Origin of the sequence: Nonomuraea sp. NPDC049400, from assembly GCF_044466425.1 — a bacterium.
In the GTDB taxonomy this organism is placed as follows: domain Bacteria; phylum Actinomycetota; class Actinomycetes; order Streptosporangiales; family Streptosporangiaceae; genus Nonomuraea.
In genome coordinates, this window is the sequence record NZ_JBITMP010000022.1 from 57,158 (window position 1) to 166,676 (window position 109,519).

Here is a 109,519-nt window from a genome sequence, read left to right on the forward strand (position 1 = left end):
CCGGTCGGTGGCATAGCCCGCGTAGTAGGTGCCGAGGTGGGTCAGCAGCTCGCGCACCCGCCATTTGCCGTGGTCGCGCCACGACTGCAGCACGACGCCCAGCCGGGCCCGCCATCGCTCGTCGCCGTGCGCGGGATCGGCGCCGAGCACCTCGACCCGGCCCCGCGACCGCATCCTGAAGCCCTCCAGGATCTCGATCGTGGTGGTCTTGCCGGCCCCGTTCGGCCCTAACAGGGCCAGCACCTCGCCGTGGCGAGCTTGGAACGTTACATCGTGCAGGACGTCGGCCGAGCCGTAGCGCATGCGCAGCCCGTCGACGTCGAGCACGATGGTCTCGCTCGTCGTCATTGCGTTCTCCTCCTCGTCGTGAGGGCATGGCGCATCGCGGCCCGAGACGTGCCGTCAAGGGCCGGAAGCGTGAAAGGGAAAGTGAGAGAGCGGGCTACCAGCGCTCGGTCGCCAGCGTCCGCTGGGCGCGCGCCATCAGGTCGCCCCGGTCGACACCCGCCAGGGCGAGCGCGCGCGGCACGGTGCCGATGCCGGTGTTCAGGACCCCGATCAGCAGGTGCGCGGGGCGCAGGTCCTTCTTGCCCGTTGCGGCGGTGAAGCCGCGCTCGAGCGCGAGCCGGGCCGAGGCTCCGACACCGGGACGGCGCTCGGGGTCACGGCTGGGCTTCGGGAGGTCGTAGGCGGCCAGGGACACCCCGGCCACGCTCAGGCTGTGCTCGAACTCCCGGTCCAGTGCGCTCCTGATGGCCTGGCGGTCAAGGCCCGCGGAGCTCAGCACCGTATGAGCGGCCGTCCCCTCATGGGAGGCCAATGCCAGCAGCAGGTGATGTGCCTCGGTGTCCGCGGAGCCGTCCTCCCACGCCTCGGCAGCCCCCTGCTTCATGATCGCGTTGATGTAGTGGTCGATTGCGCTCATTGTCGTCTCCTCAGCGTGACGCCGGCCGCGATCAGCCGCTTGGAGTGCTTCTTGTGGACCGCCTGGCGCGTGACGCCGAGCGCCTCGGCGACCGCGGGCCAGCTCCAGCCCGCGCGCATGGCCTGCTCGACGGCGGCGTCCTCGATCTGGTCGGCCAGGCGCCGCAACGCCGCCGCGGCCGCCAGGGCGTCGGCGGGATCCTTGGCGACGGGAATCTCATCAGCCGGCATGTAAGCAACCGTAGTTGACTAAATGAGAGTTAGTCAACCCGAGTTGCTTAACGCGCGGACAAGTGAGCCCGAGGTTCCGCCGGGCGAGAGGCGGTGGCGGGTGTTACTGGCCGGAGGCGCGAGTGAGCGCGCCGTCGTGGGCGATGACGGCGGCGGGGGCAGGGGCCTTCAGCGAAGGGACGACGGTGGCGTACTGGTGCGTCTCGATCAGCTTGAGCGTGCGGCGCAGCACCGGCGTGGTGATCGCCCACTGCGCTGACTCCGGCACCGGGATGTAGTCGTCCTCGGCCGTCTTCGTCGTCGTCGACGTCGTGCGGGACAGCGAGTATTGGATCAACGCCCCGCCGTCCTCGGTGCGCAGCGCGTAGACCGGATAGTTGTCGGCGCTGAAGATCGAGTCATAACTGAACCCGTCGTTCTTCGCCTTCTCGCGGAGGCTGGCGATCTGCTCGGCCACGTCCGTCGTGTACGGCCCCGCCGCCACGAGCCCCGCCGTGACCCCCGCGGACCCCGTCTCGGCCACGCTGGCGTGCACGGGCCCCATGAACTGCGGGCTGATCGTGACCGACTTGTCGTCGGGCGCCAGCGCGGTCGCGTAGCCGTCGGCGTCCCGCTGGATCTCCGGCATCTCCTGCCCCGGCAGGAGCTCGGCCGCGGAGCTGAGCCGCCACCGGTCGGTCTTGGCGAACGTCAGCAGCGTCGGGCTGCCGTCGCGCGTCGCCAGCGCGCTGAACCAGAGCGGCGCGGTCTCGCCCGGCGGCAACCTCGGCACGAACAGCGTCGGCGTCCCCCACTTGTAGTGGGGCGGCGCGTAGGCGGAGGACAGGTATGCGGCCACGGTGAGCGGCGTCTGGCCGCCCGTCGTGAGGTCCACGGCCATCGCCAGCCGCCCCTGGAGGTCGCTCTTCACCCGCAGCGCGTCGTCGGTGACCGTGATCTCGGAGAACACCCGGGCGGCCTCGGCCTGCGTGACCGCCGGTGCGGTGGCGGAGGCCGAAGGGGACGCGGAGGGGGTGGCGGCCGCCTTGGACGGCTGTGGCGAGGCATTGCTGGTGCAGGCGGTCGCCGCGGCCAGGACGCCGACGGCGAGCGCCAGCGCCTTCCGCCGCCCGTATGCACGCACCTCGCCATGTTATTCGGGCGCGCGGGAAGCCGGAGCCTTCCACACCCCCTTTCGTGGCGTGAAAAGGTATGGGATGTCCTCGGTGGGGATGGGGGGCGTTGCTCTCCGGGGGAAGTAGGCTAGGGAGACGTGGCAGGCATCGATCCGGCAGAAGAGATCAACGAGCTCGCGGGCACGCTCCGCAGCATCCAGGACGTGCTCGACCTCGACGCGATGCGCAAGCAGATCGAGGAGCTGGAGCAGCAGGTTGCCGCCCCCGACCTGTGGGACGACCCCGACCAGGCGCAGAAGGTCACGAGCAAGCTCTCCCACCTCCAGGGCGAGCTCAATCGTGTCGAGGGCGTCTCGCGCCGCCTCGACGACCTGACGGTCCTGTACGAGCTGGCGGCCGAGGAGGGCGACGACGACACGCGCAGCGAGGCCGACAAGGAGCTCGAGGCGCTCAAGTCCGACATCGGGGCCATGGAGGTGCGCACCCTGCTCTCGGGCGAATACGACTCCCGCGAGGCGCTCGTCACGATCAACTCGCAGGCGGGCGGGGTCGACGCCGCCGACTGGGCCGAGATGCTGCTGCGCATGTATCTGCGGTGGGCCGAGCGCAAGGGCTACGCCACCGAGGTCTACGACACCTCCTACGCGGAGGAGGCCGGCATCAAGTCGGCCACGTTCACCATCAAGGCGCCCTACGCGTACGGCACGCTCCGCGGCGAGCACGGCACCCACCGGCTGGTCCGCATCAGCCCGTTCGACAACCAGGGCCGCAGGCAGACCTCGTTCGCCGGGGTCGACGTCGTGCCGGTCGTCGAGCAGACCGACCACATCGACATCAACGAGGACGAGATCCGCGTCGACGTCTACCGTTCGAGCGGTCCCGGCGGCCAGGGAGTCAACACGACCGACTCGGCGGTGCGCATCACGCACATCCCGAGCGGCATCGTCGTCTCCTGCCAGAACGAGCGCTCCCAGCTGCAAAACCGCGCCACCGCCATGAACGTCCTGCAGGCCAAGCTGCTGGAGCGCAAGCGGCAGGAGGAGGCGGAGAAGATGTCGGAGCTGCGCGGCGCGACCACGACCTCCTGGGGCACGCAGATCCGCAACTACGTGCTGCACCCATACCAGATCGTGAAGGACCTGCGTACGGGCACGGAGGCGGGCAACCCCTCGGCGGTGCTCGACGGCGACCTCGACGGGTTCATCGAGTCGGAGATCCGCTGGATGCGCCGCCAGGAGTCGGAGAGCGCCCAGGCGTCCTAGAGCCCGCTCAGGTGCTTGACCGCCAGGGTCACGAAGAGCAGGACGACCAGGAGTAGAGCGATGAGGGCGGGTGACAGCCCGGCGAAGCCGTGCTGGTGCATCCGCTCTCTGCTGGCGCGGCACATGGGGCAGCGTCCCTCGATCACAGGGTGGGCGCACTGCGCGCATACGAGATGTTCACAACTCATGACAGCCCCAAGTCTAGCCGCACAATCGTTTTGTTTCCGTTATGGACTTTCCAGCCCAGTCTTCCCCCTAGACTGTCGTCTGGCCAATCGAAACGTCGATCATCAGTAAAGACGACGTAACCCCGAGTGGCCGGTGGCGGGAAGTGGGCATGTGCCACCCTCGCTTCCGTCCTGACCCCTAGACTGGCATGCCGTGATGCTCTCGTGATCCATTTCGATAATGTCACCAAGGTCTACGCGAACCAGAACCGGCCCGCCCTCGACCACGTATCCGTAGACGTGGACAAGGGTGAGTTCGTGTTCCTCGTCGGTCCTTCGGGATCAGGCAAGTCCACGTTCCTGCGTCTGATCCTGAAGGAGGAGCGACCCAACTCCGGCGCCATCCATGTCGCCGGCAAGGACCTGGGCCGTCTCTCCAACTTCAAGGTGCCGCACCTGCGCCGCCGCATCGGCTGCGTGTTCCAGGACTTCAGGCTGCTCCCGAACAAGAACGTCTACGAGAACGTGGCGTTCGCGCTCGAGGTCATCGGAAAGCCCCGGCGGTTCATCCGCAAGGTGGTGCCCGAGGTCATCGAGCTGGTCGGCCTTGAAGGCAAGGCCCACCGCATGCCCGACGAGCTGTCCGGCGGCGAGCAGCAGCGCGTCGCCATGGCCCGCGCCTTCGTCAACCGGCCCATGATCCTGCTGGCCGACGAGCCCACGGGCAACATCGACCCCGCGACGAGCATCGGCATCATGAAGGTGCTCGACCGCATCAACAGGACTGGCACCACGGTCGTCATGGCCACGCACGACGCGGCCATCGTCGACTCCATGCGCAAACGCGTGGTGGAGCTGGAGGACGGCAAGATCGTCCGTGACCAGTCGCGTGGCGTTTACGGCCAGGCGTACTGACAGGGAGCTGCAGACAGAATCATGCGGGCGAATTTCATCTTCTCCGAGGTCTGGATCGGCCTCCGTCGCAACCTGACCATGACGGTCGCGGTGGTCCTCACCGTGGCGGTCGGCATGGCGATGCTGGGCGTCGGCTTGATGATCAACGCCCAGGTCGGCTTGATGAAGGGCTACTGGGACGACAAGGTCGAGGTCTCGGTCTTCCTGTGCAGCAAGGGCTCGGCCATCCCGGCCTGTAACGGCAAAGAGATCACCAAGGCCCAGACGACGGCCCTTGAGCAGACCATCAAGAGCACCCCCGGTGTCAAGGAGGTGATCTACGAAGACCAGTCGATGGCGTACCAGAACTTCCAGAAGATGTACGAGACCAACAAGGCCCTCCAGACTGCCGCGAGGATGGAGGACATGCCGACGTCCTTCCGCGTCAAGGTGACAAACCCGGACAACTACCAATCCGTTGTCCAGGCGCTGCAGGGCAAGCCGGGCGTGTCGCAGGTGATGGACCACGCGCAGCTGATCGGGCCCTTCTTCGAGCTGCTCGACAAGCTCTCCTTCTACGCGCTCGCCGTGGCGATCATCCTGGTGCTGGCGGCGGCGCTGCTGATCGGCAACACGGTACGGCTCTCCGCGTTCAACCGGCGTAGAGAGACGGGCATCATGCGGCTGGTCGGCGCGTCCAACCTCTACATCCAGCTCCCGTTCGTCATGGAAGGCGTCATCGCCGGTCTCATCGGTGGCGTGTTCGCGGCGATCATCCTGATCGTGACCAAGGTCTTCCTCTTCGAGGAGCTGGGGCGCTACCTCGGCAACGCGACCGCGCAGCTCGGCTGGAACGACGTGGCCGAGACCATCACCATCACCATGATCATCGGTGTGGTCATCTGTGTGCTGGCCTCGTTCGTGACGCTCCGCCGCTACCTCAGGGTGTAGGTGGAAACACCGGTAAAGTCGAAGCATGCCACGTGAGACCGGGCGTAAGGTCATCGCCCAAAACAAGCGTGCCAGGCACGACTACCACCTCGAGGACACGGTCGAGGCGGGTCTCGTGCTCCAGGGCACCGAGGTGAAGTCGCTGCGCGAGGGCCGCGCCTCGCTCGTCGACGGCTACGCCAGCATCGACGGCGGCGAAGCGTGGCTGCTCAACGTCCACATCCCCGAATACTCCCAGGGGACGTGGACCAACCACGCCGCCCGGCGCAAGCGCAAGCTGCTGCTCCACCGCAAAGAGATCGACAAGCTCGCCGCCAAGACGAAGGAGGGCGGCCTCACGATCGTGCCGCTGACGCTCTACTTCAAGGACGGCAGGGCCAAGGTCGAGATCGCCCTCGCCCGAGGCAAGAAAGACTGGGACAAGCGGCAGTCGCTGGCGGAGCAGCAGGCGAAGCGGGAAATGGCCCGCGCGCTGCGGCACCGCAACCGATGAGAGCGGCGGCACCTCACCCGATGAGACGCGCTCGCCGCATCCTTGCCGCGGCCGCCACCCTGGCGGTCGCGAGCACCACCCTGACCGGCTGCTTCGAGGAGCCCTCGCCACACGACGCGGTGCGCGACTTCCTCGTGGGCTGGCAGTCGGGCGACTACGACCTGGCCGCAGGCCGCGCCGACGGCGACCGCGCCACGGTGCGCAAGGCGCTGTCCGACGCCAAGCTGGAGCTCGACGCGGCCTCGTTCCGCTTCAAGATCAAGAGCCTCAGCATGACGGACGACGAGGCCAAGGCCGACTTCCACGCCGAGGTCGACCTGGGGGAGAACAACCCGCTCTGGGAGTACGACGGGATGCTCCCGCTCCACCTCGTGGACGGCATGTGGAAGGTGCGCTGGTCACCCTCGGTGCTGCATCCGCAGCTCAAGGAGGGGCAGCGGTTCGCGGTCGACACCAACCCCAAGTCGCGCCAGGCGATAGTCGACCGCACGGGCCAGCCGCTTCAGGGCAACACCGTGTTCTACAGCGCGGGCGTCCACCCGGCCAGACTCGCCGGCAAGGCGGAAGAGGTCGCCGCGAAGCTGTCCGAATACACCGGCTACGCGCAGGACCGGCTGCTGAGCCGCATCAGATCGGCTCCGCCCGACAAGTTCGTGCCGCTGGTCACGTTCGGGCGCAACCGCTACCAGACCATGAAGTCCAAGCTCGACACCATCGAGGGCATCGAGGTTCAGGAGCAGGACCAGCCCGTCAACCCCGAGCCGCCCCGGCAGATCGTCGGCAGCGTCAGCGCCCTCACCCCCGAGACCGAGCTGCAGCTCGGCGGCCCCGAGCGGGCCGGTGACTCGATCGGCAGGACCGGCCTGCAGCAGGCCTACCAGGACTACCTGACCGGCTCCACCCAGACCAGGGTGATCATCCTCGATCTCAAGACCGGCAAGGAGGTCGCCCTGCTCAAGGAGTGGCCGGGCCAGCAGAACGTCCAGGTGAAGACGACGATCGACCGGCAGGTCCAGGCGGCCGCCGAGCGGGCGGTGGCCGACACCGAGACGAGCGCGATCGTGGCGGTGCAGCGTGACACCGGCCAGATCCTCGCGGTCGGGGCCAAGGGCGACATGAACCAGGAGAAGCACGCGCTGGCCGGCAAGTTCCCGGCGGGCACGGCGTTCTCGATCGTGGCCGCGGACGCGCTGATCAAGCACAACGTCAGCCCCAAGCAGCGGCTGGCGTGCCCGGAGGAGCGCACGGTCGGCGGCGCCAAGTTCGTGCAGGCGGGGCAGCCCGCCGGGGTGACGACGTCGGCCACCTTCCAGGACAACTTCGCCAAGGGCTGCGTCACCGCGCTGGCCTCGCTGGCCCGCCGCGTCACGGGCGCGGACCTGGCGGCGAGCGCCAAGGCGTTCGGCGTGGGGCAGCCGTGGCGGCTGCCGCTCAAGTCGTTCAGCGGCTCGCTGCCCGCACTGCCCGGCGACGCCGACAAGGCCAGGGCCATCGCGGGCGAGAACGTCGAGGTCAGCCCGCTCGGCATGGCGCTGGTTGCCGCGGCGGTCGCCTCCGGCACCTGGCACCCGCCGGTCCTGGTCACCGATCCCAAGTCACCCGATCCCGCGGCGGAGGCCGTACAACCCAAGCAGCCCGCTCCCGTGCCCCTGGACCCCGAGGTCCGCACGGCGCTGACGGCGATGATGCGGGCCGGCGCGGCCGGCATGAGCACCCGGGGAGGCAAGGACAGGGTGTACGGCGTCAAGGCCACGGTGGGCAGCCAGTACACGTGGTTCGTGGGCTGGCGGGGCGACGTGGCCGTCGCGGTGCTGGCGAAGAACTACGACGCCGCGGCCGAGGCAGGCAGCTTCTTCTCCGCGCTTCGGAACTCACCGTGAAATTGTCGTCACCCTGAGCAACCATTCGCGGCCTCGGCTGCGTCTTACCTAATGACTGGGCCCGCTCGGGGGGTTGCGGATCCAGTCGCCGTGATGAGACAGGACTTCATCTCGGGGGAAGTCCTGCCGTCCGGACCGGCTCGACCCTGCCGGTCGGCCCCCGGGAGCGCGAGCTGCTGTGCCACGCTCCCGGGGGTTTCGCCATGGGGAATTAAGTTGGCGTTGAGGGTGTTGTCTCTTGTAGATTCATGTTGCTCACCCGGCGACGGGTGTGTTGACAACTGCACAGGGGGTGACTGGCTTCGACTTCGACTTTGCAAGCCAGGTGAAGCGGGCCGAGGACTGCGGACATAACCTCGTTAATCCTGTGACCGCAAACAACAAGTGCCAATTCCAAGCGCACTGTGGTAGCCCAGGACTCCCTGGGCCTCGCTGCCTAAGTAGCGAAACCACTGTCAGCCCGGGAGTGCCTTCGGCCCGGTGTCTGGCATCGCTAGAAGGCTCAACCGTTCGACCCGGCCACGGGGGAGATCGGGAAATCAAACAGTGGCTGAGCCCGTCGGCGACTCGCCTGCGTGATCGCCGGGGCCGAGAAAAGCACAGCAGGCTGCGCCCGGAGAAGCCCTGACTTGGGGTTGAAGGACGCGGGTTCGATTCCCGCCACCTCCACACGATCGAAAACGCCTCTGACCTGCCGATACGTGGCAGGTCAGAGGCGTTTTCCGTGTCTGCGGGGGCACCCTCGGTACACATTCGACACCTCTCTGCCACCAATGAGTGCTTTGTATGTGCTTAGGTGGTCCCCTGACAATTGTGGGTCGGAATGAGGTTGAAGGGTGTCAAGGTACGGCTGGCGTCACTCGGCGTTCGCGCCCGTGGTGGGCCTGGTGGTCTCCGCGCTGCTCATGGCGGCCGGATTGGTGGAATCCCTCCTGCAGGCCGTGGGCGCGAGCACGGCCCCGACGGCCGCGGAGCTCGTGGTCGCGCTTATCATCGCGGTGTTCTTAACGGCCGTTCTCCGCATCGCGAGGGCCGTGCCGGACATCCGGCGGGAGAGTGTGGCGACGGCGCGCGCCGTGGCGAATGTCCAGGCGGTGAACCCGGCCGAGGACACGCTGGTGGCGCGGCGGCTCAAGCTGTTCAAGGAGGCGGCCGAGGCCGGCAATGACTGCGAGGCGGTGCTGAGTGCCCGCTCCGCGCTCGACGACAGCGAAATGGCCAACAAGCATCACCTGGACCACGCGCTCATCTGGGCGCTCCCGGTCTTCGGGTTCATCGGCACCGCGCTGACCATGGGTGCGATGGTCAGCTCGTTCTCCGACGCCCTGGACAGCAAGGGCGACCCCGGCGTGCTGATCGCCGCGCTCAAGCAGCACGTGCTGCCCGAGCTGGCGTCCGCGTTCGGCGTCACCCTGATCGCGCTGTTCCTGAGCGTGCTCGCGTTCGGCGCGATGGCCTTCGTGGAGCGGGCGGAGCGGGCCGGCGTGGTGGCCGCCGACGAGGTGTTCCTGACTTATATCGCGCGCCTGCCCGCGAAGCAGGCGGCCCCGGCCATGAACGGGCTCACCCAGGAGCTTGCCCTGTCCAGAGGCAGGACGGAGGAACTCGTCAAGGGCATCGACGCGCTGCGCACCGCGGTGGAGCGGCTGAGCGCGGTCGAGAGCAGGCCGCAGAAGTACACCCTGGTGAGGGAGCCGTGAGGAAGCAGGCCGCCAGGTCGTTCGCGCCGCCGCTTGACTTGCGCTTCATCGACCTGTTCATGGCCATCGTCCTGGCGCTGTCCTTCGTCGCGATCATGTTGACCGTCGTGGCGCGGATGTTGCCGACGGAGGCGTCCACACCGCCCCCGCGCCAGGAGACGCGCCAGAGCGTGGCCCAGCTGAAGAGGCAGCTCGACGCGGCCGTGGAGGCGCAGCAGGCCGCCGAGGAGGCGCGGAAGAAGGTCGAGGCCGAGCTGCGCACCGCCCAGGCGAAGATCGCCGAGCAGACCGCCTTCGCCCTGCCCTGGTGGCTGATCGGGTTCTGTGCCCTGCTCGGCGTGCTCGCCGTGTTCATGGGCTGGCGCATCCGGCTGTGGAACAAGGGCAACCTGCCACGATTGCGCAGCTGGCTGCTGGTCACCGCGGTGGTGATGGTGGTCACCGTGGTGATCAGGTGGCTGAGTGACAGCGAGGGCTATCTGCTACTCGCCGCGATCCCCTGGTGGGCCGCCGACGCCCTCTGTCTCGGGCTCCTGCTGGTCGCGTACGTGCTGATCTCCGTGATCCGGGAGAGCCACGCCACGCTCGGCGTGATCAAGGCGCGGTCGGCGCACGGGTCGATCCCGGAGCGGCAGGTGGTGGGATAAATCCCGTCGCATCCGCGCGAAAGGCCCGGTAGGGTCCGGACCAGACTGGCCGCGGGACTCCGGTACGACTTCCGGAACCCGCTTGTACCGCGATGCTTCGCAGCTCGTGCCCCCATTCCCCGGCCAGTCCGCCGACCCCTGGAGAGCCCATGGAGACGTACGCGGACCTGATCGAGTGCGAGGACGTCCTGCTCTTCGCGAACGCGGCCGTCACCTCCACCGGCCAGCGCGAGTTCCACAGCACGGCCGGCGACCAGCGGCTCTCCCTCGACTTCCTGCACCGTTACATCCAGGGCAACTATCCCGACCTGTACGCCGCCACGCTGGCGCTCGACATCAACGACCACAACGCGGCCCTGATCATCGCCAACCTGCTGAGCGGGTCCGAGGGCGACGGCAGGCTCATCGCCCGGCGGCTCGGGAAGATGAGCCCGCCCAGGGCCTACCGGCTCTTCCAGCGGCTGCGCCACGACGGCGTCAACAACCGGCGCACCAGGGCCCTCATCCGCGACTGGCTCGACGGCCGCCCCGACCTGGCCTTCGACGCGGTGAAGTACCGCGCGCAGCTGAAGTCGGCGGTCCGGCACGCGCACCTGAAGCTCCCTGGCGAGCTGGGCGACTTCCTGTTCGCGCCGTTCAGCCGTGCCCGGTACGCCACGCCCCTCCTGGAGGCGTGGCGCCGCGCTCACTTCGACAAGAGCGCCCTGTACGACCTCCCGTACACCGTCGCCGAGGGGTTCGCGGCCCGCCACGGCATCAGCAGGGCGCTCTTCCTGGAACGCATCGCGCCCCGGCTGACCAGGCTGGAACGTCTCCGGCTGACGGAGTCCGCGCAGGCGAGCGGGCTGGACACCGAGGCGGATCTGGCCGCGATGCCGCTGGTCAGGCTGGCCTCGTACGTGCTCTCGCTCCGTGCCGACGTGCGGACGCGGCGCCGTGCCGAGCTGGTGGGCGCGCTGCGGGCGGCCGCGGCTCGCGCGGCCGGGGCGCGGGCGGGCACGTGGGGGAGTGTCGCGGCGGTGCTGGACGACAGCTTCTCGGCGTTCGGCTCGCCGGTGAAGCGGCGTCGCCCCCTGGCGGTCGCGCTGGCCTGCCACTACCTGCTTGAGGCCCTGGCCGGCGACTACCGCGGCCTGTGGTTGTCGCTCAGGACGGACGCGCTGCAGGCGCGGCCGTCCGGGCCCACGCCGCTGGGACAGCGCGTCATCGACGCGCTCGAACACCGGCCCGGCCTGCTCGTCATCGTCTCCGACGGCTGGGACAACGCGCCGCCCGGGCTGGCGGGCGAGGTGCTGCGGGTCTGGCGGCGCAAGCTCGACCCCGGCGGCGAGGTCGGCATCGTGCACGTGAACCCGGTTTACGACGCCGACCAGTTCGACGTGCGGCGGCTGTCGCCCATGGTGCCGACGGTCGGCATCCGCGACGCCGAGGACCTGCCCGCGCTGGTGGAGCTGGCCAGGTTCGCGGAAGGGCGGGCGGGGCTCGGGGAGCTGCGGGCGTACCTCGAGGACAGGGCGGCAGGGCGATGATCGATCTCACGGGGCTGGAGACGCGGCCCGCGCAGACCTGGGGCGCGCTGCGGCTGGTGCCGCTCGTGCGCCGCGAGCCCATCGAGGACCTGCGGCTGCACGCCAAGGTGTACGGCGACGAATTGTCCATGGTGTACCTGCCGGACAAGACCGTCTACACCGCGTACGTCCCGCACGCGTTCGTCGCGTCGTGGAGCGACGATGGGACCCCGGCGGCCGCGTACGGCACCCAGCTCGGACAGCCGCTGGAGCACATGTGCGTCAGGACCAGGCGCAGGATGGCCAGGCGCGTGGACAAGGGCAGGCTCAGGTTCCTGCCGCTGCACCTTGCCGTGGAGGGCTTCCTCGCGCTGCACTTCGGCGGCCCCGTGATCGCGTGGGAGGAGTGGTCGCGCCAGGCCCTCGCCCACGGTCTTTCGGCCCGCGCCGAGGACGCCTACACCGGGGCGGAGGTGCGCGGGCTGGAGGACGCGCTCAAGGTGTTCGAGATCTACCCGGGGCAGTGCGGGCTGCTGCTGTACGCCGGGGACGCGCTGGCCAGTGCCTTCGTGGTGCCCCATCCGGAGGACTACCGGGCGCTGCACCCGACGCTCGTCCGCGACATGTACGGGGAGCTGATCTACGACTACGCCCTGTTCTATCCCGTCAGGGACTTCCCCGCGGTGATCGACGAGAGCGCGGTCTCCTCGCTGGGCGACCTGCGGGCCGAGGCCGTGCGGGCCGAACGCGACTGGGCCGGCTTCCATGACTCGGTGATGGCCGCGGACCTCCTCCGCGCCCCCGCGCAGGTGGAGCAGGTCTACCGGCTGGGCCGCTTCACGTTGAGCCGGTTCCTGCCGGCGTTCGAGCGCAAGAGCGAGAACCACATCGGTGAGACGATCACCGACGCGGACGGGCGGCTGGCGTACCTGAAGACGTTCAGGCTGTCGGAGGCGCAGGTCAGGCGCGGTCATCTGCTGAGCACGCTGGCCGGGCACGGCTGGAGTCTGTCCGCCGCCGCGGCGACCCTGCGGATCAGCGCCGCGGCCCTGGGGCTCCGGCTCGAGCGGGCGGGGTTCGGGCACCTGCTGCGGCAGGACGTGCTCGACGGCTACCGCAAGGCGCTCAGTGAGCGCAGCCGGCGTACTCGTCGAGGCGGCGCAGCATCGCCACCAGCATGAGCGGGAACATCACCACATGCGCCACCACCATCAGCACCCCGCCGTCGATGACGCCCAGCCACAGCAGGGGGAAGAGCGGCACGACCGGGACGAACATCACGGCGCACATCTCCAGCGTCGAGGCCCAGCCGTGCCGGCGGATCCGCATCCACACGGCCATGCCGACCGACATGTTGACCGCCATGACGAGGTACGCCAGGTCGGGGTGCTGGTCATGGGAGACGCCGAGCCCGAGTACGGACTGGAGCATGCCGAGCGCGAACATGCCGGCGAACATGGCGATGATCATCTCGACGTAGTGGAGGGCGAACCGGCCCCAGCGGCGAGTGGTGTGCGTGCCTGTCGTTGTCATGCCTCGACTGTCTCCGGTGCCGCCATCAGTGCCAAGGAAGGCGGCAGGGGAGGTCCGGAAACTTGGGTTCTTCGTCCCTCGGACCTACAGTCGGTGTCATGGACGCGCGGCGGGTCGTGGTGGTGGGGTATGAAGCGGCGGAGCTGCTCGACATCGCCTGCATCACCACGACGCTGGTGGTCGCCAACTGGCACGGTGCGAAGCCCTATTACGAGACGCTCATGGTCACGCCCGGCGGCCACACCATCACCTGCGGCACCGGGCTCAACCTCCAGGCCCACCAGCCTCTGGAGCGGATCACCGGGCCGCTCGACACTCTCCTCGTCTCCGGCGGCATCGGCTACGCGGACGCCGCGGCGAACCCGCTGATCGTCGGTCACGTCCGCCGGCTGGCCCGCGAGAGCCGCCGGGTCGCCTCCGTCTGCACGGGGTCGTACATCCTCGCCGCCGCGGGCCTGCTGGACGGCCGGCGTGCCGCCACCCACTGGGAGCGCGCGCCCGAGATGGCCGCCCGCTACCCCGAGGTCGTCGTGGACGCCGATCCGATCTTCATCCGCGACGGGAACGTGGCCACGTCCGCCGGCGTCACCTCCGCGTTAGACCTCACCCTGGCCTTCGTCGAGGAGGACAACGGCACCGAGCTGGCCCGCACGGTGGCCCGCCACCTGGTCACCTACCTGCAGCGGCCCGGCGACCAGGCGCAGATGAGCATGTTCGTCAGCGCGCCCGCCCCCGCGAACAGCCTGGTCAAGCGGATCGTCGAACACATCGCCGCCCACCTGCGCGACGACCTCACCACGCCCGCGCTGGCGGCCGAGGCGGGCGTGAGCGAGCGGCATCTCACCCGGCTGTTCCTCAAGCATCTGGGGCTCACCCCGGGGCGGTATGTCCGGCAGGCCCGCACCGAGGCCGCCGCCCACCTGCTGGCCACCACGTCGTTGCCGATGGCGTCCGTGGCCGTGCGGTGCGGGTTCGGGACGGCGGAGACGCTGCGGCAGGCGTTCATCGACCGGTACGGGGTCTCGCCGTCCCGATACCGGCTGACACAGGCGGCCGGGTAGACCAGTCCGTCCGGAAACGCCAGGGTCTGACTAATCTGTCTGCGATGAACGAGGTCATAGGCGGGTACACGCTGCGGCGTCTGCTCGGCAGCGGCGGCATGGGCGAGGTGCATCTCGCGAGCACGCCCACCGGCGGCCTGGCCGCGGTCAAGGTCATCCATCCCGCGCTGGCCCGTGATCCGGCCTTCAGGCGGCGGTTCGAGCGCGAGGTGGCGGCGGCCCGGCGGGTGGCCAGGTTCTGCACCGCGCCCGTGCTGGACGCCGGGATCGGCGGTGACGTCGCCTACCTCGTCACCGAATACGTCAAAGGGCCCGACCTGGCGCAGGCCGTACACGATCAGGGGCCGCTCTCCGGCGGGAACCTGGAGGCGCTCGCGGTGGGCATCGCCACCGCGCTGAGCGCCATCCACGGGGCCGGGGTGATCCATCGCGACCTCAAGTCGTCCAACGTGCTGCTCTCGCCGCTCGGCCCCCGGGTGATCGACTTCGGCATCGCCCAGCTCGTCGAGCACGACGGCCTGGCCAGCCAGGCGATACTCGGGACGCCCGCGTTCATGGCGCCCGAGCAGGTGCGCGGGGAGCCGCTCACGCCCGCGGCCGACGTGTTCGCGTGGGGCGGGGTGATCGCGTTCGCGGGGACGGGGCGGCTGCCGTTCGGGGGCGGGGCGCCCGGGGAGGTCCTGTATCGGATCATGCAGGAGGGGCCCAGGCTGGACGGACTCGACGAGGGGATCAGGCAGGTCGTGGAGCGGGCGCTGGCCAAGGATCCCCGCCTGCGGCCGACGGCCCAGCAACTGCTGGCCGGCCTGGTCGGCGGCACCCGCCTGGCCGCGGCCACCGAAGTAGTGGAACGCACCTGGACGGGCGCCGCCCCGGCCACCGCACCGCTCCTCCCCGACGTGCCGCCCACCAGCTCGTCTGCTCCGAGTGGGCGGCCCACCGTCGGCGTGCCGCCCGCCCCGGGCCGGCTTGGGGCGCCCGAGCCGCGCAGCGGCCGGAAGCGCAGGCGGTGGCCGTGGGTCGCGGGGGCCGCCGCGCTCGTCCTCGCCGCCGCCGCGGCGGCCGTGCCCGCGCTCTCGCGGGAGAGCTGGCCGTACGAGGCGGGCTTCGGCGACTCGTGGGCCGTCGGCACGTCGGAGGGCGGGACCGCCCGGCAGTCGGGCTCCGGCTACGAGCTCGTCGTCAAGCCGGGCTGGCGGCTGTGGAAGTCGGCCCCCAGGCAGGAGCCGGCGGGCGGCGTGATCGTCAGTGCGAAGGCCGCCCTCGAGGAGGGGGCCGGGGAGTACGGTGTGTGGTGCCATGGCTCGGCGAGCTCCGCGGACCGTTACGAGTTCGGGGTGAGCAGTTCGGGCAAGGTCACGATCGTCAAGCGCCGCGCGGGCACCAGGGGCACCACCCTGTACGGCCCGGCGAGCGCACAGAGCGCGGCCGTCAACCGCATCGTGGCGGAATGCGGCGAGAGCGGGGGCAAGGTGACGCTACGCATGTGGCTGAACGAACGCCTGGTCGCGGAGGCGTCCGACGCGGACGCGCCCTACGGCCCGAACGAGTCAGGCGTCCACGCCGCATCCGGCGCCACCGCCGACCTGCGGGTGCGCTTCGACTCCTTCGCGCTCAGACCGGCGGGCCAGTGATGCCGAGGGAGGCGTGAACGTGCGCTTCGGCGTGCTCGGGCCGCTGCGGATCGAGGCCGGCCAGGTGCCGGGACCGGCCAAGCACCGGACGTTGCTGGCCGCGCTGCTGCTGTCGGCCCGCGAGACGGTGCCGATCGAACGGCTGGTGTCCGTGGTCTGGGACGACCGGCCACCGGCGTCGGCGGGTTCGGTGCTCAGGGTGTACGTCAGCGCGTTGCGCAAGCTCGTGGACGGCATCCGCACGGTGCCGGGCGGCTACGTGATCGAGGTCGAGCGGGACGAGGTCGACTGCCACCGGTTCGCGCGGCTGGTCGCCACGGCCAGGCAGGAGCGCGAGTCGGGGCGGATCGCGGAGGCGGGCGACACGTTCAGAGCGGCACTGGGGTTGTGGCGGGGGCAGGCGCTGGCCGATGTCGAGTCGTCCCTGTTGCGCCGGGAGCACGCCGTGCCGCTGGAGGAGCTGCGCCTGACCGCGCTGGAGGAGCGGGTGGAGCTGGACCTGCGGCTCGGCAGGGGCGCGGAGGTGGTCGGGGAGCTGCGTGCGCTGGTCGGGGCGCATCCGCTGCGCGAACGCGCCTGGGTACGCCTCATCGAAGCCCTCCACCAGGCGGGACGCCGGTCGGAGGCGCTCGGGGCCTACCAGGACGCGCGCAGGATGCTGGTGGAGGAGCTGGGCCTGGAGCCGGGCGCCGAGCTGACCGCCACGCACCAGCGGGTCCTGAGCGACGAGGGTCGCCCGTGGACGAGAGCCGGCGAGACCCGGCAGCGCGTGGGACAGGTCGATGAGCTTCCGCCGGACATTTCCGACTTCGTGGGCCGGCAGCACGCGCTCGACTGGATCGTCCGGACGGCCCGCGAGCACGCCTCCGCCCCTGTGCACCTCGTCCTGCACGGCCCGCCCGGCTGCGGGAAGTCGGCCATCGCCGTGCACGCGGCCACCGCGCTCGAGCGGCCGGACGGCCGCCTCTACGCCTCGCTCGGCGCTCGGCCCCCGGGCGCCGTGCTGGAGGACCTGTTGCGCTCGCTGGGCTGCCCGGACGGCGCGGTCCCGCCGGCGCTGGACGAGCGCGTGCGGCTCTACCGGAGCATGACGGCCCGCAGGAGGCTGCTCGTCGTCCTCGACGACGCCGCCGACGAGGCCCAGGTGCGTCCGCTGCTGCCGACCGGGCCCGGCAGCCTCACCCTGGTGACGAGCCGGTCGCCGCTGGCCGGGCTGGAGGCGGCGCGGGCGTACGAGCTGGGGGTTCTCGGCCAGGACGAGGCCGTGGCGATGCTCGGCGAGGTGGCCGGCCACGACAGGGTCCGCGCCGAGCCCGAGGCCGCCCTGCGCATCGTCGGGCTCTGCGGCCGGCTGCCCCTGGCCCTGCGCATCGCAGGGTCCCGGCTGGCCAGGAAGCCGGGGTGGACGCTCGACCACCTGGCGGGCCGCCTCGGGGACGAGCGGCGCAGGCTCGACGAGCTCAGCGCGGGCGACCTGGCCGTGCGGGGCAGCCTGGCGCTCGGCTACCGGGGCCTGCCGGACCCTGAGAGGAGGTTGCTGCGCGGGCTCGGCGCGCTGTCGGCGCCCGACTTCGCGTCCTGGGTGCTCGACGCGGACCTGGAGCCGCTCGCCGAGGCCGGGCTGCTGCAGTCGCGCGGCCTGGACGAGGCGGGCCAGGAGCGATACGGATGGCACGACCTGACCAGGCTCTACGCCGCCGAGCGCCTCGCGGAGGAGGACGGCGGCCCGGCAGGCGTGCTGGCGGCCAGGGCAGGCGCGATCCTCGAGCGAACCAGGCAGGCCAGAGCCACCCTCCTCCCGGCCGAACCCGGGACCGGCCGCACCGAGGTCCATCCGCCCGGAGCCGGGGCAGGCGGGCAGGGGCTGGAGACCGGCTGGCTGCGGCAGGAGGCGCGGTGGCTGAGCGCCGAGCGCCGGTTCCTGGTGGCGGCCGTCGATGACTTCTACCGGTCGGGCCTGTACGAGGCCGCCTGGCGGCTGGCGTTCTACCTGACGCCGCTGTTCGAGCTGGGCGCGCACCACGACGACTGGCACGTGACCACGGCCACCGGGCTCGACGCGGCCAGGGCGGTGGGCCACCGGCACGGCGAGGCGCTCCTGCTCCGTGGCCTGGCCGACCTGCACAGGGCCGAGGGCCGCACGGAAGCGGCGGCTGCTGCCCTTCGGGCGGCCCAGCCGCTGGTGGACGGGCTGGAGCTGGCCAGGATCACGCTCAGGCTCGGCCTCGTCCAGACCCGCCCGGCGGAGGCCGAGCAGGCGTTCGTCCGCGCGCTGCGGGCCTTCGAGGAGGCCGGGGACCGGCGCGGGCGGGCCGACGCCTTGCGGGCGCTGGGCGCGCTGCGCCGGGACGAGGGCGCGCTCGACCAGAGCCTGGCCGCCTATCAGGACCTCGGGGACCCGCGTGGCGAGGCGGAGGCGCTGCTCGACCTGGCCAGGGTGCACCTCGGGGCAGGCAGGCGCGCCGAGGCCCGCGAATGTGCGGAGCGGCGGCTGCGGATCAACCGCCGCCTGGGTGACCGGCTGCCCGAGGCGGCGGCGCTGCTCGTACGGGCCGAGATCGCCAGAGCGGAAGGCGCACCCGGCGCCGCCGCCGGATTCGTCCGCGAGTCGCTGGAGATCTTCGTCGCGTACGGCGACCGCAGGGGCACCGCGCAGGCTCTCATGGCGCTGGCGCATGCCGCGCTGGACCTCGACGACATTGATGAGGCAGTTGAGGCGCTTGTGCGTGCTATGGGAGAGTTTGACGGCCTCGGTGACGAGCCGGGCCGGGCCGGTGCCGAACGGCTCGCGCATGAGGCCCGTAGGCGGCGTGGTCAGCGGATATAGGCGACTATGCGGATCCTGAAGGTCGCTTCCCTACGGTGAGGGCCATATCCCCGACGACGAAGGTGATCACATAATGCGAAAGACGATCGCGCTGGCTGTCGCAGCCGTCGCGCTGACGGGCTGCGGCGTGCTCCCCGGACAGCAGGGCGGCGGCGGTGAGGAGAGGCAGGCGCAGTCCGTCGCCGAGACCCCCACTGAGAAGCAGGAAGCGGCTCCCGCACAAGAGCAGCAGAGCGCGCCCCCGCAGGACTCCAAGGTGATCGCCAGCCGCGAGGCTCAGGTGGGCGCGGGCGACATGCACGGAAAGGCGCGCGCCGACATCATCTCGCTCAAGCGCCAGGGCAGGACCCTCACGCTCAACTGGACGGTCACCGCGACCGACGGCAAGGTCAACGTGCACAACAGCATGGGCGCGTCCCCGCTCGACTTCTCGGTCTCCAACGTCTCCCTGATCGATCCGGTGAACGCCAAGCGCTACCGGGTGGCCCGCAACGGCACCGGTGAGGACGCGAAGTGCGTCTGCTCCGGCACTCAGGGCCAGTTCCTGGAGCCGGGGGAGACGTCCACGCTGTACGCGGTCTTCGCCGCGCCTCCCGCGGACGTCACGAAGATCAACATTGAGATGCCCATGATCGGCGTGTTCACCGATGTTCCGATCTCTTAGCGTCGCCCTGTCCCTGGTCCTGTCCCCCACCCCGGCGCCCAGCCCGCCGGCCGACGCCACCGGTGTCGTCGAGGACCTGGTGCTGCCCGTCGAGGACATCATCGGCGAGGTCGAGTCGCTGGACGGGACCGAGAGCGAGACCAAGCAGGGACGCCAGGTCACCGTCGCGCTCACCAGCGACGTGCTGTTCCAGCTGGACAAGTGGCAACTGACCGCCAAGGCCAGGCAGCGCCTCCGGCAGGTGGCCGAGAAGGTCAAGGCCGACGGCGCGGGCGGGGTGGTCAAGATCGAGGGGCACACGGACGACCAGGGGAGCGAGGCGTACAACGTCACGCTGTCGCAGCGGCGGGCGCAGGCCGTCGAGTCGGCCATGCGCGGGCTGCTCACCGGCGCGGGCGTGACGCTCGAGGCGCGGGGGTTCGGCGAGACCCGGCCCAAGCGGCCCAACTTGGTGGACGGGAAGCCCAACGAGAAGAACCGCGCCCAGAACCGGCGGGTCGAGGTCGTCTTCACGGCCAAGCAGTGAGGTGCCGGCTTCGCCCGCTTCCTCGGCGGGGAAGGGCGTCAGTCGCTCGGGAGCTGGCCCAGCGTCACGGTGATCGTCTCCGTTCGGCCGTCCGAGTGGAGCACGCCCACCTTGGCCTGGTCGCCGGGCTTGAGGTTGGCGATGGTCTCGGCGAGTACCGCCATCGTCGGCGTCTTCTTGTCGTTGATCGAGGTGATCAGGTCGCCGGCCCGGATCCCGGCCTTCGCGGCGGGGCCGCCGGGCTCGGCGCGGACCACGCCCACCCCGCTCGGCGTCCCGTCCGCGCCGATCACCGTGCTGCCCCTGATGCCGAGGGCGGCACGGTGGCTGTTGGTGACCCTGCCCTCTTTGACGATCTGGGCGGCGATGTCCGTGGCGGTGTTGCTCGGGATCGCGAACCCGATGCCGGGCGCGGTGCCCCCGCCCAGGGTGGGGTCGACGGCGGCGAGCGTGGGAATGCCGATCACCTGGCCTGACAGGTCCACGAGCGCCCCGCCGCTGTTGCCCGGGTTGATCGCGGCCGAGGTCTGGATGGCGCTGGCGATCGTGGCGCCGGGCGAGCCCTCCGTCTCCTGCGGCTCGGTGACGGTACGGCCGATGGCCGAGACGATCCCGTTCGTCACGCTGCTCGACAGGCCCAGCGGGTTGCCCATGGCGAGCACGATCTGCCCGACCCGCACCTTGGACGAGTCCCCGAACTTCGCGGGTCGCAATCCGTCGGGGCGGTCCACCTTGATCACCGCAAGGTCGCCCAACCCGAAGGACTTGACCAGCCTGGCCTCGCGCGGGGGGCCGCCCGTGGCGATCGTGACCTCCATCTTGGTGGCCTTTCCGACCACGTGAGCGTTGGTGACGATGTGGCCGGCGGAGTCGTACACGATGCCGGAGCCGAGCCCGGCCTTGGTGTTGATCTGCACGATGGACGGCAGCACGTTGGCGATGACGTCCTCGTACGCCGCCTCCAGGGCGTGCAGCGACGCCAGGGAACCAGTGGTGGGCGAAGGGGACGGCGGGGCGGTCGGCGATGAAGTGGGCGAGCCCGGCTGGGTGGCCCTCGACGTGGGGGCCGGCCCGCAGCCGGAGAGCAGCACGGCAGCGGCGGCCAGTCCCGCGACGATCCTCTTCATGGCAGGAGTGTGCCCACCTCAGCCGGAAAGATACGCCTCCCGGACGTCGCGCCTGCTCAGTTTGCCCGTCGGCGTGCGCGGCAACGACTCGCGGTACTCGATCACGCGCGGATGCTTGAGCCTGGCCAGCCGGGGCGCGCAGTGCCGCAGCAACTCGGCCGTGAGCTCGTCGCCGCCCGCGACCCCGGGCGCCGGCTGCACGAGCGCGACGACCTTGTGCCCCCACTCCGGGTCCGGTACGCCGATCACCGCCACGTCCGCCACGGAGGGGTGCTCGAGCAGCGCGGCCTCGATCTCGGCCGGGTAGATGTTGACCCCGCCGGAGATGATCAGGTCGGTCCGCCGGTCCAGCAGGAACAGGTAGCCGTCCGCGTCGAGGTAGCCGATGTCCCCAGGGGTGTACGCCTGACCGAGCATCGCCGCCGCCGTCTTGTCCGGATCGCCGTGGTACTCGAACCGGTTGATCCCGCCGATGTAGACCAGCCCAGGCGACCCTGGCCCCGCCTCCCGGCCGTCCTCCCCGACGATGGTGAACGTCATCCCGTCCAGCGCCCTGCCGACCGTGCCGGGCCTGGCCAGCCACTCCTCCGAGGACACCATGGTCGCCACGGCCGCCTCGGTGGAGCCGTAGTACTCCCACAGCACGGGCCCGAGCCAGTCGATCATGGCCTTCTTGGTGGCCGGCGGGCACGGAGCCGCCCCGTGGTAGAGGTGGGTGAGGGACGACAGGTCGTACGACTCCCGATCCGGCACCCCCAGCAGCCGGTGGAACATCGTGGGCACCATGAACGCGTTCGTCACCCGATACCGCTCGATCAGCCGCAACGCCTCGGCGGCCTCGAACCGCTCCGGCGCCACGATCGAGTGCCCCAGCTGCAGCGCCATCATGGCCTGCCCGTACGGCGCCGAGTGGTAGAGCTGCGAGCACACCAGGTGCACCCCGCCGAACGGCAGCCCGAAATGCCGCCAGCTCTTCCGCATCAGGATCGGGTACAGCTCCTCCGGCGTCAGGTCCAGCAGCCGCCGCCGCACTCCCTTGGGCCGCCCCGTCGTACCCGAGGTGTAGAGCATCATGGACCCGGCCCGCCGGTGCGCGGGCGCGTCGGCGGGCTGCCCGGAGACGAGCTCGCCGACCGTGAGGGCCTCAGGTGAGATCACTACCTCGGCCCCGCAGTCGGCCACGATGTAGCCGATCTCCTCGGCCGTGAAGTGCCAGTTCACGGGGACGAGGTATGCGCCGTTCTGGTAGGTCGCGAGCATCATGGTGAGCGCGTCGAGCCCGTTCCTCAGCACGGTGACCACGCAGTCGCCGGGCGCGACCCCGCGGGACGCCAGGCCGTTGGAGGCCCGGTTCACGCGAGCGAGCAGCTCGCCGTAGGTGGTGCCCGCGTCACCGAGGAGGGCGGGACGTTCGGGGTCGTTGACTGCGATCTCATAGAAACCCCTCATATCCGCAGACCATACAGAATTAGATTCTGCGGGGCGAACAGAGGAATTATCCCGCTCTCTCGTGACGTAATCTCGAGGTCATGGAGGACGTCGGCGACCAGAGTCCCTCGCACGATTCACCCACCACTCCGTTCCGCAAGGTCGTCCTGCCGTCTGAGGAGACGGTCCAGATCCCCCGCCCGCCCGCGCCGGGGCCGTCGGTCCCGATCCGCCCGCCGGCACAGCAGCCGCCAGCCCGGCAGCCCTGGATGGAGCCGCTTCCGGCGCAGTCGCCTCCGGCCGGCCAGTTATCCTCGCTGCCGCCCGTTCCCGAGCCGCCGAGGCGTGGCATCGGCGACATCCCGATCAAGTTCGTCTACCTCGTCGGCGCCATACTCGGCACCGTCCTGGCCGTGTTCCTGGTCTTCACGCTCTTCTCCGGCGACGTGCCCGCCAACAAGAAGGCTGCCGAGCAGGCCGCCCCCGCCGCCCCGCCACCGGCCTCCGCCGGACCCGTGGCGTCGCCCACGCCGACCGTGACCGAGAGCCCGATCGTGCTGCCGTCCGTGCCGGCGAGCAAGGCGTACCCGACCCTGCCGGGCACGGCGTCCGTGGTCATCGGCATCATCAGCGACCAGAACACCGGCATCAGCTACCCCAGGCTGGCCGCGCCGTGGAAGGCCAAGTCGTTCCCGCCGTTCTCGATCGCGCAGCGCATCGGCAAGGTGGCCGTCCCGCACACGGTGATCGCCTCGGCCATGTTCCCTGGCGACTCGCCGGAGAAGAAGCCCGCCAAGGACGCCGACTACCGCGAACTCGCCGCCCAGGCCGCTCGCTGGGCGATCAGCACCCAGTACCCCGAAGGCGCCACGCTCGCCTGGACCGCCTCCAAGAAGATCCCGGTCGGCAAGGGCTGGACGCTCGGCTACAAGGTCACCTACCCCTTCAACGGCAAGCAGCAGGTCGCCCAGGCCATGGTGACGGTCGTCGAGGTGGGCAAGAACAAGCCCGCGATGCTCCTGGCCTCCATCCCCGAGACGAACAAGAAGCACTGGCGCGACATCAACACCCTCGTGCAACAGCTTCGCCCGCTCTAGGCCCAGAAGCATCCTCTAGAATATGATTCTGGGTGATGGCCCGGACCTGGCATGGAGGATGAGCATGGCGATCGGGTTGAGCGAGGAGCACGAGGCGCTCCGCGAGTCGGTGAGCGGCTGGGCCGAGCGGAACATCCCGTCCGAGCTGCTGCGTGCCGGGGCGGACACGCGCCCCGCGTTCTGGCCGGGCCTCGCCGAGCAGGGGCTGCTCGGCCTGCACGTGCCCGAGGAGTACGGCGGCTCCGGCTACGGGCTGCTGGAGACGGCCGTGGCCGTCGAGGCGCTGGCCGAGCGCATGGCTCCCGGGCCCTACCTGCCGACCGTGCTGGCCAGCGCGGTGATCAACGCCTCGAAGCGGCCCGAGCACCTGGAGTCGTTCGCCGACGGCACCCTCACCGGCGCCGTCGCGCTCACGGCCGACCTGAGCGGCACCCGCACCGAGGACGGCTCCCTGATCGTCTCCGGCACGGCCGACCACGTGCTCGGCGGCTCGCTGGCCGACGCGCTCGTCCTGCCGGTCTCCACGGCCGACGGTGAGGAGTGGGTCCTCATCGACGCGGTCTCCGCCACTGTCACCCCGGTCAAGTCCCTCGACCTGACCAGGCCGGTGGCCAAGGTGGAGCTGTCGGAGGTGGTCGTGCCCGCCGAGGGCATCCTGGGCGGCGTCCAGAGCTCCGACGTGCGTAACATCGCCGCGATCCTGCTCGGCGCCGAGGCGGCTGGTCTGGCGTCCTGGTGCGTCACCGCCGCCGCCGAATACGCCAAGGTACGCATCCAGTTCGGCCGCCCGATCGGCCAGTTCCAGGGCATCAAGCACAAGCTCTCCCGCATGCTCGTCGCCCTGGAGCAGGCTCGCGCCACAGTGTGGGACGCCACCCGCGCCGCGGAGCGGCGAGCCGGGCCGGAGAGAGCGAGGGCGTCCAGCCCGATGCCAACGGAGGCCCGAGGGAGCGCGACCATCGACACAGCGAAGGAGCTGGACTACGCCGCCGCCATCGCCGGCGTGATGGCCCCTGACGCCGCCGTCCAGTGTGCGAAGGACGCCATCCAGACGTTCGGCGGCATCGGCTACACCTACGAGCACGACGTCCACCTCTACTACCGCCGCGCGCTCACGCTGCGCGCCCTGCTCGGCTCGTCGGCCGAATGGGCCGCCAAGGTGACCGAGCTGGCCCTGCAGGGCGTCGCCCGCGAGATGCGGATCGACCTGCCCGAGGACGCCGAGGAGCTGCGCGAGTCGATCCGCGCCGAGATCGCGGAGATCGCCCGGCTGGAGGGCAAGGAGCAGAAGCGGGCCCTGGCCGGGCGCGGCTTCGTCATGCCCCATCTGCCCAGGCCATGGGGCCGCGACGCGAAGCCGCTCGAGCAGGTGCTGATCGCCCAGGAGCTCAAGGCCGCCAAGGTCAAGCTGCCCGCGATGATCATCGGCGCGTGGGTGGTGCCGTCCATCGCCACGTACGGCACGCAGGAGCAGCAGGAGCGCTTCCTGCCGAAGACGCTGAGCGGCGAGATGATCTGGTGCCAGCTTTTCTCCGAGCCCGGCGCCGGCTCCGACCTGGCCTCGTTGCAGATGAAGGCGGAGCAGGTCGAGGGCGGGTGGAAGCTCACCGGCCAGAAGATCTGGACCTCCGTCGCCCACGTGGCCGAGTGGGGCATCTGCATCGCCCGCAACTCGAGCGAGGGCTCCAAACACCAAGGCATCACGTACTTCCTGGTCGACATGAAGTCCCCGGGCGTCACCGTCCGGCCGCTGACCGAGATGACCGGCGAGAACCTGTTCAACGAGGTCTTCCTCGACGGCGTCTTCGTCCCCGACGACCTGGTCGTGGGGGAGGTCGGCGACGGCTGGAAGGTCGCCCGCAACACGCTCTCGAACGAGCGCGTCTCCCTGTCGTCCGGCTCCGGCGGCACCGGCGCCTCCGTGTCCGACCTGCTGGGTCTGATCGGCCGGCTCGACCGCGAGCTGACGCCGGTCGAGGCGCGGCAGGTGGCCGAGGTGGTCTGCGAGGGCCACTCGATCAACGCGCTCTCGCTGCGGGTCACGCTCAAGCAGCTGGCCGGCGCCGAGCCGGGCGCGGACGCCTCCGTGCGCAAGCTGCTGTCCACCTCCCACGCCCAGCACGTCTCGGAGACGGCGGTGGAGCTGCTCGGGCCCGCGGCGGTCATGGCCGCCGACATCAAGCTCGGCGACCCGGGCTACTGGAACCGGGCGGTGCTCGCCACCAGGGCGATGACGATCTACGGCGGCACCACGGAGGTGCAGCTCAACATCATCGGCGAGCGCATGCTGGGCCTGCCGAGGGACTAGCGGACGGGCTGTGGCGGGACGGGCGCGGCGTTCTCGGCCGGAACCGGGGCGCCGATCCTGATCTCGCCGACGCAGGAGCCGGTACCGGCCGCGCTGACGGCCAGCTCGCTCCCGCCGCCGAAGATCGTCGCGTAGGTCGTGCCCAGGTCCCTGCCCGCGGCCACGGTGCTCCGCGCGAGCCCGAGCCGCACGTTCAGGGTGGTCTCGGCGCCGTTCAGGTAGGAGATCTGGACGGTGTGCTCGCCGTCCTGGACCGGGACGGGCAGCTTGAAACGCACCTCTGTCCGGCCGACAGGGGTGCAGGCGGCGCCGCCCGGGATCGTGACGCCGTCGATCGACAGCGGCCGCAGCCGGCCCTCCTGGTCGAAGATCATCGGCGTGGGCACGGGTCCGGTGAGCCGCCTGGTCCAGGCGATCTCGCGCGGTGCGGTCGGGCCGAGTATGCGGGAATGCAGCGCGTAGTCGTAGAAGAACACCGGGAGGGCTATCTTGGCCGGCACGTACGTGTCCAGGACGACCGAGCCCGCGGGCATGCGCGCCAGCGCCTGCCTGGCCGTCTCCACGTAGCTCCTGACGTTCGTGCCGAGCGGCCGGTCGGCGTAGGCGGCGACCGACCACACCGAGCCCGCCGCGAACACCGCCGCCACCGGCGCCCACGCCCACCTGAGCCGGAGCGCCGGGCGGCGCCAGGGCCGCTCCTCGCCCTGGACCGGGATGAACGCCAGCCCGATGACCAGGGCCACGACCGTGGCGGTGGAGGAGATGTACCGCAGCTCGAAGCCGCTCAGATCGGGACCGAGCATCTCCACCCGCCCCAACATGATCGGCACCACGTCGGCCAGCAGGAAGTAGCCCAGTAACGTCAGCCACGCCAGCCAGGCCCGCCGCCGCCAGACCACGGACACCGTCACGGCGACGACCGCCACCGCCAGGCTCGCCCAGATGAGCGCGGGCGGGGTGGCGGCCAGCGCGTAGTCCTCGCCGATCGGCTGCCACCGCCAAGGGCCGCCCAGCGACGTGGGCATGAGGGAGCCGGTCAGCAGCGTCCACGCCGACTTCGCCGCGACCTCGGCGGTGGGCAGCATCGGCCGGAACGTGTCGTTCGTGAGCTGCACGGAGGTGAACAGCTGCCGGAAGAACACCGCCGCGTACGGGACGAGCACGGCCAGGTAGAGCAGCCAGCCCCGCCACAGCCGCCGCCCGCCGAGCCAGCCGAAGGTGAGCACGAACGCCAGCACCGGGATGAACGGCGCCTTCACGAAGAACACCATCCCGAACACCGTCCACCCGGCCGCCGCCACCGCGTGCCTGAAGCGTCCGGTACGGGTGTAGAGCACGTGGGAGGCGAGCGCCATCGGCAGCGCGATCTGGAACGGGAGCGTCTCCGCGACCACCGCCCACCACGACAGCCCGGGGATCGTCATCGGCGTCAGCAGGTAGAACCCGAGCGGGACGAGGATGGCCGGACGCGCCCCGAACAGCAGCCGCAGCAGCCGCAGCAGCGCCAGGCTCGCCGCCGCCTGCAGGCCGATCGTGAGCGTGTGCGCGAGGGCGTCGTTGTAGACGCCGAGCCGCCCCACCGCCCAATGGATCGCGAACGCCCCCGGCATCATGTGGCCGAAGTCGATCCGCATGAGGTAGTCCCAGGACAGCTGGCTCTCCAGCCCCCTGGCGATGAACATGAAGTCGTCCTGGCGGAAGTACGTCCGCCTGACCAGCTCGAACTTCCAGACGAGCTGCACCGCGACCATAGCCAGGCCCGCGGCCAGCACGGCGTCGCCGCCGCGTGACCACTGGCGTGCCCCCGCTGTAGCCACCCTTGACATCACCCCCGCGACGACTCAACCACGCCGGGGTCGGCCGGGGAATGGCCGTAGCGGGGTTGTGATGTCATAGCGGGATGCCGCACACGCCCCGAGCCGGGGCCGCCTCCGCCCTCCTCGGGCTCGTGCTCGGCTGCCTGGCGCTCGGACCGGCGCTGGGCTGGGGGTTCACGCTGCTCCATGACATGGTGTTCGTGCCGGACCCGTCGTTCACCGCGTGGACGTTCGGGCTGGCGGGCGGGGCCGCGCGGGTCGTCCCGAGCGACGCCGTGGTGACCGCGCTGTCGCTGGTGCTGCCTGCCGAGCTGGTGCAGAAGGCGATCCTGCTGGGGATCTTCGTGCTGGGCTGTTCCGGGGCCGCGCTGCTCCTGCCGTCGCAGTCGCTGGGGCCGCGGCTGGTGGCGGGCGCGTTCTACGTGTGGAACCCGTACGTGGCCGAGCGGCTGCTGATCGGGCAGTGGGCGCTGCTGCTCGGGTACGCCGGGCTGCCCTGGGTGGTGCGGGCCGCGTGGTCGGGCCGCAGGGTCGCCGTGGCCATGCTGCCCGCGGCGGTCGGCGGGTTCGCGGCGATGACGGTCACCGCGATCACGGCGCTGCCGGTGGCTCGCCGGATCTTGCCGGTGGTGGGTGTCCTGGCGGCGTTCAGCCTGCCGTGGCTGGTGCCCACCGCGCTACGGCCAGAGGGGCTCGACGGCGACCCGGTCGGCGTGTACGCGTTCGCGGCCAGGGCCGACACGCCGTTCGGCGCGGTCGGGAGCCTGCTGTCACTGGGCGGGATCTGGAACGCCTACGCGGTTCCCCCCGGTTACGGCGCCTTCGTGGGTGCGGCGGCCAGGCTGCTGCTCACGCTGGCCGGGATCGTCTTCTTCCTGCGGGGCGACGTGCCGTACAAGAAGGGCCTGGCCGTGGCCGGCTTCGCCGGTCTTGGGATCGCTTGCGTGGGGGTCGGGGAGGCCGGGCGGGCGGCGTTCGCGTGGCTGGTCGGGGTGTGGGGCGGGTTCGCGGTGTTCAGGGACGCCCAGCAGTTCGTGGCGCCGCTGGCGCTGGTGGCGGCGCTGGGGCTCGGGCTGCTCGTCGAGTCGGTCGCGCGCGAGCGGGTGTGGGTCGCCGCGATGGCGCTGGTGCCGGTGGCCGTGCTGCCGACCATGGCGTGGGGGTCGCTCGGGAGGCTGGGGGCCGTCTCCTACCCGGAGAGCTGGACCGCCGCGCGCGAGGTCATCCGGCGCGATCGGGAGCCGGGGGACGTGCTGGTGCTGCCGTTCGAGTCCTACCGGCAGTTCCCGTGGAACGGGGGGCGGGCCGTGCTGGATCCGGCGCAGCGCTTCTTCGGCGTGCCGGGGCGGCGGGTGGTCTCCAACGACGCCGTACGGGTCGGTGACATGGTCATCAAGAGCGAGGATCCCCGGGCGCAGGCGGTAGAACACGTACTAGGAGGGCCCTCGACCGATCTTCCCGCAGCGGGATTTCGCTACGTGATAGTCAACGCGGGGACAGTTGAAGAGCGGCAGCGGTTCGGCGTATTGCTACGCAGCGCAAGGGCCGTGGTCGATAGCGGTGACCTGCGACTCTACCGGTTCGACGGCCCCGTGCCGCACCGATATGCCCCCTGATCAGGGGATTTATAAAGATTTCATAGAGCTACTTCCGAGTAGCAAGAATTGGTTCTAGGTTGGGGACGGCCCGCACCATTTGTCCGCTCGAGGAGGAACCCCCCGTGATTAAGATCCTCTTAGCAGCGATCATCGGCGTCGCCGTAGCGGCTCTCGTGGCGACGGTCACCACGGTCTCTCTCACCGGTGCCACCGCCACGCCGGTCAACCAGCCTCTCTACTTCTACGGCGACCGGTAACCCGAGCCGACATGCCGCCCTCTCCACATGGGGACGAGGGGACGAGCCGACCACCACTGCTTGAGATCGTCATTCCCGCCTACAACGAGGAACGACGACTTCCCGGGGGCCTCCTGCAGCTGTGCGCGAAGCTTGCCCGAATGCCGTTCCCGACCGCCGTCATCGTCGTCGACAACAACAGCACGGACCGCACGGCCGAGATCGTCAGGAACTGGCCGCGTGGACCTGTGGCGGTCCGGCTGATGCAGTGCCCGGCTCCGGGGAAGGGAGCCGCCGTACGTGCCGGACTGCTCGGCACCAGTGCCCCGTTCGTCGGGTTCGTCGATGCCGACATGGCCACCGACCTCGACGCCATCGACGTCGCCTTCGGGCAGTTGTTGTCCGGGGAGCGGGTGGTGATCGGGTCGAGGGCGCACCCGGACTCCCACGTCGAGAACCGCCACAGCAAGATCCGCGAACTGGGCGCCTTCTGGTTCCGCACGCTGGCCGGCACGCTGGTGCGCGGGGTGAGCGACACCCAATGCGGGTTCAAGTTCTTCGACGGGGTGCTGGCCCGCGAGATCGCCGCCCTGCTCCGAACACCGGGCTTCGCCTTCGACGTCGAGTTCCTCGCGCGCTGCGTCGGGCAGGGCTCGGCGGTGACGGAGATCCCCGTGCGCTGGCACGACATGCCGGGCTCGCGCTTCTCCCCGGCCCGGCACGCGTTCGGCATCGTGCTGGAGCTCGGGAGGATCTGGCTCCGGCTGCGCGCCCACCCGCGTGCGGCCCCCCGCCCGGCCTGGGAGCCGCCGCTCGACCCCGTCGGATATCCGTGAAGATCGCTGTCGTCAACTGGCGTGACCCCTGGCATCCCCAGGCAGGTGGCGCTGAGACGTTCGCCTGGGAGCTGGCCCGCCGCTTCGCGCGCGCGGGCCACCAGGTCTGCTTCGTCACCGCGCGAGCGCCTGGCCAGGGCCGCGGGGAGTCCGTTGCCGGGGTACGCATCGTGCGGATGGGCGGTGTGTTCACCGTCTATCCGCTGGTGCTCTGCTGGCTGCTGCTCAGGCGCGGCCGCTTCGACGTGGTGCTCGACTGCCAGAACGGGATCCCGTTCTTCACCCCGTGGGTCGTGCGCCGGCGGACCAAGGTGCTCTGCGTGGTGCACCACGTGCACGACCGGCAGTTCGGGGTGCACATGCCGGGGTGGCTGGCGGCGTTCGGACGTTTCCTGGAGGGGCCGGTGGCCCGGTGGAGCTACCGGCGGCACGCGAGCGTGGCCGTGTCGCCGTCCACGGTGCGGGCCATGCGGGAGCGGCTCGGGTGGGATGGGCCGGTGCACATCGTGCCGAACGGGGTGAGCGTCGCCCGGCCCGCCGACGTGGTGAAGAGCCCGGCGCCGCGGCTCGTCTGCCTGGGCCGGCTCGTGGCGCACAAACGTGTCCACCTGCTGCTCGACGCCGTGGCCGAGCTCAGGGAGCGCTGGCCCGGCCTGACCGTGGACATCATCGGCCGCGGGCCCGAGGAGGCGCGGCTGCGCGCCCGGCTGCCGGAGGGCGTCACGCTCCACGGCTACCTGCCGGAGGAGGACAAGGCGCGGCTGGTCGCGCGGGCGTGGGTGCACGTGAGCGCCTCGCAGGGTGAGGGGTGGGGGCTGAGCGTGCTCGAGGCGGCCGCGCTGGGGGTGCCGACCGTGGCGTTCGACGTGGACGGGCTGCGTGACGCCGTACGGCACGGGGAGACAGGGTGGTTGCTGCCCGAAGGCACGGAGCTGGCCAAGGGCATTGCCGCCGCACTTGCCGAGCTGGACGAAACTTATGCCGTGAAATGTCGGGCATGGGCGGACCGCTTCTCCTGGGACCGCAGCGCGGAGCGCCTCACCGCACTGATGCTGGGCCACGACGTCGAGCCCGGCTGGGAGGCCTGGTGACGCGCAAACCACCGATCGACCGCATCGTGGCCGGCCGCTCGCCCAGCCAACCGGCGACCGACCGCCTGGTGGCCGGCCGCCCGGGCACCGGCCGCCCGCAGCCGCCCGCCGACGGGACCGCAGCCACGCCGCCTCGTGCCGACGGGACCGCAGCCACGCCGCCCCCTGCCGACGGGCGTGGGACGCCGCCGCCGTCCAGCGCCGATCGTGCTCGCCCCCAGCCGCCCGCCGCCGGGGGCGCGACCCCGCCGCCGGGGCCGAGGGCCGGGCGGGCGGCGGCCGGGGAGCCGGTCAGTGAGCGGGTGCGGCGGCGGTGGTGGCTGGTCGTGTGCTGCCTGGGCTTCGGCGTGCTGGCGTTCACCACCAAGCCGGGCAACCTGATCTCCGACACCAAGATGGACCTGGCGCTCAACCCGGTCGGCTGGCTGGAGCGCGCCGCCCACCTGTGGGACCTCCAGCACTTCGGCCAGCTCCAGAACCAGGTCGCGGGCTACATCTTCCCGATGGGCCCGTTCTTCGCCCTCGGCGACCTGGTCGGCATGGCGCCGTGGGTGACGCAGCGGCTCTGGCTGACGCTGCTGATGTGCGTGGCGTTCCTGGGCGTGGAGCGGCTGGCCAGGCAGCTCGGCATCGGCACCGGGGGCACCCGGATCGTGGGCGCGCTGGCGTACGCGCTGGCCCCGAGAGCGTTGTCGATCCTCGGCGAGATCTCGATCGAGTGGCTGCCCGCCGCGATGTTGCCGTGGATCCTGATCCCGCTGCTCACCGCCTCGGAGACGGGCCAGCGGGCCCACGGGGCCGTCAGGTCGGCGCTGGCCGTGGCGCTGTGCGGCGGCGTGAACGCGGTCGCCGTGCTGGCCGTGCTCGTCGCGCCCGTCCTCTACATCCTCACCAGACCGCGGCCGGTGCCGCGCTGGCGGCTGCTCGCCTGGTGGACAGCCGCCGTCTCGGTCGCCACCCTGTTCTGGACGCTGCCGCTGCTGCTCGTCGGCCGGTACGCCTTCTCGTTCCTGCCGTACACCGAGACCGCAGAGACCACCACCCAGGTCACCTCGCTCACGAACGTCCTGCGCGGCGCCTCCGACTGGGTGCGCTACCTGCCGCTCAGCGGCGTCTTCGACCAGCCGCCGGGCTTCTCGATCGCCACCTCCGCCACCATGGTCGTGGTCACCGGCCTGCTGGCGGCGCTCGGACTGGCCGGGCTGTCCCGCCGCGACCTGCCCGCCAGGGGGTTCGTGGTGGTGCTGTTCCTGGTGGGTGTGACGGCGCTGGTCGCCGGGCACATGAGCGCCCTGGAGCCGGTCGTGGCGGAGCCGGTGCGCTGGCTGCTCGACGGCCCGCTCGCGCCGCTGCGCAACCTGCGGAAGTTCGACCCGCTGGTACGCCTGGCGCTCGCCTTCGGGCTCGCCCACCTGCTCGTGCGGGCCAGGCTGCCGCTGCGCACCGTGTCGGCGGTGGCGTTCGCGGCCCTCGTCCTGCCCGTGTTCAACCAGGGCCTGGCCGCGCCCGGCGACTTCAAGGAGGTGCCGGCGCACTGGCGGGAGGCGGCGGCCTGGCTCGACCAGAACGCCGGCGACGACGGCGTGCTGGTCGTGCCGGGCGCCAAGTTCGGCGAGTACGTCTGGGGCCGCCCGATGGACGAGCCCATGCAGGCGCTGTCCACCGCCCGCTGGACCACCAGGCAGATCACGCCCCCGGGCTCGGTGGGCCTGTCCAGGCTGCTCGACTCCATCGACCAGCGGCTCACCGCGGGCCACGGCTCGGCCGGGGTGACCGCCGTGCTGCGCAGGATGGGCGTGCGCTACCTGCTCGTCAGGAACGACCTGAACAGGGCGAGCCTCCAGGGCGCCTGGCCCGCGCGGATCTTCGAGGCGCTGCGCGAGTCGCCGGGCATCAAGCGGGTGCGCTCGTTCGGCGAGCTCGTCGGCGACAAGGAGAGCGACGACGCCGTGGAGTCGCTGGACGCGCCGTTCCCCGCGCTCGACCTGTACGAGGTTTCGGGCAGCTCGGACCTGGTGTCCGTGCAGCCGGTTGCCGACGCGCTGGCCGTGCGGGGCGGGCCGGACTCGCTGCTCGCGATGGGCGATCTCGGCCTGCTCGGTGACGGCCCGGTGCTGGTGAACGGCGACGCGGGCAAACGGGAGGTCCCGACCGTGGTCAGCGACGCGCTGCGGCTGCGCGAGCGCTCGTTCGGCGAGCTCAGGTCGAACTGGTCGCCCACGCTGACGGCCGACAAGAAGGCGGACTTCTCCGGCGTCAGAGCGCTGGACCTGCTGGAGAAGGGCTGGCTGGACGACACCGCCACCGCCGAGTACGACGGCATCGCGGGCGTCACGGCCTCCTCCTCGGTCGCGGATCCGTACGCGATCGCCGGCATCAGCACGACGGGACGGGGCCCGTGGGCGGCCATGGACGGCAACGTCGGGACCGGCTGGGAGAGCGACGGCTCGAAGCCCGCGCAGGGCGAATGGCTGCGCGTGGACCTGCCCGCGCGGATGCGGATCCCGTACGTGCAGGTCATGTTCGCCCCCGACCTGCTGCTCGGCCAGGCCATAAGGCGCGTGTCCGTGGAGACCGAGTCGGGGAGCCTGGCGCAGGACGTGCAGCGGGTCACGGACCCGCAGCGGCTGCGTGTCCCGGACGGGCCCACGAGCTGGGTGCGGATCAAGGTGCTGCAGACGGTGTCCGGCGAGTGGAGCTACGGGCAGCGCGTCGGCGTCGTCGAGCTGTCCATCCCCGGAGTCGCCCCTGGGCGCACGATCAGGTTGCCGGGGAAGGGCGGCGACGTGTTCGTCATGGACCGGGGGCTCGACGAGCGACCCGCCTGCATGCGTAACCAGTACCGGTGGATCTGTAACGCGGGGGCGCTGGCCAAGCCGGGCGAGGAGAGCGGGTTCGACCGGACCTTCACCGCCGGGTCCGCGGCGACCGTGAACGTGCGGGGATCGGCCGTGCTGAAGGATCCGGCGCTCGTTGACCGGTTCACGCGCATCAGTGCGGACCTGACCAGCGTGACCGGCTCGTCCCAGCTCTCCCTGGACGCGGTGGTCTCGCCCAGGTCGGCGTTCGACGGAGACCCGAGCACCACCTGGATCACCGACGCCGACGACACCCAGCCCACGCTCACCATCGCCTGGAAGGGCAGGCGGACGATCTCCCAGATCCGGATCGGCCGCCCCGGGGGCGACAAGCAGCCGCTCGACGTGGTCGTGACCGGCGACCGCGGCGCCGTCCGCGCGGGACGGGTCGGCCCGGGCGGGCTCCTCACGTTCGGGCCGATGTCCACCTCGCGGCTCAAGCTCCGTTTCACGCCGTTCTCGACGCGGCTGCAGGTGACCGAGATCGTGGTGCCCGGCGTCGCTCCCGTGGGCAGGCCCGTCGACATCCCGCTCAGGCTCGCCTGCGGCTCCGGGCCCAGGATCGAGGTGAACGGGCAGGTCATCCAGACCAAGGTGGCCGGCACCCACACCGACCTGCTGGAGCAGCGGCCTGTGCAGATCTTCGGCTGTTCCAGGGCCAGGCTCGTGGCCGGTGACAACCGGGTGCGGGTCGCGGGCTGGGAGTCGTTCGCCATCGACGACCTCGTGGCCGGCACGCTGCCCGACAAGCCGCGCGGCGTGGAGGGGGCGGCCGTGCAGAGCACCTGGACGCCGTCCGTACGCGAGGTCGAGGTGAGCGCGCCGAAGGACTCCTTCCTCGTCGTCAACGAGAACTTCAACGCCGGCTGGCAGGCGCAGCTCGGCGGCAAGACGCTCAAACCCGTACGGATCGACGGCTGGAAGCAGGGCTGGGAGCTGCCGGCCGGGACCACGGGAACCGCGCGCCTCGAATACGTGCCGGACCGCGCCTACTGGCTCGCGCTCGCCCTCGGGCTGGCCGGGATCGCCCTGCTGACCCTGATCGCCCTGGTCATGCGCGGGCCGCGCCCCGAGCACGTGCGCCAGACCGCCCCCGCCTCGGCGGCGCGGCTGCGGCACCTGCGCGCGCCGTACGCCGTCGTGCTCGCTCTGGCGTTCGGCGGCTGGGTGGCGAACTGGCAGGGCATGCTCGCGGTCCTCGGCGCCCTGCTCGTGACGCTCGCGCTCCGGGCCAGGGGCCTGCCCGCGCACTGGTGGGCCGCGGTCCTCTTCGGCGTGGCCACGTTGTCCCTGGCGGCGGCAATGCTGCTGACCGGTGCGGAGCCGCTCCTGGACGAGGTGCCGCAGCTGGCCGCCTGCGCGGCCATGGGCGTGCTGTTCGGCCAGCTGGTCAAGGAGCCGGCGCGACCGGAGCCGGAGCCGGAGCGGCCGGCGGCCGAGCAGGTGCTGACCGGAGCCGGCCGAGCTTGAGTGCCGGGACCTCGATGAGATGGTAGCTGCCCACGCTGAGCAGCAGCGTCCCCACGAACGACACCACCGCCACGCTGGGGAAGTCGCCGCCGAACGGCGGCGCGCCGGTGAGCTTGAGCTGCAACGTGATCAGCGGCGCGTGCCACAGGAAGAAGCTGTAGGAGATGCGGCCGAGGTAGGCGGTCACCGGGTTGCCGACCAGGCGGTGCCTGAGCGAGTCGCCCCTGGGAGCCAGGGCGAACGGCGCGACCAGGAGTATCGCCACCGCCGCCTCCAGGCTCACCCGCAGCAGCGACTCCCACAGGGTCGGCAGCGTCAGCGTGCGCGGACCGGCCAGCCCCGTGCTCAGCACGGCGTACAGCAGCGCGGCCAGCACCAGGAGCTGCGGTGTCAGCGAGTCGATCACCCTGCTGTGCCCGATCCACACCGACAGGACCGCCATCGCCATGCCGCAGGCGAAGAACACCAGGTGGTACGGCAGCAGCAGGGCGAGTTGCGGCTGCGCGAACTCCCGCGACACGACCACGGTGGCCACCGAGATCACCGGCAGCACCGCGATGCCCCCCAGCAGCCTGACCGGCGGGTTGCCGCCGCGGCGGGCCCATTTGTGCAGGAGCCAGCCGAGCAGCGGCAGCACCACGTAGAAGGCCATCTCGATGGGCAGCGTCCACATCTGGTAGAGCCCCTCGGCCGCCTGCTCGCCCGGGAAGTAGTTCTGCAGCAGCAGCATCCACTTGACCCAGCCCAGCCAGTCCGGCGAGCTCCACGCCCACAGTGCCAGCGCCGTCACGAGCCAGTAGACCGGCATGACCCGCAGCACCCTGCGCCACAGGTAGCGCAGCGGCTTCGGACGTGGCGTATCCTCGATCACCGCGCGCGCCCACGGGCGGTAGAGCAGCAGGCCCGACAGGAGGAAGAAGATGGGTACGGCGATGCCGAGGCGGGCCATCATCCAGGCGTACATGCCCTCGCGGTACATGACGCCGGTGTTGCTGCCGACGTGCAGCAGCCAGACACCCAGAGCGGCGAACGCGCGGATGCCGTCGAGGGCCGCGTCCCTGCTCTTCACCCCTGCTCACACCCTCTCGCTAGGCCGGCGGAAACCACGATAGAACTTGTTTCTATCGATTTGATTGCGGTGATATGGCCGCCAGTGACGCGCATCACCCACTGTCATACTTTGTTGCACGACGATCGCGCTAGATGACAACACGTTCTACAAATCCGGAGGCCTCGATGGGTCGTATCTCCACGCTCGTCCTCATCGGGTTCGGGGCTTTCTTCATTGCGCTGGCGCCGCTGCTGAAATTCTGGGCGGCGGGCCAGATCATCGCCGCTCCCGCGGACCAGTTCGGCATCGCGCGGCTGGAGGCGAAGGGTGCTCGATACTTCTCGCTCCAGGACCTGAAGGTCCTCACCGGCGACCTCCAGATCTACGTCACCACCCGCGGGGACGTGAAGGAGGCCAACTCGCAGCGGGTGGTCTGGGACGAGGCCACGGTCGTCAACGACGTGACGAACAGCCGGCCGCAGATCGACCTCTCCGAGCGCCGCAGCGCCTTCGACCGCTACACCGGGGTGGGCCTCAACTGCTGCGGGACCAGCATCGGCAAGACGCCGGTCACGCTGGAGGGGCAGATCTACAAGTTCCCCTTCGACGTGGAGAAGAAGACGTACAAGGTGTTCAACGCCACGGCGGGCAAGGCGTTCGACGCCGCCTTCGTGCGCGAGGACAACGTCAACGGCCTGCCCGTCTACGTCTTCGAGCAGACCGTCCCGCCGACCAAGACCCAGACCCGCAGCGCGCCCGCCAACGTGCTCGGCATGACCGGCACCACCGGTGACGTGCAGGTCGACCGCTGGTACGACGGCAAGACCACGTTCTGGGTCGAGCCGACCACCGGCTCCCCGGTCAAGCAGGAGGTGCAGCGCCACGAGGTGCTGAAGACCCAGGACGGCGTCGAGCGCTCGCCGGCCTTCATCGGCACCGCGAAGATGACCGAGCAGACCGTGAACGACCTGGTCAAGAAGGCGCAGGAGGGCAAGAGCCAGATGAACCTGCTGCGCAACATCATCCCGCTGGTCCTGCTCATCGTGGGCGCCGCGCTGGTGCTGACCGGCGCCGTCCTCGGCCGCCGCCGCACCCAGGACGAGTAATCGCCATTACCGGGGCCCGCGATATGCGGGCCCCTTTTTCATGCCGTGGGGCACCCAACTAGAACGCGTTATCGTCTAAGGTTACTCACCGGTACCAGACGAAAGGTTCTAGTCTAGAACACGTTGCAGTTCGCCGTCCGCCGGACGTATTGTCGGGGCCATGCGGACACGTGTCACGGACATGTTCGGAATCGAGTTCCCGATCTTCGCGTTCAGCCACTGCAGGGACGTGGTCGCCGCCGTCAGCCGTGCGGGCGGCATGGGAGTGCTCGGAGCGCTCTACTTCACGCCTGAGGAGCTCGAGACCGAGCTCAAATGGATCGACGACCACGTGGACGGCAAGCCGTACGGCGTGGACGTGGTCATGCCCGCCTCCTACGAGGGCGCCGACTTCGCGCCCGAGGAGCTGGTGGGGCGCCTCAAGTCGATGATCCCCGACGGCCACCGGGCGTTCGTCGAGAACCTCCTGGGCAAGCACGGGGTCCCGCCGCTGTCCGCGGACGCCGACCCCGGCAAGGTGCTGCTCGGCTGGACGGACGCGACGGCCCGGCCACAGGTGGAGGTGGCCCTCCGCCACCCCATCGCCCTGCTGGCCAACGCGCTGGGCCCGCCGCCCGCCGACGTGGTCGACCTCGCCCACACGCACGGGGTCAAGGTGGCCGCCCTGGCCTCCACCCCCCGGCACGCGCTCAAACAGGTGGAGGTCGGGGTGGACGTGGTGGTCGCCCAGGGCACGGAGGCCGGCGGCCACACGGGCGAGATCTCCACCATGGTGCTGATCCCTCAGGTGGTGGACGCCGTGGACGTGCCCGTCCTGGCCGCCGGCGGCATCGGCAACGGCCGCCAGATGGCGGCAGGGATGGCCCTGGGCGCCGAAGGGGTCTGGACCGGCTCGATCTGGTTGACCGTGGAGGAGGCCGACACCCCGGAGATGGCCAAGCGCCGCATCCTGGAGGCCACGTCCAGGGACACCGTGCGTTCGCGGAGCTGGACGGGCAAGCCCGCGCGGCTGCTCAAGAACGAGTGGACGGACGCGTGGGAGTCGGAGGAGTCGCCCGGGACGCTGCCGATGCCGCTGCAGTTCATGCTGGTGTCGGACGCCCTGCGCCGCATCGGCCGCTCCGAGGTCGCCGAGCTGGCCACCTTCCCCGCCGGGCAGATCATCGGGATCACCAACCAGGTCCGGTCGACGAAGGACGTGGTGTTCGGCCTGGTGGAGGAGTACGGCGAGGCCCTGGAACGGCTGGAGCGCCTCACCGGGGACTGACGCCGACCGGTCCTGCAGGGTCGTTCGCGGCGCCGTACCTCGGCGCCGCATCGTACGGCGCCGCCCCCGGCTCGTCCGGTCGCCGTCCGCGTGCGCCCGCCTGCAGCTCTGTGCGGATCGCCGGGCCGGATCGCCGGGCCGGCGCGCCGGGCGAGGCGGGAATCAGCGCGCCTGGTAGTTCGGCGGGCGCTTCTCGCGGAAGGCCCGGGTGCCCTCCTTGGCGTCCTCCGAGCCGATCACCGGCCAGCCGATCTCGTCCGACACCTTCAGCGCCTCCGGCTCCGGCATGCCCAGCGTGTCCCGGTACGTGCGCAGGATCGCCTGCACCGCGAGCGGGCCCGAGGCGGCGACGTCCGCTGCCAGCTCCAGGGCGGAGGCCAGCGCCTGGCCGTCGGGGACCACCCGGTTGACCAGCCCCATGGACAGCGACTCCGCCGCCGTGATCGCACGGCCGGTGAGGAGGAGGTCCATGGCGTGGCAGTACGGGATCTGCCGGGGAAGCCGTACGGCGCTGCCGCCCATGGGGAAGAGCGCGCGCTTGGCCTCGAACAGCCCCAGCGTGGCCGACTCCGCCACCACCCGCAGGTCCGTCCCGACCAGCAGCTCCGTGCCCCCGGCCACCGCGTAGCCCTCCACCGCGCTGATGATCGGCTTGGTGGGCGGGTCCTCCCTCAGCAGCCCCTTCCAGTGGAAGTTGGACATCTGTGCGGCTCTGGCCTGCACCTCCGGATCCGTCGACGGCTGCCCCATGGCCTTGAGGTCGGCCCCCGAGCAGAATGTGCCCTCCGCGCCCGTCAGGATCGCCACTCGGATCCCGGGCTCCGCCGACGCGTACTGCCACGCCGAGGCCAGGCCGATCAGCATGTCCGAGGAGAGCGCGTTGCGGGCCTCCGGCCGGTTCATGGTGACGATCAGGATGTGGCCGTCGCGTTCGATCCGGCAGTGGGGAGTGCTGATCGGCAGGAGCTCCACGTACGCCTCCGAAGTGTCTAATCAAGCGCTTGCTACGAACTTCCGCCCCAGGATACGCTCCCAGCAGCAAACGAGAACAGGTTCCTGTTTTGCTCGCGCCATAACTCCAAGGAGTTCAGATGGGCACGCTCGGTTTCTGGAGGCTCGCGCAGGCGGATCCCGAGTGGATCGCGGCCGTGGACCCCGACGGCACGGAGCATCGCGCGGGCGACCTGCTCGCCCGCTCCAACCGCCTCGTGCACGGGCTGCGCGCGCTCGGGCTTCAGCCGGGCGACGGCATCTGCGGCCTGGTACCGAACGGCGTGGACGGGCTCGTGCTCTACCTGGCCGCCATGCAGGCAGGCTGGTACTACACCCCGGTCAACTGGCATCTCGCCGGCCCCGAGATCGCGTACGTCGTGTCCGACAGCGAGGCCAAGGCCTTCTTCGTGCACCCGCGCTACCTCGAGGAGGGGGCCAGAGGAGCGCAGGCCATCGAGCCGCACCGCCGGTTCATCCTCGGCGAGAAGGCCGACGGCTTCCGCCAGGCGAGCGAACTCACCGATGGGCAGCCTGACACCGCCCCGGAAGGCCGTACCGCGGGCGTCACCATGCACTACACCTCAGGCACGACCGGCAAGCCGAAAGGCGTCAGACGCCAGTTGAACGGCCTGGATCCGGACGATTCCGCAGAGCTCATGACCTTCCTGCTCGGACTGTTCGGCATCACCCAGGGCCGCCCCAACGCCCACCTGATCACCTCCCCGAACTACCACACCGCGGTGACCCAGTTCGGCGGCACCGCCCTCCACATGGGGCACACGCTCGTCTACATGGACAAGTGGGACGCCGAGGAGATGCTCCGGGTCTGCGAGCGCTACCGCGTCACGAACTCCCATCTGGTCCCGACCCACTTCAAGCGGCTGCTCGCGCTCCCGGAGCAGACCCGCGCCAAGTACGACCTGTCCTCGCTCAAGTGGATGATCCACGCCGCCGCCCCCTGCCCCGTCCCGGTCAAATGGGCGATGTTCGAGTGGTGGGGCGACTGCGTGTACGAGTACTACGCGGCCACCGAGGGCGGCGGCACCCTGGCCACGCCCGAGGACTGGAAGTCACATCCGGGCACGGTCGGCAAGGCGTGGCCCATCAGCGAGCTGCTCATCGTGGACGAGCAGGGTGAGCCTGTACCGACCGGCACCGCCGGGACGATTTACATGAAGATGATGGGTGCCTCGTTCGAGTACAAGGGCGACCCCGACAAGACCGCCGCGAACCGCCTCAAGGACTACTTCACCGTAGGAGACATCGGATACCTGGACGAGGACGGCTTCCTCTACCTCTGCGACCGCAAGTCCGACCTGATCATCTCAGGAGGGGCGAACATCTACCCGGCCGAGATCGAGAACGAGCTCATGGTCCACCCGAAGGTGGCGGACGTGGCCGTGTTCGGCATCCCGGACGAGGAGTGGGGCGAGCAGATCAAGGCCGTGGTCGAGCCCGCGCCGGGGGTCGAGCCCGGTCCCGAGCTGGCCCGCGAGCTGCTCGCGTCGCTGGAGGGCCGCCTGGCCAGGATGAAGTGGCCCAGGAGCTTCGACTTCATCGCCGAGATGCCCCGAGAGCCCAACGGAAAGCTGCTCAAACGTAAGCTCCGCGCCCCGTACTGGGAGGGACACGACCGTGCCATCTGATCCGCTCGTCGCCCAGCACGTCCTGGAATTTCCCGGCGGCTACACGCGTACGACAGGTCCCGTGATCGGCCGGTTCCTGAGTGAATTACGCGGCCGGCGCATCGTGGGGGTGCGGACGAAAGAGGGCAAGGTGCTCGTGCCGCCCCTGGAGTACGACCCCGCGACGGGCGAGCCGGTGACCGGCGAGTACGTCGAGGTCGGCCCGGCGGGCACGGTCACCACCTGGGCGTGGGTGGCGGAGCCGCTCGAGAGCCACCCGCTCGACCGCCCCTTCGCCTGGGCCTTGATCAAGCTGGACGGGGCGGACACGGCGCTGGTGCACGCCGTGGACGCGGGCAACCCCAAGGCGCTGGCCGCCGGCACGCGGGTCTGGCCGGCGTGGAGCGAGCGCCCCACCGGCCACATCACCGACATTTCCCATTTCGTCCCCGAGGTCACGAAGATCGTGTCCAACGTGCGCTCCGAATACCGCCTCCAGGTCGGCGGCGCGCTACGCGTCTTCCTGGAGGGCGTCGAGCGCGGCGTCTTCCTCGGCGGACGGTGCGAGAGCTGCGACAAGGTGTACGTGCCTTACCGCCTGTCCTGTCCCGAATGCGGAAACGGCATCCCGGAAACGCTCGAACTCCCCGACACCGGCACGATCACCACGTTCGCCATCAACAACCTGCCGGATCCGCGGGCTCCGCAGGTGCCGTTCGTGTCGGCGTACATACTGCTCGACAACGCCGACATCCCCATGATCGCGCTCGTCGGGGACGTACCCGCTCACGAGGTGCGCCAGGGCATGCGGGTCAGGGCGGTCTGGGTCCCGGAGAGCGAGCGCACGGCGTCCATGGCGAACATCCGCTGGTTCGCCCCCACCGGCGAGCCCGATGTGGAGCTGTCATGAGAGATGTCGCGATCGTCGCGTTCGCCCAGACCCGGCACACCGGCCACGACACCGGGCTCACCGAGCCGGAGCTGATCCAGCCTGTGATCGACGAGGTCAAGGAGCGTACGGGGCTGAAGAGGTTCGGCTTCACCTGCTCGGGCAGCTGCGACTACCTCGCGGGCGCGCCCTTCTCGTTCGTGTCGGCCCTCGACGCGCTGGCCGCCTGGCCGCCCATCTCCGAGAGCCACGTGGAGATGGACGGCGCCTGGGCCCTGTACGAGGCGTGGGTGCGTCTCCAGCACGGCGACATCGACTCGGCCCTCGTCTACGGCTTCGGCAAGTCGTCGCTCGGCGACCTGACCACGATCATGACGATCCAGCTCGACCCGTACTACCTGGCGCCGCTCGGCCTCGACCTGCTCTCCTACGCCGCGCTCCAAGCCGGCGCGGTCGGCGCGGACAGGAAGGAGCTCGACGAGATCGTCCGCAGGAGCCGGGCGGACGGGAGGAGCAACCCGTACGCGCTCGATCTGCCCGACCCGGACGACTCGGACGGCTTCGCGGTGGAGCCGCTGAAGAAGACCGACGTGCCGCCCATCACGGACGGGGCCGCCGCGATCGTGCTCGCGGCAGGTGACCTGGCCAGGCAGCTGTGCCCGAATCCCGCCTACATCAGGGGCATCGCGCATCGCATAGAGCCCCACTACCTGGGTGTGCGCGATCTTGCCTTGTCGGCCTCCGCGGCCGATGCCGCACGAGCCGCGGGCGTCGGCAAGGCCCCCGTCGAGGTGGCCGAGCTGCACGCCCAGTTCCCGCACGAGGAGATCATCCTGCGTCGCGCGCTGGAGCTGTCCGGCGACACGGTGATCAACCCGTCCGGCGGCCCGCTGGCCGCCAACCCCGTCATGGCCACGGGCCTCATCCGCATCGGCGAGGCCGCCCGGCGCATCCTCGACGGCGACGCGAGCCGCACCGTCGGGCACGCCGCCGGCGGCCCCTGCCTGCAGCACAACCTCGTCACCGTCCTGGAGGCCTGACATGGGAAATCGCTGTGCGGTCATCGGGGTCGGGCAGACGCACTACACGACCAAGCGCAGGGACGTGTCGATCGCCGGGCTGGTCCGCGAGGCGGCGCTGCGGGCGCTGGAGGACGCCGGGCTGTCCTTCAAGGACATCGACGCCGTGGTCATCGGCAAGGCGCCCGACCTGTTCGAGGGCGTGATGATGCCGGAGGCGTACCTGGCGGACGCCCTCGGCGCGGCGGGCAAGCCGATGATGCGCGTGCACACGGCGGGCAGTGTCGGCGGCTCGACGGCGCTGGTCGGAGCCAGCCTCATCCAGGGCGGCGTGCACGACCGGGTGCTGGTGGTGGCGTTCGAGAAGCAGTCGGAGTCCAACGCGACCTGGGCGCTCTCCACGCACCTGCCGTTCAGCGCGTCACTGGTGGTGGGCGCGGGCGGCTACTTCGCGCCGCACATCCGCGAATACATGCGCAGGTCGGGCGCGCCCGGACACATCGGGACACTGGTGGCGGTCAAGGATCGGCTGAACGCCCTCAAGAACCCGTACGCGCACCTCAAGATCCCCGGCATCGACCAGAAGATGGTCGAGTCCACGCCCATGTTGTGGGAGCCGATCCGCTACCTGGAGACCTGCCCGTCCAGCGACGGCGCGTGCGCGATGATCCTGTCGTCCGAGTCCAAGGTCACCGGCACCCCAGCTTGGGTGCACGGGACGGCCATGCGCTCCGAGCCGATCTTCCGCGCCGGGCGCGACACGGTCAGCCCGCAGGGGGGCAAGGACTGCGCGGCCGACGTCTACCGCCAGGCGGGCATCGCCGACCCGCGGCGGCAGATCGACGTCGCCGAGACGTACGTGCCGTTCTCCTGGTACGAGCCGATGTGGCTGGAGAACCTGGGGTTCGCGGCGGAAGGGGAGGGATGGAAGCTCACCGAGTCGGGCGCGACGGCGCTCGACGGTGACATCCCGTGGAACGCCTCGGGCGGGGTGCTGTCGAGCAACCCGATCGGGGCATCGGGACTGATCAGGTTCGCCGAGGCCGCGCTGCAGGTGCGCGGCATGGCGGGCGAGCACCAGGTGGACGGCGCCCGCACGGCGCTCGGCCACGCGTACGGCGGGGGAGCCCAGTTCTTCGCGATGTGGATCGTCGGACGGGAGAGACCCTGATGGAGTTCAACCACGCTGACCTGTTCGAAGGGCTCGCCGACGTGATCGGGGACCGGACGGCCGCCGTCTGCGGCTCGGACCGGCGCACCTACGCCGAGCTGGAAGCCGAGGCCAACCGGCTCGCCCACTACCTCATGGACCTGGGCATCCAGCCGGGCCAGCACGTCGGGCTGCACCTCTACAACGGCATCGAGTACGTCGCGGGCCTGCTGGCCGCCCTGAAGATCAGGGCCGTGCCGATCAACGTCAACTACCGCTACGTCGAGGCCGAGCTGCTCTACCTCTACCGGGACTCCGACATCCGGGCGCTGCTCTACGACGTGGAGTTCGACGCGCGGGTGGCCGCCGTGGCCGGCCAGGCGCCGCTGCTGGAGCACCTCGTCTCGGTGGGCGGGCCGTCGTCGATCGGCACGGCGGTGCCGTACGAGACGGCGCTGGAACGCGGCAAGCCGGAACGTGGCTTCCCGCTCCGCTCGGGGCAGGACGTCTACATCATCTACACCGGCGGCACCACGGGCCTGCCCAAGGGCGCGATGTGGCACGTCGAGGACCTGTTCATGGGCTTCGGCGGCGGCAACCCGTACGGCGAGCCGCGCGCCACGCCGCAGGAGGTGATCGACGCGGCCCTCGCGTCAGGTCCCACGGTCATGATGCCCGTCGCGCCGCTGATGCACGGCGCCGCCCAGATGACCACGTTCATCGGCTGGTGGATGGGCGCGACTCTCGTGTACCTCCGCAAGTTCGACGCCGCCGAGGTGTGGCGGACGGTCGAGCGCGAGCGCGTGAACACCATGAACGTCACCGGCGACGCCATGGCCAGGCCGATGGCCGAGGCGCTGGCGGAGGGCTCCTACGACGTCTCGTCGCTGTTCGTGATCAGCTCGACCGGCGCCATCCTGTCCGGCGCCGTACGCGACCGGCTCCAGGAGTTACTTCCGAACGTCATGATCCTGGACAACTTCGGCTCCACCGAGTCCGGCTACACCGCGTCGGGCGTGGCCGGCTCCTCGCCGGAGAAGGGCCTGCGCTACCAGCCGAACTCCGTGGTCAAGTTGGCTGTGCTCGACGAGAAGGGCCGGCCCGTCGAGCCTGGCTCCGGGCAGATGGGGACCGTGGCCAGGGCGGGGCGGGTGGCGTTCGGCTACTACAACGACCCCGCGAAGACGGCCCGCACGTTCGTCACCGACGAGGAGGGGACCAGGTGGCTGCTGACCGGTGACCTGGCGACCGTGGACACCGACGGGACCGTGAACGTGTTCGGCCGGGGCTCGCAGTGCATCAACACCGGCGGGGAGAAGGTGTTCCCCGAGGAGGTCGAGGCGGTGCTCAAGGGGCATCAGTCCGTCTTCGACGCAGTGGTGACCGGGGTGCCCGACGAGCGGTGGGGGAGCAGGGTGGCCGCCGTGGTGGAGCCGCGGCCGGGCGTCGAGGTCACGGCCGAGGAGCTGGACGCACACTGCAGGACGCTGCTGTCGGGGTACAAGGTGCCTCGTTCGTACGCGTTCGTGGAGCAGATGGTGCGCTCGCCGGCGGGCAAGGCGGACTACCGGTGGGCTCGCGAGACGGTGCAGGCGCAGACGCCTGACTGACGCCCGGAGACGGGCTCGTCAGGCGGTGGGGCGCCTGACTGATGCCTGGCGGCGGCTCGTCAGGCATCAGTCAGGCGGCGTAGTTCGTCCTCGATCGCCGCCAGCTCATCGCTCTTGCCAGCCCTCTCCAGCAGCTTCAGCCTGCCCCGCAGCACGTCTCGCAGCAGGTCGGCGACGCCGTTCTGCAGGATCAGGCCGCGCAGCAGCCCGGCCGAGACCCGCAGCGCGGCGTCGGCGGCGTCGTCCCTGCCCAGCTCCTGCTGACAGAAGCCGAGCCGGGCGTGTGCCACGGCCCTGGGCAGCTCGTCCCGCGTCACCTGCGTGGCCCGGTGGAAGACAAGCCCGGCCTCCAGCGCCCGGCCCGCCTCCATGAGCGCGTCGCCCAGCATGAGCATCGCCCTGGACAGCAGCTCGCGCTGGATCGGGCTTCCCGGAGCCGTCTCCTGCTCCGCCCGGCTCCCCGAGCCGAACCGCCGCTCCACCGGCCCGAACCTCTCCAGCGCCGCAACCGCCTCCCGCAGCGGCTGGACCGCGTCGGCGGCCAGGTTCCGCATCCTGAGCGCGGAGGCCAGCGTGAGGCAGGCGCCCGCACGGCTGGTGTGCAGGGCCTGCGCGTCCATGCCCGTGGTCAGCAGCTCGTCGTAGATCGCGATGGCCTCCCTGGCCCTGGACTCGGCCTCCATGCCGCCGTCCAGGCCGAGCAGGGGCAGCAGCTCGGAGCTCTGCGCGAGGGAGTCGGCGAGGACGGCCCGGTACGTGAGGTCGTCCGGCGACCGCCTGGCCAGCGGGATCAGATCCTCGACGAGCGCGTTTGCCTCGGTGAGCTCGCCGAGCATCATGAGGCACCTGACGAGCCGCTGGGTGGCCAGCGCGTACTTGACCGTGCCCGGCTCGTGCCCGGTGACGGCGATCCTGGCGTACTCGGCGGCCTCCTCCGGCTTGGCCGCCGCGAGGAGGTCGTCGGCGATCATCGCGGCGGTCTCCCGCTTCCTGGCCGGGTCGGCGTGGAGCCGCAGGGCCTCCATGAGCTGCGCCAGCGCCTCCTGCTCCCTGCCGAACGCCCGCAGCACCTGCCCCCGCACCTGGATCGCCTGCGCCCGCACGCCGGGCGGCTCCCGGCCGGCCTCCGCGGCCCGGTCCAGCTCGGCGAGCGACCAGGTGACCGCCTCCAGCGCGGCCTGAGGGCGGTCGAGCATGGCCAGGCCGGCGCCGAGCTGCGCGTACGTGACGGCGGCGACGGCCGGGGCGTCCAGCTCGTCGCAGAGGTCGGCGGCCCGCTCGGAGTGCGCCAGGGCCTCGACCGGGCGGCCCTGTTCGAGCAGCTTGACGGCATAGAGGTTGAGGGTCTCGGCCAGCTCCCTGCCCGGCCGGCCGGAGAGGAGATGGATGGCCTGCTCCATGACGGCGAGATCGGCGTCCTCTTGCCGGGCGAGCGCGGCCAGCGCCAGTCCGAGCCGTCCTCGATGCTCGCCGGAGAAGGCGGCCAGCCCCCGGTACACCCGGACGGCCGGCTCGGCGCCCGGCACCCGCATCAGAGACCGCCCGTACAGGTCGTGCACCTCGGCGCCGCCACCGCTCAGCGGCACCTCCCGCTCCAGAGCTTCGGCGAACGCCGCCAGCGCGGGCAGCAGCTCGGCCAGATCGCCCGGGTAGGCGGCGATCTCCTCGACGAGGGTTCTGAGCGCATCCGTCCCCGGCAGTGGCCGGATGTCGAGCATCTGCCGGTACAGGGTGACTCCGGCGGCGGCTCCTTCCTCCTCCACCCGCAGCCTGGCCAGCCGGGCGAGGGCGAGGAGGTGCACGTCGACGAGGTCGGCAGGCGGCGGGTCCGGCATCGACTCGATGCCCTCGGCCAGCTTCGACCTGGCCGCGGCGGGGTCCGGCAACTCGGCCAGGCACAGCCCGTCGAGCTCCAGGCAGGTGGCGGTGAGGAGCGGGCTTGCCGCCTCGGACTCCTCCAGGGCTCGGGTGACCGATTGGCGTGCGCCCTCGATGTTCCCCCTGGTGAAGCGGATGCCGCCCTGGAGCCGCAGTGCCCCGGCGAGGGCCTGCCGGGATGCGAGCCCTTCCGACACCAGCCCGGTGTAGAGCTCGACCAGCCGGTCGGCCGCCTCCTCCGCGTCGGCAGGGCGGGCGGCGTCGGAGAGCGCGGCGATCTCCAGGATCAGCAGCTCGGCCAGCTCCGTACGGAACACGACGCTCGTCCCGGCCTGCGGCTCGTAGGACTCGATGGCGGCGCGCAGGTGGGGCATGGCCTCCTTGTGACGTCCAAGGCCCACCAGTGCCCGGCCGAGCGCCGCCGCCACCATCCCCACGGCGATCGCGTGCGGCCGCTCAGGTCCCGCGGACGGCTGCCGTGGCGTGTCCGGCACGGGATGGCGTCGCAGCAGCTCGGCCGCCTGCCTCGCGAGCACGAGCCCGTCCCCGGGCCGCCCCGCGTCCGTCCAGGCCCTGGCGAGCATGGCCTGCGCGGAGATGTAGGCGTGGATCTCCGGCGTGCCGCCGCTCTCGGCCGCGTGCCGGCACTCCGCCAGCCGCCGTTCCGCCCCGGCCACGGCCTCCTCCGGCCGCTCGGCGACCAGCGCCAGCAGCCACGGCCGCCCACCGGCGTGCCCGGCCCTCCTCTCCAGCCTGCCCGCCCGCGCCCGCGCCTCGGACGCGTGCCGCAGGTGGAAGCCGCCCTCGGCGCCCAGCACGTCGTACCGCCCGGCGGCCAGCTCCAGCTGCGCCAGGCTGTCGGCCCGTCGGCCCAGCTCATCCAGGCAGAAGCCGAGCAGCCGCCTGCCCTCGGCCTGCGCTGCCGTGTGACGCTCAGCCTGTGCCGGCGCGTACGGCTCGGGCGCCAAGCTCATGGCCTCCCGCAACGGCCCCAGCGCCTCCTCGGGCCGGTCGTCGATCAGCAGCAGCTCGCCCAGCCGGAGCAGCTGACCGGTCAGGGCGTGGCGGTACTCGTCGGGCTCCAGGGCGGCCAGGGCGCGCAGGTTCCGTACGGCCTCGGCGGCGGACCGCACGGCGGCGTCCAGGTCTTCCAGCCGGGCATGGAGCCCGGCCAGCAGCCCGGCGGCTTCCGCCAGCATCAACCGCAGGCCGGGCTCCTGGACGGCGAGGCCGCGCAGCCGTACGACGGCTTCTGAGACGGGGACCACGGCGTCGGCGGGCCTGCCGTGCTCCTCCAGCCAGGCGGCCAGGAGGCGGAGCCGGTGGGCCAGGTCCGTGTTCGTCGGAGCCACGTTATTGACGGCGGCGGTGACGGCGATGGCGAGGCAGCCGGCCAGCTCGGGCAGCGCGGCGGCATCCGCCTCCTCGAACGGCATCAACGGCCCCGGACCCGGGACGGCTGCGACCGGCGGCTGCTCCACCATGCCGGACCGGGCCATCCACGCCCGACCAGCCGTCTCGAATCCGGCCGCCGACGGTTGGCCGGTCGTCTCGGACCGAGCCGCCGACGGCCGACCAGCCATCCCGGAGCCCGCCGTTGACGGCCGACCAGCCATCCCGGAGCCCGCCGTTGACGGTTGGCCGGTCGTCCCGGAGCTCGCTGTCGACGGTTGCCCGGTCGTTCCGAAGTGGGTGGATGGTGGGTGGCCGGTCGTCCTGGACCGGGTCGTCGGCGACCGCCCGGCCGCTCCGAGTGGCGGCGCGGTGGCCGGGCCGGGGTGTGCTCGGCGTTGCGCGGCGGCGGCGAGCGCTGCGAGGTTCGCCGCGAAGCCGGCGTCGCCGCCCGCCGCCTCGAACGCCTCCACAGCCTCGTCCAGCCGCCCCACCTCCAGCAGCGCGCACGCGACGTTGTGGTGCGCCCGCGCGGCCTCCCTCGCATACCACGGGTCGTCCTCGGCAAGGATGCGGAACCTGGCCGCCGCCTCCTGCGCCGGCTTGAGCGCGGAACCGGGCTCGCCCGCCAGCAGCAGGCACGCGCCCAGGTTGAACAGCGCGTCCGCCCGCCCCGCAGCCGCCTCGTACGGGGCAGCGGCCCCGTAGATGTCCACGGCCTCCGCCGCAGCCACGACCGCCTCGCCCGCCCTCCCCACGGCCGTCAGCCGGCCGGACAGCCAGGACAGCGCCCCCGCCAGCGCCATCCGCTCACCGGTCGCCCGGCGATGTTGCACGGCCAGCTCGCCAAGAGTGACGTCCAAGGCCCGCAACCCCAGTCCCGCACCACGCCGCACCGGCGACGCACCCCACCGCATCGGGGCCGCACCCGGCCGCGCCGGCGGCTCGGCGGCCGAGCCGGTACGGGCCAGCAGGGCGGACGCGGACGCGGCGAGCGCCCGGTCGGCGGGGAACAGCGCCAGCGCGGCGTTGAGCATGTCGCCGAGCCGGGTGGCGGGGTTCGCCGCGGCCTCGGCGACGAGCTCGCCGATCCTGGACCCGATCAGCCCGCGCAGCGCCGACCTGGCCCGCTCCCCGTGGGCGGACCGCCGCAGGACGTCCAGCAGGCGCACGAGGTGCCCGGCCGTGCGAGCCTCGTGGTCGTGGATGGCGAGAACGAGCGCGTCCAGGCCGTCGGTCTCGGCCAGGAGCTGCTCGACCACCAGATCCGGTCCGAGCGGCCCACTCTGGAAAACCGTGCCCAGCCAGCGGGCCACGTTCATGGTGATCGCATGGAGCCCGCGATCACGCAGCCCCGGAACGGCCGTCAGCAGGCCGGGCAGCTCGGCAGGCGTGGGGGCGGTGAGCGTGAGCACCGCCACGGCCTGCCGCGCCGTCACGTCGTCCACGCGCTCTTCCCCCGCCGGCCACACCCGCGCCCACTGCTCGCTCTCCCGCGCCAGGAACCGGCCGAACAGCCCGCCACCTTGCAGCCGCATCGGCTCCGTGTCCGCTTCCGTGCCGCGTGAAGGGGCCTCGCGTGGAGGGGCCCCGTGTGAAGGGGCCCCGTGTGAAGGGGCCCCGTGTGAAGGGGCCGCCCGTCCGCCCTCGTCGCACAGCCGGAGCAGGGCAGCCAGGTGGACGTGGAGCGGGAGGCCGTACTCGGGGTCGTCGAGCCGGGGCGGGGCGGGAAGTGCGGCCCGGCTGGGGGCGAACGCCTTCATGGCCGCGAGCGCGTGCTCCGTACGTTCCTGCAGGGTGAGCGGCCGGGTGTTGAGCTGGACGGCCGTGGTGTTGAGCCGCCTCAGCCAGCCGCCGGCCGCCGTGTCGAGCCGCCGCCACCACTCCGCCTCGCCGGGCTCGCGGGCCAGCAGCAGGAGCCGTACGCGGGGGTTGCGCCCGTGCTTGGCCAGGTGCCGTACCAGCTCGCCCACCAGGGGCGGGGACGACTCAGGACCGTCCACCACGACCAGGGTCGGGCGTAACGCGTTCAGGGTCCGGCCGGCCAGCGGGCCTGCGGCGGAGTCCAGGCGGAGCAAGCCCGTGTCCCAGCCCGCCGCGGCCAGCTCCACGCAGAGTTCGCTCGCCAGCCGCGTCTTGCCCGTGCCGCTCCTGCCGGTCAGGATCGCGATCGACAGGGCGGCCGGCTCGGCGGCCCAGGTTCGCAGGTGCGCCAGCTCCTCGTCCCTTCCCAGGAACGGCACCACCGCGTGACGGGCCATCAGCAGCGCCCAGTCCGGGCAGTCCTGGGGCGGTTCGTCGCGGGCGGGGGTCAGGAGGTCGGCGAGCATCGCCGAGGGCTCGTCCTCCGCCACGGTCTCCAGCCGGCCGGGCGCCACGCCCGCCAGCTCGCGGAACCGTTCGTCGCCCAGCAGCGCGGTCACGGGCACGACGTCCAGGTGGTTCCTGGCGTACCCGGCCGCGATCACGCCGATGAGCTGCCCGGCCGGCTCGGCGAGCAGGGCGGCGCCCGACAGGCCCGGCCAGAGCGCGTCGGATCCCGGGCTCAGGACGCTGACCGGCAGAACCTTCGACACCGCGCTCGTGGGGGCGTCGACCAGGCCGGACACCGTCTCCGCGCCCCGGGCCCCGGTCCGCCGCTCGGCTCGCGGAAACCCGCGGGCCACGCAGCGGACCCTGAAGCGCGCACCGCGCAGTTCCTGCTGAGGGGTTGAGGGGTCCGCCACTCTGGCCCAGCGGACGTGTTCGATGCCGGGAACGCCGGCCCACGGCGAACCGGCCACGCGCAGCAGCACCGCGCCCGCCCCGCCGCGCCCTCGCCACACCGGCTCGGCCTCGGCCCACCGCCCCGACCCGGGCGTACGCACTTGACATGGAGTGCCGGGCGCCGCCACCAGCCCGGAGGTCAGCACCAGATCGGCGCCGATCGCATATCCGGAGCCGGTCGCGCCGACGAGGTCGTCGTGACCGGAGTAGACCTCGACGACCCGTTCGAGCCCGAGGCGGTGCTGTGGCGTGTCCATGGGGTCCGCCTCTTAGCTACGTCCCGACGTGCCGTCCCCTCGATCTGATCTCACTATCGCACTATGGCCGGGAAATTTCCCGCCTTGTCATGCCTTCTCAGTCGTGAGCCACGCCGCCAGCCCGAGGTAGACGAGCCCGCTCCCCACGTCGAGGCGCCGGCGCGCGCGGGCCGACCTGCGTACCCGGCCGGCCAGCGCCGACGAGAGCATCGCGTACGCGCCGTCGGAGGCGATTCCGAGCACCAGCCACAGCACCCCGAGCAGCAGGATCTGCGGCCCGACCGGCCCCAAGTCCGGGTCGGTGAACTGCGGCAGGAACGCCAGGAAGAAGATGGCGGTCTTGGGATTGAGCACGTTCACCACGAACCCTTCCCAGAACAGCCGCCGCTTCGACTGCACCGGCAACTCGACCGGTTCCTCGCTTTCGTCCCGTCGCATCAGCTTGCGTACGCCGAGCCAGAGCAGGTACGCCACGCCCACGTACTTCACGATGGTGAACGCCGTGGCCGAGGCCGCGAGCAGCGCGCTGATGCCCAGCGCCGCGGCGGCGATGTGGATCAGCGAGCCCGTGTGCACCCCGAGCACGGAGATCAGGCCCGCGCCGCGGCCCTGGGAGACGCTCCGGGTGACGATGTAGAGGACCGCCGGTCCGGGGACCACGAGCAGGCCGAGGGTGGCCGCGCAGAAGAGGGCGAGTGTCGAGATGTCCGGCATGAGGCCATCGTAGGAGCGGCGTCAAAGGCTTTCTTGTAGGGCGGTCAGCAACGCCTCCGTGGCCGGCGGGTGGGGCGGCTCGCCGTAGACCGCGGCGTACACGTGCCTGGTCGAGCCGGGCACCTCCGCCACCTGCACGTCGGGGTGGCGGTGGGCCTGCAGCGCGAGCCCGGGCAGCATGGTCAGCCCCAGACCGGCCGCCACGAGAGCCTGGACGGCCACGATGTCGTCGCTGGTGAACGAGATCCGCGGCACGAACCCCGCCTTCTCGCATATGTCCAGCAAATGGCTCCTGCACCGGTCGCAGCCCGCGATCCAGGCCGACTCCGCGTGGTCGGCCAGCTCGCCCGCCGGGCCGCTGGACACCAGGTAACTGGGGTCGTCGAAGAGGTGGATCATGCGGATGCCGTTGTCCTCGGGCGCGGTGTCGTCGTACCGGAAGATGACGGCCACGTCCACCCGCCCGGAGCGCAGCAGCCTGAGCGCCTCCGGCGGCTCGATCTCGGTGAGCTGCAGGCGCAGCCCCGGGTGCGCGGCGGACAGCAGCCCCGCCGCCCTCGGGATGAACGTGCCCAGCGCCGAGGGGAAGGCGGCCAGCCGGACACGACCCTCACGCAGCCCCACGTGCGCGGCGAGCTCCTCGGCGGTGGCGTCGAGCCGGCCGATGATCTCCACGGCCCGCTCGGCGAGCAGCCGGCCCGCATCCGTGAGCCTGATGCCGCGCCCGACCCGCTGGACGAGCCGGGCCCCGGTCTCCGCCTCCAGGCGGGCCAGGTGGTGGCTGACCGAGGGCTGCGAGTAGTGGAGCTCCTTGGCGGCGGCGGTCAGCGAACCCGTGCGGGCGACCGCGACGAGAACGCGAAGGCGCACGACATCAAGCATTCATCAATCGTATCTATGGGTTGGGCAGAGAAGTTCTGTTGGACCTATCGGTTCCGGTGTAGCACCGTGGAAGGGGAAGGAAGATTGGCGACTTTCCCTAAGGGGACCCCATGGATACGGCCTTCACCGCCGTCAGGCCCGGGCTGGATGCGCTCGTGTCCGGCATCTCGGACATCGTGGCCCGCCGGCTCGGCCTCGGCGAGACCGCGTTCGCCGTCGCCGACCTGCTCCGGGCCCGGCTCCCCGGGCTCGACATCCTCACGCCGCGCGAACGCGAGGGCTCGCCCGACGGGTACGTCTCCCGCCCCCTCTACAGCCAGGACGACTTCTCCATCGTGAGCGTCGTGTGGCGCCCCGGCCAGGAGACGCCGATCCATGACCACGTGTCATGGTGCACGTTCGGCATCATCAGCGGCATCGAGTACGAGACCCTCTACCGCGACATGGGCGACCATCTGGTGGAGATCGGGCGGACCGCCAACGGGCCAGGCGAGGTCAGCGGGTTCGCGCCGCCCGGCGACATCCACAAGGTCCGCAACACCAGCGGCGAGGTGGGGGTGTCGATTCACGTGTACGGGGCGGATGTGGCCAAGCTGGGCAGCAGCGTACGCCGCGTCTACGACCTGCCGGTGCGGTAGCCAGCCGTTCCACTGGTCCGGCGATGAGTTTCCCCCTCCTGGGCGGTCCGTACAGGCGAGAGCCGTACGGAAGGAGCGACCATGGAACCCACCGCTGAGCTGGACGCCCGCTTCAGCGCCGAGAACGCCACGCCCACGCCCTGGCGCGAGGCCCGCGACCAGCTCGAACGCGCGGAGACGTACTGGCTGAGCACCGTGCGCGCCGACGGCCGCCCGCACGTCACGACGCTGATAGCCGTATGGCAGGACGGCGCGCTCCACTTCACGACGGGAGCGGAGGAGCAGAAGGCCAGGAACCTCGAATCCAACCGCAACTGCGCCCTCACCACCGGCGTCAGCTCGATGAGCGGCGGGCTGGATCTGGTGGTGGAGGGCGTCGCCGAGCGGGTCACTGACCCCGGCAGGCTCAAGCGGCTGGCCGACGCCTGGGAGGCCAAGTACGGGCCGGAGTGGCACTTCGAGGTCGGCGACGGCGTGTTCGTGAACGTCGCGCAGGGGGAGGCCCTGGTGTTCGAGGTGGCGCCGCCGAAGGTGCTGGGCTTCCGCAAGGGCGAGTTCAGCCAGACGCGCTGGCGCTTCCGCTGATCCACAAGGCCGTTGGTGCACCGGCACTACTGATCCAGTCCGAGCTGGTGGCGCATGGCCACCGCGTCCCTCATGGCCCAGTGCTCGACGATCCTGCCGTCCCGTACGCGGATCATGTCCATGCTGCGCACCTCGTACCGGCGGCCTGAGGCCGTGTGGGTGCCGCGGCTGAGGTAGACGTTGGCCGACAGGTCATCGGTGGAGACGTTCTGCTCCACCGTCACGGACACGTCGTGGAAGCCCGTCGCGCCGGCAAAGGCCCGCTCCCACTTGTCCTTCCACGCGGCCAGGCCGTGGTGGTCGCCGTCCGTGCCGCCCCGGTGGTCGATCACGTCGGGGTCGATGAGCGCCAGCCCCTCGTCCATCCGCCCGGCCTCGTACAGCTCGATGATGCGCCGATGCACCTCGCCCGCCGTCATCATGCCGCCCCTCCCGTCGCTAAGTGGGGAGTTCCCCGATTACTGCGTGCGGCTAGACTAATCGGGGAACTCCCCACTTAGCAAGGAGACCGATGAGACCGAGGCCCCGCCGGGCGGACGCGCAGCGCAACTACGACCAGCTGCTGGCCGCGGCCGCGCAGGTCTTCGCCGAACGCGGTACCGACGCGCCGCTCGACGACGTGGCCCGCCGCGCCGGGGTCGGGAACGCCACCATGTACCGGCATTTCCCCACCCGTACGGACCTGCTGGTCGCGGTCTACGCCGACGAGGTCGCCCAGCTGTGCACGAGCGGCCAGACCCTGCTCACTGCCGAGCCGCCCGGCGAGGCGCTGCACGAATGGCTGCGGCTCTTCATGGACCACATCACCACGAAGCGCGACCTGGCCCTGTCGGTCACCGACGACCAGGGCGGCTCCACGCTCGTGGCGGAATGGCACGCTTCCATGCTCGCCACCGCCTCGGCCCTGCTGGACGCGGCCAAGCAGGCGGGCGCCGTCCGCGCCGGCCTCGACGTGCGCGACCTGCTGACCCTGGTCAAGGGCATCGCCCTGGCCGCCTCGGACCGCGCGCAGGCCGACCGCCTGCTGAGCCTGATCGACTACGGCACCTGACCCGGCTCGTCCACGATCCCGGAGCCGAGCACGGACATGGACACGGTCTGATCGCTGTTCACGATCTTCATCCCGAGATAGTGGTAATCGCCGGGATCGAGGATGTAGTACGCCTTGCCTGATTCCCCGGTATCGAGCACGACACCGATCCCGCTGCGCCCGTCCCCGTCCGTGACGTTCTCCTCGACCGCCACGTTCGGGATCATCGCCAGCGCCCGGTACATCGCCGCGGCCGTGTCCGGCGGGATCATGGGCCCGAACTTCATGTACCACCCGATCGCACCGAACACCTTGACGCTGTCCGCGATCTCCGGTGGGCAGTGCGGCTGGCAGATCGACAGCGGGGCCCGCTCCTGCTTGAGATCGCGGAAGTGCCGCAGCAGCGCGCCGGGATCGGCCGGCAGGCTCTCGATCTCCTCCTGGGTACGCCCGGCGTGCGTGGGCCCCTTCTCGGCCTTGCCGACCCGGAGCCTGCCCTTCACCCGTACCGCATCCTTGGTCCCGTCCATCTTGCTCCAGTGCTCGAACGTCGGCAGGTCCCCACCCAGGTGCTGTGTCTCCTTGAGGTAGAACCACTGGTCGGGCCGGATCTCGACGGCCTTGCTCCGGCCGGCGACCAGCGCCGCGCTTTCCAGCACCGTCGCCGCATTACGTGTCTTCACCGCGAGGGTTCGGGCGTGCGGCGCCTCGCCGTCTCTGGCCTGGATCACACCCACCGCCGCGACGGCCAGCGCCCCGGCTCCCGCCAGCGCCAGCCCCATCCGCATCCGGTACGCGCGCCGCGGGCGCCGCACCCGCGACCCCGCCCGGATCTCGGCCAGCCTGCGCTCCACTCCCGACAGGTCGGGTTGCGCGGGCACCTCGTCGCGCATCTTCCTGAGCAGCTCGATCTCGTTCACCATTCGCTACCCCTCATCCGCGGTGGTCGGGTCGATGTCAGCGAGCGCCCTGCGTAATTTGCCCCGAGCCCGGTTGACCCGCGACCGCACGGTCCCGACGGGCACGCCGAGCGCCGTCGCGGCCTCCTCGTACGTCAACTCCGTCCACGCCACCAGCAGCAACGTGTCCCGATGCTTCCGGGACAGCCCGGCCAACGCCTTCGCCAGCCGCCTGCGCGCCCCGTCCGCGCTCACCCGTTGCTCGACCTCGTCCGTGAACGGCTCGATCACCGAGTCGGCTCCTGTGCGGCTCAGTGCCTTGTAAAGGCCGATCTCGCGGCGACGGTGCCGCCCGATGAGGTTGGTCGCTATGCCGTACAGCCACGAGCGCTCGTCGCCCCGGCTCACGTCGTACGACTCCAGCCGCTGCAGCGCCACCGCGAACGTCTCGGCCACGATGTCGTCCGCCGGCTCCACGCCCAGGCGGCGCACGACGTACCGCTTGAGCTCGGGAGCGTGGAGCGTGAACAGGGTGGCGAACCGCTCGGACGCACGCCGGGACGGCGCGACCGCCGCGTCCCCGCCGCCCGCGCCGAGGACGTCGGGCCGCGACAACGCGTCCGCCCGGCTCTCGTGTCGCATCTGTTGCCTCTCGGGTGTCTCCTGTCATGACACGAGTAATTGCCGTGAACGACGCCGGAGGTTCCAAAAAATTCTGACAGCCCCGCACGCGTGCCCTCATCGCCGATTCGCGCGTCGTATTCGGGCGCGAAGGGCGAGAAGGGCGCGAAGGGCGCGAGCCCGCCCCGGTCAGGGCCGGAAGCTGGCCCGGTACTCCGTGGGCGTGCGGGCGGTCAGCTGCCGGAACGCGGCGTTGAACGCCGACAGTGAGGTGTAGCCGACCGTGAACGCAATCTGGGTGATCGGGGTGTCGCCCGCGGCCAGTTCTTCGATCGCACGCAGCACCCGCATCCGCCGCAGGACCGCCCTCCACGTCATGCCGGTCTCGTCCTCGAAGCGCCGGGCCAGCGACCGTGGCGCCAGACCCACCTCGTCCGCCACGTCCTCGAAGCGGATCTCGCCGCCGAGCCGCTGCTCGGTCAGCTGCAGGGCGCGGCGCAGTTCCGGTGACCGCCCCGACGGCACGACGACCGGACTCGGCCGCTCGGCGAGCCGCCAGCTCACTGCGGCGAGCGCGGTGAAAAGTGTCTCCGCGTACGGCGTAAGAGGTTCGTCGCTCTCGCCCCAGGCGCCGCATTCGGTCACCAATGCGCGTGCCAGAGGGCTGAGGTCGAATACGGTCAGCGGTGCCGGCGGGGCCGGGGTGAATCCGGTGTCGAACAGCACCGACGCGGTCGTGGCCGGCTGCGGGATGCTCACCCGGATCGCCTCGCCCGCCTCGATCAGGGCGGCCCGTGCCGGCGGTAGCAGCCACGCCTGGCCCCGCGCCTCGAGCCGGAGGGCGCCGGCCGAGGCGCAGAGCAGGTAGTGGCGGTCCACCTTGAGCTCACGAGCGGGCTCCCGCGGGAACGTGCGGACGAAGCTGTACGCCTTCCGGGTCATCCACGGCCTCGCATGAACCCATCGTAGGGAGCCGCCACGACGCCGGTCAGGCGACGGTCTCCATCAATTCCGCGCGAAAGCGCCGGCTCACCGGCGACCCGGTCATCATCGGCCGAATCACCTCGCCCGAGCGCGCGAAGGACTCCGACTTCTGGTAGCCGGCGAACGACTCCCAGTCGTCCCACTCGTGGATGATGGTCACCCGGGTCTCGTCCTCCCGGGAGGCGTACACCCGGTAGGCAACGTTGCCCGGCATCGCGCGCACCTCGTCGCGTACGCCGTCGAGCTGGGCCAGGGCAGCCGCGCGGTCGGCGGCGGCGGTGTCGAAGTCGACAATGGCAATGATCACAAGTACCTCCTGGATCGGTGCGGCGACTGCCGCGAGGGGATGTCCCGATCCTCACGCAGACCCGGCCCGGCCGGCTTCCGCGCACCGGACGTGTTCACGCTTCCAACGGACACGTCCACTCGCGGCGTCCTCGATCGGCCACTGGCAAGCGTCTGCGGCCGTTCGCCCGGATGCGCCGACCACGGAACGAGGCCGAGTACCCGCGGCCTGGGGCTCCGCTTGGCCGCCCGGACTCAGCGATCGCACATCGCCGCGACGAAGGCGTCGATCAGATGCTGCCGATTCTTGGGCACGCCAGTGACGTAGACGGTGGCGGCGCGCCCGGCCCGGTCCCGGCCGCTGATCACCGCGGCCCCCGGCATGTCGCCGGCCACGAAGTCGGCGTAACCGCAGCTCGACTTCATCCGGGCCACGCCGAAACCGTAGCGGGCGTCCGCGGGCCAGCCTTCCTCCTCGACCTTCACCGGCCGGGCCATCATCTTGCCCAGCGGGGCCTTGCGCCAGAACCGGTTGAGGTCTTCGGGAGTGGAGACCAGGCCGCCGCTGGGACCGAACGCGTAGGTGGGCAGCTGGTCGGTCAGGTCCACCTCGCCGTCCTGCGGACGGGTGGGGTGCACCCCGTAGGTGTGGGCGTGCGGGCCGCGGATGCCGTAGTCGCCCTTGGCCGGCCAGTACGTGTCCCGCATCCCGTACGGCTTGAGGATCAGGTCCTGGCTCGCCTGGCGGAAGTCCTTGCCGGTCACCTTGGTCACGATCATGCCGAGAACCAGGTAGTTGGTGTTGGCGTAGGCGAAGGAGCCGCGGGGCGTGGGCTTGAGCGTCAGCGCCACCTTCAGGAAGTCCGGGAAGGGTTCCTGCCACTTGATCGCGTTGAGGTACTCGGGCAGGCCGCTGGTCTGCTGCAGCAGCATCCGGACGGTGATCTTCCGCCCGTCGATCCCGGCGCCGTCGCCGGTGCCGCGCAGCACCCCGGGCAGGTAACGCTCCACCGGCGCGTCCAGGTCGATCTTCTTCTGGTCGGCCAGCCGCAGCACGGTGGCGGCGATGATGGGCTTGCTCCCGCTGGCGATCCTGAACCGGCCATCAGGGCCGATCATCGGCTTCCCGGTGCCCCGCTCGGCGGTGCCGGAGCGCCGGGTCACGCTCGCGCCGCCCGGGCTTCGTACCAGACTCAACGCGCCCGCCATGCCGTCCTCGGTGGTGAGCAGGTCAAGGCGGGACTGCGGCGAGGGCGGCGCGGCGAAGGCGGGGGCGACAGGGGCGACGACCAGGGAACCGGCGACAGCAGCAGCGAGCAATTTCGTCATGCCTCCAATGTCGCGGCAAGATCACTCGCGATCAGTCACGCCTGCCTGCCTGTTGGGGTGGGGTCCTCCCTACCATCGACGTGATCGCCAAGCGGTGATGGAACGTGCATAGCGGCCAGAGGCGGTCAGCGGGCGGGTGTCTCCTGATCGGCCCAGGTGGCCAGGAGCCGGAGCGCGGTCTCGGAGGGAGAGCCTTCGTCGGCGGTGTGGACGACGAGCGCCAGCCCCGGGTGATCCGGCAGGCGCAAGGTCTCATAGGCCAGCTCGAGCTCGCCGACCAGCGGATGCCGGTACAGGTAGTGCCCGTGGACTTTGTCCTTCACCTGGTGCTCGCTCCACAACCGGCGGAACTCGGCACTGGCGGCTGACAGCTCCGCGACGAGGGCCGCGATGGACGCGTCGGCGAGCTCACGCCCGGCGTCCAGGCGGAGGAACGCGACGATGTCGCGGGCTCGTGCCGTCCAGTCGGCGTACAGGTGGCGGATGCCCTCGTCCAGGAAGGTCAGCCGCGCCATGTTGCGCTGCTCGGGCGGCAGCGCCCCGAAGTCGGTGATCAGCGCGGCGGCGGGCCGGTTCCAGGCCAGGACGGTGGTGTCGCGGTCGACCAGGTAGGCCGGCACGTCGTGGATCGATGCCAGCATCCGGTGGATGCCGGCGCGCGGCGGCGGCCGGTCGGCGGCGGCGGGCACGACGGGCGGAGCGGGGCGGGCCAGGCGATGCAGGTGCGCGCGTTCGGCGGCGTCCAGCCGCAGCGCCCGGGCCACCGCGTCCAGCACCTCGGCGGAGAAGTGCAGGCTGCGTCCCTGCTCCAGCCGGATGTAGTGGTCGACGCTGACCCCGGCCAGCTGCGCCAGCTCTTCCCGCCGCAGCCCGGGGACGCGGCGCCGCTGCCCGTACGCGGTCAGGCCGAGCTCTTCCGGACGCAGCCGGGCCCGCCGTGACCGGAGGAACTCGCCCAGCTCGGCACGTCGATCCAACACCATGCCCTCAAGTATCGCGGACCCGCGCCCGGGCGTGCCTGGTCATGGCGTGCCCAGGCACGCGCTGCCGCTGGCTGGGCCGCGGCCGCCCGCCCACAGTGGGTGGCGCCGGAACGGCTCCGGCGCCGCCTCGGGCACACCGTGGCGGCAAGACCCTGGAGGTTCACGCACGTGACGTCTTCGCAGTTGCCCGTCCACCGGCTCGGGCGTACCGATATGGAGATCACCAGGTTGGGCTTCGGTTCGTGGGCCGTGTCGGGCTCGGGCTGGAGCTTCAGCTGGGGTGCCACGGACGACGCCGAGTCGGTCGCCGCGATCCGCCACGCGCTGGAGGCCGGCGTCAACTGGATCGACACCGCCGCCGTCTACGGCCTGGGCCATTCGGAGGAACTGGTCGGCAAGGCGGTCGCCGACCTGCCCGAGAGCGACCGCCCGTACCTCTTCACCAAGGTCGGCCTGGTCTGGGACCCGGACAACCCGTCGGCCGCGCCCCGGCGCATCATGAAGCCCGCCAGCGTCCGCCGCGAGCTCGAAGACTCGCTGCGGCGGCTGGGCGTCGACCACATCGACCTGTACCAGGTGCACTATCCCGACACCGGCGAGTCGCTGGAGTACGCCGGTGGCGGGTTCGGCGCGGTGTCGCCCAACGCCACGCCGCTGGAGGAGTACTGGCAGGTCATGGCCGATTTGAAGGCCGAAGGCAAGGTCCGGGCGATCGGGCTGTCCAACCACACGCCCGACCTGCTGGAGGCCGCCGAGCGGATCGCGCATGTCGATGTCATCCAGCCGCCGTTCTCGGCGATCAACCGGTCGTCCGCCGCCGAGATCGCCTGGGCCCGCGCCCACGAGACCGGGGTCGTCGTCTACTCGCCGCTGCAGTCCGGTCTGCTCACCGGGGCCTTCTCCGCTGAGCGCGTGGCCGGCCTGCCCGCCGAGGACTGGCGCACCGCTCATCACGACTTCACCACCGGCCTGGCCGCCAACCTCCGGCTCGCCGAGGCGCTGCGGCCGATCGCCGAGCGTCATGGGCGCACCGTGGCCGAGGTCGCCATCGCCTGGGTGCTGGCCTGGCCCGGCATCACCGGCGCGATCGTGGGCGCACGCACGGCCGCTCAGGTGGACGGCTGGATCGGCGCCGGCTCGCTGGAGCTGACTCCCGCCGACCTCGAGGAGATCGCCAACGCGATCACCGTGTCCGGCGCGGGCAGCGGCCCGGCCCGCCACGCGTGAAGGAGGCCACGTCATGTCCCTTTTCGTGATCGCCGAGTTCCTGGCCGCGCCCGGCCAGCATGACCGGCTCCGTACGGCGCTGGAAGCCCTGATCGAGCCGACGCTGGACGAACCCGGTTGCCTCGCCTACCAGGCCTACGCCGACCCCAACGACCCCGCCTCCATGGTGATCGTGGAACGCTGGGAGAACCGGCAGGCCTTCGACGAGCACTTCACCACCCCGCACCTGCGTCACGCCCAGCAGGTCCTTGACCGGATACTCGCCCGGCCGCTGACCCTGCGCACCTTGGTCGAGGCGCCCTAGCGACCAGGCCGGCCGTTCCCCCTGCACGGGAACGGCCGGCCGCGTTCGCCCGTCCCAGCTGCCGAGCCCTTCCCCCGCCGGCCTCTTCCCCGCCGGTGTCTCGCGGCGCGGCTGGTCTGCCTGGCACCCGCGTCGCAACGACGCCGACAGCGGACACCAGCGGCTCCGCGAACGGGTCAGAGAGGCGATCTCCCCGAGCCGGCCGCAAGCCTTGCCACCCTGGGCAAGCTGCTCGCACGGGTGCTACCTGCGGCGTGTGAGGCTGAGGTCGGCGACCGCCGCGACGACCTGGTCCACCTCTTGTTCGGTGTTGTAGTAGTGCGGTGACAGGCGCAGGCACCAGTCGACGTCCTTGTCGCCGAAGTCGAACTGCGCGAAGTGACGGAAGCTGAGCGCCGAGTTGATGCGGCGTGCGTCCAGGGCCGCCTTGAACGGCTCCGGCTGCCAGCCGTCGATGGCGAAGGTGACCAGGGCGCCCAGCTGCCGGCCGTGGTCGAGCACGCGGATTCCGGGCAGGTCGGCGAGCCTGTCGCGCAGGTCGGCGGCCAGGGCTGGGGTACGGCGGGCGATGGCGTCCATGCCGACTTCGCGGGCGTAGCGGGCGGCGGCTGCGCAGCCGAGCACGATGGCGTAGGGGAACTCCCAGTCCTCGAACCTGGCCGCCGTCGCGACGGGCTGGTAGCGGCCCGGCTCCACCCAGCGCGCGCCGTACATGTCGATGAACAGCGGCTCGTAGCCGGCGCGCAGCACGCGGTCGGACACGTACAGGAAGCCAGAACCGCGGGGTCCGCGCAGGAACTTGCGGCAGGTGGCGGTGAGCATGTCGCAGCCGATCTCGGCCACGTCGATCGGGTACTGGCCGACGGACTGGCAGGCGTCGACCAGGTACAGCAGGTCCAGCTCGCGGCAGTGCCGGCCGATGTCGGCGACCGGCTGGACCAGGCCGGAGTTGGTGGGGATGTGGGTGGCGGCCACGAGCCGCGGGCGGTGCCGGCGCATCAGTTCGGCCATCGCCGCCACGTCCACCCCGCCCTCGGGGAGGTCAGGCGCGTGCATGACCCGCACGCCGAACCTCTTGTTCAGCGACAGGAAGGCGATCTGGTTGGAGATGAAGTCGTTGCGGGTGGTCAGGATGACGTCACCGGCTTCGAACGGGATCGCTGACAGGGCGGTGGAGAACGCATGGGTGGCGCTACCGGCGAAGGCGATGTTCTCGGGAGCGCAGTTGATCAGGGCGGCGGTCTCGGCGTAGAACTCGCGGACCTGTTCGGCGCGGGCGGCGGAGGCTTCGTAGCCGCCGATGTGGGCCTCCAGCCGCAGATGGTCGACCATCGCGGCCAGCACAGGCGCGGCCAGCAAGCCGCAACCGGCGTTGTTGAAGTGCACGACGTCGCCGGCGCCGGGGGTGTCCGCGCGCAGGGCCGCGACGTCCAGAAGCGGTTCTGCAGAAATCCTGGAAGCGCTATTATCAATTCTCATGTCCGACAGTAGCAGTTCTGCGGAGCTGGCGACCAGGATGCGGGCGATGATCGACCGGTTGTCGCCGGGCGACCGTTTGCCCAGCAGCCGGGAGCTGATCCGGCGCTACCATGTCGGCCCCGCCACCGTGTCGCAGGCGATCGCCACGCTCGCCGCCGAGGGCGTGGTGATCACCCGTCCGGGCAGCGGCACGTACGTGGCAGCACGCACCCGGCGGCGTGCCGAGGTCGCCGACACCGCCTGGCAGAGCGTGACCCTCGCCGACCGGAGCGTGGACACCCGCGTCCTCACCAACACGTTCGGCGAGCCGCCGGCAGGGACGATCATGCTGGACGGCGGTTACCTGCATCGATCGCTCCAGCCCACCCAGATCCTGACCGCGGCGCTGGCCCGCGCGGCCCGCCGCCCCGACGCGTGGGACCGCGCTCCCGCCAGTGGCCTGGCGACCTTGCGGAGCATGTTCGCCAACCTGGCCGGCGGCGGCGCGAGCGCCGACGACGTCCTGATCACAGCCGGCGGGCAGAGCGCCCTGTCCATGGCGTTCCGGGCCATCGCCGGACCGGGTGACCCCATCCTGATGGAGTCACCCACCTATCCGGGAGCGATAGCCGCCGCCAGGGCCGCCGGCCTGCGCCCCGTACCGGTGCCGATGGACGCCGACGGCCTGCAACCCGACCTCCTGGCCGACGCCTTCGCCATGACCCGCGCCCGCCTGCTGTACTGCCAGCCGACGTATCACAACCCCACCGGCACCGTGCTGGCGCCACAACGCCGCCGCCAGATCATCGACGCGGCCAGAGCGGCAGGCGCATTCGTGATCGAGGACGACTTCGCGCGGCACCTCGGCCACGGCGCGCCGGTGCCGCCGCCCCTGCTGGCCGACGATCACGACGGCACCGTCGTCTACCTGACCTCGCTCACCAAACCGGCGGCGCCGAGCCTGCGCATCGGCGCCCTGGTGGCCCGAGGCCCGGTGATGGAACGCCTGCGCGCCATCCGTCTGGTCGACGACTTCTTCGTCACCCGCCCGCTCCAGGAGGCAGCGGTCGAACTCCTCAGCTCCCCCACGTGGGAACGGCACGTACGCACCCTGGCCGCAGCACTGCGGGAGCGGTGCGGAGCACTGGCGGCCGCCGTCACGCACGAACTTCCCGACTGGACCCTCACCCGTATCCCCACGGGCGGTCTCCACCTGTGGGTCCGCCTGCCGCACGGCACCGATGACGCCGTGGTCGCCGACACGGTCCGCCGGCACGGCGTGGCCGTCAGCGCCGGCAACCGCTACTTCGCCACCGAACTCCCGGCGGCCTACCTGCGCCTCGGTTTCGCCGCCACCGCCGACCACACCGAGCTGATCGAAGCCGCACGCCGGCTCGCATCCGCCCACGAGCCCGCCGCCGGCCCGCGCTGATCGAAGCGCCAAAGCCACGTCCACCGCTCGCGGTGCTCGCGGTGCTCCGGTGAAGGACACCTGCCGCCAGCACCGGCCCTGCACGGGGTTGGTCCCAGCGACTCAGCACGACCATGAGCCACGACGCGTCAAGGCTGGCGTCGAACAGACCACCCTTCAACCACTTTGGGTGGTCGATTCGTTACTCTGGGTTCAGTCGCAGGCAAGGAGTGCAGACACGTGGAAAACGCAGGAACAACCCACGGCGAGTGGAGACCTGGCGCCCCGCTCGGGATCGGCATGCTGCGCCGGCTGATCGCGGCAGTGGTGGCGGGTGGCACGTTGGTGCTGGCCGGGTGCGCGTCGGGTGGCGACACCTCGCCGGATGCCGCGTCGCGGAGCGAGTCTCCGAGCCCGTCCGACCCGACGGCAGCCGCGGACGGCACCGAAGACAGCGCCACACCGGACACCTCGTCGCAGAGCGAGCATTCGACCTCGTCCGACCAGCAGTCGGCCGCTGACGGCACCGATCTCGCCGCCTGCGCCGACGGGCGGTGCGAGGTGCGGGTGAGCCCGGGGGCGGACATCACTGTGCCACGCCGCCTGGGGGTCGCTTCGGTACGGGTGCAATCGGTCGACTTCGATACCGTCACCGTTGTCGGGCGCTACCTCGGAGACTCGCAGCGCGGATTCTGCACCGGCACCAGCTGCAACTCCTCCAGCTCGGGGGGCAGGTTCAAGGTCGTTCTGGGCGCCGACAGCACCGCCACCCAAAATGGGCTGAGCATCACGGCAGTGGCCGTCGACGGTGAATCCGCGGTGTTGCAGCTCGCCCCGGAGTGACCCGATCGGCCAAGGTCGTGCTGGAGATCGGGTACGGCCCTGTTGTTCTCGGTGGCGTCGAGGCTTCCGAACGATGAACATGTCCCTGGTGTGGGCGCACAGGCACCTCTGTGAAGCTCGCCATAGACTTCTTGGTGCAGGTTTTCTGCGCCGAAGCAGCTCTAGCATGGCGTGAGGACGCTTCAAAGGGGCCTGGAGTGCTGATCCGATTCCGGCTGGCCGATCACCGGTCGATTCGCGACGAGCAAGAAGCGTGGGCTGGCCGTGGATGTGCTGGGCCTGGTCATCGCGGTGGTGGTCGCGGCAGCTTCGATCCACGACAACGCCATCGGTAACGCTCTGCTGGACAGGGTCGCCGCCGCCACCTGCTCCCGCAGTGCCCGACCATCCCGCCTACCAGCAGATTCTCGCTGTCATGGCCGACATCGGCCAGCCCTCACGAGCGCGTGACCTCTGCTTGGCCCTGGACTGCCCCTGGCGCGTATGAACATCGAAAACACCCGCGCCAAGCTCAAGCACCTGGTCAGCCTGGGCATTCTCGCGGAGATCGAGCCGGGATTGTTCGCTCGGCCGCGTCCATAACCCGGCAACGATCCCCTGACCAGCCCTCCTCATGCAGCACAAGCGATCAAAGGGACATCAACCCGCGAACCGCCCTCTCGGGACTCATGCGGACAATCACACACGACTTTCGTCCTACAACACCGTCTCAGAGCGCGGCGGCGCGGGCCAGGGTGCCAGCGATCAATGCGGACAGCATGTCCTGCAAGGTAGGGGCGAAGTCCATGCGCAACACCTCCAGGGAGGGATCGGCCTCGTAGGCGTCGAGCATGGCCGCGGACGGGCGCGCATGCGTCCAGGCCGCGGCGGCGACCATGATGGCCTGAGCGGCCAACGTCCGGGCGCGGTCGCCCAGCTCGGGCAGGTGGTGCCGCATCAGACGAGCCATGGCGTCGACGTTTCCGATGGCCGTCCTCTTCCAGTGGCCGGCCAGGTCGGCGGAGACGTTGCGCTCCAGTACGCCGGCTTGGGCACCGAGGAGGTCGCACAGCACCTGGCGTTCCTGCAGTGATCGGGTGAGGACCGTGGCGAGCCGGTCACCGCGCTCGCGTATGGAGGCGCCTTCGCTGACCTCAGCAGCCAATCGGTCGGGCAGGTCGTCGATCCACTGCTTCCATGCGCGGTCCAGCAGTTCCAGCAGGATTGCTTCGCGCGATTCGAAGTAGCGCAGGACGTTGGACTTGGCCAGGCCGACGCGTCGGCTCAGCTCGTTGAGGCTGACCTCGGCGACTGGCATCTCATTCAGCATCGCGGCCGTGGTGTCAAGGATCGCGCGCCTGCGGAGCTCACGCTGCTCCTCGCTGCGAGCACGTTGGAAGGTGGACATGCGCCCATCTTACAGACCTCCGGTCTTTTGACATCAGACCGGCGGTACGTTAACTTCATCGCAAGAGCCCGCCGGTCTGTTAATGGCCGAGGGGGATGCGCACAGAGCGTGCGATCTGCGATTACTCAAGGGAGAACTCCATCATGAGCAGCGACAAGAAGGTTGCAGTCATCACCGGCGGCGCGACCGGCATCGGCAAGGAGACCGCGAAGCTGCTGGTCGCGGACGGCGTGCACGTCGTCCTGAGCGGGCGACGTGAGGACGTCGGCAAGCAGGCAGTCGTGGAGCTGACCAAGGACGGCGGCAGCGCGTCCTTCGTGGCGGCGGACATGGACTCGCCGCAGAGCATCACCGCCCTGTTCGACTCCGTCCTGTCCGAGTACGGCCGCCTGGACTACGCGGTCAACAACGCCGGCCTGGCCCACGAGACGGCGGCGATCGCCGACGCCGACCCGGTCAAGTTCCAGGAGATGCTGTCGACGAACGTGATGGGCCTGTTCCTGTGCCTGCAGCACGAGATCAAGGAGATGCTCGCCGGCGGCCGCGGGGGCGCCATCGTCAACCTCGCCTCCATTGCGGGCCTCAACGGCATCCCGTACAGCGGTCCGTACGCGGCCACCAAGCACGCGGTCGTCGGTCTGACCAAGACCGCGGGCCTCGAATACTCCTCCCAGGGCGTGCGCGTGAACGCAGTGGCCCCCGGCGCGATCAAGACCGACATCATCGCGCGAGCCATCACGCTCGGCCAGTACAACGAGGAGACCATCACCGCGATGCACCCGATGGGGCGCATGGGCCAGTCGCAGGAGATCGCCGAGGGCATCCACTGGCTGCTGTCCGACAAGGCGTCGTTCGTGGCCGGCGCGATCCTGAGCATCGACGGCGGCTTCCAGGCGAAGTGACCCACGCGCACGCGGCCCGCGTGCCGACACACCACGCCATGCGGGCCAGTGCCGGGCCCGCCACGGGTCTGTACGGCCATCGGCCCGACTCCCGATCATGAGACAGCAGCACCTGATGAGCGACCACGGGCTCGATCGGCGCCCGCCGTTCGTGGAGCGTGCGGGAGTTTCGTTGCGGGGCCGTACAGGGCCTTGTGGGCGTTGAGGGGGCGATTTGACCACAGCACGTGAAATCCGGGAAACGATCCCAGCGATCTGATCACGGCGGGAGGTCGCGCCAGCGTTCGGCCGACGCCAGAGCGTCCAGGCTGATCCGCTCCAGGAACGCACCGCCCCTGGCCAGGCGGCGTCCCACGGGCGTGTCGAGCCCGAGCGCCTGCCCCGCCGCCTTCGTGATCTCCGCCGCCCCGAGCGTCTGCCGCGCGCCGATCACCGTCGAGCGGTACCAGGCGTCGTCGTCGACCACGTAGATGTCGCGGCGCCGCTGCGGATCACGCTCGCGCCTGATCAGCCCCTGCTGGGTCAGGTAGCCCACCGCCATGGAGATCGAGGCGGGACTGACGTTCAGCCCGCGCGACAGCTCGGCCGCGGTGAGCCTGCCGTCCTCGCTCAGCCACAGGCCGATGAGCACGCGCGCCACCATTTTCGGCAGACCCATCCCGACCGCCATCTCGACGGCTCCCTCTTCCACCTCGAAGACCTTGCGGTCCTGGGATTCGGCCGAACGTGCCGGAGTGCCGCGCCGCGCCCGCCGCGCTGCCGCCTGGTGCGCCCGCTCGGGGCGGTAGTCACCGGGGCCGCCGTTGCGGCCGACCTCGCGGCTGATCGTCGAGGTCGGCCGGTCCAGCCGCCTGGCGATCTCGGCGTACGAACGTCCTTCGGCGAGGCCGGCCGCGATGCGCTGGCGGTCCTGCCGGGTCAACCTTCCTTCTGGCATGACGCCAGTATTGCGTTCGGCACCACACAATGCAACGTTTCATTGCATTCAGCGCCACCGTCAACGCATCAATATATTCGCTTTGAACTGCACTTATGTGGATTGATTGATTGACGGAATTTCTGAAAGCAACGTAGCTTTCAATCGTGTCGAACACGTACTATCGCGACGAGCCGGTCACTCCGTTCCTCGACCGCGCACCCGCCTTCCCCTTCGATCCCGCCCCTTCGCTCACCGCCCTGCGCGCAGAGCAGCCGATCGCCCGCCTGGCCGCACCCGAGGGCGCGCCCGGCGTCTGGATCATCACCGGATACGACCTGGTCCGCCAGATACTCGCCGACCCACGCTTCAGCTCCCGCCACGAAACCCACTACCACCCCCTGCCGCCCGCCCCCGTCGGCGCCCTGACCGACGAGGAGCCCGGCGGCGTGGCCGCGTTCCTGCTCGGCGCCGGGCTCGACACCACCGCCAACATGCTCGCGCTCGGCACGTTCGCCCTGCTGCGCGACCCGGCCCAGCTCGCCGCTCTGCGCGGCGACCCCGACCTGGCCGTCGGCGCCGTGGAGGAGCTGCTGCGTTACCTGTCCGTCGCCGCCACCGGTATGCGCGGCGTGCTGGAGGACGTGGAGCTCGGCGGCAGGCAGCTCAAGGCGGGCGACACGGTCATCATCGCGATCAACGCCGCCAACAGGGACCCGGCCAGGTTCTCCGACCCCGACGTGCTCGATCTGCGCCGCTCGGCCGCCGGGCATCTGGCCTTCGGCCACGGCGTCCACCAGTGCCTCGGTCAGCAGCTTGCCCGCATCGAGATGCGTGTCGCGTTTCCCGCGCTGCTCCACCGCTTCCCGACGCTGCGGCTCGCCGTACCGGCTGAAGAGCTGTCGCTGCGCACCGACCCCTCGCAGGTGTACGGCGTGCACAGCCTGCCCGTCACCTGGGATCGGGGGTGAACGCGATGCGAACCTCCGTCTCGGTGACGGGGCTGCGTAAGTCCTACGGCGCCCACCGCGTCCTGGACGGCATCGACCTGTCCATCCCGCAGGGCACGATCTTCTCGCTGCTCGGCCCGAACGGCGCGGGCAAGACCACCACGGTCCAGATCCTGTCCACCCTGGTCAAGGCCGACGCCGGCGTGATCCGGGTCGCCGGGTACGACCTGGCCAAGGAACCCGACAAGGTGCGTGCCGCGATCGGCGTCACCGGCCAGTTCTCCGCGGTCGACAGCTTCCTCACCGGCGAGGAGAACCTGCGCCTCATGGCCGACCTGCTCCACCTCGGCCGCTCCCGCGGACGCGAGCGCGCCCGCGAACTGCTGGAACGCTTCGACCTCACCGACGCCGCGCGCAAGCCCGCGGCCACCTACTCGGGCGGCATGCGCCGCCGACTCGACCTCGCCATGACCCTCGTCGGCACGCCCAAGCTCATCTTCCTCGACGAACCGACCACGGGCCTGGACCCGCGCAGCCGCCGCACCATGTGGCAGATCGTCCGGGACCTCGTCCAGCTGGACGGCGCGACCATCTTCCTGACCACCCAATACCTGGACGAGGCCGACGAACTCGCCGACCGCATCGCCCTGCTCAGCCAGGGCCGGCTGGTGGCCGAGGGCACCCCTGCGGAACTCAAGCGAATGGTCCCCGGCGGCCACATCGTCGTGCGCTTCGCCGACCCCGACGGTTACCTCAGGGCGGCCTCCCACCTGAGGGCCACCTCGCGCGACGAGGAGTCCCTCACGGTGCAGATCCCTGACGCCGGCGTCAGCACGCTGCGGAAACTCCTGGAATGGCTCGACGCGCAGGCCATCGACGTCGCTGAACTGTCGGTGCACACACCCGACCTGGACGACGTCTTCCTCGCCCTGACCGAGGAGTCCTCCCGATGAGAGCGATCACCGACTCCGCGACGATGCTGCGGCGCCAGCTCAGGCACATGTGGCGTTACCCCACACTGATCCTCACCTACGCGGGCGTCCCGGTGGTGCTCCTGCTGCTGTTCGTCTACGTCCTCGGCGGCATCATGGGCGCCGGGATCGGCGGCGACCGCGCCGCCTACGCCGCTTACATCACCCCCGGCATCATGATCATGACGATCGCGAGCGCCGCGCAGGGGACAGCGATCTCGGTGGCCGTGGACATGACCGAGGGCATCGTCGCCAGGTTCAAGACCATGGCCATCGCCCGCGTCTCCGTCCTCACCGGGCACGTGCTCGGCGCGCTGGTCCAGAACTTCATCGCGATCACGGCGGTGACGCTGACGGCCCTGCTGATCGGCTTCCGCCCCGCCGCCTCCGCGCTGGACTGGCTCGGGGTAATCGGCGTGCTGGCGATGTTCACCTTCGCCATCACCTGGCTGTCAGCCGCGCTGGGCATGGTCACCAAGAACGTGGCCACGGCCAGCAACCTGCCGATGCCGCTGATGCTGCTGCCATTCCTGGGCAGCGGCGTAGTCCCGCCGGAGTCGATGCCAGGCCCGCTGCGCTGGTTCGCCGAACACCAGCCGTTCACACCGGTCATCGAAACCCTGCGCGCGCTACTGGCCGGACAGCCCGCGGGATCCAGCTTCGCGGCGGCCGCACTCTGGAGCGCGGCCATCGCGCTCGGCGGATACCTGTGGGCACGCAGGCTCTACAACCGGTGAAGGTAGACGTGTTCAAACGCATTCTTCCAGCACTTGGCCTGCTGGTTCTCGCGCCGCTGGTCGGCGAGTATCTGCTAGGCAACATCGCCATCAACGCCCTACCGATGATCATCGGGCTGATTCCGCTCTACGGCGGTGGCGCGCTGCTGATCCGCGAGGTCGCCCGCCGGTGGCGGCTGGGGTGGCCGGGGATCATCCTGCTCGGGCTCGCCTATGCCGTGATCGAAGAGGGCCTGCTCACCCAGTCGCTGTTCAATCCCGACTATGTCGGGCTGCGGTTACTCGACTACGGGTTCATCCCGGCACTGGGCATCGGCGCCTACTGGACCGTGTTCGTCCTGGCCATCCATGGGGTATGGAGCATCGCGGTGCCGATCTCGATAGTAGAGGCGGGCTCACGCCGGCCGGACACCCCCTGGCTCGGCAAGGCCGGCCTCACCGTGTCAGCCATCCTGTTCCTGCTAGGCGGCGCGGTGCCCATCGCCCTGGCAAGTCCGGCCATCTACCCGTTGTCGGCCGCTCAGATCACCTGGACGCTGATCACGGCCGTCGCCCTGATCATCGCCGCGTTCCTGTCCGCTCGATTCCGCCGCCCCCTCCGTTCGGCCACGCCGGCCAGCCCGTGGACCGTCTTCGCGATCACCATCGCGGCCGGGCTGGCGTTCTGGCTCCCCACTTTGCTCGCCATGGTGGGGATCAAACTGGAGTCCATCGTGCCCGCGTGGATCACGGTCGGCTTCTACCTCGCGCTCTACGCCACGATGACGCTGCTCATCCTGCGCTGGTCCCAGCGCATGGGCTGGGGACCCTGGCACAGGTTCGCCCTGAGCGCTGCCGGCCTGGTCACCTACGCCTGGCACGGCTTCCCGCAGCCGCCGAGTTTCCCCGCACCCGCGCATGTGGACCTCATCGGCAACGCGGTCTTCGCGTTGGCCGCCCTCGGGCTGCTCGCCTTTGTGGTGGTACGGCTCCGCCGCACCGCTCCGCCAACTTGATCTTTGACCTTGGCGCTTGCGAGATCGCTCCAGATTTCTTAAGAACAAGCTCAGCTTGGCCTTGCCGTCGTAGGAGGTGACCGGGGGCAGCACCGTGTTCCTCCTACGCCGAGACCGCCTTGTCGGGATTGAGGTGGCGGTAGATCGTGGCGCGGCTGACGCCGAGCCGGTCGGCGATCTGCTGGACGGTGTAGCGGCGCTTGCCGTCATTGCCCTTCATGTCGTACAGCGCGCGGGCCATCTCCACCCCGTGGGCGTCCAGGGCCGCCGGCCGCCCGCCGACGCGGCCGCGTGCTCGGGCCGAGGCCAGTCCTTCGAGGGTCCCCTCGACGATGAGTTCGCGGAGGAACTCGTCGAAGGCGCCGAACATGTGGAACTGCAGGCGTCCACTCGGCGTGGAAGTATCGATGCCCTGCTTGAGCACCAAGAGATCGACCTCGCGCTCGCGGAGCTGCGCCGCCAAGTCCAGCAGGTGGCGCAGCGAACGGGCGGCGCGCGACAGGCGGGTGATGACAAAGGTGTCGCCAGGCCTGAGGTAGGCCAGCGCCTCCGCCTGCAGTCCCTGGCCGACGCCGCGGGGCTGATCGGCTGGCAGGTCGGCGTGGACTCCACCGTCTGCCGGGCCCATCAGCACGCGGCCGGCGCGGCCCGGGACGGTGAGGTGCAGGCCGAGCCGCCCGGTGGGGTGCGGCCCGAGCCTGCCGATCAAGCCCTTGGACGGTCCCGGGGCGGCCTGTCCACCAAGCTGCAGGTGGCGTGCGAGCAGGGCCAGCGGCTGCTGGCGCTGGTAGTGACGGCCGGGCAACGCGGGGACGCGCCGCAGTTCGCCGCGGTCATGGCCGCCATGCGGGTGCCGCGGCTGGGACCGGGCCGTCCCCGGACTCGGCCCGAGCTCGTCCGCGCCGATAAGGCATACACGTTCTAGTCGTGCTTGGGCCAGATTGGACCCTGGTCGGTCCAGGTGACACCCTTGTTGCGGCACAGACAGAAGGGGTGGCCGATCGGGTCGGTGTAGACCCGCCAGCCGTAGCCTTCGGGGCCGATGAAGTCCTGCTGCAGCGTCGCGCCGAGATCGAGGAGGCGGCGCTGCTCGGACTCGATGTCGTCCACTTCGAAGTCGAGGTGGAACTGCTTGGGGTGCTCGCTGTCGGGCCACTGCGGGGCGCGGTAGTCGTCCACCCGGATGAAGGCCAGCTCGATCTCGCCGAATTGGATACCGGCCCAGTTCTCGTGGCTGCCTTCCTTGATCGGGCGGCCCGTCACCTCGGAGTAGAAAGCTGCAAGCTTCATGGTGTCCGGGCAGTCGATGATGAAATCGGTGAGTCGCAGCATTCCGTGAGCTTGCCACAAGATCACGGGAGCCTGAGAGCTGCCCCGAACACGAGGCCAGGCTCGGTAGTCCTCGAGCTTGGCAACGTCGACTCCGACCACGTCCACTGCTCATCAAACAGACTTCGAGCCAGGCCCTAGGCGATCCTGACGGACCTGCCCGCCTAGCGCTCTGTCGTAGAGGCGGTGATCGGAGGGCCTAATTGGATCGATCTTGTGAAGCAGGGCATCAGCTGAAGGCCGCGTGCTGGGGCTCTTTCGATCTTGACTCCATTACTGGCGGCATTTACCGGCCGACGTGATCAGGAAGTCTGATCTGACTGCGTGTCTCTTCCGAAGACACCATAGGCCCGCAAGTCAGGATGCGCAGGCGAAGCCTGCGCCTTGATGAGGGCGTCTGAGCGAAGCGAAGCCCTCTCGGGGCGGGGTCCAGCAGGCCCACCACCCAGTCGGGCAACGGGTGGGTGCGCGTCGGCCCACCTACCCGCCACCCAGTTGGGCAACGGGGTGGGTGGGCCTGCGCAACCTGCTACCTACACCCCCAGCGCCGAGGGGAGGCTGAGTTCGTGGAGGAACAGGGCCTCGGTCGTCGCCACGCGCTGTAGCTCCTCCAGGTCCACCCGCTCGTTCGGCGCGTGAATGGCGGCGTCCTCGTCCTCCGCACCGAACAGCAGGATTTCGGCCGCGGGGAACTGCTTCAGCAGCGTGTTCACCAGCGGAATCGAGCCACCCGCGCCCACGTCGCGCGGCGGGCGGCCGAAGGACCACTCCATGGCGCGGTTCAGCGCCGTGCGGGCCTTGCCGCCCGAGTCCGCCTGGAAGCCCGAGCCCACCGTGAAGTCCTCGAACGACACCTGGACCCCCCACGGCGCCACCTTGCGCAGGAACTCCACGACCGCGTTCACCGTCGTCTTCGGGTCCCCCGCCGGAGGGACGCGGACGGTCACGCGTGCCCGTGCGGAAGGCTGGACCGCGTTCACCGCGCCCGAGACCGACGGCACGTCCAGGCCCGTCACGGTGATCGCGTACGACGACCAGAGCCGGTCCGCCAGCGAGCCCGAGCCCACCAGGGAGACCCCGTCCAGGACGCCGGCCGTCTTCCTGAACTCCTCCTCCGACGGCCCCTGGCCGAGGAACGACCCACGCGGCAGTCCGGGCACGCGGATGTCGCCGTTGTCGTCGTGCAGCGAGGTCAGCATGCGCATCAGGGCGGCCAGCGCGTCGGGGGCGGCGCCGCCGAACGAGCCGCTGTGCACAGCCTCCTTCAGCGTGCGGACCTCGATGGTGAACGCCGCCATGCCGCGCAGCGAGGTCGTGACCGCCGGGTCGCCGACGCGCGGGTTGCCGCAGTCGGCCACCACGATGGCGTCGGCCCGCAGCAGGTCGGGGTTGCGCTCGACGAACGCCTCCAGGCGCTCGCCCGCGTACTCCTCCTGGCCCTCGATGATGACCTTGATGCCCACGGGGAACCGGCCCTGGAAGGTACGCAGGGCGGTGACGTGGGAGATGATGCCCGACTTGTCGTCCGCGCAGCCCCGCCCGTACAGGCGGCCGTCGATCAAGGTCGGCTCGAACGGCGGGGTGCGCCACGCGGCCAGGTCGCCCGCCGGCTGCACGTCGTAGTGCGCGTACAGCAGGACGGTGGGGGCGCCGGGCGGCGCCGGCGCCTCGCCGTAGACCGCCGGGAAGCTGCCCTCGACGGGCACCTGCTGCACGCGCGGCAGCCCCGCGGAGCGCAGCAGTTCCTCCGTCAGCGCGGCGGCGGCGTACACCGGCTCCTCCGGGTGCCCGGGGAAGGCCACGGAGGGTATGGAGGCCAGTCGCTTGAGGTCCTCGACGGACTGGGGCATCGCCGCGGCGACAGCGCTCTTGATCTGGTCAGGAGTCACGGAAGGTCCCCCGGTGGGTCATTCATCGTCAGTGGGTTGTCTACATCAACAGGTCTCAGCCGGTGCGGGCTGGTATAGACGCGTTGCTCTCATTGGATCACAGAACGTCCCAAGTTCGGGAACGGACCTGACCCGCGCGTCAATGTACATGCGGATTTCGTCGCCGTTACAAAGCGGTTCTGCGGATCTCGATTTTCTTGCATAGTGCTGCGACCGATTCGCTTGGCAAATCCGCAGGTGAGCATGCACACTGTGGGGAGTTCAGACACGAGGGAAGATAACCATGACGCAGCCGGAAAACGACGTCCTCAAGGCCGCGCAAGACAACCTGTGGTTGCACTTCACCAGGCACAGCGCCTATCAGCAGTCCGAGATCCCGACCATCGTGCGCGGTGAGGGATCGTACGTCTACGACCTCCACGGCAAGCGCTACCTCGACGGTCTGGCCGGGCTCTTCGTGGTCCAGGTCGGCCACGGACGCCAAGAGCTCGCCGAGGCCGCCGCCAAGCAGGCCCAGGAGCTGGCGTTCTTCCCGCTGTGGTCCTACGCCCACCCCAAGGCCGCCGAGCTGGCCCAGCGCCTGGCCTCCTACACCCCCGGCGACCTGAACCGCGTCTTTTTCACCACCGGCGGCGGCGAGGCGGTCGAGACCGCCTGGAAGCTCGCCAAGCAGTACTACAAGCTCATCGGCAAGCCGCTCAAGCACAAGGTCATCAGCCGCCAGATCGCCTACCACGGCACGCCGCAGGGCGCCCTGTCGATCACCGGCATCCCCGCGTTCAAGCAGATGTTCGAGCCGTTGGTGCCCGGCTCGATCAGGGTCCCCAACACCAACCACTACCGCGCCGACGAGATCACCGGCGTCAAGGGCATGACGCCCGAGGAGTACGGCCTCTGGGCGGCCGAGCGCGTGGCCCGCGCCATCGAGATGGAGGGCCCCGACACGGTGGCCGCCGTCTTCGCCGAGCCCGTGCAGAACGCCGGCGGCTGCTTCCCGCCGCCCCCCGGCTACTTCCAGCGCCTGCGCGAGATCTGCGACGAGTACGACGTGCTGCTCGTCTCCGACGAGGTCATCTGCGCATTCGGCCGGCTGGGCACGATGTTCGGCGGCCAGAAGTTCGACTACGTGCCTGACATCATCACCTGCGCCAAGGGCCTGACCAGCGGCTATTCGCCCATCGGGGCCATGATCGCGCATGAGCGGCTGTTCGAGCCGTTCAAGGACGGCGACACCATGTTCGCCCACGGATACACGTTCGGGGGCCACCCCGTCTCTTCGGCCGTTGCACTGGCCAACCTTGATATCTTCGAACGTGAGGACCTGCTCGGTCACGTCACACGGAACGAGCCGCTGTTCAGGCAGACCCTCGACGGCCTGCGCGACCTGCCCATCGTCGGTGACGTGCGCGGCGCCGGCTACTTCTGGGGCATCGAGCTGGTCAAGGACAAAGCCACCAAGGAGACGTTCAACGCCGAGGAGTCGGAGCGGCTCCTGCGTGGCTTCCTGTCCAAGGCACTGTTCGACGCGGGCCTTTACTGCCGCGCCGACGACCGCGGAGATCCCGTCATCCAGCTCTCGCCCCCGCTGATCGCGGGTCCGGAGGAGTTCGCCGAGATCGGGTCGATTCTCCGTGACGTGCTCACCCGAGCGTGGGCGCGCCTATAACCCGCCTGTAGCCGGGCGCATAACACCGTCATCCCGGTACGACGGCGTGCCGGTTCGCGAAAGGATCAACCCATGAAGATCGGCGTTCCTGCCGAGGTCAAGAACCACGAATATCGCGTCGCCGCCACCCCTGCCGGAGTTCACGAGCTGGTGGGCAACGGCCACGACGTCCTCGTCCAGCGAGGCGCGGGGCTGGGCTCGTCCATCACGGACGAGGAGTACCTCGCGGCGGGCGCGAAGCTCCTCGACAGCGCCGACGCCGTGTGGGGCGAGGCGGACATGGTGCTCAAGGTCAAGGAGCCGATCGCCGAGGAGTACCACCGGCTGCGTGAGGGGCTGGTGCTGTTCACGTACCTGCACCTGGCCGCCTCCCGTTCCTGCACCGACGCGCTGCTCGGCGCCAGGACGACCGGCATCGCGTACGAGACCGTCCAGGTCGGCAACGCGCTGCCGCTGCTCGCCCCCATGTCCGAGGTCGCGGGCCGGCTCGCGCCGCAGGTGGGCGCGTACAACATGATGCGCTTCAACGGCGGCCGCGGCGTCCTGCCCGGCGGCGTGCCCGGCGTGGCCCCGGCGAAGGTGGTCGTCATCGGCGGCGGCGTCTCCGGGCTGAACGCCGCGCAGATCGCCGTCGGCATGGGCGCGGACGTGACGGTGCTCGACACCAACATCGACCGCCTGCGCTACATCGACGCCATCTACCAGGGCCGGCTCAAGACGCTGGTCTCCACGTCGTACGCGATCGAGCAGGAGGCACTGCAGGCCGACCTGGTCATCGGCGCGGTGCTGATCCCCGGCGCCAAGGCCCCGACGCTGATCTCCAACGACCTGGTCTCGCGCATGAAGCCGGGCTCCGTGCTCGTCGACATCGCCATCGACCAGGGCGGCTGCTTCGAGGACTCGCGTCCGACCACGCACGCCGAGCCGACGTACAAGGTGCACGAGTCGGTCTTCTACTGCGTGGCCAACATGCCGGGCTCCGTGGCCAACACCTCCACGTACGCCCTGACGAACGCGACCCTCCCGTACGCGGTCAAGCTGGCCAACCTGGGCTGGCGCGACGCGCTCAAGGCCGACACCGGCCTCGCGGGCGGGCTCAACACCCACGACGGCAAGCTGACCAACCAGCCGGTGGCCGAGGCGCTCGGCCTGCGCTTCACCCCGGTGGCGGAACTGGTCTAGTCACGCCCCCGGCGTCCGGGCGTGCGCTGATCAGCGCACGCCCAGACGCCGGCGCAGGTCGCGGGCCGTGGCCAGGACGTACTGGATCTCGCTGGGGCTGGGCCACGGCGCGCTCCCGGGGCGCAGCAGCGTGCCGCGCACCGACGCCAGGTGCTCGATGGCGCTCCGGTGCACCCCGCTCCGCTCCACCAGCCACCCGATCACGTCCGAATGGTCGTGCAGCGGCCTGGTCACCAGATCCCACGTGCCCAGCACCTCGGCCAGGTCCGACACGGAGAGCGAGAGGCCGCCCCTGCGCCCGGTCGCGGCCGCGGCCAGCTCAGCCCTGGCGGCCAGCTCCGGCTCGGCGTGCCGCCCCCAGGTGGCGGGCGGCGGGTCGGACAGCCAGGTCTGCGCCTCGCCCAGCTCGCCGGTCACCGACAGCAGCCCGCCCAGCTCTACGGCGGCCCCGCGGTGCCCGGCCTCCGCCGCCTGCCTGAACCAGTGCTGCCCGCCCGCCATGTCGCCGAACTCGGCGATCAGCAGCAGGCCGAAGTTGAAGGCCGACTCCGCGTCCCCGCCCGCCGCCGCGCGGCCGAACCAGTGGCTGGCCGCCGCGCAGTCGCCCAGCTCCACGCACACGAACCCGGCCATCCGCTGGTCGTAGACCCGCCCCGTCCCAGCCGCCTGCTCGAACCAGCCGCGGGCCGTACGCAGGTCGCCCCTGGACAGCGCGACGCCGCCGAGCTGGGAGGCGGCGCCCGGGTGCTCGCTCTTGGCGGCCAGCCGGTAGTACGCCTCCGCGCCCTCAGGGTCGCGGCTGGCGTCCAGGTAGAGGCCCATGCAGTAGGCCGAGTCCGCGTGGCCGCCCCTGGCCGCGTACTCCCACCAGCGCACGGTCTCCTTGTCATCGCCCGAGGCGTAGGCCAGGAAGCCCAGGTCGTGTGCCGAGATCAGGTCGCCGTCGGCGGCCGCTCTGCGGTGCCACTCGCGTGCCGCGCCGAGCTCGCCCTCGTCCTCGCACACCAGCGCCAGCCGGCGGGCCGCCGCCCTGGACCCGCCGAGTGCCGCCCGCTCGTACCAGCGCTTGGCGCCCTCGGTGTCGCCGCGCTGCTCCAGCAGGAGCGTCGCCAGGTTGGCCGCGGCCTCGGCGTCGCCGGTGCCGGCCGCGAACTCGTACCAGGTGACCGCCTCCTCCAGGCTGCCGTGCTTCTCGTGCCAGACGCCCAGGTTGTAGGCGCTGTCGACGTTGCCGGCGGCAGCCGCCCGCTCCCACCAGTGCTTGGCGGCCGCGCGGTCGCCATGCTGGGCGTAAAGCTTGCCGAGCCGGTGCGCGGCCTGCGCGTCACCTGCGCGCGCGGCGGCCAGCAGCTCGGGCTCGTCTCCCATCCGCGGCGCCGGTATGGACGGCGCCGCCACCTCTCCTTGCCAGGCCATGGCGACCAGAGTGGCACGTGATCGCGCGATTGCGAACAGTAATCGCCGACACGGCCCTACGAGAAAGGGCGAGGGCGCTCAGTGGACGAGTGCCAGGTGGTCCAGTGACCCGCTCTTGGCGGCCTCCACGATCGAGGCGAACTGGTCGAGGCTCATCTCCACCCGCTGGCCGAAGTCGTCGGTGATGACCACCTGGCGCTCCGCCGGCGCCGTGTCATCGACGAACAATTCGGGGCAACCGCAGCTGCACTGGCCGCAGAATTTCGCGATGGACCGCATACCTGTCCCCACTCTCTACGCATCCGGTATACGCAACGTAACGCGGCGTCTTGTACGCGGCCAGTGACACTAGTTGCACCCTTGGTGATGTTTAGGATGACCCGTCACAGGCCAGCCCCTGCCAGCCGCCCGGCAGGGCGAAGCCCCGCAGGAGCGAGTGCGCGGTCATGCCCAGGACGCGGCTCGTCCTGGGCAGCTTCTCCAGCAGGACCGCGTCGGGTGACTGGGTGAAGCAGGAGATCTCGGTGCCGCCCGACAGCAGATGCACCCAGTACGTGTCGGGCCGCCTGGCCAGGGCCTCGGCGATGGCCGTGCCGGCGTCGGGCGTGCAGCGTACGCGGATGGTCCAGGGCGAGTAGCCGAGGAGCGCGCCGTCCAGGCCGCCCACCACGCTGATCATCCCTGCCGCGGTGAGCCTGCGGTAGCGGCGGGCCACGGTCTGCTCCGAGACGCCCAGCACGCCGGCGATCCTGGCGAAGGGGGCCCGGCCGTCGAGCTGGAGCGCGTGCACCAGACCGCGGTCGACGCCGTCGAGGTCGGCGGATTCCATCTCGTCAGGGTAGGGCGGTGGAGGAAATCGCTGAAATGCCGCGGAAAAGTGGGGCATGGTGGGTGGGCGGGCCAGCCTTGGACGCATGATTCTCGTAACAGGAGCCACAGGGAACGTCGGCCGCCAGGTCGTCCGCCAACTCGCCGAGGCAGGACACCCCGTACGCGCCATGACCCGTGACCCGTCCTGGGCGGCTCTGCCGGAGGGCGTCGAGGTGGTCAAGGGCGACCACGAAACCATCGAGCGGTGCCTGGACGGAGTCGAGTCGGTCTTCCTCATCTGGCCCTTCCACACCGCCGACCTCGCCGCCGCCGTGGTCGGCGCGATCAGGCGGCACGCCCGCCGCGTCGTCCTGCTCTCCTCGGGAGCGGTACGCGACCAGCCCGACTCCGCCGTCGGTCTCTCGCACCACGAGCTCGAGCAGCGGGTCGAGCAGTCGGGACTGGCCTGGACCATGCTCTGGCCCAGCACGTTCGCCGCGAACGCGCTCTGGTGGCGCGACCAGATCCGCTCCGGGGACGTGGTGCGGGGCGCGTTCGGCGAGGTCAAGATGGCGATGCTGCACGAGCGCGACATCGCCGCCGTGGCCGTGCGCGCGCTGACCTCGGACGGCCACGACGGCGCCCGCTACGTGCTGACGGGGCCGGAGGCGCTGACCCAGGTCGAGCAGGTACGGATCATCGGGGACGCGATCGGGCGCCCGCTGCGCTGGCAGGAGCTCAGCCGGGAGGAGGAGCGGCATCGGCTGCTGGCCGACGACTCCTTCCCTGACTCCTTCGTGGACGCGCTGCTCGACGGCTACGCGCAGATGCTCGACGGGCCGCCGCCGGTCCTGACGAACACGGTCGCGGAGGTGACGGGACGGCCCGCGCGGTCCTTCGCCGAATGGGCGAAGGACCGCGCGAGAGACTTCTAGGGCACCACCACCATCGCGCTGCCGCCGCCGCGGCGGGCGGGCTCGGCGACGGCCTGGATCCGGCCCCTGCCGACGAACTCCAGCGCGGTGGCCGCCCCGATCTCCGGGTTGAGCGCGAAGCTGTGCCCCTTGGCCTCCAGTTCGGCCCGGTACTTGTCCAGGAACGCCTGCTCCGCCTGCGTCTGCGCGGTGTTGCGCTGCGTGGCGCGGGGCGCGGCGAGCGCGTCCGGCAGGTTCATCCCGAACTCGTACCGGTTGACCAGGATCTGCAGCGTGGTCGTGATGATGGTCGAGCCGCCCGGCGACCCGACCGCCAGCACCGGCCTGCCGTGCTCGAACACCAGCGTGGGCGACATCGACGAGCGCGGACGCTTGCCGGGACCGGGCAGGTTGGGGTCGCCGGGCGCCGGGCCGAACGTGAAGTCGGTCAGCTCGTTGTTGAGCAGCACGCCGCGTCCCGGCACCACGATGCCGTTGCCGCCGGTGGACTCGATGGTCAGGTTGTAGGCGATCACGTTGCCCCAGCGGTCGGCGACGACGAGGTGGGTGGTCTCGGGGCCTTCCTCCGCGATCGGAGTGGAGCTGCCGGTGGGCTGGGCGCAGGGCTCGTAGGAGCCGTCCGGGCTGCCGGGCGCCGCCGGGTGGGCTGTCGCCCGGTCGCCGATCAGGCAGGCCCGCTCCTTGGCGAAGCCGTCGGACAGCAGCTCCTTGAGCGGCACGCCGGGGATGTCGCCGACGTACTTGCCGCGGTCGGCGAAGGCCAGCCTGGACGCCTCCAGGTATTCATGCACGCCGACCTGGGGAAGGGCCTCGAGGATGTTGAGGGCCTCGCCGACCGTCGAGCCGCCGGAGGACGGCGGCGCCATGCCGTACACGTCCTTGCCGTCGTAAGAGATCTTGGTGGGTTCGCGCATGAGGGCGCGGTAGGCACGCAGGTCGGACAGCTCCATCAGGCCCGGCCTGACGTTGCGGGTGCTGCCGGGGGTGACCGGTGGCTGCTTTACGGTGGCCACGATCTCCTTGCCGAGCTGCCCTCCGTACAGCCAGCCGGGGCCGCGCCTGCCCAGCTCCCGGTACGTGGCCGCGAGCTCGGGGTTCTTGAACACCGAGCCGACGGGCGGCGGGGCGCCGTTCGGCAGGTAGAGCCTGGCCGTGGAGGCGATGTCCTTGAACCGGGCCTGGTTCGCGGCGGTCTGGTTGTGGAAGGTCTGGTCCACGACGAAGCCCTTGGAGGCCACCTCGATCGCGGGCCGGAGCGCCTCTTTGAGGGAGATCGTGCCGAATCTGCGTAAGGCGAGATCCCAGTTCGCGACCGTGCCGGGGATGCCCGCCGACAGGCCGCTGGTCACGCCCTCCTCGAACGGGATGCCCTCCAACGAGGTCGAGGTCATGGCCTGCGGGGCGGTCTCGCGGCCGTCGATCGTGAAGACCTTGCGCTGCCTGGCGTCGTAGTACACCATGAAGCCGCCTCCGGCCAGGCCCGAGGAGTACGGCTCCGTGACGCCCAGCACCGCGCCCGCGGCGACGGCGGCGTCCACGGCGTTGCCGCCCTTCCTGAGCACGGCGATGGCGGCCTTGCTGGCGTCGTGGTCGACGGTGGCGACGGCGCCGCCGTACCCCTCCGCGACCGGGACTTTCTGCTGGGGCTCGGCCAGCGCGGGCGGCGCCGGCACGAGCGAGACGAGGACTGCTGCTGCGGGGACGATCACTCGACGCATGGTCCTTACGATCGCTCACGTACGCCCGTCGTGGTAGGGCCCCCTCACACGCAGGGATGATGCACTGGTCAGGAGGCTCATTTAGCGTAGGGCTGTGCGCGGGAAGTACGGCTTCGACCCCTATCTGGCCCTCATCGTGGCAGCAGCCCAGTTCGTCATCGGCAAGGGCGCCTCGTGGGGGCAGCGGGACTTCCGGGAGGCGCTCGACCCGTACGCCTACGGGCTGCTGCTGGTCGGGCCGCTGGCGATCCTGCTGCACCGCCGCTTCCCGATGCTCACCACCGCCGCCGCGCTCGGCGCGTGCGACCTCTTCCTGGCCGGCGGGTACGCCTACGGCCCCAGCTTCATCAGCCCGGCGGTCCTGCTGTTCCTGCTGGTCATGCGCGGGAAGAGGCTGATGGCCTGGTTCATGGCGACGATGACGCTGCTGTCGTTCATCACCTACGCCTGGATCGACGGCCACCGCGACCTCTTCCACAGCGTGTGGATCCTCACGTTCATCATGCTGCTCATGGTCGTGGCCGAGCTGGTCAGGATCGTCAGGGAACGCCGGGCCGAGCGCGAGCGCATCGCCGAGGAGGAGGCCAGGCGGCAGGCCAGCGAGGAGCGCCTGACCATGGCGCAGGAGCTGCACGACGTGCTCGCGCACAACATCTCGCTCATCCACGTTCAGGCGTCCACCGCCCTCCACCTCATCGACGACAACCCGGAACAGGCCAGGACCGCTCTGTCCACCATCAAGACGGCGTCCAAGGAGGTTCTTGGCGAGATGCGCTCGGTCCTGAACGTCCTGCGCGAAGGCGCCCCCCGTTCGCCGACGGCCGGGCTCGACCGCCTCGACGACCTGGTCGAGCGCTCCGGCATGGACGTGACGCTCAAGCGCGTCGGCTCGCGCCCGCTGCCGCCGCAGGTGGAGCGGGCCGCGTACCGGATCGTGCAGGAGTCGCTCACCAACGCCGCCAGGCACGCCCCCGGGTCGGCGGTCAGCGTGCGCCTGGAGTACGGCGAGCACGAGCTGGCCATCCAGGTCGCCAACACCGGCGCTACGGCCACTCCGGTGCTGTCCGAGTCGGGCAGCGGCAACGGCATCCCCGGCATGCGCGAGCGGGCCTCCGCGCTGGGCGGCACGCTGGTCGCCGGCCCATCAGGCACGGGGTTCCAGGTCGAGGCCCGGCTGCCACTACCCGAGGAGACTTCATGATCAAGGTGCTGCTGGCCGACGACCAGGCGCTGGTCCGGGCGGGCTTCAAGGCGCTGCTCGACGCCCAGCCGGACATGACCGTGGTGGCCGAGGCCTCCGACGGCGCCGAGGCGGTCCGGCTGGCCGGCGAGCACCAGCCGGACGTGGTGCTGATGGACATCCGCATGCCGGGCACCGACGGCCTGACCGCCACCCGCCAGATGCCGCCGGGGCCGCACATCATCATCCTGACGACGTTCGAGCTGGACGAGTACGTCTTCGAGGCGCTGCGCGGCGGGGCCAGCGGCTTCCTGGTCAAGGACACCGAGCCGGCCGAGCTGATCCAGGCGGTCCGGGTGGTGGCGGCGGGCGAGGCGCTGCTGTCGCCGAGCGTGACGCGCCGCCTGATCGCCGAGTACGCCTCCCGTGCCAAGGAGCCGGTCGCCGCCGCCGGGCTCGACCAGCTCACCGAGCGCGAACGCGAGGTGCTCGGCCTGGTCGGGACCGGCATGACGAACGACGAGATCGCGGCCAAGCTGTTCATGTCGCCGGCGACCGCGAAGACGCACGTGAGCCGGACCATGATGAAGCTGCACGCCCGCGACCGCGCCCAGCTCGTGGTGATCGCCTACGAGTCGGGCCTGGTGAAGCCCGGCTGGCTCTGAATCACCTGCTCGCCGGAACCCCGAACAACCGCTCGGCCGCTTCCGCGAGCCCGTCCTTGCCTGCCCAGGCGACGTACCCGTCGGGGCGGATCAGCAGCGCGTCGGCGGGCGGGTCGTCGGCGCGGGCCCTGACCACGTCGATCCAGTCGTCGTCGAGCGCCGCGCCGCCGCCCAGGTCGAGCAGCACGGGCCGGCCCGCGTGCATCAGCTCGGCGAGCCGCCGCCCGTCGGCCAGCGCCAGGTCGGGAGCGAACCGGCCGACCAGCGGGTGGTCCGCCGAGCCGGATCCACGGCCTGAGCCCCCCGAGCCGGTGTGCGGGCCGGGCTCCGCGCCGTACCGGACGCCCGAGTCGTGCAGCAGCCCGGCCAGGTGGCGCAGCGGCTGCTCGAAGGCGAACACCTCGGTGAGCAGCTCGCGCAGCGCAGCGCCGTCCTCGCCGCCCACCTGGTCGATCACCGCCTGCGCCCGGGTCTGCATGAGGGCCCGCTCGGCCACCGGCCGCCGCTCGGACTCGTACGTGTCCAGCAGCCCGCCGGAGGCCCGGCCGCGGAGCACGGCGGCCAGCTTCCAGCCGAGGTTGGCCGCGTCCGTCATGCCCACGTTGAGCGCCGAGCCGCCCGCCGGGAACAGGTGGGCGGCATCCCCGGCGAGGAACACCCGGCCCACCCGGTAGCGCTCGGCGAGCCTGGCCTGGGAGACCGTGTTCGACAACCAGATCGGCTCGCCCAGTGGCAGGTCCCGGCCCACCACGCGGCGCACGGCCGCGCGGAAGTCCTCGATCGTCGCGGGACCCTCCAGCGGCTCCCCCTTCTCGCGCACCCCGGCGACGAGCACGCCAGGGTGGAGCGACGTGAGCAGCAGGCGGCCGTGCGGGGTCCGGGTCCAGCCCGGCTCCAGGCCGTCGAACTGCGGCGACTCGAACACGCCCACATCCGTGCGGAAATGTCCGAGCCGCAGCGGTTCGTCGTCGGTCGTGCCAGGGAATCCGATCCCGGCCAGCTCCCTGACCAGGCTGCGCCCGCCGTCGCAGCCCACGACGTAGCGGGCCCGCAAACCGCCGTTGAGCGTCACCCCCTCGGCGTCCTGGGCCAGCGAGCGCACCTCGTAGCCCCGCCTGATCTCGACCCCCAGCTCGGTCGCGCGCTCGGTCAGCAGGCGCTCGATCCGCGGCTGCTGGATCAGCAGCAGCTGTAACGGCAGGTCGTCGATGCCCGCGAAGCGCAGCGGCACCGAGCCGAACGGGAACCCGGGCGCCCGCCCCGCGAACGGGCTGCCCGCGCTGAAGCGCTCCAGCAGGCCCCGGTGGTCGAGGAACTCGACGATCTGCCCGCCCAGGCCGTTGGCCCTGGGCAGCTCGCTCGGCTCCGTCCTCTTCTCCAGCACGATCGGGCGGGCGCCGGCAAGTCCCAGCTCGCACGCGAGCATGAGCCCGACGGGCCCGGCCCCCACGATCAGCACATTCTCCATGCCTGTCAGGCTAGATTGACAAAATCCCGGCTGTCAAGCTAGCCTGACAAGCGTGGACGTAACAGAGCTCTCCGAACGGATCAAGTCGAACGATCCGGCCATGGGGCTTCGGGCGGTGGGCGCGCTGCACCGGCTGGCCGAGCAGGTCGAGGCGGTGTCGGTGGCGCTGGCCAGGGAGCAGGGCTGGACCTGGGAGCAGATCGGCGACGCGCTCGGCATGTCACGGCAGTCCGTGCACGCCAAATACGGGAAGTGAGGTTTTCGCGATGTTCGGCTTCGAGAAAAGCCGGTTCGGGACGATCGTCAAGGCCGCGTTCGAGGAGGCCAGGCTCCGGGGCGACCGCCGGCTGGGCACCGAGCACCTGCTGCTCGGCACCCTGCACGACGCGGACCTCGCCCGGGCGCTCGGCGTGGACGTGGCGGGCGCCCGGGCCGCGCTCGACGAGCTCGACCGGGCGGCGCTGCGCATGCTCGGCCTGGAGGTCGGCGACATGCCGAAGACGCCGCGCAAGCATCCGCCGGTCCCCAGCACCGCGCTCACCTCGAGCGCCCGCGCCGTCATCAACCAGGCCATCAAGGCCACGACGATGAAGACCAGGACGGCCCAGGCGCCGCGGCAACTGGTGCTCACCCTGCTCGCGCAGGATCGGCCCGATCCGGTCGCGCGGCTGGTCGACCAGCTCGGCATCGACCGGGCGGCGGTGCGCGGCCGCGTCGCCTGACCGAAATCTGGTTGAACGTCCGGCGGGCCGGCTGACATGGTCGAAGGATGCGCCGCACGTACGACGACCTCGTCCAGGAGGCCGCCACGGTCTCCGTGGACGGCTGGGACTTCTCCTGGCTCGACGGCCGGGCCAGCGAGGAGCGGCCCTCCTGGGGTTACGCCCGCCTGCTCGGTGAGCGCATGGCCACGGCGGAGGCTGCGCTCGACCTCCAGACCGGCGGGGGCGAGATCCTCGCCGGCGTGCCGAAGCTGCCGCCGGTGGCCGTGGCCACCGAGTCCTGGCCGCCCAACCTCGCACTCGCCGCGTCCCGGCTGCGACCGCGGGGAGCGCGGGTGGTGGCCGACGACGGCGGGCCTTGCCTGCCGTTCAGGAGCGGGACCTTCGACCTGGTGACCAGCCGCCACCCCGTGCGGACGTGGTGGGACGAGATCGCCCGCGTGCTGCGGTCCGGCGGGGCCTACTTCTCCCAGCAGGTCGGTCCGAGGAGTGTCTTCGAGCTGGCCGAGTTCTTCCTGGGGCCGCTGGAGGGCTCGGCCCGAGATCCCGAGGCTGCCAAGCAGGAGGCGGAGGCCGCCGGGCTGGAGGTCGTGGACCTGCGGTCCGAGCGGATGCGGATGGAGTTCCGCGACATCGGGGCGGTGATCTACTTCCTGCGGAAGGTGATCTGGATCGTCCCGGGCTTCTCGGTCGAGCGCTACGCGGCCAGGCTGCGCGAGCTGCACGACCGGATCGAGGAGGAGGGGCCGTTCGTGGCCCACTCCGCACGGGTCCTCATCGAGGCCAGACGGCCCGCTCAGTAGATGAGCTCGTACGCCTCCGGCCTCACCTTCCTGGTACGCGCCCAGTACTCGAAGGTGAAGCCCGGCCAGATCGTCCGGTTCACGCCATGCTCGTCCAGATACCAGGAGGTGCAGCCGCCGGTGTTCCAGACGAGGGGGTCGAGCCGTTCGCGCAGGCGGCGGTCGAACGCCCGCTGCACCCCCGGTTTGACCTCGACGGCCCTGGCCTGGGTCCTGGAGAGCAGGCGCAGGCAGTCGATGACGTAGCGGACCTGCGACTCGATCATGAACACGACCGAGTTGTGCCCGAGGCCCGTGTTGGGGCCGAGCAGGAAGAACAGGTTGGGGAAGCCCGCCGTGGTGATGCCGTAGTAGGTCTCGATGCCGTCCTGCCAGGCGTCCTGCAGCTTCAGCCCGCCCCTGCCGATGATGTGCTGGTCCTCGATCGCGTCCACGACCTTGAAGCCGGTGCCATAGACGATCACGTCGGCCTCGTGCTCGGCGCCAGAGGCGTCCACGATCGAGTGCGGCCTGATCTCGGCGATCCCGTCTGTCACCAGCTCGACATTTTCCCTGTTCAGGGCCGGGTAGTAGTCGCTGGAGATGAGGATGCGCTTGCAGCCGATCAGATAGTCGGGGGTGAGCCTGCGGCGCAGGTCGGGGTCGGGGATCTGGGCGTCGAGGTGCCTGCGGGCCAGCTTCTCGTGGACCTTCATGAGGCGCGGGTCGACCGCGAAGCCGAGCGCCCGCGACTCCAGGGCCCAGTAGATGGCGCCGCGCATGGTCCTGGCCAAGCCGGGCGCGCGCAGCATCCGGCGCATGGCCGGCGGGAAAGGGAAGTCCGGCTTGGGGTGGATCCACGGGGGAGTGCGCTGGAAGACGGTCAGGCGGTCCACGGTCGGGGCGATCTGGGGGACGAACTGGACGGCGGAGGCGCCGGTGCCGATGACGGCCACGCGCTTGCCGGTCAGGTCGATCGAGTGGTCCCACTCGGCGGAGTGGAAGGCGGGGCCGGCGAAGGACTCGCGCCCCGAAATTTCGGGAAATTTCGGGATGTGTAGGGCGCCGATGGCGGAGACCACGGCGTTCGTGCGGAAGGTCGCGCCGTCGTCCGTGGTCACCGACCAGTCCCGCCGGGCGTCGTCGTATTCGAGGGAGGTGACGTGCTTGCCGTACCGGATGTGGGGGGTTACGCCGTACTTGTCCGCGCACGAGCGCATGTAGTCCCAGATCTCCTCCTGCGGGGAGAACATCCGCGACCAGTCCGGGTTCAGCTCGTACGAGTAGGAGTACATATGCGAGGGCACGTCGCATGCGCAGCCGGGATAGGTGTTGTCGCGCCAGGTGCCGCCCAGCCTGTCGGCCTTCTCCAGGATGACGAAGTCATGGAACCCCGCCTCCTTGAGCTTGATGGCCATGCCGATCCCGGCGAACCCGGACCCGATGATCGCCAACCCTGGCATTGAACCTCCCGGGGCGCTTATTGGACGCTCAATCCAATGTAATGAGCGCTTCCCCATGAGGTCCATAGTGAGCCCCGTCACGGCACCCGCCGCGCCCCGGCGTGCTCCCGGGGAACGCCGAGAACCCGCCACGGCCTCCGCGGCGGGTCGATCCTGTCTTTGGCCTACTGCAGGAGGAGGAAGGCGGCGACGCCGACGATCACGATCGCGGCGACGACCGCGATGATGGGCACGAGGGGCGACTTCTTGGGCGGGGTGGCGGCTTCCTGCTCGCGGCGCTGCGCGAAAGCCTTGAACTGCTGGGTGTTGCCCGCCGGGTCGATATGCTGGTCAGACATGGCCAGCAGCCTAGCGTGAGTGCCTGTGCCATTTGCGTCGTTTGGCGGGATCCAAAGCCGGGCTGATTACGGGACCACCCCACCCTGCGGATAGCTTTGATGCATGCTCAGGACCCTGCTCTCGCCTCGTGTCATGGCGTTGCACCTGCTCACGGCGGTGGTCCTCGTCGCGTTCATCCTGCTCGGGCGCTGGCAGCTCGGCGTTTTCCAGGACTCAGGCAAGCCCGAGGCCTCCACGGATCCCGGCCCCGTCGCGGTCGGCACGCTCGCCCAGGTGGGCCCGCAGCTGAGCGGTGAGGTCGTGGGCCGCAGGGTCACGGCGGAGGGCGTCTATGAGCCCGATCGCCAGCTCCTGGTCGCCGACCGGCGGGCCGACGTCGACGCGCCGGGCGGCAACGTCTCGCGCGATCGCGGCTACTGGGTGCTCACGCCGCTCAGGCTCGACGACGGCACGCTCATGCCGGTCGTACGCGGCTGGACGGCCAAGGCCGACAACCCGGCGATCGCCGCGGTGCCGCAGGGCAGGGTCACGGTGCCCGGGCGGCTGCGCCCGCAGCAGGGCACCGACAGCGTGCAGCGGCGCGCGGAAGGGCTGCCCGCCGGCCAGGTGCAGACGGTGTCCACGGGTGAGCTGGTCAACTTGTGGCGCGGTCAGAAAGTGCGCACCGGCTACGTCGTGGCGCAGCCGCCGTCGGGCTCGTTGACGCAGGTCAAGGTCCAGCCGCCGGTGGTGGGCGGCACGCTGACCTGGCGTAACCTGGCATACGCCGCCAACTGGTGGATCTTTGCTGGATTCGCCGTGTTCATGTGGTTCCACTTCGTACGCGACGCCGTACGAACCGATCGGGACCGTGCAAAGTCCCCTGAGATGGCTCTGGAAGGTTAATCGTGGAATCGGCTCTGAAGCCCTTCCGGGTGCTCGCGTACGTGGTGGGCGTCATGCTGCTCGTGCTCTGCGTGGCCATGGTGATCCGTTACGGCTTCGGCAACCCGGCGATGTCGAAGGTCATCGCCCCCATCCACGGCGGGCTCTACATGATCTACCTGGTCGCGGTCATGAACCTGGGCATGAAGGCGCGCTGGACGTGGCCGTACATGCTCGGCGTCATGGTCGGGGGCACGGTGCCGTTCCTGTCGTTCTACGTCGAGCGCAAGGTGACCCAGCGCGTGCAGGTGGAGCAGGCGGCGACGACCGCGGAGGCATGAGCGCGGCGGAGGCCCGGCCCGGGCCCCCGCCGCGGGTGACTCAGCGGCCGATGCCGCGCCTGCGGGCCCGCTTGAGCCGCTCGCGCTGCGACGGGTCAAGCATCAGGTAGCCGACCACGGGGGCGGCGACCACGCCGAGGATGACCAGCAGGGTGACCCATCCGGCCCCGAAGAAGATCAGCGAGAGCAGGACCGCGGCGCCTGCCCCAATGGCGTACTTCTGGACTGGCGACATACTCAACTTCCTCCGAACACGGAGCGCACGCCCCGCCTCTCCCACATTCTGCGTCGCCTGACCAACGAGTGAACCCATCACCTTGGTTCCGTTCGCGATGTATCTCAATCTTTACGTGGCTGCCGTACCGACTCGAGGTCGTGGCGGAGCTCGTCCGGGGTGGGACGTTCCAAGGGGTCGCCGGACAGCAGGCGGAACAGGACGGGAGCCAGCGCGCCCGCCCTGGCCAGCGGCGCGCCCGGCGCGGGCGGCACGCCCTCGACGGCGGTGAAGAGCGTGGCGCCCAGCGACCACATGTCGGCGGCCATGGTGGGGGCGGCCTCCGGGGCCGTGTAGGCCGGGAGCGTTCCCGATCTCAGCAGCGGGATCAGCCGCGCCCGGCCCTGGGCGTCGATGAGGACGTTGCCCGGCTGCACCCCGCCGTGGAACGTGTCCGCGGCCTGGAGCTGGTCGATCAGGGAGAGCCCGATCGCGGCCACCTCGGGGACCGGCAGCGGACCGGCCGTCTCGACGATCATGTCCAGCGGGCGGTCGACGGCCAGGAGGTCAAGGGTCTCGCGCACCACGGCCGGCGGTGGCGGGCCCGACGGGTGGAGCATGGCTCTGATCAGCGACCTGAGCGGGTCCGCGCCCTCCGCGGGCACCTGTCCCGGCGGCCTGCCCTCCACCGCGAAGTGCAGCGTGGCGGCCAGCGACCACAGGTCGGCGGAGGGCAACATGCTGAGGCTGGGGAAGCCGAAGCCGGTCAGCACCGCGCGACCGGTCGGCGAGAGCAGGACGTTGCCCGGCTCGACGCGCCCGTGCACGATCCCGGCCTCGTGGGCGACCGTCAGGGCCGAAAGGAGGCAGACGCCCACCCTGGCCGCCTGTGCCATCGGCAGCGGCCGGCGCGAGCGTACGGTCTGCTCCAGCGACGCGCCGGACACGAACTCCATGACCAGCCACGGCGTGCGGTCCTCGATCACCACGTCCAGCACCCGCACGATCGAGGCGTGCCGCAGCCCGGACGCCCTGCGTGCCTCCTGCAGCGCGACATCGCGCAGCTCGGCCGGGACCCGTAGCTCCCTGACCGCGACGTCACGGTGCTCCGCCTCGTCGAAGGCCAGGCGGACGGATCCCGTGCCCAGGTGGTTGAGCAGCCGGTATCTGCCGGCGAGCTTCCTGGTCTCACCCATGTCGAGGTGCACGATAGCGGACGGCCGTCACGACGGGTCACCGGCCAGCCAGGCCTCGTGCGCGTCGTTCAGCTTGCGCCAGAGCTTCTCCTTCTCCTGGTCGCTCACATCGGTGAGCGGCAGGACGAAGACGTCCGCCAGCGCCGTGAAGTAGTCCCGCGCGTTGTCCAGGGTGAGCGAGTGGGCATTGGCGCCGAGGCGGCTCAGCACGAGCCCGCGCAGGAGGTCCACGCCGTACGCGTCCCGCCGCAGGACCGAGGCCGTGCGCACGAAGCCGGACGTCGGCGAGGTGGTCAGATGCCGGTGCATATCGACGAACGCCGACATGTCCGTGGGGGCCATGTCGAAGTCCATGCCCTCGAACGAACCACTCGGATCGTGCTCGAATCGCCAGCCGCCCGGCGCGACCTCCGACGGGCGCAGGCCGTACTCGAAGGGACCCTGCCGGTACGTGCCCGCGACCAGCGGGAGCGGCGCGTGGAGCCCGTCGCCGAGCCCGAGGTCCACCAGCCACTCGCCGCCGGGATTGTCCTCCGACGGGAGGTCGCGCACGGTGAGCACCAGATGGTTGGCGGTGATGCCGGGCTCGCCGCCGCGGTTCTGGACGCCGCCGACGTGCCTGGTCACGTCGTACCCGAGTGCCTTGAGCAGCTCGGAGAACGCGCCGTTGAGGTGGTAGCAGTAGCCGCCGCGCCCCCGGATGATGCGCTCTGCCGACTCGAGGGGATCGACGGTGGTGGTGCGGTCCAGCCAGATCTCGAGCGCCTCGTACGAGACCTTCTCGATGTGCGCGATATGGAGGGCTCGCAGGTTGTCCGCGCTGGTGGGGGCGTTGATGAGGCCGGGCAGGCCGATGCGGCTGAGGTATGCGGCGGTGTTCACCAGGTAAGTCTGCACTGTTTGTGCACAGATTTAGGAGTGTCGTCTGCACAGGGCGCTTCTAGGCTTTCGTACGTGGCAGAGCAGCGACGCATCCTCGTGGTCGAGGACGATGAGACGATCGCGCTGGCCGTACGGAACCGGCTGGCCGCCGAGGGCTTCGACGTCAGGGTGGCCGGCGACGGGCAGGACGCCCTGGTCCAGTACGGCAGGGCGGAGCCCGACCTGGTGATCCTCGACCGGCTGCTGCCGGGGCTCGACGGGTTGGAGGTGTGCCGGAGGATGCAGGCGGCCAGGCCGGTGCCCGTGCTCATGCTGACCGCGCTCGGCGAGGAGACCGACGTGCTGGTCGGGCTCGGGGTGGGCGCCGACGACTACCTGGCCAAGCCGTTCAGCATGCGCGAGCTGGTGGCCAGGATCCACGCGCTGCTGCGCAGGGTCGAGCGGGCGTCCCAGCTCGCGGCCGAGGACACGGTGATCAGGGTGGGCGAGGTGGAGATCGACACGGCGGCCCGCCGGGTGTTCGTGGGGGGTGCGGAGGCGCAGCTCACCAGGACCGAGTTCGACCTGCTGCGCCGGTTGGCGGAGCGGCCCGGTCAGGTCTTCGAGCGGGACCGGCTGCTGTCGGACGTGTGGGGCTTCTCGGAGGCCGCGGCGACCAGGACCGTGGACAGCCACGTCCGGGCGCTGCGCCGCAAGCTGGGCTCCGACGTGGTGCGCACGGTGCACGGCGTCGGCTACGCCCTGGTCCGCCGATGAGGCCGCTCGACTTCCTCGGCCGGATCAAGGTCAAGCTCGGCATCGTGATCGTGCTGGCCGTGGGGACCGCGTTCGTGGTCAACGAGGTCGGGATCGCCTCCGGCCTCTCCCGCGAGGTGCGCATCGCGGTCGCCGTGATCCTGGCGTTGATCATGGTGCAGCTCCTGGCCACGGGGATGACCAAGCCGCTGCGCCAGATGGCCAGCGCCGCCCAGACGATCGCCAAGGGCCTGTACGGGCTGCGCGTGACCGCCACGTCCCGCGACGAGGTCGGGGAGCTGGCCAGGGCATTCAACGCGATGGCGGCCGACCTCGGCGAGGTGGACCGGCAGCGGCGCGAGTTCATCGCGAACGTCAGCCACGAGCTCCGCACCCCCATCACGGGCCTGCGCGCGGTCCTGGAGAACGTCGTGGACGGCGTCTCCGCCCCCGACCCCGTCACCATGCGTACCGCGCTCTCCCAGACCGAGCGCCTCGGCCGCCTCGTGGCCCAGCTGCTGGACCTGTCACGACTGGACTCCGGCGTGCGGCTGATCGAACCCGAGCCGATCGAACTGGCGCCGCTGATCGAGCAGGCGGTCCGCGAGGCGTCGCTGGCCCGCGAGGACGTCGCGATCCGGCCGTCGGCCCCCGCCGGCCTGGCGGTGCGCGCCGACCCCGACCTGCTCGCCCAGGTCCTGGCGAACCTCCTCGACAACGCGGTACGGCACAGCCCGCCGGACGGGGTGGTGACCGTGCGGGCCACCCCTGAAGGGGCCGGGGTCCGGGTGACGGTCGCCGACCAGGGGCCGGGGATCCCGGTCTCGGCCAGGGGACGCGTGTTCGAGCGCTTCTCCCGGCTGGACGCGGGGCGGGCGGCCGACTCCGGGGGCGCCGGGCTGGGGCTGGCCATCGTGAAGGAGATCGTCGAGCTGCACGGGGGTTCCATTCGCATCGACGACTGTGCGGGGTGCCGCATGGTCGTCGAATTACCAGGGAGGACGACGATGGCGGACGTGCCGTTGGAGGGCGAGCTGAGCAGGGGGGACGAGCGGGTGACCGCCGATGTGGCGGCGGGCAACGGTGCTGTCGAGGGCCGTCAGGCGGTGGGCCACGGGGCTGCCGGAGGGGATTTGGTGGCGGGCCGCGGGGCTGCTGAAGGGGATTTGGCGGCACCCGCCGATCGCGAGGGCGAGTTGGTGGTCGGAGCCGCCGCCGCGGTGGGAGGCGGCGCACCCGAGGGCGACGCTTCCGCGCCGGGTCAGGCGGCGGGTGGTTCTGTGCCGGGTCAGGCGGCGGGTGGTGACGCCGCTGCCGGGCTCGTGGCGCTGGCGGCTTTGGCGACGGCAGGCGCGCATGGCGGCGACGCGTCGGGGGCCACGTCGAGTGGCATGTCGAGTGGCACGTCGAGTGGCGGCGTTGTGGCGGCACAGCCCACGCCCGGCGGTGGTGCGGTCGGAGGGCGCGTGCCCGGCGACGGCGTTGCGGCGGAGCTTGCGGCCAGAGGGCCGGTGGCCGGACAGGTGCCCAGTGGCGTCAGTGGCGGTGGCGCCGGCATGGGGCCGCCGCCGGCGCCGCCTGCGAGTGGCGGATTCGCCAGGATGATCGGTGGCGGCATCATCGGCGTACTGATCGGGTTCCTGGTCGGCTTGTTCGCCGCCGTGCTCGTCAGCATGACCCTCGGCGACGGGATGGCGCTGGTCACGTTCATCCTGTGCATCGCGTTCATGGGTGCGGTCGGCGCGGCACTCGGCGCCGGTTCGGGACGCCGCGCCGCCTACCAGTCGGCGCAGGTCGCGGCATACCAGGCGTATCAGTCGATGGGCCAGGCAGGCGGTCCCGGAGCGCAGGCCCAGGCGGGCGGTCCGGCGCCGTACGGACAGGTAGGCGGTTCGGCGGTGCACGGACAGGTAGGCGGTCCGGCGGTGCACGGTCAGGTGGGTGGTCAGGCGGCGCAGGTCCACGGGGCGGGGCCGTACCGGCATCAGGCGGGGCCGCCTCCGTACGTGCCGCCGCCGCTCTTCCCCAAGCCCGACCTGCCCGAGCCGCCCCGCTGGCTGCTGCCCGCGGCGGGCGGGGCGGGGGTGTTCGCGGCGGTGGCGCTGCCGGACGCGCAGGTCGGACTTGGCATCGTGCTGGTCGCCATGGTGCTGGGGGCGGCGGCGCTGCCTGCCGTGATGAGGCGGATGACGCCGTGGACGGTGGCGTTCGGGCTCACGGCGTACTTCCTGGTCTCCATGGCCGCGGTGCGCGACGCCGACTGGCTGGTCGCGATCCTGCTCGTGGCAGGGGCCGGGCTGGGCGCGCTGGCCGTGTCGGGAGCGGGCGCCGGATGGCTCGGTGTGATCAGGGGAGGCGTGTCCGTGCTGCTCGCTCTGGGACCGGTGGCGTGGTTCCTGGCCGAGCCGTTCAAGAAGAAGTCGCCCAAGCGGCGCGTCATGCCGACGCTGGCCGCGCTGGGCATCACCGCGGTGCTGCTGCTGGTGTTCGGGCTGCTGTTCGCATCGGCGGACGCGGTGTTCGCCTCCTTCCTCGAGCGGCTGACCACCGCGCCGGACTGGGCGGACTCGGCGCCGCTGCGGATCTTCCTGTTCGTGCTGTTCGCCGTGCTGCTGGCCGCCGTGGTGCTGGTCGCGCTCAGGCCCGTGGTCGACCCGGTGGGGCCTGACACGAAGTTCAAGGTGAGCGGGAGCATCTGGATGGTGCCGCTCACGGCGGTGAACCTGCTGTTCGCCTTGTTCGTGGCGGTGCAGATCACGGCGCTGTTCGGCGGCAACACCTGGGTGCTGAAGACGTCCGGGCTGACCTACGCCGAGTACGCCAGGCAGGGGTTCTTCCAGCTGGTGGTGGTCAGCGTGTTCGTGCTGGGCATCGTGGCGGTCGCCGGCGGGCTGCTCAAGCTCGAGCGGCGCGAGCGCCTGCTGCTGGCCGCGCTGCTCGGGATGTTGTGCGGGCTGACCATGGTGGTGCTGGCCTCGGCCATGCACCGCATGAACCTCTACACCGACGCCTACGGCCTGTCCAGGCTGCGTCTGTCCGTGCAGGCCACGGTGTGGTGGCTGGTGGCGTTGTTCGCGCTGGTGCTGGTGGCCGGTGCGGTACGGCTCCTGGGCCGCGGCTCCGGCTGGCTCCCGCGTACGGTCGTGCTGGTCACCGGGCTGAGCCTGGGCGCGTTCGCCCTCGTGAACCCCGACCTCCAGGTCGCCCGCACCCAGGTCGAGGTGCGCGGCGTCACCAAGATGGACTCCGACTACCTGGGAGACCTGGGCGCGGAGGCGGTGCCGGCCCTGGACAAGCTGCCCGAACCGCAGCGCAGCTGTGTGCTCGCCGACGTGGTCGCGGCCAACGGGCTCGGCCGCCCCGACCCCTGGAACGGCTGGAACCTGGACCGGGCCCGCGCCCGCGACGTGCTGGCCGCGCGGCCCATCGACAAGTCCGCGCAGTGCGCCCCGGCGTACTCGCGCGGCTCTGATTGAATCTTGGTGTGAGCTTCGACGTAGTCATCAGCGGCGGCCGGGTGCTCGACGGCACGGGCGCCCCGCCGTACCGGGCGGATGTCGCGGTCGTGAGCGGCAGGATCGCGGCGGTCGGGAGGCTCGACGGCGCGCAGGCGGAGACCGTGATCGACGCGACGGGACGGTTCGTCGCGCCCGGCTTCGTGGACTGCCACGCCCACGGGGACGCGGCCGTGTTCGACCTGGCGGTGCAGCAGGCGGCGCTCCGGCAGGGCGTGACCACGTTCGTGCTCGGGCAGGACGGCCTGTCCTTCGCCCCCGGCTCCGCCGCGACCGTCGCCTACGCCTCCCGCTACTTCGCCGCCGTCAACGGCCCCCTTCCCGGGAGCGCACTCTCCGGGAGTGCGCCGTCCGAGGGGGTCCCGTCCGATGGGCCGCTGACCGTGGGGGAGCTGCTCGACGGCTACGACCGCGCCGTGGCGCTGAACACCGCCTACCTCCTCCCGCACGGCACCATCCGCTACGACGTCATGGGGCCTTCGCCCGACCAGCCGTCCCGCGCCGACCTGGCGGCCATGCTGCGGCACGTCGAGCGGGGCCTGTCGCAAGGCGCGGTTGGCCTGTCGAGCGGGCTCGAATACCTCCCGGGCCGCTACGCCACCGCCGAAGAGCTGGCCGCCCTGTGCGCCCCGCTCGGCGGCCTCCCGTACGTCACGCACATGCGGGCCTACGGCGCGCAGGCAGGCGTGGGCATGGCCGAGGTCATGGACATCGCCGAGCGATCCGGTGCCGCCGTCCACGTCTCCCACCTGCACGGCCCCGCGGACGTGCTGCTGCCGCTGGTCGAGGAGGCGCTCGGCAAGGGTGTCGACCTCACCTTTGACACCTACCCCTACCTGCGCGGCAACACGATCCTGGCCATGGTCGTGCTCCCGGACTCCGTGCCCGGCGCCGAGACGGACCGGGCGCTGGAGATGATCGCCTCCGACGAGCTGGACGCCTGGTGGCCGACGCTGGAGGCCACCTGGCCGCGGCTGACCGTCTCGCACGCGCCCGGACTGGAGTGGAGCGAGGGTCTCACCATGGTCGCGGCGGCCGAGCAGCTCGGCGTGGCGCCCGCCGAGTTCTGCCGCCGTCTCCTGACGGAGACGCGGCTGGAGGCCGGGGTCGTGTCCGCCCGGCCCGACGAGGGGCCGGAGGGTGAGGAGTCGGTACGCAGGGTGCTGCGGCACCCCTCGCACACCGGCGGCTCCGACGGCATCTATGTGGGCGGCCATCCGCATCCGCGCGGTTTCGGGGCGTTCGCCAGGTTCCTCGGGCGGCACGTGCGGGAGCTGGCCGACTGGACCTGGGAGCAGGCCGTGGTGCATCTGGCCTCCCACCCGGCCAGGCGCTTCGGGCTATTGGACCGGGGGCTGGTGAGGAGCGGGTTCGCGGCCGACGTGGTGGTGTTCGACCCGGCGGCCGTGAGCGACCAGGCGACCTATGGGGCGCCGCGCACGCTCGCGACCGGGGTCGACGACGTGCTCGTGTCAGGGGTGCGCGTACTGGCCGGGGGAGAGCTCACCGGCGCGACTCCGGGGCGTGCGCTGCGGCCGTGATCCGCCAAACCGTCTGAGATAGGGTCGGACGCGGACGAAAGGGGTGTTGTGCCCGGATACGACCACCGCCAGCAGGTCTTCGCGGGTGGGCTCGACTTTCCCCTCATGGTCGTGCACCGGGACGCGCTGGAGCACAACGTCGCCACGATGGCGGCCTTCGTCCGCGACCACGGGATGGAGCTGGCACCGCACGCGAAGACGCACATGTCCGCCGAGATCGCCGCACGTCAGCTCGGAGCGGGCGCCTGGGGGCTCACGGTCGCGACGCCGCGGCAGGCGCGGGTGGCCCGCGGGTTCGGGGCAGGCCGCATCATGGTGGCCAATCAAGTCGTGGATCCGGCGGGGCTCGCCTGGGCGGCCGGCGAGCTGGAGCGTGATCCCGGGTTCGAGTTCCTGAGCTTCGCCGACTCCCGCGCCGGAGTGGACATTCTCGCTCGGCATGCCGCATCCAGGCCGTTCCGGGTGCTGGTGGAGCTGGGGCACGAAGGCGGACGAGCCGGGTGCAGGTCGCTGGACCAGCTGCTGGACCTGGCGTCATACGTGCAGGCGGCGCCCGGTGTGGAGCTGGCCGGGGTGGCCGGGTACGAGGGCGCGCTGAAGACCGCCGACGATGTCCGGAAATATCTGCACTCGCTGCAGGACGCCGTCGAGCACGTCCGCATCAAGAGCCCGATCCTGACCGTGGGCGGCAGCCAGTGGTTCGACGTGATCGGACGGGAGCTCGTCGCCACCCAGGCGCGGATCCTGCTGCGCAGCGGCGCGTACGTCACCCACGACGACGGCTACTACCGCGAGCGCACCCCGTTCAACCGCATCGAAGGAGAGCTGCGCCCGGCGCTGGAGGTGTGGGCGCACGTGCTGTCCACACCCGAGCCGGGGCTGGCGATCGTGGGCATGGGCAAGCGGGACGCACCCTACGACGAGGGCCTGCCCATCCCGCGCCGCGACGGCGTGACGATCGTGAAGATGCAGGACCAGCACACCGTCGTGCGCGCCGACGGGCTCAAGCCCGGTGAGCTGCTGGGGTTCGGCATCTCCCATCCCTGCACCGCGTTCGACAAGTGGCGCGTGCTGCCCCTGGTGGACCGGGACTACCGTGTCGTAGGCACCATAAGCACCAACTTCTAGGGAGTGATTGGTGAAAAAGGAGCTCAGGACCGCCGAAGGCGCTGCCCCGATCGGCGCCTACTCGCAGGGTCTCGTGGTCGGCGACTTCGTCTACACCTCCGGCATGGGCCCGCTCGACCCGCAGACCGGTGAGATCGTCGGCGACGACGTCGCGACCCAGACGCACCAGGTCATGCGCAACCTCGGCGCCATCCTGGCCGCCCACGGGCTCGGCTTCGACGACGTGGTCAAGTCCACGGTCCACCTGCAGCACCTCGAACGCGACTTCGCGGCCTACAACGAGGTTTACAAGTCCTATTTCAGCCAGCCGTACCCCGTGCGCACCACCGTAGGATCCCAGCTGTTGGGCATCCTGGTGGAGATCGACTTCGTCGCTCACAAGAGCGCTTAAGGTCTGGTTGTGGACAGTTCGGTGTACGTCTTCGTCGAGGACCTGCGCGGCGAGGGCGTCGAGCGGGTGCTCGACAGGATCAGCGCGTACGGCGTGACCGGCATCACCGTCGGAGCCGTGCACCACGCCTCCCGCGACGTCACCCCGCACGGACTGTCCCGGCTGACCATCCGCCACGACGGGGCCCACTTCGTGCCGCCGCCAGATCTGTTCGCCGGGCTCCGCCTTTCTCCCGTCCCCGGCTATGTGAACGCTCTCGACGGGCTTCGCGAGGCATGTGCGAAACGCTCCATGAAGCTCCATGGATGGACGGTGTTCCTGCGCAACGCCACGCTCGGCACGGAGCATCCAGATGTGACCGTACGCGACTGCTTCGGCGACCGCGGCTCGCTCACCGACCTGTGCCCCGCCCACCCCGACGCGCGCGAGTACGCGGTCGCGCTGGCCAGGGCGGTGGCCAGGCTCGGGGTCGACAGCGTGGTGGCCGAGTCGCTGCACTTCACGCCGCTCAAGCCGCAGCGCTCGTTCGTGCCGCTCGGGCCGATGGACGCGTACCTGTTCGGGTTGTGCTTCTGCGACTACTGCATGCGCCGCGCCACCGACCTGGGCGTGAACGCCGAAGTGGCCCGCGACGAGTGCGCCAGGATCGTGGGCGGCGTCTTCGATGGCGACCCGCCCGCGCAGGGCGAGGTGACCAGGGCGGCGCTGACCGCGTACGCGGGGCCCGACGTCGTCGCCTACGCCCGTGCCCGGTCCGAGACCGTCACCACGCTGGTGTCGGAGGTGGCGTCGGCGGTGGCCGATGAGGGGTCCAAGCTGGTGTTCGTCGATGCGACCGGCGCGGTCAAGGGCTACACGGACGGGCTGCCCACGCCCGGGCTCGCGGCCCATGACGCCTGGCAGCTCGGGGTCGATCTGGTGGCGCTGGGCGATCTCGTGCCCGCCTTCGGAGTGCTCGCGTACGCGCGGGACGCGGCCAGGGTGGCCGACGACGTGGGGGCCTACCTGCGGTCGGTGGGCAAGGACCGGGAGGTGCGGGCCGTGCTGCGGCCCGGCTACCCGGACAGCGACTCCACGGACCGGCTGGTGGCCAAGGCCCGGGGGGCGAGGGCGGCGGGGGCGCACGCCGTCGACTTCTACGCGTACGGGCTGGTGCCGCATCCGGTGCTGGACCGCATCCCCGCCGCGTTGTAACGGGGTCAGACGCCGTCGAGGAGGACCGAGACCGCCTCGGCGGGGAAGTCGTCCGCGACGTGCAGGCCCCTGAAGACCGCCCGCATCCATACGGCCCCGGCCAGCAGGTCGACGATCAGCATCGGGTCCGCCGACTCCTTGAGCTCGCCCCGCCGTAGCGCGCGCTCGAAGATCTCCCGCTCGCGCGCGAACCGGTCGGCGAAGAAGCGCCGCGCGTCCAACTCTGGGTGGCGGACGGCGGCGGCGAGCGCGGCGACGGCGATGTCGCTGGCCGGCGGCTCGGTGAGCAGCCGCCTGACGCCCTCGACCAGCGCGACCAGGTCACCGCGCAGGCTGCCCGTGTCGGGCGCCTCGAACCCCAGCACGTCGGCCTCCACCAGCGCCGCCCCCAGCAGCGCGGCCTTCGACGGCCACCAGCGGTAGATCGTGGTCTTGTTGACGCCCGACAGCTCGGCGACCCCCTCGACGGTCAGCCCGTCGTAGCCCTTCTCCGCCACGAGCCGCAACGTCGCGTCGAAGATCTCCTGCTGCTTCCTGGGCGCCATGGGGTCATTTTCTCCCGGCGAACGCCGTGGCCACCCCAAGTCCCAGGTAGACGATGCCGCTGACGTACCGGAGCGTCCTTGCCCTGGCGTTGAGCCGGGTGCCGAGGGCGCCGGCGGTGCACGCGTACACGATGTCCGAGATCAGTCCCAGGAGCAGCAGCGTCAGGCCGAACAGCACGACCTGGAGCGCGGGCGAGCCCGCGTCCGGGTCGACGAACTGCGGCAGGAACGCCAGGAAGAACAGCGCCACCTTGGGGTTCAGCACGTTGACCAGCACGCCTTCGAGGAAGACCTTGCGCAGCGGCTGCGGCGGGGGTGCGACGCCGTCCGTCTCCTTGCCCGTGAACGCGCGGATGCCCAGGTAGACGAGGTACGCGACACCCACCCACTTCACGACCGCGAACAGCGTCGCCGACTGCGCGATCACGTACGAGAGGCCCGCGGCGGCGGCCGCGATGTGCACCAGCGTGCCGGCCTCCACGCCGAAAGCGCTGGCCAGGCCCGCCGCCCTGCCCTGGGCGAGGCCTCTGGCGGTGATGTAGAGGTGGTTCGGTCCCGGGATGATGACCAGGGCAAGCGAGGCCGTCACGAAGAGCGCGAAAGTCGTTGGATGGATCACAAAACAGCAGCGTAAAATACCTTTGGTCTGGCGATGAGGGCCAATCTCGGGTCGATTTTCTAAACCATTGGGTTGTCAGTGGGGCTGTGTTCATGGCCTCCACTCCGTGGAGGCGGACTCGGTCGCTGGGGAGCCGCCGCCTTCCCTCGTCGCTCCAGTCGCTTCGCTCCCTGCGCTCCTCAGTCCAGGCGGCGGCGCTCCCTCGTGGGATAGTTGCTGGCGTGAACGGTCTTCTCGTCGGGCGCTCTGTTGAGCTGGACAGACTCGTGCGGGTGCTCCAATCCGCAGCGGAGGGCACCGCCGGGGTGGCGCTCGTCGGCGGAGACGCGGGCATCGGCAAGACCCGGCTGGTCGCCGAGCTGGTCTCGGAGGCCCGCGAGCGCGGCTTCCACGTGCTGGTCGGCCAGTGCGCCGAGCTGGGCGACTCGCTGCCCTACCTGCCGCTGGCCGACGCGCTGCGCGGCGCGGAGCCGGCCGTGCGCGAGGCCGCCGCGGCCCATCCCATGCTGGGCCAGCTGCTGCCGGGCATGGAGAGCGCCCCCTCGACCGGGCTCACGCAGCAGCGGCTGTTCGGCTCGCTGCTCGGGCTGCTGGCCGACGTCCAGCCCGTGCTGTTCGTGATCGAGGACCTCCACTGGGCCGACCGGTCCACCCGTGACCTGCTGGTCTTCCTCAGCCGCATGGTGCAGAGCGAGCGGGTCTGCGTGGCCGGCACCTACCGCACCGACGACCTCCACCGCCGCCATCCGCTCCGGTCCGTGCTGGCCGAGCTGAAGCGCCTGCCCACGGTGACGGGCGTCGAGCTGGGGCCGCTCGCCTCCGGCGACATGTCCGACTATGTGGCCACATTGGGAGAGGTGGGCGCGCAGGAGCTCGGCCTCATCGTGTCCCGCGCCGACGGCAACCCCTTCTACGCCGAAGAGCTGTTCGCGGCCATGGCCGAGGGCGACAGCCTGCCCGACGGGCTGGCCAGCCTGCTCATGACCAGGGTCGAAGTGCTGTCCGAGGCCGGGCAGGGGGTGCTGAGGGCCGCCGCCGTGGCGGGACGGCGGGTGGAGGACGAGCTGCTGCGGGAGGTGTCGGGGCTGCCGCTGGCGGAGTTCGAGGAGGCGGTCAGGGAGATCGTCTCGCGCGGGCTGCTCAGGGTCGACGGCTACGGATACGCCTTCCGCCACGCGCTGCTCCAGGAGGCCGTCTACACCGACCTGCTGCCCGGCGAGCGCACGCGGCTGCACGCCGCCTTCGCCCGGCTGCTGACGTCACCCGCCGAGCTGGCCTACCACTACCTCGCCGGTCACGACCTGGCCGGGGCGCTGTCGGCGTCGGTCGAGGCGGGCCGCCTGGCCGAGCGGCTCGGGGCCCCGGCCGAGGCACACAGCCACTACGACCGGGCGCTCGGCCTGTGGGAGCGGGTCGAAGGGGCGGCCGAGCTGGCCGGGGAGAGCCGGGAGCGGCTGGCGTTCCGCAGCGCCGTCATGGCGGCCGACAGCGGTGACAACCATCGCGCGATCATCCAGCTCCGGGCGCTGCCGCCGACGTCCGAGGTCAACGAGCGGCTCGCCTACTACCTGTACGAGGCCTACGACCAGCCGGGCGCCATCGCGACGGCGGAGCGCGCGGTCGAGAGCGCCGAGGACCAGGCGGTGCTGGCCCGCGCCCTGGCGACCTACGCCCGCACGCTGCTCTGGAGCGACCGCCATCGTGACGTCGAGGCCGTGACCGCGCGGGCGCTGGAGACCGCCCGCGCGGCCGGGGTCAGGGACGCCGAGGTGGGCGCCCTGCTCACGCTGGCCACCTATGTGGAGCTCCGCGGTGACCTGGACAAGGCCCACGAGCTCGTCGAGACCGCCTCCGCCGAGGGCAGCGGCGACCTGGCGATGGACCTGCGCGCCCGCTTTCACCACGCGCGCATTCACTACGAGCAGGGCCTGCTGGCCCAGGCCGCCGAGGTGGCCGACGACGGCATCCGCGTGGCGTTCGAGACCGGGCTCAAGTGGAGCACCTACGGCACCGATCTGCGGTTCCTGCGGTTCCTGATCCACTACGTGGCCGGCGAGTGGGACCAGGCGGAGGCGGTCGCGTCCAGTTTCGGCACGCGGGTGGGCACGCTGCCCGAGGCGATCCTGTCGTCATTCGCGCTGTTCATCGAGGTGGCGCGGGATCTGCCCGCGGTCGGGGCGCGGCTGAGCCGGCTGCGGCCGTTCTGGTACAACGAGCTCGCCGCGTACATGTCCCGCGGCCTGGCCGCCGAGCACGCGCTCTGGCACGGCGATCCCGCGGCGGCGCTCGACCACGTGCAGGCGGTCATGGCGCCGATGGTCGACGGCGACGCCAGCGCGCTCCGGGTGGCCGCCATCGGGCTGTGGGCGCTGGCCGAGCTGGGCACGACCGAGGGCGCCGACGAGCTCCGCGCCCGCGCCCGCCTCGCCGTCGACTCCGGGCCCACCGGCGAGCCCGGGCACCTCGGGCCCGAAGGGCTGGCCTGGGCGCTGCGCGTGGAGGCGGAGTGGCATCGCGTGCACGGGCGGCTCGACGTGGAGTTGTGGCGCCGGGTGGTGGAGGCGTTCGACTACGGGTTCGTCTACGAGGTGGCGCGTGCCCGGTGGCGGCTGGCCGAGGCGCTGCTGGCGGCCGGCGACCGGGAGGGGGCGCAGGCGGAGTGGGCCCTTGCCCAGGAGACGGCGGCGAAGCTGCGGGCGGCGCCGCTGGAGAACGCGCTGCTGGAGTTCGGGCGGCGGGCCCGGTTCGGCGGTGGCGGGCAGGGCGACGGCGGGTTGACGGCTCGGGAGGTGGAGGTGCTGCGGCTGGTCGCCGAGGGGCTGACCAACCGGGAGATCGCCGAGCGGCTGTTCATCGCGCAGAAGACGGTCAGCGTCCACGTGTCCAACATCCTGGGGAAGCTGGAGGTCTCCACCCGCACGCAGGCGGCCGCGGCCGGTCGCCAGCGGGGGTTGCTGGCCTGAGGCGGCGCTCAGCCGGGGCGGGTGAGGTGGTCGATGAGGAGGTCGATCCTGTCCTGCTGCTGCTCGGCGGGGATCCGGCGGTCGTGGGCCAGCGTCGCGAGGCCGTGCAGGGCGGCCCACACCACTTCGGCGAACGTGCCCGGGTGATATTTCCCGGCCACCGGCTCCAGGGCGCTCACGAACTCGCCGAACGCCGCACGCAGCTCCTCCGGTGTCTCCTCCGTGGCGAAGGGGATGGAGATCGGCATGACGAACATGGCCTCGTACAGCGCGCTGTGGGTGCGGGCGAAATCGAGGTAGGCCATCGCGATCTGGCGCAGCACCGCCTTGGGATCGCCCTGCGGAGCCTCGCGCGCCGCGCGCAGCTTGCTCGCCAGCTCCGCGAAACCCTCGATCGCCACCGCCCGCACGATGGCGTCTTTGCCCTTGAAGTGGCTGTAGAGCACCGGCTGGCTGTATTCGACCCGTTCGGACAGGCGCCGGGTCGTCACGGCGTCCCAGCCCTCCGACTCGGCCAGCTCGCGGGCGGCAGTGACGATCAACTGGTGGCGTTGCGCACGTTCCCGTGCTCGGCGGGCGGCGATTGACATACCAAGCACGCTAGCATGACTAGGAGTGCTAGCGTCGCTCCGATATCTGCTCTAGTTCGGGGTGGACAGGTCGCGGAAGAGGAAGTAGCTCGCGTGGTCGCTCTGCAGGTAGGAGTGGTAGCGCGCGGCCCGCGACTTGGCGCTCTTGTCCGCGGTGAGGACCGTGACGACCACATACTGCTTGGCGTGGCCCGTACGGATCTTGCCGTAGGCGTAGTTGCTGTGCGCCTTGTCCTTGCGCCATTTCACGGCGTCCGAGTCGAGCGAGGCCAGCCGGTCGGCGGTCTTCTTGGCCGCCTGCTCGCTGGGGAAGGACATCATGATCTGGACCGCCTTGATGTGCCCGCCGTCGGCTGAATATGCGAGCTGGACGGCGCGCTGGCAGTCGTTCTGGGCCAGCACGCCTCGGCCGTCCACCGGGTCGCAGCTGTTGTACGTCCAGCCGCCGACCTTGTCGGCCTGGAGCTCCACGTCTCCCAGCTTGAAGTCCCAGTCGCTGAACTCGCCGGCGGTGAGCGGCGAGCCTGGATCGACGCGTCTCGAGGAGGGCGGGGTGTCGCTGGGGGTCGGCTCCGCGGGCTCGGAGGCGGACGGGTCCGACGGCGAGGCTGACGCCGATGCCGATGGGCTGTCGGACGGCGACGGCGACGTGGTCGTGGTGGTCGGGAAGGGGTCGGCGCTCGGCAGGGTGACCGTCGTCGGCTCCGAGCCGGAACTGCGTAGGTAGAGGAACGCGCCGACGCCGCCGCCACCCAGGAGCAGCACGGCCAGGCCGGTGACGAGGCCGATGATCAGGGCGTTGTTGCTCTTCGGGGGCGGGGAAGGGAGCACCAGCGTCCGCTGAGGCTCCATCTGGTTCCCGTACGGCCCCGGGCCCGGCCCTGGCGGCTGGCCATAACCGCCCTGCCCGGCCCCGTAGCCGCCTTGCCCGGGTGGTGGCGCTCCCTGCCCGGGTGGCGCTCCCTGTCCAGGTGGCGCGCTGTATCCGGGCTGGCCGTAGCCCTGCTGCGGCGGAGCCCCTTGACCGGATGGCGGGCCGTAGTGCTGAGGAGGGCCGTCCCCTTGGCCGGAGGGCGGTCCATAGCTCTGAGGAGGGCCATACCCTTGCCCGCCCCACGGTCCTTGCGGTTGATGCTGGGGCTGTGGGGGCTGAGGAGGATAAGCCATTCCTCCATTGTGGTGGAGCTAATCCCCATCTGCCCCAACTAGTACTACAGTCATGTTTTGTGATCTATAGTCGGATCCGTGTCGGATGTGGTGACGTCTGAGGATCTCCAGTCGTGGGCGGCGGGGCTGGATG

At 70.9% G+C, this 109,519-nt stretch carries 99 protein-coding genes and 1 other RNA gene (1 of these 100 only partly in view); 59 read left to right on the forward strand and 41 right to left on the reverse strand.

Going from position 1 to position 109,519, the window contains the following annotated elements:
* From ACIBVN_RS31240 to ACIBVN_RS31255, 4 genes are all read right to left on the reverse strand, one after another.
* Positions 1-348, reverse strand: the 5' portion of a protein-coding gene (locus ACIBVN_RS31240) for an ABC transporter ATP-binding protein (RefSeq protein WP_397142473.1). 555 nt of this gene lie to the left of the window's left edge; the window shows 348 of its 903 coding nt (coding positions 1-348); its start codon is at positions 346-348; the stop codon falls past the left edge of the window.
* A gap of 94 nt (positions 349-442) precedes the next feature.
* Positions 443-925, reverse strand: a complete 483-nt coding sequence (locus tag ACIBVN_RS31245; RefSeq protein WP_397142475.1) for a Clp protease N-terminal domain-containing protein — start codon at positions 923-925, stop codon at positions 443-445.
* The gene (locus ACIBVN_RS31250; protein ID WP_349447116.1) at positions 922-1,155 is read right to left on the reverse strand and encodes a hypothetical protein; all 234 of its coding nucleotides are present in this window, start codon (positions 1,153-1,155) and stop codon (positions 922-924) included. Before ACIBVN_RS31250 ends, ACIBVN_RS31245 begins: the two co-directional genes overlap by 4 nt.
* A gap of 103 nt (positions 1,156-1,258) precedes the next feature.
* Entirely contained in the window at positions 1,259-2,278 is a 1,020-nt protein-coding gene (locus ACIBVN_RS31255; RefSeq protein WP_397142477.1) for a hypothetical protein, read from the reverse strand.
* A 129-nt stretch (positions 2,279-2,407) separates the two neighbouring features.
* On the opposite strand from ACIBVN_RS31255, the gene prfB reads away from it, so the two are divergent.
* A complete protein-coding gene (prfB, locus tag ACIBVN_RS31260) occupies positions 2,408-3,532 on the forward strand; it encodes a peptide chain release factor 2 (protein ID WP_397142479.1) in 1,125 nt (374 codons plus the stop codon).
* Here the strand turns inward: prfB and ACIBVN_RS31265 are convergent.
* Complete coding sequence (locus tag ACIBVN_RS31265) at positions 3,529-3,657, reverse strand: hypothetical protein (protein ID WP_397142481.1); 129 nt, start codon at positions 3,655-3,657, stop codon at positions 3,529-3,531. The genes prfB and ACIBVN_RS31265 overlap by 4 nt on opposite strands.
* Before the next feature lie 267 nt (positions 3,658-3,924).
* On the opposite strand from ACIBVN_RS31265, the gene ftsE reads away from it, so the two are divergent.
* The 9 genes from ftsE (at position 3,925) to ACIBVN_RS31310 (ending at position 12,953) form a co-directional block, all read left to right on the forward strand.
* Positions 3,925-4,614, forward strand: coding sequence for a cell division ATP-binding protein FtsE (ftsE, locus tag ACIBVN_RS31270; RefSeq protein ID WP_349447119.1), 690 nt, complete (start codon positions 3,925-3,927; stop codon positions 4,612-4,614).
* Between the two features lie 21 nt (positions 4,615-4,635).
* Positions 4,636-5,544, forward strand: coding sequence for a permease-like cell division protein FtsX (gene ftsX, locus ACIBVN_RS31275; protein WP_397142484.1), 909 nt, complete (start codon positions 4,636-4,638; stop codon positions 5,542-5,544).
* A gap of 25 nt (positions 5,545-5,569) precedes the next feature.
* The gene (gene smpB, locus ACIBVN_RS31280; RefSeq protein ID WP_349447121.1) at positions 5,570-6,037 is read left to right on the forward strand and encodes an SsrA-binding protein SmpB; all 468 of its coding nucleotides are present in this window, start codon (positions 5,570-5,572) and stop codon (positions 6,035-6,037) included.
* Between the two features lie 20 nt (positions 6,038-6,057).
* A complete protein-coding gene (locus ACIBVN_RS31285; RefSeq protein ID WP_397142486.1) occupies positions 6,058-7,917 on the forward strand; it encodes a penicillin-binding transpeptidase domain-containing protein in 1,860 nt (619 codons plus the stop codon).
* A 288-nt stretch (positions 7,918-8,205) separates the two neighbouring features.
* Positions 8,206-8,589, forward strand: a transfer-messenger RNA (tmRNA) gene (gene ssrA, locus ACIBVN_RS31290).
* Between the two features lie 164 nt (positions 8,590-8,753).
* A complete protein-coding gene (locus ACIBVN_RS31295) occupies positions 8,754-9,617 on the forward strand; it encodes a hypothetical protein (RefSeq protein ID WP_397142488.1) in 864 nt (287 codons plus the stop codon).
* Positions 9,614-10,264 carry a hypothetical protein gene (locus tag ACIBVN_RS31300; protein ID WP_397142490.1) on the forward strand — a complete coding sequence of 217 codons (651 nt, stop codon included), beginning with the start codon at positions 9,614-9,616 and terminating at the stop codon, positions 10,262-10,264. Before ACIBVN_RS31295 ends, ACIBVN_RS31300 begins: the two co-directional genes overlap by 4 nt.
* Before the next feature lie 149 nt (positions 10,265-10,413).
* Positions 10,414-11,793: a hypothetical protein gene (locus ACIBVN_RS31305; RefSeq protein WP_397142492.1), complete on the forward strand. Its 1,380-nt coding sequence runs from the start codon at positions 10,414-10,416 to the stop codon at positions 11,791-11,793.
* Positions 11,790-12,953: an ARPP-2 domain-containing protein gene (locus ACIBVN_RS31310; protein WP_397142494.1), complete on the forward strand. Its 1,164-nt coding sequence runs from the start codon at positions 11,790-11,792 to the stop codon at positions 12,951-12,953. Before ACIBVN_RS31305 ends, ACIBVN_RS31310 begins: the two co-directional genes overlap by 4 nt.
* On the opposite strand, the gene ACIBVN_RS31315 is transcribed toward ACIBVN_RS31310, so the two are convergent.
* Complete coding sequence (locus tag ACIBVN_RS31315; protein WP_397142496.1) at positions 12,898-13,305, reverse strand: hypothetical protein; 408 nt, start codon at positions 13,303-13,305, stop codon at positions 12,898-12,900. The two genes, ACIBVN_RS31310 and ACIBVN_RS31315, sit on opposite strands and share 56 nt — an antisense overlap.
* 98 nt (positions 13,306-13,403) lie before the next feature.
* Here ACIBVN_RS31315 and ACIBVN_RS31320 point away from each other — a divergent pair, with 98 nt between their 5' ends.
* The 5 genes from ACIBVN_RS31320 (at position 13,404) to ACIBVN_RS31340 (ending at position 20,017) form a co-directional block, all read left to right on the forward strand.
* Complete coding sequence (locus ACIBVN_RS31320; RefSeq protein ID WP_397142498.1) at positions 13,404-14,366, forward strand: GlxA family transcriptional regulator; 963 nt, start codon at positions 13,404-13,406, stop codon at positions 14,364-14,366.
* 44 nt (positions 14,367-14,410) lie between these two features.
* Entirely contained in the window at positions 14,411-16,000 is a 1,590-nt protein-coding gene (locus tag ACIBVN_RS31325) for a protein kinase (protein ID WP_397142500.1), read from the forward strand.
* Between the two features lie 13 nt (positions 16,001-16,013).
* Positions 16,014-18,827 carry a BTAD domain-containing putative transcriptional regulator gene (locus ACIBVN_RS31330; protein WP_397142502.1) on the forward strand — a complete coding sequence of 938 codons (2,814 nt, stop codon included), beginning with the start codon at positions 16,014-16,016 and terminating at the stop codon, positions 18,825-18,827.
* 73 nt (positions 18,828-18,900) lie between these two features.
* Positions 18,901-19,491 (forward strand): hypothetical protein, encoded by a 591-nt coding sequence (locus ACIBVN_RS31335; RefSeq protein WP_397142504.1) that lies wholly within the window; start codon positions 18,901-18,903, stop codon positions 19,489-19,491.
* A complete protein-coding gene (locus ACIBVN_RS31340; protein ID WP_397142506.1) occupies positions 19,475-20,017 on the forward strand; it encodes an OmpA family protein in 543 nt (180 codons plus the stop codon). The genes ACIBVN_RS31335 and ACIBVN_RS31340 overlap by 17 nt, the downstream gene beginning before the upstream one ends.
* 38 nt (positions 20,018-20,055) lie before the next feature.
* Here ACIBVN_RS31340 and ACIBVN_RS31345 read toward each other — a convergent pair whose 3' ends face one another.
* Both ACIBVN_RS31345 and ACIBVN_RS31350 read right to left on the reverse strand, forming a co-directional pair.
* The gene (locus ACIBVN_RS31345) at positions 20,056-21,144 is read right to left on the reverse strand and encodes a S1C family serine protease (RefSeq protein WP_397142508.1); all 1,089 of its coding nucleotides are present in this window, start codon (positions 21,142-21,144) and stop codon (positions 20,056-20,058) included.
* 18 nt (positions 21,145-21,162) lie between these two features.
* A complete protein-coding gene (locus tag ACIBVN_RS31350; RefSeq protein ID WP_397142510.1) occupies positions 21,163-22,593 on the reverse strand; it encodes an AMP-binding protein in 1,431 nt (476 codons plus the stop codon).
* A gap of 80 nt (positions 22,594-22,673) precedes the next feature.
* Between ACIBVN_RS31350 and ACIBVN_RS31355 the strand changes: the two genes are divergently transcribed.
* Both ACIBVN_RS31355 and ACIBVN_RS31360 read left to right on the forward strand, forming a co-directional pair.
* The gene (locus ACIBVN_RS31355; protein WP_397142512.1) at positions 22,674-23,669 is read left to right on the forward strand and encodes a hypothetical protein; all 996 of its coding nucleotides are present in this window, start codon (positions 22,674-22,676) and stop codon (positions 23,667-23,669) included.
* A 64-nt stretch (positions 23,670-23,733) separates the two neighbouring features.
* A complete protein-coding gene (locus ACIBVN_RS31360; RefSeq protein ID WP_397142513.1) occupies positions 23,734-25,977 on the forward strand; it encodes an acyl-CoA dehydrogenase in 2,244 nt (747 codons plus the stop codon).
* On the opposite strand, the gene ACIBVN_RS31365 is transcribed toward ACIBVN_RS31360, so the two are convergent.
* Entirely contained in the window at positions 25,974-27,794 is a 1,821-nt protein-coding gene (locus ACIBVN_RS31365; RefSeq protein WP_397142515.1) for a hypothetical protein, read from the reverse strand. The two genes, ACIBVN_RS31360 and ACIBVN_RS31365, sit on opposite strands and share 4 nt — an antisense overlap.
* An 83-nt stretch (positions 27,795-27,877) precedes the next feature.
* Here ACIBVN_RS31365 and ACIBVN_RS31370 point away from each other — a divergent pair, with 83 nt between their 5' ends.
* The 5 genes from ACIBVN_RS31370 to ACIBVN_RS31390 all read left to right on the forward strand — a co-directional run bounded on the left by ACIBVN_RS31370 (position 27,878) and on the right by ACIBVN_RS31390 (position 35,883).
* Entirely contained in the window at positions 27,878-29,410 is a 1,533-nt protein-coding gene (locus tag ACIBVN_RS31370) for a hypothetical protein (protein WP_397142517.1), read from the forward strand.
* Between the two features lie 104 nt (positions 29,411-29,514).
* Positions 29,515-29,649, forward strand: coding sequence for a hypothetical protein (locus ACIBVN_RS31375; protein ID WP_344996422.1), 135 nt, complete (start codon positions 29,515-29,517; stop codon positions 29,647-29,649).
* A gap of 11 nt (positions 29,650-29,660) precedes the next feature.
* Positions 29,661-30,464: a glycosyltransferase gene (locus ACIBVN_RS31380; RefSeq protein ID WP_397142519.1), complete on the forward strand. Its 804-nt coding sequence runs from the start codon at positions 29,661-29,663 to the stop codon at positions 30,462-30,464.
* Complete coding sequence (locus tag ACIBVN_RS31385; RefSeq protein WP_397142521.1) at positions 30,461-31,555, forward strand: glycosyltransferase family 4 protein; 1,095 nt, start codon at positions 30,461-30,463, stop codon at positions 31,553-31,555. Before ACIBVN_RS31380 ends, ACIBVN_RS31385 begins: the two co-directional genes overlap by 4 nt.
* Positions 31,552-35,883 carry an alpha-(1->3)-arabinofuranosyltransferase family protein gene (locus tag ACIBVN_RS31390; RefSeq protein ID WP_397142523.1) on the forward strand — a complete coding sequence of 1,444 codons (4,332 nt, stop codon included), beginning with the start codon at positions 31,552-31,554 and terminating at the stop codon, positions 35,881-35,883. Before ACIBVN_RS31385 ends, ACIBVN_RS31390 begins: the two co-directional genes overlap by 4 nt.
* Here ACIBVN_RS31390 and ACIBVN_RS31395 read toward each other — a convergent pair.
* Positions 35,804-36,952 (reverse strand): acyltransferase family protein, encoded by a 1,149-nt coding sequence (locus tag ACIBVN_RS31395; protein WP_397142524.1) that lies wholly within the window; start codon positions 36,950-36,952, stop codon positions 35,804-35,806. The two genes, ACIBVN_RS31390 and ACIBVN_RS31395, sit on opposite strands and share 80 nt — an antisense overlap.
* Before the next feature lie 167 nt (positions 36,953-37,119).
* On the opposite strand from ACIBVN_RS31395, the gene ACIBVN_RS31400 reads away from it, so the two are divergent.
* Together ACIBVN_RS31400 and ACIBVN_RS31405 are read left to right on the forward strand one after the other, a co-directional pair.
* A complete protein-coding gene (locus ACIBVN_RS31400) occupies positions 37,120-38,040 on the forward strand; it encodes a DUF3068 domain-containing protein (protein WP_397142526.1) in 921 nt (306 codons plus the stop codon).
* A gap of 160 nt (positions 38,041-38,200) precedes the next feature.
* Positions 38,201-39,307: a nitronate monooxygenase family protein gene (locus tag ACIBVN_RS31405; protein ID WP_349447142.1), complete on the forward strand. Its 1,107-nt coding sequence runs from the start codon at positions 38,201-38,203 to the stop codon at positions 39,305-39,307.
* 162 nt (positions 39,308-39,469) lie between these two features.
* Here the strand turns inward: ACIBVN_RS31405 and ACIBVN_RS31410 are convergent, their stop codons facing one another.
* Complete coding sequence (locus ACIBVN_RS31410) at positions 39,470-40,279, reverse strand: crotonase/enoyl-CoA hydratase family protein (RefSeq protein ID WP_397142528.1); 810 nt, start codon at positions 40,277-40,279, stop codon at positions 39,470-39,472.
* 119 nt (positions 40,280-40,398) lie between these two features.
* Between ACIBVN_RS31410 and ACIBVN_RS31415 the strand changes: the two genes are divergently transcribed.
* The 5 genes from ACIBVN_RS31415 to ACIBVN_RS31435 are packed head-to-tail and all read left to right on the forward strand — an operon-like array spanning position 40,399 to position 46,593.
* A complete protein-coding gene (locus ACIBVN_RS31415) occupies positions 40,399-41,946 on the forward strand; it encodes an acyl-CoA synthetase (RefSeq protein ID WP_397142530.1) in 1,548 nt (515 codons plus the stop codon).
* Positions 41,936-42,835 (forward strand): Zn-ribbon domain-containing OB-fold protein, encoded by a 900-nt coding sequence (locus ACIBVN_RS31420; protein WP_397142531.1) that lies wholly within the window; start codon positions 41,936-41,938, stop codon positions 42,833-42,835. The genes ACIBVN_RS31415 and ACIBVN_RS31420 overlap by 11 nt, the downstream gene beginning before the upstream one ends.
* Positions 42,832-43,854: a thiolase domain-containing protein gene (locus ACIBVN_RS31425; protein ID WP_397142533.1), complete on the forward strand. Its 1,023-nt coding sequence runs from the start codon at positions 42,832-42,834 to the stop codon at positions 43,852-43,854. Before ACIBVN_RS31420 ends, ACIBVN_RS31425 begins: the two co-directional genes overlap by 4 nt.
* Position 43,855: 1 nt before the next feature.
* Positions 43,856-45,004 carry a thiolase domain-containing protein gene (locus ACIBVN_RS31430; protein WP_397142535.1) on the forward strand — a complete coding sequence of 383 codons (1,149 nt, stop codon included), beginning with the start codon at positions 43,856-43,858 and terminating at the stop codon, positions 45,002-45,004.
* The gene (locus tag ACIBVN_RS31435) at positions 45,004-46,593 is read left to right on the forward strand and encodes an acyl-CoA synthetase (protein ID WP_397142536.1); all 1,590 of its coding nucleotides are present in this window, start codon (positions 45,004-45,006) and stop codon (positions 46,591-46,593) included. Before ACIBVN_RS31430 ends, ACIBVN_RS31435 begins: the two co-directional genes overlap by 1 nt.
* A gap of 59 nt (positions 46,594-46,652) precedes the next feature.
* Here the strand turns inward: ACIBVN_RS31435 and ACIBVN_RS31440 are convergent, their stop codons facing one another.
* The 3 genes from ACIBVN_RS31440 to ACIBVN_RS31450 all read right to left on the reverse strand — a co-directional run bounded on the left by ACIBVN_RS31440 (position 46,653) and on the right by ACIBVN_RS31450 (position 54,482).
* Positions 46,653-52,886 carry a hypothetical protein gene (locus ACIBVN_RS31440; protein WP_397142538.1) on the reverse strand — a complete coding sequence of 2,078 codons (6,234 nt, stop codon included), beginning with the start codon at positions 52,884-52,886 and terminating at the stop codon, positions 46,653-46,655.
* Between the two features lie 87 nt (positions 52,887-52,973).
* Positions 52,974-53,600, reverse strand: a complete 627-nt coding sequence (locus ACIBVN_RS31445; protein WP_397142539.1) for a LysE family translocator — start codon at positions 53,598-53,600, stop codon at positions 52,974-52,976.
* A gap of 21 nt (positions 53,601-53,621) precedes the next feature.
* Entirely contained in the window at positions 53,622-54,482 is an 861-nt protein-coding gene (locus ACIBVN_RS31450) for a LysR family transcriptional regulator (RefSeq protein ID WP_397142541.1), read from the reverse strand.
* A 110-nt stretch (positions 54,483-54,592) separates the two neighbouring features.
* On the opposite strand from ACIBVN_RS31450, the gene ACIBVN_RS31455 reads away from it, so the two are divergent.
* Positions 54,593-55,120 (forward strand): cysteine dioxygenase, encoded by a 528-nt coding sequence (locus ACIBVN_RS31455; protein ID WP_397142543.1) that lies wholly within the window; start codon positions 54,593-54,595, stop codon positions 55,118-55,120.
* 81 nt (positions 55,121-55,201) lie between these two features.
* Entirely contained in the window at positions 55,202-55,705 is a 504-nt protein-coding gene (locus tag ACIBVN_RS31460; RefSeq protein ID WP_397142545.1) for a pyridoxamine 5'-phosphate oxidase family protein, read from the forward strand.
* A 26-nt stretch (positions 55,706-55,731) separates the two neighbouring features.
* Here ACIBVN_RS31460 and ACIBVN_RS31465 read toward each other — a convergent pair whose 3' ends face one another.
* On the reverse strand, positions 55,732-56,127 hold the full coding sequence (locus ACIBVN_RS31465) for an ester cyclase (protein WP_397142547.1): 396 nt from the start codon (positions 56,125-56,127) through the stop codon (positions 55,732-55,734).
* A gap of 89 nt (positions 56,128-56,216) precedes the next feature.
* Here ACIBVN_RS31465 and ACIBVN_RS31470 point away from each other — a divergent pair, with 89 nt between their 5' ends.
* Complete coding sequence (locus ACIBVN_RS31470) at positions 56,217-56,756, forward strand: TetR/AcrR family transcriptional regulator (protein ID WP_397142549.1); 540 nt, start codon at positions 56,217-56,219, stop codon at positions 56,754-56,756.
* Here the strand turns inward: ACIBVN_RS31470 and ACIBVN_RS31475 are convergent.
* The 6 genes from ACIBVN_RS31475 to ACIBVN_RS31500 form a co-directional block, all read right to left on the reverse strand.
* Entirely contained in the window at positions 56,744-57,658 is a 915-nt protein-coding gene (locus ACIBVN_RS31475) for a CU044_5270 family protein (RefSeq protein WP_397142551.1), read from the reverse strand. The genes ACIBVN_RS31470 and ACIBVN_RS31475 overlap by 13 nt on opposite strands.
* Before the next feature lie 3 nt (positions 57,659-57,661).
* Positions 57,662-58,276 carry an RNA polymerase sigma factor gene (locus ACIBVN_RS31480; RefSeq protein WP_397142553.1) on the reverse strand — a complete coding sequence of 205 codons (615 nt, stop codon included), beginning with the start codon at positions 58,274-58,276 and terminating at the stop codon, positions 57,662-57,664.
* Between the two features lie 168 nt (positions 58,277-58,444).
* Positions 58,445-59,197, reverse strand: a complete 753-nt coding sequence (locus ACIBVN_RS31485) for an AraC family transcriptional regulator (RefSeq protein ID WP_397142555.1) — start codon at positions 59,195-59,197, stop codon at positions 58,445-58,447.
* A 46-nt stretch (positions 59,198-59,243) separates the two neighbouring features.
* The gene (locus tag ACIBVN_RS31490; protein WP_397142557.1) at positions 59,244-59,546 is read right to left on the reverse strand and encodes a putative quinol monooxygenase; all 303 of its coding nucleotides are present in this window, start codon (positions 59,544-59,546) and stop codon (positions 59,244-59,246) included.
* A gap of 233 nt (positions 59,547-59,779) precedes the next feature.
* On the reverse strand, positions 59,780-60,853 hold the full coding sequence (locus tag ACIBVN_RS31495) for a serine hydrolase domain-containing protein (protein WP_397142559.1): 1,074 nt from the start codon (positions 60,851-60,853) through the stop codon (positions 59,780-59,782).
* Between the two features lie 125 nt (positions 60,854-60,978).
* Complete coding sequence (locus tag ACIBVN_RS31500; RefSeq protein ID WP_397142560.1) at positions 60,979-61,836, reverse strand: helix-turn-helix domain-containing protein; 858 nt, start codon at positions 61,834-61,836, stop codon at positions 60,979-60,981.
* Between the two features lie 168 nt (positions 61,837-62,004).
* On the opposite strand from ACIBVN_RS31500, the gene ACIBVN_RS31505 reads away from it, so the two are divergent.
* Entirely contained in the window at positions 62,005-63,063 is a 1,059-nt protein-coding gene (locus ACIBVN_RS31505; protein WP_397142562.1) for an aldo/keto reductase, read from the forward strand.
* A 13-nt stretch (positions 63,064-63,076) separates the two neighbouring features.
* Positions 63,077-63,367: a putative quinol monooxygenase gene (locus ACIBVN_RS31510; protein WP_357627181.1), complete on the forward strand. Its 291-nt coding sequence runs from the start codon at positions 63,077-63,079 to the stop codon at positions 63,365-63,367.
* Between the two features lie 243 nt (positions 63,368-63,610).
* Here ACIBVN_RS31510 and ACIBVN_RS31515 read toward each other — a convergent pair whose 3' ends face one another.
* Positions 63,611-64,846 carry an aminotransferase class V-fold PLP-dependent enzyme gene (locus ACIBVN_RS31515; protein WP_397142564.1) on the reverse strand — a complete coding sequence of 412 codons (1,236 nt, stop codon included), beginning with the start codon at positions 64,844-64,846 and terminating at the stop codon, positions 63,611-63,613.
* On the opposite strand from ACIBVN_RS31515, the gene ACIBVN_RS31520 reads away from it, so the two are divergent.
* On the forward strand, positions 64,845-66,257 hold the full coding sequence (locus tag ACIBVN_RS31520; protein ID WP_397142566.1) for a PLP-dependent aminotransferase family protein: 1,413 nt from the start codon (positions 64,845-64,847) through the stop codon (positions 66,255-66,257). The two genes, ACIBVN_RS31515 and ACIBVN_RS31520, sit on opposite strands and share 2 nt — an antisense overlap.
* Positions 66,258-66,476: 219 nt before the next feature.
* Positions 66,477-67,079 (forward strand): hypothetical protein, encoded by a 603-nt coding sequence (locus tag ACIBVN_RS31525; RefSeq protein WP_397142568.1) that lies wholly within the window; start codon positions 66,477-66,479, stop codon positions 67,077-67,079.
* Between the two features lie 709 nt (positions 67,080-67,788).
* On the opposite strand, the gene ACIBVN_RS31530 is transcribed toward ACIBVN_RS31525, so the two are convergent.
* A complete protein-coding gene (locus ACIBVN_RS31530) occupies positions 67,789-68,466 on the reverse strand; it encodes a TetR/AcrR family transcriptional regulator (protein ID WP_397142570.1) in 678 nt (225 codons plus the stop codon).
* Positions 68,467-68,609: 143 nt separating this feature from the next.
* Between ACIBVN_RS31530 and ACIBVN_RS31535 the strand changes: the two genes are divergently transcribed.
* Complete coding sequence (locus ACIBVN_RS31535; RefSeq protein WP_397142572.1) at positions 68,610-69,368, forward strand: SDR family NAD(P)-dependent oxidoreductase; 759 nt, start codon at positions 68,610-68,612, stop codon at positions 69,366-69,368.
* A gap of 259 nt (positions 69,369-69,627) precedes the next feature.
* Here the strand turns inward: ACIBVN_RS31535 and ACIBVN_RS31540 are convergent, their stop codons facing one another.
* On the reverse strand, positions 69,628-70,305 hold the full coding sequence (locus tag ACIBVN_RS31540) for a helix-turn-helix domain-containing protein (RefSeq protein ID WP_397142573.1): 678 nt from the start codon (positions 70,303-70,305) through the stop codon (positions 69,628-69,630).
* Between the two features lie 146 nt (positions 70,306-70,451).
* Here ACIBVN_RS31540 and ACIBVN_RS31545 point away from each other — a divergent pair, with 146 nt between their 5' ends.
* Genes ACIBVN_RS31545 through ACIBVN_RS31560 form a run of 4 tightly spaced genes read left to right on the forward strand, consistent with a single transcriptional unit; the run spans position 70,452 to position 73,937 of the window.
* Positions 70,452-71,255, forward strand: a complete 804-nt coding sequence (locus ACIBVN_RS31545) for a cytochrome P450 (RefSeq protein ID WP_397142575.1) — start codon at positions 70,452-70,454, stop codon at positions 71,253-71,255.
* Positions 71,256-71,260: 5 nt separating this feature from the next.
* Complete coding sequence (locus ACIBVN_RS31550; RefSeq protein ID WP_397142577.1) at positions 71,261-72,187, forward strand: ATP-binding cassette domain-containing protein; 927 nt, start codon at positions 71,261-71,263, stop codon at positions 72,185-72,187.
* A complete protein-coding gene (locus ACIBVN_RS31555; protein WP_397142579.1) occupies positions 72,184-72,942 on the forward strand; it encodes an ABC transporter permease in 759 nt (252 codons plus the stop codon). The genes ACIBVN_RS31550 and ACIBVN_RS31555 overlap by 4 nt, the downstream gene beginning before the upstream one ends.
* 8 nt (positions 72,943-72,950) lie before the next feature.
* The gene (locus tag ACIBVN_RS31560; protein WP_397142581.1) at positions 72,951-73,937 is read left to right on the forward strand and encodes a hypothetical protein; all 987 of its coding nucleotides are present in this window, start codon (positions 72,951-72,953) and stop codon (positions 73,935-73,937) included.
* 103 nt (positions 73,938-74,040) lie between these two features.
* Here the strand turns inward: ACIBVN_RS31560 and ACIBVN_RS31565 are convergent, their stop codons facing one another.
* Positions 74,041-74,646, reverse strand: coding sequence for a recombinase family protein (locus tag ACIBVN_RS31565; RefSeq protein WP_397142583.1), 606 nt, complete (start codon positions 74,644-74,646; stop codon positions 74,041-74,043).
* Between the two features lie 42 nt (positions 74,647-74,688).
* On the opposite strand from ACIBVN_RS31565, the gene ACIBVN_RS31570 reads away from it, so the two are divergent.
* Positions 74,689-74,862 carry a hypothetical protein gene (locus ACIBVN_RS31570; protein ID WP_397142585.1) on the forward strand — a complete coding sequence of 58 codons (174 nt, stop codon included), beginning with the start codon at positions 74,689-74,691 and terminating at the stop codon, positions 74,860-74,862.
* Here the strand turns inward: ACIBVN_RS31570 and ACIBVN_RS31575 are convergent.
* Together ACIBVN_RS31575 and ACIBVN_RS31580 are read right to left on the reverse strand one after the other, a co-directional pair.
* Positions 74,859-75,269 carry a VOC family protein gene (locus ACIBVN_RS31575; protein WP_397142586.1) on the reverse strand — a complete coding sequence of 137 codons (411 nt, stop codon included), beginning with the start codon at positions 75,267-75,269 and terminating at the stop codon, positions 74,859-74,861. The genes ACIBVN_RS31570 and ACIBVN_RS31575 overlap by 4 nt on opposite strands.
* A gap of 530 nt (positions 75,270-75,799) precedes the next feature.
* Entirely contained in the window at positions 75,800-77,155 is a 1,356-nt protein-coding gene (locus tag ACIBVN_RS31580; RefSeq protein WP_397142587.1) for a dipeptidase, read from the reverse strand.
* Between the two features lie 283 nt (positions 77,156-77,438).
* Between ACIBVN_RS31580 and ACIBVN_RS31585 the strand changes: the two genes are divergently transcribed.
* Together ACIBVN_RS31585 and ald are read left to right on the forward strand one after the other, a co-directional pair.
* On the forward strand, positions 77,439-78,821 hold the full coding sequence (locus ACIBVN_RS31585) for an aspartate aminotransferase family protein (protein WP_397142588.1): 1,383 nt from the start codon (positions 77,439-77,441) through the stop codon (positions 78,819-78,821).
* A 72-nt stretch (positions 78,822-78,893) separates the two neighbouring features.
* Positions 78,894-80,003: an alanine dehydrogenase gene (gene ald, locus ACIBVN_RS31590; RefSeq protein WP_397142589.1), complete on the forward strand. Its 1,110-nt coding sequence runs from the start codon at positions 78,894-78,896 to the stop codon at positions 80,001-80,003.
* A gap of 30 nt (positions 80,004-80,033) precedes the next feature.
* On the opposite strand, the gene ACIBVN_RS31595 is transcribed toward ald, so the two are convergent.
* The 3 genes from ACIBVN_RS31595 to ACIBVN_RS31605 all read right to left on the reverse strand — a co-directional run bounded on the left by ACIBVN_RS31595 (position 80,034) and on the right by ACIBVN_RS31605 (position 82,248).
* Positions 80,034-81,419, reverse strand: a complete 1,386-nt coding sequence (locus ACIBVN_RS31595) for a tetratricopeptide repeat protein (RefSeq protein ID WP_397142590.1) — start codon at positions 81,417-81,419, stop codon at positions 80,034-80,036.
* Positions 81,420-81,497: 78 nt separating this feature from the next.
* Positions 81,498-81,647 carry a hypothetical protein gene (locus tag ACIBVN_RS31600; RefSeq protein ID WP_397142592.1) on the reverse strand — a complete coding sequence of 50 codons (150 nt, stop codon included), beginning with the start codon at positions 81,645-81,647 and terminating at the stop codon, positions 81,498-81,500.
* Positions 81,648-81,789: 142 nt separating this feature from the next.
* Positions 81,790-82,248, reverse strand: a complete 459-nt coding sequence (locus ACIBVN_RS31605) for an Lrp/AsnC family transcriptional regulator (protein ID WP_397142594.1) — start codon at positions 82,246-82,248, stop codon at positions 81,790-81,792.
* Positions 82,249-82,333: 85 nt separating this feature from the next.
* On the opposite strand from ACIBVN_RS31605, the gene ACIBVN_RS31610 reads away from it, so the two are divergent.
* The gene (locus tag ACIBVN_RS31610; RefSeq protein ID WP_397142596.1) at positions 82,334-83,164 is read left to right on the forward strand and encodes an NAD(P)H-binding protein; all 831 of its coding nucleotides are present in this window, start codon (positions 82,334-82,336) and stop codon (positions 83,162-83,164) included.
* Here ACIBVN_RS31610 and ggt read toward each other — a convergent pair.
* Positions 83,161-84,882 (reverse strand): gamma-glutamyltransferase, encoded by a 1,722-nt coding sequence (gene ggt / locus ACIBVN_RS31615; RefSeq protein WP_397142598.1) that lies wholly within the window; start codon positions 84,880-84,882, stop codon positions 83,161-83,163. The two genes, ACIBVN_RS31610 and ggt, sit on opposite strands and share 4 nt — an antisense overlap.
* A gap of 94 nt (positions 84,883-84,976) precedes the next feature.
* Between ggt and ACIBVN_RS31620 the strand changes: the two genes are divergently transcribed.
* The gene (locus tag ACIBVN_RS31620; protein WP_397142599.1) at positions 84,977-86,083 is read left to right on the forward strand and encodes a sensor histidine kinase; all 1,107 of its coding nucleotides are present in this window, start codon (positions 84,977-84,979) and stop codon (positions 86,081-86,083) included.
* Complete coding sequence (locus tag ACIBVN_RS31625) at positions 86,080-86,727, forward strand: response regulator transcription factor (RefSeq protein WP_349455992.1); 648 nt, start codon at positions 86,080-86,082, stop codon at positions 86,725-86,727. The genes ACIBVN_RS31620 and ACIBVN_RS31625 overlap by 4 nt, the downstream gene beginning before the upstream one ends.
* 1 nt (position 86,728) lies before the next feature.
* Here ACIBVN_RS31625 and ACIBVN_RS31630 read toward each other — a convergent pair whose 3' ends face one another.
* Entirely contained in the window at positions 86,729-88,195 is a 1,467-nt protein-coding gene (locus tag ACIBVN_RS31630) for an FAD-dependent monooxygenase (protein WP_397142602.1), read from the reverse strand.
* Positions 88,196-88,247: 52 nt separating this feature from the next.
* Between ACIBVN_RS31630 and ACIBVN_RS31635 the strand changes: the two genes are divergently transcribed.
* Genes ACIBVN_RS31635 through ACIBVN_RS31645 form a run of 3 tightly spaced genes read left to right on the forward strand, consistent with a single transcriptional unit; the run spans position 88,248 to position 89,720 of the window.
* The gene (locus ACIBVN_RS31635; RefSeq protein ID WP_397142604.1) at positions 88,248-88,451 is read left to right on the forward strand and encodes a hypothetical protein; all 204 of its coding nucleotides are present in this window, start codon (positions 88,248-88,250) and stop codon (positions 88,449-88,451) included.
* A 10-nt stretch (positions 88,452-88,461) separates the two neighbouring features.
* Positions 88,462-88,917, forward strand: coding sequence for a Clp protease N-terminal domain-containing protein (locus ACIBVN_RS31640; protein ID WP_397142605.1), 456 nt, complete (start codon positions 88,462-88,464; stop codon positions 88,915-88,917).
* Positions 88,918-88,964: 47 nt separating this feature from the next.
* Positions 88,965-89,720, forward strand: coding sequence for a class I SAM-dependent methyltransferase (locus ACIBVN_RS31645; protein ID WP_397142607.1), 756 nt, complete (start codon positions 88,965-88,967; stop codon positions 89,718-89,720).
* Here the strand turns inward: ACIBVN_RS31645 and ACIBVN_RS31650 are convergent.
* The gene (locus ACIBVN_RS31650; protein WP_397142609.1) at positions 89,714-91,162 is read right to left on the reverse strand and encodes a flavin-containing monooxygenase; all 1,449 of its coding nucleotides are present in this window, start codon (positions 91,160-91,162) and stop codon (positions 89,714-89,716) included. The genes ACIBVN_RS31645 and ACIBVN_RS31650 overlap by 7 nt on opposite strands.
* Before the next feature lie 164 nt (positions 91,163-91,326).
* On the reverse strand, positions 91,327-91,500 hold the full coding sequence (locus tag ACIBVN_RS31655) for a hypothetical protein (protein WP_349455997.1): 174 nt from the start codon (positions 91,498-91,500) through the stop codon (positions 91,327-91,329).
* A 103-nt stretch (positions 91,501-91,603) separates the two neighbouring features.
* Between ACIBVN_RS31655 and ACIBVN_RS31660 the strand changes: the two genes are divergently transcribed.
* Positions 91,604-92,386 (forward strand): SURF1 family protein, encoded by a 783-nt coding sequence (locus ACIBVN_RS31660; RefSeq protein ID WP_397142611.1) that lies wholly within the window; start codon positions 91,604-91,606, stop codon positions 92,384-92,386.
* A 2-nt stretch (positions 92,387-92,388) separates the two neighbouring features.
* Complete coding sequence (locus ACIBVN_RS31665; protein ID WP_397142613.1) at positions 92,389-92,706, forward strand: DUF3817 domain-containing protein; 318 nt, start codon at positions 92,389-92,391, stop codon at positions 92,704-92,706.
* A 40-nt stretch (positions 92,707-92,746) separates the two neighbouring features.
* Here the strand turns inward: ACIBVN_RS31665 and ACIBVN_RS31670 are convergent, their stop codons facing one another.
* The 3 genes from ACIBVN_RS31670 to ACIBVN_RS31680 form a co-directional block, all read right to left on the reverse strand.
* Positions 92,747-92,941: a hypothetical protein gene (locus ACIBVN_RS31670; RefSeq protein ID WP_344996267.1), complete on the reverse strand. Its 195-nt coding sequence runs from the start codon at positions 92,939-92,941 to the stop codon at positions 92,747-92,749.
* A 104-nt stretch (positions 92,942-93,045) separates the two neighbouring features.
* Positions 93,046-94,116 (reverse strand): protein kinase, encoded by a 1,071-nt coding sequence (locus tag ACIBVN_RS31675; protein ID WP_397142615.1) that lies wholly within the window; start codon positions 94,114-94,116, stop codon positions 93,046-93,048.
* Between the two features lie 27 nt (positions 94,117-94,143).
* Positions 94,144-94,998 carry an arylamine N-acetyltransferase gene (locus tag ACIBVN_RS31680; RefSeq protein ID WP_397142617.1) on the reverse strand — a complete coding sequence of 285 codons (855 nt, stop codon included), beginning with the start codon at positions 94,996-94,998 and terminating at the stop codon, positions 94,144-94,146.
* 72 nt (positions 94,999-95,070) lie between these two features.
* Here ACIBVN_RS31680 and ACIBVN_RS31685 point away from each other — a divergent pair, with 72 nt between their 5' ends.
* The 6 genes from ACIBVN_RS31685 to ACIBVN_RS31710 are packed head-to-tail and all read left to right on the forward strand — an operon-like array spanning position 95,071 to position 103,502.
* On the forward strand, positions 95,071-95,754 hold the full coding sequence (locus ACIBVN_RS31685; RefSeq protein ID WP_349456003.1) for a response regulator transcription factor: 684 nt from the start codon (positions 95,071-95,073) through the stop codon (positions 95,752-95,754).
* The gene (locus tag ACIBVN_RS31690; RefSeq protein WP_397142619.1) at positions 95,751-99,209 is read left to right on the forward strand and encodes a DUF4153 domain-containing protein; all 3,459 of its coding nucleotides are present in this window, start codon (positions 95,751-95,753) and stop codon (positions 99,207-99,209) included. Before ACIBVN_RS31685 ends, ACIBVN_RS31690 begins: the two co-directional genes overlap by 4 nt.
* Positions 99,210-99,217: 8 nt before the next feature.
* Positions 99,218-100,789: an amidohydrolase family protein gene (locus ACIBVN_RS31695; RefSeq protein ID WP_397142621.1), complete on the forward strand. Its 1,572-nt coding sequence runs from the start codon at positions 99,218-99,220 to the stop codon at positions 100,787-100,789.
* 48 nt (positions 100,790-100,837) lie between these two features.
* Positions 100,838-101,917 (forward strand): alanine racemase, encoded by a 1,080-nt coding sequence (locus tag ACIBVN_RS31700; RefSeq protein WP_397142623.1) that lies wholly within the window; start codon positions 100,838-100,840, stop codon positions 101,915-101,917.
* A 10-nt stretch (positions 101,918-101,927) separates the two neighbouring features.
* Entirely contained in the window at positions 101,928-102,308 is a 381-nt protein-coding gene (locus tag ACIBVN_RS31705) for a RidA family protein (protein WP_397142625.1), read from the forward strand.
* A 9-nt stretch (positions 102,309-102,317) separates the two neighbouring features.
* A complete protein-coding gene (locus tag ACIBVN_RS31710) occupies positions 102,318-103,502 on the forward strand; it encodes a hypothetical protein (protein WP_397142627.1) in 1,185 nt (394 codons plus the stop codon).
* A 5-nt stretch (positions 103,503-103,507) separates the two neighbouring features.
* On the opposite strand, the gene ACIBVN_RS31715 is transcribed toward ACIBVN_RS31710, so the two are convergent.
* Both ACIBVN_RS31715 and ACIBVN_RS31720 read right to left on the reverse strand, forming a co-directional pair.
* Positions 103,508-104,047, reverse strand: coding sequence for a TetR/AcrR family transcriptional regulator (locus tag ACIBVN_RS31715; RefSeq protein ID WP_397142628.1), 540 nt, complete (start codon positions 104,045-104,047; stop codon positions 103,508-103,510).
* 4 nt (positions 104,048-104,051) lie between these two features.
* Complete coding sequence (locus tag ACIBVN_RS31720) at positions 104,052-104,666, reverse strand: LysE family translocator (RefSeq protein ID WP_397142630.1); 615 nt, start codon at positions 104,664-104,666, stop codon at positions 104,052-104,054.
* A 221-nt stretch (positions 104,667-104,887) separates the two neighbouring features.
* Between ACIBVN_RS31720 and ACIBVN_RS31725 the strand changes: the two genes are divergently transcribed.
* Complete coding sequence (locus ACIBVN_RS31725; RefSeq protein ID WP_397142632.1) at positions 104,888-107,629, forward strand: ATP-binding protein; 2,742 nt, start codon at positions 104,888-104,890, stop codon at positions 107,627-107,629.
* A gap of 8 nt (positions 107,630-107,637) precedes the next feature.
* Here the strand turns inward: ACIBVN_RS31725 and ACIBVN_RS31730 are convergent, their stop codons facing one another.
* Positions 107,638-108,219 carry a TetR/AcrR family transcriptional regulator gene (locus ACIBVN_RS31730; RefSeq protein WP_397142634.1) on the reverse strand — a complete coding sequence of 194 codons (582 nt, stop codon included), beginning with the start codon at positions 108,217-108,219 and terminating at the stop codon, positions 107,638-107,640.
* 51 nt (positions 108,220-108,270) lie between these two features.
* Complete coding sequence (locus tag ACIBVN_RS31735) at positions 108,271-109,071, reverse strand: hypothetical protein (protein ID WP_397142636.1); 801 nt, start codon at positions 109,069-109,071, stop codon at positions 108,271-108,273.
* Between the last annotated feature and the right edge of the window lie 448 nt (positions 109,072-109,519).

Coding starts and splice junctions, on each gene's coding strand:
- ACIBVN_RS31325 (WP_397142500.1), top strand. CDS start 14,411: ATGAACGAGGTCATAGGCGGGTACACGCTGCGGCGTCTGCTCGGCAGC.
- ACIBVN_RS31595 (WP_397142590.1), bottom strand. CDS start 81,419: ATGGCCTGGCAAGGAGAGGTGGCGGCGCCGTCCATACCGGCGCCGCGG.
- ACIBVN_RS31480 (WP_397142553.1), bottom strand. CDS start 58,276: ATGCGACACGAGAGCCGGGCGGACGCGTTGTCGCGGCCCGACGTCCTC.
- ACIBVN_RS31645 (WP_397142607.1), top strand. CDS start 88,965: ATGCGCCGCACGTACGACGACCTCGTCCAGGAGGCCGCCACGGTCTCC.
- ACIBVN_RS31340 (WP_397142506.1), top strand. CDS start 19,475: ATGTTCCGATCTCTTAGCGTCGCCCTGTCCCTGGTCCTGTCCCCCACC.
- ACIBVN_RS31655 (WP_349455997.1), bottom strand. CDS start 91,500: ATGTCTGACCAGCATATCGACCCGGCGGGCAACACCCAGCAGTTCAAG.
- ACIBVN_RS31305 (WP_397142492.1), top strand. CDS start 10,414: ATGGAGACGTACGCGGACCTGATCGAGTGCGAGGACGTCCTGCTCTTC.
- ACIBVN_RS31370 (WP_397142517.1), top strand. CDS start 27,878: ATGCCGCACACGCCCCGAGCCGGGGCCGCCTCCGCCCTCCTCGGGCTC.
- ACIBVN_RS31540 (WP_397142573.1), bottom strand. CDS start 70,305: ATGCCAGAAGGAAGGTTGACCCGGCAGGACCGCCAGCGCATCGCGGCC.
- ACIBVN_RS31630 (WP_397142602.1), bottom strand. CDS start 88,195: ATGGAGAATGTGCTGATCGTGGGGGCCGGGCCCGTCGGGCTCATGCTC.
- ACIBVN_RS31405 (WP_349447142.1), top strand. CDS start 38,201: ATGCGGACACGTGTCACGGACATGTTCGGAATCGAGTTCCCGATCTTC.
- ACIBVN_RS31435 (WP_397142536.1), top strand. CDS start 45,004: ATGGAGTTCAACCACGCTGACCTGTTCGAAGGGCTCGCCGACGTGATC.
- ACIBVN_RS31670 (WP_344996267.1), bottom strand. CDS start 92,941: ATGTCGCCAGTCCAGAAGTACGCCATTGGGGCAGGCGCCGCGGTCCTG.
- ACIBVN_RS31650 (WP_397142609.1), bottom strand. CDS start 91,162: ATGCCAGGGTTGGCGATCATCGGGTCCGGGTTCGCCGGGATCGGCATG.
- ggt (WP_397142598.1), bottom strand. CDS start 84,882: ATGCGTCGAGTGATCGTCCCCGCAGCAGCAGTCCTCGTCTCGCTCGTG.
- ACIBVN_RS31360 (WP_397142513.1), top strand. CDS start 23,734: ATGGCGATCGGGTTGAGCGAGGAGCACGAGGCGCTCCGCGAGTCGGTG.
- ACIBVN_RS31250 (WP_349447116.1), bottom strand. CDS start 1,155: ATGCCGGCTGATGAGATTCCCGTCGCCAAGGATCCCGCCGACGCCCTG.
- ACIBVN_RS31265 (WP_397142481.1), bottom strand. CDS start 3,657: ATGTGCCGCGCCAGCAGAGAGCGGATGCACCAGCACGGCTTCGCCGGG.
- ACIBVN_RS31460 (WP_397142545.1), top strand. CDS start 55,202: ATGGAACCCACCGCTGAGCTGGACGCCCGCTTCAGCGCCGAGAACGCC.
- ACIBVN_RS31535 (WP_397142572.1), top strand. CDS start 68,610: ATGAGCAGCGACAAGAAGGTTGCAGTCATCACCGGCGGCGCGACCGGC.
- ACIBVN_RS31245 (WP_397142475.1), bottom strand. CDS start 925: ATGAGCGCAATCGACCACTACATCAACGCGATCATGAAGCAGGGGGCT.
- ACIBVN_RS31555 (WP_397142579.1), top strand. CDS start 72,184: ATGAGAGCGATCACCGACTCCGCGACGATGCTGCGGCGCCAGCTCAGG.
- ACIBVN_RS31430 (WP_397142535.1), top strand. CDS start 43,856: ATGGGAAATCGCTGTGCGGTCATCGGGGTCGGGCAGACGCACTACACG.
- ACIBVN_RS31500 (WP_397142560.1), bottom strand. CDS start 61,836: ATGGTGTTGGATCGACGTGCCGAGCTGGGCGAGTTCCTCCGGTCACGG.
- ACIBVN_RS31315 (WP_397142496.1), bottom strand. CDS start 13,305: ATGACAACGACAGGCACGCACACCACTCGCCGCTGGGGCCGGTTCGCC.
- ACIBVN_RS31715 (WP_397142628.1), bottom strand. CDS start 104,047: ATGGCGCCCAGGAAGCAGCAGGAGATCTTCGACGCGACGTTGCGGCTC.
- ACIBVN_RS31310 (WP_397142494.1), top strand. CDS start 11,790: ATGATCGATCTCACGGGGCTGGAGACGCGGCCCGCGCAGACCTGGGGC.
- ACIBVN_RS31585 (WP_397142588.1), top strand. CDS start 77,439: ATGACGCAGCCGGAAAACGACGTCCTCAAGGCCGCGCAAGACAACCTG.
- smpB (WP_349447121.1), top strand. CDS start 5,570: ATGCCACGTGAGACCGGGCGTAAGGTCATCGCCCAAAACAAGCGTGCC.
- ACIBVN_RS31690 (WP_397142619.1), top strand. CDS start 95,751: ATGAGGCCGCTCGACTTCCTCGGCCGGATCAAGGTCAAGCTCGGCATC.
- ACIBVN_RS31465 (WP_397142547.1), bottom strand. CDS start 56,127: ATGATGACGGCGGGCGAGGTGCATCGGCGCATCATCGAGCTGTACGAG.
- ACIBVN_RS31450 (WP_397142541.1), bottom strand. CDS start 54,482: ATGCTTGATGTCGTGCGCCTTCGCGTTCTCGTCGCGGTCGCCCGCACG.
- ACIBVN_RS31470 (WP_397142549.1), top strand. CDS start 56,217: ATGAGACCGAGGCCCCGCCGGGCGGACGCGCAGCGCAACTACGACCAG.
- ACIBVN_RS31400 (WP_397142526.1), top strand. CDS start 37,120: ATGGGTCGTATCTCCACGCTCGTCCTCATCGGGTTCGGGGCTTTCTTC.
- ACIBVN_RS31735 (WP_397142636.1), bottom strand. CDS start 109,071: ATGGAGCCTCAGCGGACGCTGGTGCTCCCTTCCCCGCCCCCGAAGAGC.
- ACIBVN_RS31335 (WP_397142504.1), top strand. CDS start 18,901: ATGCGAAAGACGATCGCGCTGGCTGTCGCAGCCGTCGCGCTGACGGGC.
- ACIBVN_RS31345 (WP_397142508.1), bottom strand. CDS start 21,144: ATGAAGAGGATCGTCGCGGGACTGGCCGCCGCTGCCGTGCTGCTCTCC.
- ACIBVN_RS31415 (WP_397142530.1), top strand. CDS start 40,399: ATGGGCACGCTCGGTTTCTGGAGGCTCGCGCAGGCGGATCCCGAGTGG.
- ACIBVN_RS31320 (WP_397142498.1), top strand. CDS start 13,404: ATGGACGCGCGGCGGGTCGTGGTGGTGGGGTATGAAGCGGCGGAGCTG.
- ACIBVN_RS31425 (WP_397142533.1), top strand. CDS start 42,832: ATGAGAGATGTCGCGATCGTCGCGTTCGCCCAGACCCGGCACACCGGC.
- ACIBVN_RS31520 (WP_397142566.1), top strand. CDS start 64,845: ATGTCCGACAGTAGCAGTTCTGCGGAGCTGGCGACCAGGATGCGGGCG.
- ACIBVN_RS31730 (WP_397142634.1), bottom strand. CDS start 108,219: ATGTCAATCGCCGCCCGCCGAGCACGGGAACGTGCGCAACGCCACCAG.
- ACIBVN_RS31445 (WP_397142539.1), bottom strand. CDS start 53,600: ATGCCGGACATCTCGACACTCGCCCTCTTCTGCGCGGCCACCCTCGGC.
- ACIBVN_RS31625 (WP_349455992.1), top strand. CDS start 86,080: ATGATCAAGGTGCTGCTGGCCGACGACCAGGCGCTGGTCCGGGCGGGC.
- ACIBVN_RS31550 (WP_397142577.1), top strand. CDS start 71,261: ATGCGAACCTCCGTCTCGGTGACGGGGCTGCGTAAGTCCTACGGCGCC.
- ACIBVN_RS31575 (WP_397142586.1), bottom strand. CDS start 75,269: ATGCTGCGACTCACCGATTTCATCATCGACTGCCCGGACACCATGAAG.
- ACIBVN_RS31485 (WP_397142555.1), bottom strand. CDS start 59,197: ATGACCCGGAAGGCGTACAGCTTCGTCCGCACGTTCCCGCGGGAGCCC.
- ftsX (WP_397142484.1), top strand. CDS start 4,636: ATGCGGGCGAATTTCATCTTCTCCGAGGTCTGGATCGGCCTCCGTCGC.
- ACIBVN_RS31515 (WP_397142564.1), bottom strand. CDS start 64,846: ATGAGAATTGATAATAGCGCTTCCAGGATTTCTGCAGAACCGCTTCTG.
- ACIBVN_RS31440 (WP_397142538.1), bottom strand. CDS start 52,886: ATGGACACGCCACAGCACCGCCTCGGGCTCGAACGGGTCGTCGAGGTC.
- ACIBVN_RS31660 (WP_397142611.1), top strand. CDS start 91,604: ATGCTCAGGACCCTGCTCTCGCCTCGTGTCATGGCGTTGCACCTGCTC.
- ACIBVN_RS31350 (WP_397142510.1), bottom strand. CDS start 22,593: ATGAGGGGTTTCTATGAGATCGCAGTCAACGACCCCGAACGTCCCGCC.
- ACIBVN_RS31285 (WP_397142486.1), top strand. CDS start 6,058: ATGAGACGCGCTCGCCGCATCCTTGCCGCGGCCGCCACCCTGGCGGTC.
- ACIBVN_RS31610 (WP_397142596.1), top strand. CDS start 82,334: ATGATTCTCGTAACAGGAGCCACAGGGAACGTCGGCCGCCAGGTCGTC.
- ACIBVN_RS31675 (WP_397142615.1), bottom strand. CDS start 94,116: ATGGGTGAGACCAGGAAGCTCGCCGGCAGATACCGGCTGCTCAACCAC.
- ACIBVN_RS31605 (WP_397142594.1), bottom strand. CDS start 82,248: ATGGAATCCGCCGACCTCGACGGCGTCGACCGCGGTCTGGTGCACGCG.
- ACIBVN_RS31475 (WP_397142551.1), bottom strand. CDS start 57,658: ATGGTGAACGAGATCGAGCTGCTCAGGAAGATGCGCGACGAGGTGCCC.
- ACIBVN_RS31530 (WP_397142570.1), bottom strand. CDS start 68,466: ATGTCCACCTTCCAACGTGCTCGCAGCGAGGAGCAGCGTGAGCTCCGC.
- ACIBVN_RS31380 (WP_397142519.1), top strand. CDS start 29,661: ATGCCGCCCTCTCCACATGGGGACGAGGGGACGAGCCGACCACCACTG.
- ACIBVN_RS31495 (WP_397142559.1), bottom strand. CDS start 60,853: ATGACGAAATTGCTCGCTGCTGCTGTCGCCGGTTCCCTGGTCGTCGCC.
- ACIBVN_RS31455 (WP_397142543.1), top strand. CDS start 54,593: ATGGATACGGCCTTCACCGCCGTCAGGCCCGGGCTGGATGCGCTCGTG.
- ald (WP_397142589.1), top strand. CDS start 78,894: ATGAAGATCGGCGTTCCTGCCGAGGTCAAGAACCACGAATATCGCGTC.
- ACIBVN_RS31510 (WP_357627181.1), top strand. CDS start 63,077: ATGTCCCTTTTCGTGATCGCCGAGTTCCTGGCCGCGCCCGGCCAGCAT.
- ACIBVN_RS31640 (WP_397142605.1), top strand. CDS start 88,462: ATGTTCGGCTTCGAGAAAAGCCGGTTCGGGACGATCGTCAAGGCCGCG.
- ACIBVN_RS31355 (WP_397142512.1), top strand. CDS start 22,674: ATGGAGGACGTCGGCGACCAGAGTCCCTCGCACGATTCACCCACCACT.